Annotated in this window: 101 protein-coding genes, 1 tRNA gene and 1 pseudogene (1 of these 103 only partly in view); 53 read left to right on the top strand and 50 right to left on the bottom strand. The window is 71.9% G+C overall.

Going from position 1 to position 112,202, the window contains the following annotated elements:
• The 3 genes from ACZ45T_RS19260 to ACZ45T_RS19250 all read right to left on the bottom strand — a co-directional run.
• Positions 1–805, bottom strand: partial view of an ADP-ribosylglycohydrolase family protein gene (locus tag ACZ45T_RS19260; RefSeq protein ID WP_468442731.1) — the 5' portion only. 341 nt of this gene lie to the left of the window's left edge; 805 of the gene's 1,146 nt are visible here — the first part of the coding sequence; it begins with the start codon at positions 803–805; its stop codon lies off the left edge, out of view.
• Positions 802–2,085 (bottom strand): ADP-ribosylglycohydrolase family protein, encoded by a 1,284-nt coding sequence (locus tag ACZ45T_RS19255; protein WP_468442729.1) that lies wholly within the window; start codon positions 2,083–2,085, stop codon positions 802–804. The genes ACZ45T_RS19260 and ACZ45T_RS19255 overlap by 4 nt, the downstream gene beginning before the upstream one ends.
• 572 nt (positions 2,086–2,657) lie before the next feature.
• Positions 2,658–3,644 (bottom strand): ADP-ribosylglycohydrolase family protein, encoded by a 987-nt coding sequence (locus ACZ45T_RS19250; RefSeq protein ID WP_468442727.1) that lies wholly within the window; start codon positions 3,642–3,644, stop codon positions 2,658–2,660.
• 247 nt (positions 3,645–3,891) lie between these two features.
• On the opposite strand from ACZ45T_RS19250, the gene ACZ45T_RS19245 reads away from it, so the two are divergent.
• From ACZ45T_RS19245 to ACZ45T_RS19225, 5 genes are all read left to right on the top strand, one after another.
• Positions 3,892–4,623: a VIT1/CCC1 transporter family protein gene (locus tag ACZ45T_RS19245; protein WP_468442725.1), complete on the top strand. Its 732-nt coding sequence runs from the start codon at positions 3,892–3,894 to the stop codon at positions 4,621–4,623.
• Between the two features lie 373 nt (positions 4,624–4,996).
• Complete coding sequence (gene gltB, locus ACZ45T_RS19240) at positions 4,997–9,538, top strand: glutamate synthase large subunit (protein ID WP_468442761.1); 4,542 nt, start codon at positions 4,997–4,999, stop codon at positions 9,536–9,538.
• Complete coding sequence (locus tag ACZ45T_RS19235; RefSeq protein WP_468442723.1) at positions 9,531–10,991, top strand: glutamate synthase subunit beta; 1,461 nt, start codon at positions 9,531–9,533, stop codon at positions 10,989–10,991. Before gltB ends, ACZ45T_RS19235 begins: the two co-directional genes overlap by 8 nt.
• Before the next feature lie 211 nt (positions 10,992–11,202).
• The gene (locus ACZ45T_RS19230) at positions 11,203–12,039 is read left to right on the top strand and encodes a helix-turn-helix domain-containing protein (protein ID WP_468442721.1); all 837 of its coding nucleotides are present in this window, start codon (positions 11,203–11,205) and stop codon (positions 12,037–12,039) included.
• The gene (locus tag ACZ45T_RS19225; protein WP_468442719.1) at positions 12,024–12,218 is read left to right on the top strand and encodes a DUF397 domain-containing protein; all 195 of its coding nucleotides are present in this window, start codon (positions 12,024–12,026) and stop codon (positions 12,216–12,218) included. Before ACZ45T_RS19230 ends, ACZ45T_RS19225 begins: the two co-directional genes overlap by 16 nt.
• Here the strand turns inward: ACZ45T_RS19225 and ACZ45T_RS19220 are convergent.
• Positions 12,196–12,753: a GntR family transcriptional regulator gene (locus ACZ45T_RS19220; protein WP_468442717.1), complete on the bottom strand. Its 558-nt coding sequence runs from the start codon at positions 12,751–12,753 to the stop codon at positions 12,196–12,198. The genes ACZ45T_RS19225 and ACZ45T_RS19220 overlap by 23 nt on opposite strands.
• 139 nt (positions 12,754–12,892) lie before the next feature.
• Complete coding sequence (locus tag ACZ45T_RS19215; RefSeq protein WP_468442715.1) at positions 12,893–13,345, bottom strand: hypothetical protein; 453 nt, start codon at positions 13,343–13,345, stop codon at positions 12,893–12,895.
• Positions 13,346–13,659: 314 nt separating this feature from the next.
• On the opposite strand from ACZ45T_RS19215, the gene ACZ45T_RS19210 reads away from it, so the two are divergent.
• Positions 13,660–13,929, top strand: a complete 270-nt coding sequence (locus ACZ45T_RS19210) for a hypothetical protein (protein WP_468442713.1) — start codon at positions 13,660–13,662, stop codon at positions 13,927–13,929.
• Between the two features lie 18 nt (positions 13,930–13,947).
• On the opposite strand, the gene ACZ45T_RS19205 is transcribed toward ACZ45T_RS19210, so the two are convergent.
• On the bottom strand, positions 13,948–14,934 hold the full coding sequence (locus tag ACZ45T_RS19205; protein WP_468442711.1) for an ArsR/SmtB family transcription factor: 987 nt from the start codon (positions 14,932–14,934) through the stop codon (positions 13,948–13,950).
• A gap of 56 nt (positions 14,935–14,990) precedes the next feature.
• On the opposite strand from ACZ45T_RS19205, the gene ACZ45T_RS19200 reads away from it, so the two are divergent.
• Positions 14,991–16,256: an MFS transporter gene (locus ACZ45T_RS19200; RefSeq protein WP_468442709.1), complete on the top strand. Its 1,266-nt coding sequence runs from the start codon at positions 14,991–14,993 to the stop codon at positions 16,254–16,256.
• 98 nt (positions 16,257–16,354) lie between these two features.
• Positions 16,355–17,653: a DUF1906 domain-containing protein gene (locus ACZ45T_RS19195; RefSeq protein ID WP_468442707.1), complete on the top strand. Its 1,299-nt coding sequence runs from the start codon at positions 16,355–16,357 to the stop codon at positions 17,651–17,653.
• On the opposite strand, the gene ACZ45T_RS19190 is transcribed toward ACZ45T_RS19195, so the two are convergent.
• Genes ACZ45T_RS19190 through ACZ45T_RS19180 form a run of 3 tightly spaced genes read right to left on the bottom strand, consistent with a single transcriptional unit; the run spans position 17,646 to position 19,633 of the window.
• Positions 17,646–18,224: a pyridoxamine 5'-phosphate oxidase family protein gene (locus ACZ45T_RS19190; protein WP_468442705.1), complete on the bottom strand. Its 579-nt coding sequence runs from the start codon at positions 18,222–18,224 to the stop codon at positions 17,646–17,648. The two genes, ACZ45T_RS19195 and ACZ45T_RS19190, sit on opposite strands and share 8 nt — an antisense overlap.
• A 36-nt stretch (positions 18,225–18,260) precedes the next feature.
• Positions 18,261–18,989, bottom strand: coding sequence for a vWA domain-containing protein (locus ACZ45T_RS19185; RefSeq protein WP_468442703.1), 729 nt, complete (start codon positions 18,987–18,989; stop codon positions 18,261–18,263).
• 14 nt (positions 18,990–19,003) lie between these two features.
• Positions 19,004–19,633: a PadR family transcriptional regulator gene (locus ACZ45T_RS19180; protein ID WP_468442701.1), complete on the bottom strand. Its 630-nt coding sequence runs from the start codon at positions 19,631–19,633 to the stop codon at positions 19,004–19,006.
• Positions 19,634–19,688: 55 nt separating this feature from the next.
• Here ACZ45T_RS19180 and ACZ45T_RS19175 point away from each other — a divergent pair, with 55 nt between their 5' ends.
• From ACZ45T_RS19175 to ACZ45T_RS19165, 3 genes are all read left to right on the top strand, one after another.
• Complete coding sequence (locus tag ACZ45T_RS19175) at positions 19,689–20,417, top strand: glucose 1-dehydrogenase (protein WP_468442699.1); 729 nt, start codon at positions 19,689–19,691, stop codon at positions 20,415–20,417.
• A 61-nt stretch (positions 20,418–20,478) separates the two neighbouring features.
• Entirely contained in the window at positions 20,479–21,030 is a 552-nt protein-coding gene (locus ACZ45T_RS19170; RefSeq protein ID WP_468442697.1) for a hypothetical protein, read from the top strand.
• A gap of 60 nt (positions 21,031–21,090) precedes the next feature.
• Positions 21,091–21,822: a class I SAM-dependent methyltransferase gene (locus ACZ45T_RS19165; RefSeq protein WP_468442695.1), complete on the top strand. Its 732-nt coding sequence runs from the start codon at positions 21,091–21,093 to the stop codon at positions 21,820–21,822.
• Between the two features lie 36 nt (positions 21,823–21,858).
• On the opposite strand, the gene ACZ45T_RS19160 is transcribed toward ACZ45T_RS19165, so the two are convergent.
• Both ACZ45T_RS19160 and ACZ45T_RS19155 read right to left on the bottom strand, forming a co-directional pair.
• Positions 21,859–22,848: an acyl-CoA dehydrogenase family protein gene (locus ACZ45T_RS19160; protein ID WP_468442693.1), complete on the bottom strand. Its 990-nt coding sequence runs from the start codon at positions 22,846–22,848 to the stop codon at positions 21,859–21,861.
• Positions 22,848–23,993, bottom strand: a complete 1,146-nt coding sequence (locus tag ACZ45T_RS19155; protein WP_468442759.1) for an acyl-CoA dehydrogenase family protein — start codon at positions 23,991–23,993, stop codon at positions 22,848–22,850. The genes ACZ45T_RS19160 and ACZ45T_RS19155 overlap by 1 nt, the downstream gene beginning before the upstream one ends.
• A gap of 62 nt (positions 23,994–24,055) precedes the next feature.
• Between ACZ45T_RS19155 and ACZ45T_RS19150 the strand changes: the two genes are divergently transcribed.
• The 6 genes from ACZ45T_RS19150 to ACZ45T_RS19125 all read left to right on the top strand — a co-directional run bounded on the left by ACZ45T_RS19150 (position 24,056) and on the right by ACZ45T_RS19125 (position 30,174).
• Positions 24,056–24,862 (top strand): SDR family oxidoreductase, encoded by an 807-nt coding sequence (locus ACZ45T_RS19150; protein ID WP_468442691.1) that lies wholly within the window; start codon positions 24,056–24,058, stop codon positions 24,860–24,862.
• 15 nt (positions 24,863–24,877) lie between these two features.
• Entirely contained in the window at positions 24,878–25,504 is a 627-nt protein-coding gene (locus ACZ45T_RS19145; RefSeq protein ID WP_468442689.1) for a TetR/AcrR family transcriptional regulator, read from the top strand.
• 25 nt (positions 25,505–25,529) lie between these two features.
• Entirely contained in the window at positions 25,530–26,687 is a 1,158-nt protein-coding gene (locus tag ACZ45T_RS19140) for an acetyl-CoA C-acetyltransferase (RefSeq protein WP_468442687.1), read from the top strand.
• A gap of 38 nt (positions 26,688–26,725) precedes the next feature.
• Entirely contained in the window at positions 26,726–27,724 is a 999-nt protein-coding gene (locus ACZ45T_RS19135) for an AraC-like ligand-binding domain-containing protein (protein WP_468442685.1), read from the top strand.
• 459 nt (positions 27,725–28,183) lie between these two features.
• A complete protein-coding gene (locus tag ACZ45T_RS19130) occupies positions 28,184–28,390 on the top strand; it encodes a cold-shock protein (RefSeq protein ID WP_030707191.1) in 207 nt (68 codons plus the stop codon).
• A 101-nt stretch (positions 28,391–28,491) separates the two neighbouring features.
• Complete coding sequence (locus ACZ45T_RS19125; RefSeq protein WP_468442683.1) at positions 28,492–30,174, top strand: DEAD/DEAH box helicase; 1,683 nt, start codon at positions 28,492–28,494, stop codon at positions 30,172–30,174.
• Positions 30,175–30,295: 121 nt separating this feature from the next.
• Here ACZ45T_RS19125 and ACZ45T_RS19120 read toward each other — a convergent pair whose 3' ends face one another.
• Genes ACZ45T_RS19120 through ACZ45T_RS19100 form a run of 5 tightly spaced genes read right to left on the bottom strand, consistent with a single transcriptional unit; the run spans position 30,296 to position 34,698 of the window.
• The gene (locus ACZ45T_RS19120) at positions 30,296–31,234 is read right to left on the bottom strand and encodes a tyrosine-protein phosphatase (RefSeq protein ID WP_468442681.1); all 939 of its coding nucleotides are present in this window, start codon (positions 31,232–31,234) and stop codon (positions 30,296–30,298) included.
• Between the two features lie 30 nt (positions 31,235–31,264).
• Entirely contained in the window at positions 31,265–32,347 is a 1,083-nt protein-coding gene (locus tag ACZ45T_RS19115; RefSeq protein WP_468442679.1) for an NAD(P)H-dependent flavin oxidoreductase, read from the bottom strand.
• Positions 32,348–32,351: 4 nt separating this feature from the next.
• Complete coding sequence (locus ACZ45T_RS19110; RefSeq protein ID WP_468442757.1) at positions 32,352–33,095, bottom strand: CoA-transferase subunit beta; 744 nt, start codon at positions 33,093–33,095, stop codon at positions 32,352–32,354.
• On the bottom strand, positions 33,095–33,946 hold the full coding sequence (locus ACZ45T_RS19105) for a CoA transferase subunit A (RefSeq protein ID WP_468442677.1): 852 nt from the start codon (positions 33,944–33,946) through the stop codon (positions 33,095–33,097). The genes ACZ45T_RS19110 and ACZ45T_RS19105 overlap by 1 nt, the downstream gene beginning before the upstream one ends.
• Positions 33,943–34,698: an enoyl-CoA hydratase family protein gene (locus tag ACZ45T_RS19100; RefSeq protein WP_468442675.1), complete on the bottom strand. Its 756-nt coding sequence runs from the start codon at positions 34,696–34,698 to the stop codon at positions 33,943–33,945. The genes ACZ45T_RS19105 and ACZ45T_RS19100 overlap by 4 nt, the downstream gene beginning before the upstream one ends.
• Positions 34,699–34,754: 56 nt before the next feature.
• On the opposite strand from ACZ45T_RS19100, the gene ACZ45T_RS19095 reads away from it, so the two are divergent.
• The 3 genes from ACZ45T_RS19095 to ACZ45T_RS19085 all read left to right on the top strand — a co-directional run bounded on the left by ACZ45T_RS19095 (position 34,755) and on the right by ACZ45T_RS19085 (position 36,966).
• On the top strand, positions 34,755–35,519 hold the full coding sequence (locus ACZ45T_RS19095) for an SDR family oxidoreductase (RefSeq protein WP_468442673.1): 765 nt from the start codon (positions 34,755–34,757) through the stop codon (positions 35,517–35,519).
• Between the two features lies 1 nt (position 35,520).
• Positions 35,521–36,432 carry an SDR family oxidoreductase gene (locus tag ACZ45T_RS19090; protein WP_468442671.1) on the top strand — a complete coding sequence of 304 codons (912 nt, stop codon included), beginning with the start codon at positions 35,521–35,523 and terminating at the stop codon, positions 36,430–36,432.
• A gap of 87 nt (positions 36,433–36,519) precedes the next feature.
• Positions 36,520–36,966 carry a VOC family protein gene (locus ACZ45T_RS19085; protein ID WP_468442669.1) on the top strand — a complete coding sequence of 149 codons (447 nt, stop codon included), beginning with the start codon at positions 36,520–36,522 and terminating at the stop codon, positions 36,964–36,966.
• A 183-nt stretch (positions 36,967–37,149) separates the two neighbouring features.
• Here the strand turns inward: ACZ45T_RS19085 and ACZ45T_RS19080 are convergent, their stop codons facing one another.
• Together ACZ45T_RS19080 and ACZ45T_RS19075 are read right to left on the bottom strand one after the other, a co-directional pair.
• Positions 37,150–37,821, bottom strand: a complete 672-nt coding sequence (locus tag ACZ45T_RS19080) for an HAD family acid phosphatase (RefSeq protein WP_468442667.1) — start codon at positions 37,819–37,821, stop codon at positions 37,150–37,152.
• A 124-nt stretch (positions 37,822–37,945) separates the two neighbouring features.
• On the bottom strand, positions 37,946–38,860 hold the full coding sequence (locus tag ACZ45T_RS19075) for a hypothetical protein (protein WP_468442665.1): 915 nt from the start codon (positions 38,858–38,860) through the stop codon (positions 37,946–37,948).
• Between the two features lie 107 nt (positions 38,861–38,967).
• Between ACZ45T_RS19075 and ACZ45T_RS19070 the strand changes: the two genes are divergently transcribed.
• From ACZ45T_RS19070 to ACZ45T_RS19050, 5 genes are all read left to right on the top strand, one after another.
• The gene (locus tag ACZ45T_RS19070) at positions 38,968–39,786 is read left to right on the top strand and encodes a serine protease (protein WP_468442664.1); all 819 of its coding nucleotides are present in this window, start codon (positions 38,968–38,970) and stop codon (positions 39,784–39,786) included.
• Positions 39,787–40,262: 476 nt separating this feature from the next.
• Positions 40,263–40,619: a chorismate mutase gene (locus tag ACZ45T_RS19065; RefSeq protein ID WP_468442663.1), complete on the top strand. Its 357-nt coding sequence runs from the start codon at positions 40,263–40,265 to the stop codon at positions 40,617–40,619.
• Positions 40,620–40,651: 32 nt separating this feature from the next.
• Positions 40,652–43,204 carry an aminopeptidase N gene (gene pepN / locus ACZ45T_RS19060; protein ID WP_468442662.1) on the top strand — a complete coding sequence of 851 codons (2,553 nt, stop codon included), beginning with the start codon at positions 40,652–40,654 and terminating at the stop codon, positions 43,202–43,204.
• Between the two features lie 244 nt (positions 43,205–43,448).
• Positions 43,449–44,870, top strand: a complete 1,422-nt coding sequence (locus ACZ45T_RS19055; protein ID WP_468442660.1) for a pyridoxal phosphate-dependent decarboxylase family protein — start codon at positions 43,449–43,451, stop codon at positions 44,868–44,870.
• Positions 44,867–46,276: a lysine N(6)-hydroxylase/L-ornithine N(5)-oxygenase family protein gene (locus ACZ45T_RS19050; RefSeq protein ID WP_468442658.1), complete on the top strand. Its 1,410-nt coding sequence runs from the start codon at positions 44,867–44,869 to the stop codon at positions 46,274–46,276. The genes ACZ45T_RS19055 and ACZ45T_RS19050 overlap by 4 nt, the downstream gene beginning before the upstream one ends.
• Before the next feature lie 5 nt (positions 46,277–46,281).
• Here the strand turns inward: ACZ45T_RS19050 and ACZ45T_RS19045 are convergent, their stop codons facing one another.
• The gene (locus ACZ45T_RS19045; protein ID WP_468442755.1) at positions 46,282–48,081 is read right to left on the bottom strand and encodes a bifunctional metallophosphatase/5'-nucleotidase; all 1,800 of its coding nucleotides are present in this window, start codon (positions 48,079–48,081) and stop codon (positions 46,282–46,284) included.
• A gap of 142 nt (positions 48,082–48,223) precedes the next feature.
• On the opposite strand from ACZ45T_RS19045, the gene ACZ45T_RS19040 reads away from it, so the two are divergent.
• Complete coding sequence (locus ACZ45T_RS19040) at positions 48,224–48,928, top strand: SIMPL domain-containing protein (protein ID WP_468442656.1); 705 nt, start codon at positions 48,224–48,226, stop codon at positions 48,926–48,928.
• 147 nt (positions 48,929–49,075) lie between these two features.
• Positions 49,076–50,503, top strand: a complete 1,428-nt coding sequence (pyk, locus tag ACZ45T_RS19035) for a pyruvate kinase (protein WP_468442654.1) — start codon at positions 49,076–49,078, stop codon at positions 50,501–50,503.
• 68 nt (positions 50,504–50,571) lie between these two features.
• On the opposite strand, the gene ACZ45T_RS19030 is transcribed toward pyk, so the two are convergent.
• On the bottom strand, positions 50,572–50,823 hold the full coding sequence (locus ACZ45T_RS19030; RefSeq protein ID WP_468442652.1) for an EF-hand domain-containing protein: 252 nt from the start codon (positions 50,821–50,823) through the stop codon (positions 50,572–50,574).
• 212 nt (positions 50,824–51,035) lie between these two features.
• On the opposite strand from ACZ45T_RS19030, the gene ACZ45T_RS19025 reads away from it, so the two are divergent.
• Complete coding sequence (locus tag ACZ45T_RS19025; protein WP_468442650.1) at positions 51,036–51,341, top strand: hypothetical protein; 306 nt, start codon at positions 51,036–51,038, stop codon at positions 51,339–51,341.
• Here the strand turns inward: ACZ45T_RS19025 and ACZ45T_RS19020 are convergent.
• The 3 genes from ACZ45T_RS19020 to ACZ45T_RS19010 all read right to left on the bottom strand — a co-directional run bounded on the left by ACZ45T_RS19020 (position 51,338) and on the right by ACZ45T_RS19010 (position 52,845).
• Entirely contained in the window at positions 51,338–51,868 is a 531-nt protein-coding gene (locus ACZ45T_RS19020; protein WP_468442648.1) for a GNAT family N-acetyltransferase, read from the bottom strand. The genes ACZ45T_RS19025 and ACZ45T_RS19020 overlap by 4 nt on opposite strands.
• Before the next feature lie 19 nt (positions 51,869–51,887).
• On the bottom strand, positions 51,888–52,676 hold the full coding sequence (locus ACZ45T_RS19015; protein ID WP_468442646.1) for a helix-turn-helix domain-containing protein: 789 nt from the start codon (positions 52,674–52,676) through the stop codon (positions 51,888–51,890).
• Positions 52,677–52,762: 86 nt separating this feature from the next.
• Positions 52,763–52,845: transfer RNA gene (locus ACZ45T_RS19010), tRNA-Leu, on the bottom strand.
• A gap of 92 nt (positions 52,846–52,937) precedes the next feature.
• On the opposite strand from ACZ45T_RS19010, the gene ACZ45T_RS19005 reads away from it, so the two are divergent.
• Positions 52,938–53,591, top strand: a complete 654-nt coding sequence (locus ACZ45T_RS19005) for an ANTAR domain-containing response regulator (RefSeq protein ID WP_468442644.1) — start codon at positions 52,938–52,940, stop codon at positions 53,589–53,591.
• Between the two features lie 78 nt (positions 53,592–53,669).
• On the opposite strand, the gene ACZ45T_RS19000 is transcribed toward ACZ45T_RS19005, so the two are convergent.
• From ACZ45T_RS19000 to ACZ45T_RS18965, 8 genes are all read right to left on the bottom strand, one after another.
• A complete protein-coding gene (locus ACZ45T_RS19000) occupies positions 53,670–54,386 on the bottom strand; it encodes an ABC transporter ATP-binding protein (protein WP_468442642.1) in 717 nt (238 codons plus the stop codon).
• Complete coding sequence (locus ACZ45T_RS18995) at positions 54,383–55,273, bottom strand: ABC transporter ATP-binding protein (RefSeq protein WP_468442640.1); 891 nt, start codon at positions 55,271–55,273, stop codon at positions 54,383–54,385. Before ACZ45T_RS18995 ends, ACZ45T_RS19000 begins: the two co-directional genes overlap by 4 nt.
• Positions 55,274–55,278: 5 nt before the next feature.
• Entirely contained in the window at positions 55,279–57,000 is a 1,722-nt protein-coding gene (locus ACZ45T_RS18990) for a branched-chain amino acid ABC transporter permease (protein WP_468442753.1), read from the bottom strand.
• A gap of 5 nt (positions 57,001–57,005) precedes the next feature.
• Complete coding sequence (locus ACZ45T_RS18985; RefSeq protein WP_468442638.1) at positions 57,006–57,938, bottom strand: branched-chain amino acid ABC transporter permease; 933 nt, start codon at positions 57,936–57,938, stop codon at positions 57,006–57,008.
• A gap of 107 nt (positions 57,939–58,045) precedes the next feature.
• Positions 58,046–59,278 (bottom strand): branched-chain amino acid ABC transporter substrate-binding protein, encoded by a 1,233-nt coding sequence (locus tag ACZ45T_RS18980; RefSeq protein WP_468442636.1) that lies wholly within the window; start codon positions 59,276–59,278, stop codon positions 58,046–58,048.
• A gap of 535 nt (positions 59,279–59,813) precedes the next feature.
• A complete protein-coding gene (locus ACZ45T_RS18975; protein WP_468442634.1) occupies positions 59,814–60,215 on the bottom strand; it encodes a hypothetical protein in 402 nt (133 codons plus the stop codon).
• A 176-nt stretch (positions 60,216–60,391) separates the two neighbouring features.
• Entirely contained in the window at positions 60,392–60,874 is a 483-nt protein-coding gene (locus ACZ45T_RS18970; RefSeq protein ID WP_468442632.1) for a PaaI family thioesterase, read from the bottom strand.
• 64 nt (positions 60,875–60,938) lie between these two features.
• On the bottom strand, positions 60,939–63,224 hold the full coding sequence (locus ACZ45T_RS18965) for an FdhF/YdeP family oxidoreductase (RefSeq protein WP_468442630.1): 2,286 nt from the start codon (positions 63,222–63,224) through the stop codon (positions 60,939–60,941).
• A 130-nt stretch (positions 63,225–63,354) separates the two neighbouring features.
• Between ACZ45T_RS18965 and polA the strand changes: the two genes are divergently transcribed.
• Positions 63,355–66,075 (top strand): DNA polymerase I, encoded by a 2,721-nt coding sequence (polA, locus tag ACZ45T_RS18960; RefSeq protein ID WP_468442628.1) that lies wholly within the window; start codon positions 63,355–63,357, stop codon positions 66,073–66,075.
• Between the two features lie 33 nt (positions 66,076–66,108).
• On the opposite strand, the gene ACZ45T_RS18955 is transcribed toward polA, so the two are convergent.
• Positions 66,109–66,963, bottom strand: coding sequence for a DUF4184 family protein (locus tag ACZ45T_RS18955; protein WP_468442626.1), 855 nt, complete (start codon positions 66,961–66,963; stop codon positions 66,109–66,111).
• Positions 66,964–67,147: 184 nt separating this feature from the next.
• On the opposite strand from ACZ45T_RS18955, the gene ACZ45T_RS18950 reads away from it, so the two are divergent.
• The 3 genes from ACZ45T_RS18950 (at position 67,148) to pgfA (ending at position 69,605) form a co-directional block, all read left to right on the top strand.
• The gene (locus ACZ45T_RS18950; RefSeq protein WP_468442624.1) at positions 67,148–68,389 is read left to right on the top strand and encodes a lytic transglycosylase domain-containing protein; all 1,242 of its coding nucleotides are present in this window, start codon (positions 67,148–67,150) and stop codon (positions 68,387–68,389) included.
• Positions 68,390–68,466: 77 nt separating this feature from the next.
• Positions 68,467–68,607: an SPW_0924 family protein gene (locus ACZ45T_RS18945; protein ID WP_468442622.1), complete on the top strand. Its 141-nt coding sequence runs from the start codon at positions 68,467–68,469 to the stop codon at positions 68,605–68,607.
• 14 nt (positions 68,608–68,621) lie between these two features.
• A complete protein-coding gene (pgfA, locus tag ACZ45T_RS18940) occupies positions 68,622–69,605 on the top strand; it encodes a cell envelope lipid trafficking protein PgfA (RefSeq protein WP_468442620.1) in 984 nt (327 codons plus the stop codon).
• On the opposite strand, the gene ACZ45T_RS18935 is transcribed toward pgfA, so the two are convergent.
• Together ACZ45T_RS18935 and ACZ45T_RS18930 are read right to left on the bottom strand one after the other, a co-directional pair.
• Positions 69,595–72,366: an ATP-dependent RNA helicase gene (locus ACZ45T_RS18935; protein ID WP_468442618.1), complete on the bottom strand. Its 2,772-nt coding sequence runs from the start codon at positions 72,364–72,366 to the stop codon at positions 69,595–69,597. The two genes, pgfA and ACZ45T_RS18935, sit on opposite strands and share 11 nt — an antisense overlap.
• A 4-nt stretch (positions 72,367–72,370) precedes the next feature.
• On the bottom strand, positions 72,371–73,219 hold the full coding sequence (locus ACZ45T_RS18930) for a class I SAM-dependent methyltransferase (RefSeq protein ID WP_468442616.1): 849 nt from the start codon (positions 73,217–73,219) through the stop codon (positions 72,371–72,373).
• A gap of 353 nt (positions 73,220–73,572) precedes the next feature.
• Here ACZ45T_RS18930 and rpsA point away from each other — a divergent pair, with 353 nt between their 5' ends.
• The 4 genes from rpsA to ACZ45T_RS18910 all read left to right on the top strand — a co-directional run bounded on the left by rpsA (position 73,573) and on the right by ACZ45T_RS18910 (position 77,374).
• Positions 73,573–75,081, top strand: a complete 1,509-nt coding sequence (rpsA, locus tag ACZ45T_RS18925) for a 30S ribosomal protein S1 (RefSeq protein WP_362050269.1) — start codon at positions 73,573–73,575, stop codon at positions 75,079–75,081.
• 197 nt (positions 75,082–75,278) lie between these two features.
• Positions 75,279–76,217 (top strand): PAC2 family protein, encoded by a 939-nt coding sequence (locus tag ACZ45T_RS18920; protein ID WP_468442614.1) that lies wholly within the window; start codon positions 75,279–75,281, stop codon positions 76,215–76,217.
• 74 nt (positions 76,218–76,291) lie between these two features.
• Entirely contained in the window at positions 76,292–76,900 is a 609-nt protein-coding gene (gene coaE / locus ACZ45T_RS18915) for a dephospho-CoA kinase (protein WP_468442612.1), read from the top strand.
• Positions 76,901–76,966: 66 nt separating this feature from the next.
• Positions 76,967–77,374, top strand: a complete 408-nt coding sequence (locus ACZ45T_RS18910; RefSeq protein WP_468442610.1) for a tetratricopeptide repeat protein — start codon at positions 76,967–76,969, stop codon at positions 77,372–77,374.
• 43 nt (positions 77,375–77,417) lie between these two features.
• Here ACZ45T_RS18910 and ACZ45T_RS18905 read toward each other — a convergent pair whose 3' ends face one another.
• Both ACZ45T_RS18905 and ACZ45T_RS18900 read right to left on the bottom strand, forming a co-directional pair.
• Positions 77,418–77,678: a DUF6343 family protein gene (locus ACZ45T_RS18905; RefSeq protein ID WP_468442608.1), complete on the bottom strand. Its 261-nt coding sequence runs from the start codon at positions 77,676–77,678 to the stop codon at positions 77,418–77,420.
• Positions 77,679–77,723: 45 nt separating this feature from the next.
• Positions 77,724–78,350, bottom strand: a complete 627-nt coding sequence (locus ACZ45T_RS18900; RefSeq protein ID WP_468442607.1) for a hypothetical protein — start codon at positions 78,348–78,350, stop codon at positions 77,724–77,726.
• Between the two features lie 135 nt (positions 78,351–78,485).
• Between ACZ45T_RS18900 and ACZ45T_RS18895 the strand changes: the two genes are divergently transcribed.
• From ACZ45T_RS18895 to ACZ45T_RS18885, 3 genes are all read left to right on the top strand, one after another.
• Positions 78,486–79,664, top strand: a complete 1,179-nt coding sequence (locus ACZ45T_RS18895) for a helix-turn-helix domain-containing protein (protein WP_468442605.1) — start codon at positions 78,486–78,488, stop codon at positions 79,662–79,664.
• Between the two features lie 138 nt (positions 79,665–79,802).
• Complete coding sequence (locus tag ACZ45T_RS18890) at positions 79,803–82,637, top strand: DEAD/DEAH box helicase (RefSeq protein WP_468442603.1); 2,835 nt, start codon at positions 79,803–79,805, stop codon at positions 82,635–82,637.
• Positions 82,634–83,839, top strand: a complete 1,206-nt coding sequence (locus ACZ45T_RS18885; RefSeq protein WP_468442601.1) for an SWIM zinc finger family protein — start codon at positions 82,634–82,636, stop codon at positions 83,837–83,839. The genes ACZ45T_RS18890 and ACZ45T_RS18885 overlap by 4 nt, the downstream gene beginning before the upstream one ends.
• Here the strand turns inward: ACZ45T_RS18885 and ACZ45T_RS18880 are convergent.
• Positions 83,820–84,368 (bottom strand): hypothetical protein, encoded by a 549-nt coding sequence (locus tag ACZ45T_RS18880; RefSeq protein ID WP_468442599.1) that lies wholly within the window; start codon positions 84,366–84,368, stop codon positions 83,820–83,822. The genes ACZ45T_RS18885 and ACZ45T_RS18880 overlap by 20 nt on opposite strands.
• Before the next feature lie 195 nt (positions 84,369–84,563).
• Here ACZ45T_RS18880 and ACZ45T_RS18875 point away from each other — a divergent pair, with 195 nt between their 5' ends.
• Entirely contained in the window at positions 84,564–85,190 is a 627-nt protein-coding gene (locus ACZ45T_RS18875; RefSeq protein WP_468442597.1) for a chaplin, read from the top strand.
• Here ACZ45T_RS18875 and ACZ45T_RS18870 read toward each other — a convergent pair.
• Entirely contained in the window at positions 85,183–85,839 is a 657-nt protein-coding gene (locus ACZ45T_RS18870; RefSeq protein ID WP_468442595.1) for a DUF2293 domain-containing protein, read from the bottom strand. The genes ACZ45T_RS18875 and ACZ45T_RS18870 overlap by 8 nt on opposite strands.
• Before the next feature lie 139 nt (positions 85,840–85,978).
• Between ACZ45T_RS18870 and ACZ45T_RS18865 the strand changes: the two genes are divergently transcribed.
• Positions 85,979–86,350: a cupin domain-containing protein gene (locus tag ACZ45T_RS18865; RefSeq protein ID WP_468442593.1), complete on the top strand. Its 372-nt coding sequence runs from the start codon at positions 85,979–85,981 to the stop codon at positions 86,348–86,350.
• A 19-nt stretch (positions 86,351–86,369) separates the two neighbouring features.
• On the opposite strand, the gene ACZ45T_RS18860 is transcribed toward ACZ45T_RS18865, so the two are convergent.
• Positions 86,370–87,815 carry a WGR domain-containing protein gene (locus tag ACZ45T_RS18860; RefSeq protein ID WP_468442591.1) on the bottom strand — a complete coding sequence of 482 codons (1,446 nt, stop codon included), beginning with the start codon at positions 87,813–87,815 and terminating at the stop codon, positions 86,370–86,372.
• Between the two features lie 92 nt (positions 87,816–87,907).
• Between ACZ45T_RS18860 and ACZ45T_RS18855 the strand changes: the two are divergent.
• Positions 87,908–88,584, top strand: a pseudogene (locus ACZ45T_RS18855) (nucleoside/nucleotide kinase family protein).
• 183 nt (positions 88,585–88,767) lie between these two features.
• Here the strand turns inward: ACZ45T_RS18855 and ACZ45T_RS18850 are convergent.
• Both ACZ45T_RS18850 and ACZ45T_RS18845 read right to left on the bottom strand, forming a co-directional pair.
• On the bottom strand, positions 88,768–89,673 hold the full coding sequence (locus tag ACZ45T_RS18850) for a carbohydrate kinase family protein (RefSeq protein ID WP_468442589.1): 906 nt from the start codon (positions 89,671–89,673) through the stop codon (positions 88,768–88,770).
• Positions 89,670–90,614: a pseudouridine-5'-phosphate glycosidase gene (locus ACZ45T_RS18845; RefSeq protein WP_468442587.1), complete on the bottom strand. Its 945-nt coding sequence runs from the start codon at positions 90,612–90,614 to the stop codon at positions 89,670–89,672. The genes ACZ45T_RS18850 and ACZ45T_RS18845 overlap by 4 nt, the downstream gene beginning before the upstream one ends.
• Positions 90,615–90,801: 187 nt before the next feature.
• Between ACZ45T_RS18845 and ACZ45T_RS18840 the strand changes: the two genes are divergently transcribed.
• Positions 90,802–91,170 carry a cupin domain-containing protein gene (locus ACZ45T_RS18840; protein ID WP_468442585.1) on the top strand — a complete coding sequence of 123 codons (369 nt, stop codon included), beginning with the start codon at positions 90,802–90,804 and terminating at the stop codon, positions 91,168–91,170.
• Here ACZ45T_RS18840 and ACZ45T_RS18835 read toward each other — a convergent pair.
• From ACZ45T_RS18835 to ACZ45T_RS18825, 3 genes are all read right to left on the bottom strand, one after another.
• Positions 91,160–92,464, bottom strand: coding sequence for an MFS transporter (locus ACZ45T_RS18835; protein WP_468442583.1), 1,305 nt, complete (start codon positions 92,462–92,464; stop codon positions 91,160–91,162). The two genes, ACZ45T_RS18840 and ACZ45T_RS18835, sit on opposite strands and share 11 nt — an antisense overlap.
• A 142-nt stretch (positions 92,465–92,606) precedes the next feature.
• Positions 92,607–93,170, bottom strand: a complete 564-nt coding sequence (locus ACZ45T_RS18830; RefSeq protein WP_468442581.1) for a methylated-DNA--[protein]-cysteine S-methyltransferase — start codon at positions 93,168–93,170, stop codon at positions 92,607–92,609.
• Positions 93,171–93,281: 111 nt separating this feature from the next.
• On the bottom strand, positions 93,282–94,184 hold the full coding sequence (locus ACZ45T_RS18825; protein WP_468442579.1) for a glycerophosphodiester phosphodiesterase: 903 nt from the start codon (positions 94,182–94,184) through the stop codon (positions 93,282–93,284).
• 234 nt (positions 94,185–94,418) lie between these two features.
• Between ACZ45T_RS18825 and uvrB the strand changes: the two genes are divergently transcribed.
• From uvrB to ACZ45T_RS18805, 4 genes are all read left to right on the top strand, one after another.
• Positions 94,419–96,572, top strand: coding sequence for an excinuclease ABC subunit UvrB (gene uvrB, locus ACZ45T_RS18820; protein WP_468442577.1), 2,154 nt, complete (start codon positions 94,419–94,421; stop codon positions 96,570–96,572).
• An 87-nt stretch (positions 96,573–96,659) separates the two neighbouring features.
• Positions 96,660–97,238, top strand: coding sequence for a TerD family protein (locus ACZ45T_RS18815; RefSeq protein WP_281208937.1), 579 nt, complete (start codon positions 96,660–96,662; stop codon positions 97,236–97,238).
• 43 nt (positions 97,239–97,281) lie between these two features.
• Positions 97,282–99,198: a TerD family protein gene (locus ACZ45T_RS18810; RefSeq protein ID WP_468442576.1), complete on the top strand. Its 1,917-nt coding sequence runs from the start codon at positions 97,282–97,284 to the stop codon at positions 99,196–99,198.
• A gap of 239 nt (positions 99,199–99,437) precedes the next feature.
• Positions 99,438–100,421 (top strand): TerC family protein, encoded by a 984-nt coding sequence (locus tag ACZ45T_RS18805; protein WP_468442574.1) that lies wholly within the window; start codon positions 99,438–99,440, stop codon positions 100,419–100,421.
• Positions 100,422–100,444: 23 nt separating this feature from the next.
• On the opposite strand, the gene ACZ45T_RS18800 is transcribed toward ACZ45T_RS18805, so the two are convergent.
• The 3 genes from ACZ45T_RS18800 to ACZ45T_RS18790 form a co-directional block, all read right to left on the bottom strand.
• On the bottom strand, positions 100,445–101,761 hold the full coding sequence (locus tag ACZ45T_RS18800; protein WP_468442751.1) for an MFS transporter: 1,317 nt from the start codon (positions 101,759–101,761) through the stop codon (positions 100,445–100,447).
• A gap of 165 nt (positions 101,762–101,926) precedes the next feature.
• Positions 101,927–102,583, bottom strand: coding sequence for an MBL fold metallo-hydrolase (locus tag ACZ45T_RS18795; protein WP_468442572.1), 657 nt, complete (start codon positions 102,581–102,583; stop codon positions 101,927–101,929).
• 9 nt (positions 102,584–102,592) lie between these two features.
• A complete protein-coding gene (locus ACZ45T_RS18790) occupies positions 102,593–103,282 on the bottom strand; it encodes a maleylpyruvate isomerase family mycothiol-dependent enzyme (RefSeq protein ID WP_468442570.1) in 690 nt (229 codons plus the stop codon).
• Between the two features lie 185 nt (positions 103,283–103,467).
• Here ACZ45T_RS18790 and uvrA point away from each other — a divergent pair, with 185 nt between their 5' ends.
• Positions 103,468–106,461: an excinuclease ABC subunit UvrA gene (uvrA, locus tag ACZ45T_RS18785; RefSeq protein WP_468442568.1), complete on the top strand. Its 2,994-nt coding sequence runs from the start codon at positions 103,468–103,470 to the stop codon at positions 106,459–106,461.
• 172 nt (positions 106,462–106,633) lie between these two features.
• On the opposite strand, the gene ACZ45T_RS18780 is transcribed toward uvrA, so the two are convergent.
• Positions 106,634–107,284 carry an NAD(P)-dependent oxidoreductase gene (locus ACZ45T_RS18780; RefSeq protein ID WP_468442566.1) on the bottom strand — a complete coding sequence of 217 codons (651 nt, stop codon included), beginning with the start codon at positions 107,282–107,284 and terminating at the stop codon, positions 106,634–106,636.
• Between the two features lie 79 nt (positions 107,285–107,363).
• On the opposite strand from ACZ45T_RS18780, the gene ACZ45T_RS18775 reads away from it, so the two are divergent.
• On the top strand, positions 107,364–107,996 hold the full coding sequence (locus ACZ45T_RS18775; RefSeq protein ID WP_468442564.1) for a TetR/AcrR family transcriptional regulator: 633 nt from the start codon (positions 107,364–107,366) through the stop codon (positions 107,994–107,996).
• 6 nt (positions 107,997–108,002) lie between these two features.
• Here the strand turns inward: ACZ45T_RS18775 and ACZ45T_RS18770 are convergent, their stop codons facing one another.
• Positions 108,003–108,878 (bottom strand): carbohydrate kinase family protein, encoded by an 876-nt coding sequence (locus ACZ45T_RS18770; RefSeq protein WP_468442562.1) that lies wholly within the window; start codon positions 108,876–108,878, stop codon positions 108,003–108,005.
• Positions 108,879–108,958: 80 nt separating this feature from the next.
• Between ACZ45T_RS18770 and ACZ45T_RS18765 the strand changes: the two genes are divergently transcribed.
• Positions 108,959–109,390, top strand: a complete 432-nt coding sequence (locus ACZ45T_RS18765) for a Rieske (2Fe-2S) protein (protein ID WP_468442560.1) — start codon at positions 108,959–108,961, stop codon at positions 109,388–109,390.
• 98 nt (positions 109,391–109,488) lie between these two features.
• On the opposite strand, the gene ACZ45T_RS18760 is transcribed toward ACZ45T_RS18765, so the two are convergent.
• On the bottom strand, positions 109,489–110,430 hold the full coding sequence (locus ACZ45T_RS18760; protein ID WP_468442558.1) for a hypothetical protein: 942 nt from the start codon (positions 110,428–110,430) through the stop codon (positions 109,489–109,491).
• A gap of 228 nt (positions 110,431–110,658) precedes the next feature.
• On the opposite strand from ACZ45T_RS18760, the gene ACZ45T_RS18755 reads away from it, so the two are divergent.
• Together ACZ45T_RS18755 and ACZ45T_RS18750 are read left to right on the top strand one after the other, a co-directional pair.
• On the top strand, positions 110,659–111,249 hold the full coding sequence (locus ACZ45T_RS18755; RefSeq protein WP_468442556.1) for a papain-like cysteine protease family protein: 591 nt from the start codon (positions 110,659–110,661) through the stop codon (positions 111,247–111,249).
• A gap of 5 nt (positions 111,250–111,254) precedes the next feature.
• Positions 111,255–112,049, top strand: coding sequence for a hypothetical protein (locus ACZ45T_RS18750; RefSeq protein WP_468442749.1), 795 nt, complete (start codon positions 111,255–111,257; stop codon positions 112,047–112,049).
• Positions 112,050–112,202 lie beyond the last annotated feature (153 nt).

Below are 112,202 nucleotides of genomic sequence, written 5' to 3'. Positions count from 1 at the left end.
CGTCGAGCGAGGGGTTGCGGTAGTCCGGGCCGACCGAGTCGTACGGGGCCACCGCCGCCCGGAGGGGGACCAGGGCCGACTCGAAGTCCCGGTGGCGGGAGGCGGCTTCCGTCACCGCGGCGATGGCCGAGCGGGTGCCGTCCTTCGCCAGGGACAGGGCCGTGTCCACGACCGAGGCGGCCGTCGCCCCCGGCAGGCACGCCGCCGCCACCGCCGCCGCGAACACGCCCGCCGCCTCCCGCCCGTACGAGGACTGGTGCGCGCCGGCGATGTCCAACGCCTCCGCGTAAGCCCCCGCCGGGTTGCCCGCGTTGGCGATGCCCACCGGCGCCATGTACATCGCCGCGCCGCAGTTGACGATGTTGCCGCTGCCCGCCTCGCGGGGGTCGGCGTGCGCGTAGTGGAGGCGGGTGACGATCCACTTCTCCGCCAGGAAGATCCGCTGCAACGGCAGGGCCTCCGCCTCCAGTTCGGGGATCCAGCGGGGGACGGACATGAGGTCGGGGACCAGGTGCTCGGCGATCGCATAGGCGTCGAGATGGTCCCGTACGGCCTCGTAGACGCGTACCAGCGCGTGCGTCATCAAGGTGTCGTCCGTGACGTGCCCGTCGCCCTTGTGGTACGGGGCGATGGGGCGGGCCGTGCGCCAGTTCTCGTACCACGGGCCGACGATGCCGTGGACGCGGCCGCCGTGCCGTTCCACGATCTGGTCCGGGGTCCAGCCCTCCACAGGGCCGCCGAGCGCGTCGCCGACGGCGGCCCCGACGAGGGCGCCGGTGGCCCGGTCCTCCAACGTGAGCGTCATGTCCGAATCATCCCCTGGGATTTGGGTGAAGTGAGCTCCGTACGCGCGAGGAGCGCGGCGAGTTCCACGAGGTCGGTGCCGGCGAGGCGGGGGAGGGCGCAGCCGGAGAGGGTGCGGCAGGCCTCGCGCCAGGCGGCGGGGATCGAGTCGCCGCCGCCGAGCGCGCCGGTGAGCGCGCCGGCGAGGGCGGGGGCGGAGTCCGCGACGCGGGACAGGCAGGCGGCGGCCGGGACGGCCTCGGTCATCCTGCCGCGGGCGGCGGTCGCGAGGGCGAGGGCCACGGGGACGGTCTCGGCGGCGGCGATCCCGTAGCTGTAGACGTGGTCCACGATCTCGTGTTCGAGGGTGGGGACGATGGCGAAGGCGCCGCCGTCGGTGTGCGTACGGGCGAGCTTGACGGCGTGGCGGGCGTTGCGCCCGATCTCGGTGGCCTCGGGGAGCTGGGCGAGGGCGGCGTCCACGCAGGCGTCGACGTCCGCGGTGGCGAGGGCGGTCGCGATGGCGGCGGCCATGGCGCGGGCGCCGTGGACGCCGTCGCCGTCCTGGGTGTAGCGGGCGTCGAACTCGGCGAGGTCGGCCGCCGCGCGGGCGTCGCCGGGGTGGACGACGGCGAGGACGCAGGCGCGGATGCAGGCGGCGTCGTCGAAGTAGTGCGGGTTGTCGTGGCCGGTGGCGGGCGGGCGCAGGCCGGTGGCGAGATTGCCGAGGCCGGCGCGGACGGAGATCCGGGCGCGGAGGGGGAGTACGGCGGACTCGACCTCGGGGGCCCGCTCGGCGGCGGCCGCCACTTCGCTTGCGAGGGCGTTCCACGCGAGGTCGATGGCGGCGCGCATGCGCCTGGACCGGCTGAGGTCGGAGAGCAGGACGCCGGCGGCGGTGAGGACGGACTCGGCGACGAAGGCCGCCCACTCGGCGTCGTCGGAGGGGCCGAGGCGCAGCGGTTCGGGGGGCTGGTTGAGGGCGATGGGGACGGGGAGGGTGGTGGTGGCGTTCTGCTCGGCGAAGGTGTCGAGCTCGCGGGTGAGGCGGCGGGTCCACTCGGGCATCCGGCTGGCGCGGTGGCGGGCGGCGGGCCACCCGGCCGCGTCGCCTGCGGCGAGCCCGAGGAGGAGGCCCTCGATGCGGCGTTCCCCCGCGGGGGGCTCGGCGGGGTGTTCCGTGACCCGGGCCGTGGTCGTACAGGCCTGCGCGCGTGCGGTGTCGGCTGCGCCGGCGGGGGTGCCGGGGCTCCGGACCACGGCCCGGAGCCCGGTCGTGGCGGGGCCGGAGATCTCCCCCACCCCACCCCCACCCGGGCCCCCGCCCCCCGCTTGCACGATGCGCCCGGCCAACGCGGCCCGCTCCGCGGGGGCGGCGGGGAGGGCGGGCAGCGTTGCGTGCGGGCGATGCCCGGGCGGCGGCGCCGGCGGCGGTGCAGTGGCCCGGTCGGCGGGCGCGGCGTGCCAGTGTTCCGGCGGGGCCGTGGGGGGCTGTGCCGCGGGCCCCCGTTCCGCTGGGGTGGCCGGCATTGTGGGGGGCTGCGGCTGGGGCTCCGAGTGGGGTGCGGGTGGCCGGTGGGCGGCTGACGTGGCCGTCAGGGCTGGGCGTGGCCGGTGCTCCGGCGCGGCCGCGGCGGGCTGGTCCCCCGGACCTCGTTCCGCTGGCGCGGCCGAGCCCCCCAAGCCCCCCGAGCCCCCCGAGCCCGCCAGACCGGCCGGGTCCGCCAGGCCAGCCAGGTCTGCCGAGCCCGCCACTGCCGCCGAGCCTGCCGGGTCCGCCAAGCCCGTCGGGGCCGCCCGGCCCGCCACTGCCGCCGGGGGTGTCGTGGGTGTCCGGAGTTGTGGCGGGGTTGTGGGTGGGGGGTTCGCGGGGGTCATCGGGGGGCCTCGTATTCCGGGGTGAGGAGGTCCGCGATGTCCAGGACGTGGTAGCCCCGCATCGAGGGGAGACAGCTGCCGCGGACCGGGCCGATGGCCGAGGACCAGGCGGCGGGGATCGCCGCCGCGCCGGACAGTGCGCCGGCCAGGGCGCCCGCCACCGCCGCCGTGGTGTCCGCGTCGCGGCCCATGTTGACCGCGGTCAGGACCGACGAGGGGAAGTCGCCCCGGCACGCCGCGAACGCGCCGAAGGCCAGGCCGACGGCTTCGGGCGCCAGGTCGGTCCAGGGATAGCCGCCGATGACCACCGCCGAGCGCACCGCCCGTTCGCCGCGCGGGGCGGCGGTGACCGCCCTGCGCAGGGAGCGGGCCGTCCAGGAGTCGGAGGGGATGACGGAGAGGGCCGCCGAGACGACCGAGGCGGGGGAGCCGCCCGCCATCGCGGCGGCGACACCGGCGGCCACCGCCTGGCCGCCGTAGATGCCCTCGCCGTCATGGCTGACCGTGCCGTCGATGGCGACCAGCCGGGCCGCCTCCGCGGGCCGGCCCGCCGCGAAGACGCCGAACGGCGCCGCCCGCATGGCGAGACCGTCCGACCACGCGTGCCGGTGCTGGGCCGAAATGGGGGCCGCCAGCCCGCGGCGGAGGTTCTCCAGCGTGCCGCGCTCCGAGAAGCCCGCGCCGCGGAACGGACCCTCGTCGAGGTCCGCGATCCAGTGGTGCCAGGCCCGCTCCACGTGGGCGACCGTCAGCGCCGAGCCGTGGCGGGCCAGCAGCAGCCCCGAGAAGATCGCGTACTCGGTGTCGTCCGTGCCCGCCGGGTCCTCCGACACGAAGCCTTCGATGCGGCCCCATTTCGCCCGGATCTCCGACGGCTTCATGTTCTCGGCGGGGGCGCCCAGCGCGTCGCCCACCGCGAGCCCGAGAAGAGCGCCCCTGGCCCGTTCGAGGAGGACCTGCGGATTGCATGCAATCAGCTCCATGGCGCGCCTCTCCACTTGATGGGACTCATGATGAGCCCTTGGGGGATTTGTGCCATGGCATGTGGTTTGTCGCTCGTCGCGAAACGCCCCGCGAACCTCCCCGTCACCCGGTCGCCGATCCGCAAAACCGCAGGTAAGTACGGCCTTCCTTGCTGGCGGGCGGCAGAAATCGTGCGTAGTTTCGAGGTGTTCAGGGGGAGCGACGCGCCTCACGGGCTCCGTTGGCACAAATGGGGAGATAAGACGCATGTCCATCATCGATGTCGAAGCGCCGCTGCACACCGCCCACCGTGACAACCACACCCACCGCGACGTCAACGGCGGATGGCTGCGCCCGGCCGTCTTCGGCGCCATGGACGGGCTCGTCTCCAACCTCGCCCTCATGACCGGCGTGGCCGGCGGAGCCGTCGCCCCGCAGACCGTCGTCATCACCGGACTGGCGGGCCTCGCGGCCGGCGCGTTCTCGATGGCGGCCGGCGAGTACACCTCGGTCGCCTCGCAGCGCGAGCTGGTCCTCGCGGAACTGGACGTGGAGCGTCAGCAGTTGCGTAAGCACCCCGTCGACGAGATGGAGGAGCTGGCCGAGCTCTACGTCTCCCGCGGCGTCGAGCCGGCGCTCGCCCGCGAGGTCGCCGTGCAGCTGTCCCGCGACCCTGAGCAGGCCCTGGAGATACACGCCCGCGAGGAGCTCGGGATCGACCCCGACGACCTGCCCTCGCCGCTCGTCGCCGCGGTCTCGTCCTTCGGCTCCTTCGCGCTGGGCGCGCTGCTCCCCGTACTGCCGTACCTGCTCGGTGCCACGGCCCTGTGGCCCGCCGTGCTGCTCGCGCTGGCCGGGCTCTTCGCCTGCGGCGCGGTGGTCTCCCGGGTCACCGCCCGGTCCTGGTGGTACAGCGGTCTGCGCCAGCTCGTCCTGGGTGGCGCGGCCGCCGGTGTGACGTACATCCTGGGAACCTGGATCGGCGGAGCCATAGGCTGACCGGGCTCGGAGTGAGACACTATGCAGTACGCAACATAAGTAGTTCGTTACTCGGCGGTTTCGATCCCGTGTCCGCCGGGCATCACACCAGGGCTCCGGGCAATGATGCCCGCCCTGCATCGGGACCTTCGCCTCGCAGTGTGTCCGTAAAGCGCCGCGAAAGTCCCCTCTTTCTGCCTCGCGCAGTGTCCGCATGCTGGAATGACATATCCGCTTCTCGGGATAGTCGTCATCATGTAATCTGCACGAAATTTCGCAGAGGGCCAACGTCGTCCCTCGGCTATGCACATATGCCACGACGACGACGGGAGAGCCGATGCGTTCCGCATCCACGCACTCCGCGACCGGCCTCAGCAACACAGCCTGGTCGCCCATGGACGGTCGCCCCGCCCAGCAGGGCATGTACGACCCGCGCAACGAGAAGGACGCCTGTGGCGTCGGATTCGTGGCGAACCTCACCGGCGAGGCCACCCACACCCTCGTTGAGCAGGCCCTGACCGTATTGCGGAACCTCGAGCACCGCGGCGCGACCGGCTCGGAGCCGGACTCGGGCGACGGCGCCGGAATCCTCTCCCAAGTGCCGGACGCGTTCCTGCGCGAGGTCGCCGGTTTTGACCTCCCCGAGGCCGGCGCGTACGCCGTCGGCATCGCCTTCCTCCCCGCCGACGGCACCGCACAGGCCGTCGCCGTGGACCAGATCGAGGCCATCGCCGCCGAGGAGAACCTGACGGTTCTCGGCTGGCGCGAGGTTCCGGTTACGCCGGACCTGCTCGGCAACGGCGCCCGCGCCACCATGCCGGCCTTCTCCCAGCTCTTCGTGAGCAACGGGACGAGCGGCATCGAGCTGGACCGCAAGGCGTTCGTGCTGCGCAAGCGCGCCGAGCGCGAGGCCGGCGTGTACTTCCCGTCGCTCTCCGCCCGCACCATCGTCTACAAGGGCATGCTGACCACCGGCCAGCTGGAGCCCTTCTTCCCGGACCTCTCCGACCGCCGCTTCGCGTCGGCGCTCGCCCTGGTCCACTCCCGGTTCTCGACGAACACCTTCCCGTCCTGGCCGCTCGCCCACCCGTACCGCTTCGTCGCGCACAACGGCGAGATCAACACGGTCAAGGGCAACCGGAACTGGATGAAGGCCCGCGAGTCCCAGCTGGCGTCGGACTCCTTCGGAGACGGCGTGCTGGACCGGATCTTCCCGATCTGCACCCCGGACGCCTCCGACTCCGCCTCCTTCGACGAGGTCCTGGAGCTGCTCCACCTCGGCGGCCGGTCGCTGCCGCACAGCGTGCTGATGATGATCCCGGAGGCGTGGGAGAACCACACCTCCATGGACCCGGCCCGCCGCGCGTTCTACCAGTACCACTCCACGCTGATGGAGCCCTGGGACGGCCCCGCCTGCGTCACCTTCACCGACGGCACCCAGGTCGGCGCGGTCCTCGACCGCAACGGTCTGCGCCCCGGCCGCTACTGGGTCACCGACGACGGCCTCGTCGTCCTGGGCTCCGAGGTCGGCGTCCTCGACATCGACCCGGCCAAGGTCGTCCGCAAGGGCCGCCTGCAGCCCGGCAAGATGTTCCTCGTCGACACCGCCCAGAAGCGGATCGTCGAGGACGACGAGATCAAGAACGAGCTCGCCTCCGCCGCTCCGTACGCGGAGTGGCTGGAGACCGGCGAGATCGAGCTGACGGACCTGCCCGAGCGCGAGCACATCGTGCACACCCACGCCTCGGTCACCCGCCGCCAGCAGACCTTCGGCTACACCGAGGAAGAGCTGCGCGTCATCCTCGCGCCGATGGCCCGTACCGGCGGCGAGCCGCTCGGCTCCATGGGTACGGACTCCCCGATCGCGGCCCTGTCCGAGCGCCCCCGGCTGCTCTTCGACTACTTCACCCAGCTCTTCGCGCAGGTCACCAACCCGCCGCTGGACGCCATCCGCGAGGAGCTCGTCACCTCGCTGCTGTCCTCGATCGGCCCGCAGTCCAACCTGCTGGAGCCGACCGCCGCGTCCTGCCGCAGCGTCACCCTGCCGTTCCCGGTGATCGACAACGACGAGCTGGCCAAGCTCATCCACATCAACGCCGACGGCGACATGCCGGGTATGAAGGCCGCCACGCTCTCCGGCCTCTACCGGGTCTCCGGTGGCGGCGAGGCGCTGGCCGCGCGGATCGAGGAGATCCGCGCCGAGGCCGACGCGGCCATCGCCAACGGCGCCCGCCTGATCGTCCTCTCGGACCGCCACTCGGACGCCGAGCACGCGCCGATCCCGTCGCTGCTGCTCACCTCCGCCGTGCACCACCACCTCATCGCCACCAAGCAGCGCACCCAGGTGGGCCTGCTGGTCGAGGCCGGTGACGTCCGCGAGGTCCACCACGTCGCGCTGCTCATCGGCTACGGCGCCGCCGCGGTCAACCCGTACCTCGCCATGGAGTCCGTCGAGGACCTGCTGCGCGCCGGTACCTTCCTGTCCGGCCTGGAGCCGGAGCAGGCCATCAAGAACCTGATCTACGCGCTCGGCAAGGGCGTCCTGAAGGTCATGTCCAAGATGGGCATCTCCACCGTCGCCTCCTACCGCGGCGCCCAGGTCTTCGAGGCCGTGGGTCTCAACGACGAGTTCGTCGAGACCTACTTCAACGGCACCGCCACCAAGATCGGCGGCGCCGGCCTGGACGTCATCGCCAAGGAGGTGGCCGCGCGCCACGCCAAGGCGTACCCGGTCTCCGGCATCGCGGCCACGCACCGCGCGCTGGAGATCGGCGGCGAGTACCAGTGGCGCCGCGAGGGCGAGCCGCACCTCTTCGACCCGGAGACGGTCTTCCGCCTCCAGCACGCGACGCGGGGCCGCCGCTACGACATCTTCAAGCAGTACACGGACCGGGTGAACGAGCAGTCCGAGCGCCTCATGACGCTCCGCGGGCTGTTCGGCTTCAAGAGCGACCGTCCGTCGATCTCCATCGACGAGGTCGAGCCGGTCGCCGACATCGTCAAGCGCTTCTCCACCGGCGCCATGTCGTACGGCTCCATTTCCAAGGAGGCGCACGAGACCCTCGCCATCGCCATGAACCAGCTGGGCGCCAAGTCCAACACCGGTGAGGGCGGCGAGGACCCGGACCGCCTGTACGACCCGGCGCGGCGTTCGTCGATCAAGCAGGTCGCCTCCGGCCGCTTCGGCGTCACCTCGGAGTACCTGGTCAACGCGGACGACATCCAGATCAAGATGGCGCAGGGCGCCAAGCCCGGCGAGGGCGGCCAGCTGCCCGGCCACAAGGTCTACCCATGGGTCGCCAAGACCCGGCACTCCACCCCGGGCGTCGGCCTGATCTCCCCGCCGCCGCACCACGACATCTACTCCATCGAGGACCTGGCTCAGCTGATCCACGACCTCAAGAACGCCAACCCGGCCGCCCGCATCCACGTGAAGCTGGTCTCCGAGGTCGGCGTGGGCACGGTCGCCGCGGGTGTCTCCAAGGCCCACGCGGACGTCGTCCTCATCTCCGGCCACGACGGCGGTACGGGCGCCTCCCCGCTCACCTCGCTGAAGCACGCGGGCGGTCCCTGGGAGCTCGGCCTCGCCGAGACCCAGCAGACCCTGCTGCTCAACGGGCTGCGCGACCGGATCGTCGTCCAGACGGACGGCCAGCTCAAGACCGGCCGCGACGTGATCATCGCCGCGCTGCTCGGCGCCGAGGAGTTCGGTTTCGCGACCGCGCCGCTCGTCGTCTCCGGCTGCGTCATGATGCGCGTCTGCCACCTGGACACCTGCCCGGTCGGCATCGCCACGCAGAACCCGGTCCTGCGCGACCGGTTCTCCGGCAAGCCCGAGTTCGTCGTCAACTTCTTCGAGTTCATCGCGGAGGAGGTGCGCGAGCTCCTCGCCGAGCTGGGCTTCCGTACGATTGAGGAGGCCGTCGGCCACGCCGAGCTGCTCGACACGACGCAGGCCGTCACGCACTGGAAGGCGCAGGGTCTCGACCTGGAGCCGCTCTTCTACGTGCCGGAGCTGCCCGAGGGCGCGGTCCGCCACGCCCTGATCGAGCAGGACCACGGTCTGGAGAAGGCCCTCGACAACGAGCTCATCGAGCTCGCCGCCGACGCGCTGGACGCGGACTCCGCGGAGGCGGCCCTGCCGGTCCGCGCCCAGGTCGCGATCCGCAACATCAACCGGACCGTCGGCACCATGCTCGGCCACCAGGTCACCAAGAAGTTCGGTGGCGCGGGCCTGCCCGACAACACCATCGACCTGACCTTCACCGGCAGCGCCGGCCAGTCCTTCGGCGCCTTCGTGCCGCGCGGCATCACCCTGCGGCTGGAGGGCGACGCCAACGACTACGTCGGCAAGGGCCTCTCCGGTGGCCGGATCGTGGTCCGCCCGGACCGCGCCGCCGACCACCTCGCCGAGTACTCCACCATCGCCGGCAACACCATCGGCTACGGAGCCACCGGCGGCGAGATGTTCCTGCGCGGCCGCACCGGCGAGCGCTTCTGCGTCCGCAACTCCGGCGCCCTGGTCGTCTCGGAGGGCGTGGGCGACCACGGCTGCGAGTACATGACCGGCGGTACGGCGGTCGTCCTGGGCGAGACGGGCCGCAACTTCGCGGCCGGCATGTCGGGCGGCGTCGCGTACGTCATCGACCTCGACCCGAACAACGTCAACGTCGGTAACGTCGGTGCCGTCGAGACCGTGCTGTCCGACTCCGACAAGCAGTGGCTGCACGATGTGGTGCGCCGCCACGAGGAGGAGACCGGCTCGACCGTGGCCGCGAAGCTCCTGGCTGACTGGTCCGTCGCGGTGGACCGCTTCAGCAAGATCATCCCGACCACGTACAAGGCAGTGCTCGCCGCCAAGGACGCCGCTGAGCTCGCCGGACTCTCGGAATCCGAGACCACGGAGAAGATGATGGAGGCGGCGACCAATGGCTGACCCGAAGGGCTTCCTCACCACCCCGCGCGAGACCGCCTGTTCCCGTCCCGTGGCTGACCGCCTCAAGGACTGGAACGAGGTCTACGTCCCGGGCTCGCTGCTCCCGATCATCAGCAAGCAGGCCGGCCGATGCATGGACTGCGGCATCCCGTTCTGCCACAACGGGTGCCCGCTCGGGAACCTGATCCCCGAGTGGAACGACTTCTCCTACCGCGAGGACTGGACCGCGGCTTCGGAGCGTCTGCACGCGACGAACAACTTCCCGGAGTTCACGGGCCGTCTGTGCCCGGCGCCGTGCGAGTCGGCGTGTGTCCTCGGCATCAACCAGCCGGCCGTCACGATCAAGAACGTCGAAGTCTCGATCATCGACAAGGCCTGGGACAACGGCGACGTCACCCCGCAGGCCCCGGAGCGCCTGTCGGGCAAGACGGCAGCCGTCATCGGCTCCGGCCCCGCCGGTCTGGCAGCGGCCCAGCAGCTGACCCGGGCGGGACACACCGTGGTGGTGTACGAGCGCGCCGACCGCATCGGCGGCCTGCTGCGCTACGGCATCCCCGAGTTCAAGATGGAGAAGGTGCACATCAACCGCCGCATCGAGCAGATGCGCGCGGAGGGCACCAAGTTCCGCACCGGCATCGAGGTCGGCCGCGACATCACCGCCACCGACCTGCGCAAGCGGTTCGACGCGGTCGTCATCGCGGCGGGCGCGACCGTCTCCCGCGACCTCCCGGTCCCGGGCCGCGACCTGGGCGGCATCCACTTCGCGATGGAGTACCTGCCGCTCGCGAACAAGGTCCAGGAGGGCGACTTCATGGCGCCCCCCATCACGGCCGAGGGCAAGCACGTGGTCGTCATCGGCGGCGGCGACACCGGCGCGGACTGCGTGGGCACCGCCCACCGCCAGGGCGCGGCCTCGGTCACGCAGCTGGAGATCATGCCGAAGCCGGGCGAGGAGCGGAACGCCAACCAGCCGTGGCCGACCTTCCCGATGCTCTACAAGGTCACCTCCGCGCACGAGGAGGGCGGCGAGCGGGTCTACTCCGTCTCCACCACCCACTTCGAGGGCGACGAGGACGGCAACGTCAAGGCCCTGCACCTGGTCGAGGTCGAGTTCGTCGACGGCAAGCTCGTCCAGAAGCCCGGCACCGAGCGCGTCCTCCCGGCGCAGCTGGTCACCCTGGCGATGGGCTTCACGGGCACGGACCAGGAGAACGGCCTGGTCCAGCAGTTCGGCCTCGTGCTGGACGCCCGCGGCAACATCGAGCGGGACGCCTCCTACGCGACCAACGTCGACGGCGTCTTCGTCGCCGGCGACGCGGGCCGCGGCCAGTCGCTCATCGTCTGGGCCATCGCGGAAGGCCGCTCGGCCGCCCGCGGCGTGGACCGCTTCCTGACCGGCAGCAGCACCCTCCCGTACCCCGTCAAGCCGACGGACCGCTCGCTGACCGTGTAACCAGGCAGTACCCCTCCCTCCGGGGAGACCCCTCATACGGTCCGCACAACGGAGTGCGGCACTCCGACACTGCGCCCGCCACGTCCCCGACCAGGGGTGGCGGGCGCAGTGGCGTTCTGTAGTCGTATCGATGCGTTCCGCTGAACTGGTGGCGTGGCGAGGACTACGCTTTTCGTGGAGCGAGGGCACTGCGGAAGCGGGGAGTTGGCTGATGGCCAAGCCGGAGGACGAGGGTGGCGCGGAGACGCCGTATGAGTTCGCCCGTGAGGAACTGCGGGGGAAGCGCGAGGCGGCGGGGTTGACCCAGGAGGGGTTGGGTGAGCGGATCTTCACCACGGGGTCGTACGTCGGGATGATGGAGAACGGTCAGCGCCGACTGCGCCCTGAGATCGCAAAACTCATCGACAGGGAGCTGAACACGGGGGACTACTTCTTCCGCCTGGCCAGGGCGTTCAAGTCCAAGCACGTCGAATACTTCGCCGCCGCAGCCGAGTTGGAGGGTCTGGCGACGGCCATCTATGAGTATGCCCCCACTCTGGTTCCCGGGTTGCTCCAGACGGCGGACTACGCCCGCGCGGTGATCCGGGCCGCCAGCCCTACCGCGCTTGCCGAGCGCGTTGAAGCCCTGGTCGCGGCACGCATTGAACGCGCACGGCTCCTCGGCGATCCGGAGACCCCTGAGATGTGGGTCGTCCTGCACGAGGCGGTGCTGCGGACTGCGGTCGGGGGGCCTGCGGTGATGGCCGCTCAGCTGCGGCACATCTCGTCGTACGTTCGTGCCCATCGGATCACCGTGCAGGTGGTGCCGTTCTCGGCCGGCGCCCATGGCGTCCTGGATGCGTCTGTGAGGATCATGCAGTTCGCTGACGCGCCCGATGTGGCTTACACCGAGGGGCCCCACGCAGGGCAGTTGCTCGACTATCCGGCTCTGGTTCAGCGCCACTGGAAGTCATACGATCTTGCCAGGGCCGCTGCGTTGTCACCGGAGGCGTCCCTGACCTTGATGGATTCGGTGGCGGAGGAGCACGCGACATGCGCGCAGACATAAACGGCCTGTCCTGGCGGACGTCCTCGTACACCAACGGGGAAGGCGGCAACTGCGTCGAGGTGTCCGACGACCTCCCCGGTATCGTCCCCGTCCGCGACAGCAAGCTCGCGGGCGCAGGCCCAGTGTTGCTGTTTCCGGTTACCGCTTGGGCGTCGTTCATTCGGGACGTGAAGCGCTGAGCCTGATCTCGTACCGCAACTGCTGACGCCCTCCCGGCATGACCATCAGGTCCGCCTGGATCGGGCGGTCCGCCGCGTCGTAGGTGGTGCGGGCGAGCTGGAGGACCGGTTCGCCCGCCCCGAGATGGAGCTGCCTTCGTTCGCCGCTGTCCGGCATGCGCGCGGTCACGCTCTCGACGACTCGCACGCCGACGTGGCCGAGGGCGGTCAGCAGTGTCACGGCGCCGCCGCGGATCTTCGCTGTGCCGGCCAGTGGAGTGCCCGCAGCGATGCCGAGGGGGTAGTAGGTGTCCGTCAACTCGGTGGGCTCGTCGTCGAGTTCGATCAGCCTGCGGCGGACCACGACGGCCGCACCGGCTGCCAGGCCGAGCATCCAGGCGACCTCGGGTGGGGCGGTGACCTGTCCCGCGTGCAGGATGCGCTGCCCGCCCCTGCGGCCCGCAGACTTGGCCTCGTCGGTCCACGCGTCTGTGTCCCCGGCGGCGCGTGGAGTCAGGTAGGGCATCGACGTACTGGTCCAGCCGCTGCTGCTCACGATGTCTCCTGCGCATCCGATTCGCCCTGCATGCTCCACGTTAAGCGACGGCGCCCCTCGTACTTCGGCGCGTGCGGCGATGCCCCAGCGCCCACCAAGTCCCGGACCAGGGAGGCGGGCGCTGTGGCGTGGGCGGGTGCTACTCGGGCTGGACGACCGTGGCGCCCCAGCGTATGGACGGGGTCGAGGTCGTCACCTGGGCTCCGAAGCCGCCCCGGAGGTCGGTGCCCAGGGGGACGGTGACGCGGGTCGGGCTGGTACCGGGGCAGTCGACCGTGAAGGGGGCCGGGTCGCGGTCCGGGTGGTTGTCGAGGTGGAAGGTCACCTCGATGCTGCCGCCGCCCGCGCAGCCGAAGGTGATGAGGGTGTCCAGCGAGGGGGAGAGGCCGCCCGAGACGAAGCCGCTGGAGCCGGTCTGCTCGGGGATCCAGATCAGCCCGTCGGGCCCCGGGTAGCCGACGATCTCGTCCGCCGGTGCGGCCTGGGCCGTGCCTGCCGCGAGGGTCAGCGTCAGTGCCGCGGCCAGCGCCGTGATCGTGGCGGCTTTGCCGCGCCGTCCGTGTGTCTGCTTCCCGTAGGCGTGGTTCTTCATGTGATCCCCCATGGTGTTTTCGGTTGTATCCGACATCGATCACGTTAACCAACGGCACTGACAACGGACTTCGCGCGCTTCGTCGCCCGGTACGCGGACGGGGTACGGGTCGCCGAGGTACGCGCCAGCGACTTCCTCGGGGCGACCGCGGTCGGCCTCTTCCCCCTGATGGCGGTGCCCGCCGTACTGGCCGGTGCGCAGGCCGTGCTCCCGGTCGCCCTGGAGGAGCCGCACAGCTGGTCCTACGTGGACGACGTCGCCCGCACCCTGATCGCCGTCGGGGGACACGGCGACGCCTGGGGCGGGCCTGGCACGTGCCGTCCACCTCGGAGCTGTCCCCGAGGGAGCTGATGAACGCGCTGGCCGAGATAGCCGGGGCGCCGGCCCCGCGGCTGCGGACCATGACGCGGGAGGAGCTCGACGCGGCGGTCGCGGCCGACGCGCTGATGGCCGAGCTCCCGGAGGTCGCGTACCAGTACACCGGCGAGCTGCTCCTCGACGCCTCCGACACCGAGCGCGTGCTCGGCGTACGGGCCACGGAACAGGATCTCGTCCTGCGGGAGTTGGCATCGGTCTCTCGGTGAACCTTTCCGGTCACAGCACTAGGGACGTTCGGCGGCCAGCTCGTCGCCGAGCGGGCTGCGCCGGTAGAGGACCTGCCGGCCCTGGCGGGCCCGGGAGACCAGGCCGGCCGCGTACAGCACGCGCAGGTGCTGGGACACGGCGCTGGGCGTGACCCGCAGGCGGCGGGCGAGCTCGACCGTGGCCAGCGGCTCCGCCAGCAGGCCGAGCAGCCGCGCCCTCGGGGCGCCGAGGAGCGGGATGAGGGCGTCGGAGCGGGCGGGGGCGGGGTCGGGCGCCCAGAGCGTCGCCACCCCGCGGCTCGGGTACATCAGCGAGGGCGGTTCCTCCGGGCTGACCGGGGGCGCGGGCTTGTGGGCGAAGACGCAGGGGACGAGGAGGAGCCCCCGGCCGGACGCCCTGACCCGGTGCGTGGCGAGCATCTTGTCGATGTGCAGGACACCGTCGTGCCAGCGCAGGATGGGGTGCATGTCGGCGAAGAGCAGCCGGGCGCCGCCCATGGCCAGCCGTCGCGCGCGGTAGGTCATGTCGGCCTCCGCCACGAGCCTGAGCTGCGGCCACATCGGCTCGACGGCGATCTCCCAATACCGGTGCAGGAGCGCGCAGATGGTGTCGCGCAGGTCGGCGACGGCCGCGTCGTCGCCCGCGGTGGCGGCGTCCAGGGGCGCGGGCAGCCGGTCCGGCGCGTGCGTGGCCAGCAGGTCGCGGCGGACCAGTGCGGGCGGGGTCCGGCGGACGGTGGCGAGTTCGTCCGCGAAGGACGGGGCGAAGCTCGTGGGCCGGGGGGTCAGGAAGTCGGGGAGCGTGAGCCGCACCGCCACCAGGGACATCAGCAGGCCGGTGTCCAGCCCGCCGAGCGCCCCGAGGACGGCCCTGCGCCACGGAAGGTGGACGGCCGACAGGCCCGGATCGTGCAACACCCGCAGGCTCAGCACGGTCTCGCTCAAGGGCGACAGCGCGAAACGGGTGTCGGCGAGGTCTTCGACGCCGAGCTCGAAGCTGATCATTAAGGCCTACGCTACATCGATTGGCAGCGCACCGCCCGTGTCGTGGACTTCCCTCCATGACCTCCCCCACCCCCGCTCTTCTTTCCCGCACGGCCCCTTGGGGCGGTGGGCTGAGCCGCCGGCTGGTGCTGATCCTCGCCGTGACCTCCGGTGTGGCCGTGGGGAACCTCTACTTCCCGCAGGCCATCGCCCCGCTGATCGCCGCGGGCCTGGACGTCCCGGCCGACGGGGCCTCCCTGGTGGTGACCGCCACCCAGCTGGGATACACGGCAGGGATGGTCCTGCTGGTGCCGCTCGGCGACCGGCTCCGGCACCGCCCGCTCCTGGTCGTACTGCTCGCCCTGACCGGCCTGGCCCTGCTCGGCGCGGGCTGCGCCCCGGCGATGCCGCCGCTGGTGGCCGCGAGCGTCCTGATCGGGCTGAGTACGGTGGCCGCGCAGATCATCGGGCCGCTGGCGGCGGGCCTGGTGGCACCCGACCACCGGGGCGCGGTGATCGGCACCCTGCTGAGCGGATCGACCGGGGGCATGCTGCTGGCCCGTACGTTCGGCGGGACGCTCGGCGAGTGGCTGGGCTGGCGGGCTCCCTACCTGGTGGCCTCCGTCGTGGCTCTGGTCCTGGCGGCCGTCATCGCGCACGCCGTGCCGGACACGTCCCCGGCCGCGCCCGCGCCCCCGCCCGCCTCCGCCTCCGCCGCCCTACGGTCGTACGCCGCGCTCCTGATCGAACCGCTGCGCCTGCTGCGCGCCGAGCCGGAACTGCGCCGCTCCTGCTTGTACCAGGCCGCGGTCTTCGGGGGGTTCTCGGCCGCCTGGACCAGCCTGGCCCTGCTGCTGACCGGCCCGGCCTACCGCCTGGGGGCCGAGGCCGTCGGCCTGCTCGCCCTGGTCGGCGGGGTCACCATGCTGTGCACCCCGGTCGCCGGGCGCCTCGTGGACCGCCACGGGCCGGGCCCGGTGAACCTCGTCTCCCTGCTCGGCGTCCTCGTCGCGGCCGCGGTCCTCGCCGCGGGCGCCCTGGGTGGCGCGGCCGGTCTGGCCGCGCTGACCGCGGGGACCCTGCTGCTGGACGTCGCCATGCAGTGCGGCATGGTCGCCAACCAGTCGCGGGTGTACGCCCTGCGCCCGGACGCCCGCAGCCGGCTCAACACCGCCTACATGACCTGCGCCTACCTGGGCGGCACCGCCGGCTCCTGGCTCGGCGTCCGCGCCCACGCCGCGTTCGGCTGGCCGGCGGTCTGCGCACTGATCGCACTCCTCGCCGCGGCGGCTCTGGCCCGCCACCTGTCCCCGGGCGGCAGCCGGAGCGGCCGCCCGTCCTGACGGGCCCGCGCCCCGCCTCACTCGTGCGGGTGATGCACGCATCTGCGGGGCCCCTCAGCGCAGTTGAGGGGCCCCGCGGTCTGGTAACCATCTCCCTCATGGCCCCCACCCGAACGCTGCTGAGCGGACTCCTCGGCGCTGCCCTGCTGTTCCCCGTGCTGCCCGCGGCGGCGGACGCGCGGACCGTCGACGCGCGAACCATTGACTACGCCGGGCTGCGCCTCACCGTCCCCGACGGCTGGCGCGTCGTCGACCTCGACCGCGATCCCGCCGCTTGCCTCCGCCTGGACCTGCCCACCCTCTACCTCGGGCACGCCGGCACCCAGACCGAATGCACCGGCCGGGCCGTCGCCGACCGCGCCGACACCCTGCACCTGGAACCCCTCGACGGGGCCCCGCCGCGCGCCGACATCCCGACGATCGAAGTGGAGGGCGGCGCCGTACCGTCCGTGGACGAGGCCCCCGCCGACAGCAACGAACTGCGGTACGAGCTGCGCCGCGCCGGAATCATGGCCACCATCTCCTACGGAGCCAGGCCCGACGCCGTACGAGAGCTCCTGGCGGCGGCGGCCCGCGCGGTGTCGGCCGGGCCCCCCGGCTGGGACGGGGCCGTCGCCGAGCCCGCGCTGGCAGCGCCTGCGCCCCGTAGCGCCCAGGAGCCCTTCACCGGCGAGGGGTTCGACGCCTGCACCGCCCCGACCCAGAAGGCCATGGACACCTGGCGGGCCGATTCCCCCTTCGGCGCGATCGGCATCTACATCGGCGGCCGGGCCCGGGCCTGCGCCCAGCCGCAGCTCACGGCCGGCTGGGTCGAGCGGCAGGCCGCGGCGGGCTGGCACCTGATGCCGATCTGGGTGGGCCGGCAGCCCTGGAGCAACTCCGGCAGCGGCCTGTCCACCGACCCCTCCGAGGCCGACGGGCAGGGCCGGTCCGCCGCCGACGGCGCGGTGGACGCGGCCCGGTCGCTGGGCCTGGCCGAGGGCACGGTGCTCTACAACGACCTGGAGAACTACACCGACCGCGCCACCTGGGACGCTCCGGTCGTCGCCTACCTGACCGCTTGGACCCAGCGGCTGCACGAGCTGGGCTACCGCTCCGCCGCCTACGTCTCGGCGAGCTCCGGGGCCAAGGCGCTGAGCGCCCACTACCACCAGGCCCCCGAAGCGATGCCGGACGTGCTGTGGGTCGCCCGCTGGAACCTCTCGGCCTCCGTCGGCGACGCCGAGATGGGCCTGCCCGAGGGCACCGCCCAGTGGGCCGGCCCGCGCCGGGCCCACCAGTTCCGCGGCGACCACGACGCCACCTACGGCGGGGTCACCATCAACATCGACCGCAACTGGGTGGAGGTGGACCCCGCCGCCCTCGGCCCGGTCGGCGGGATCCTCCCGCTCAGCTAGCGGGCGCCGCCGGAGAGCCCGGAGAGCCCGGAGAGCCCGGAGCTTCCGGCGCGCTCGGCGTGCTCGGCTCCGGGTCCTCGCGCGGCGGCTCGTCGTCGTTGCCCCGGCGGATCGTGCGCAGCCCGCGCGCCGGGGTCCACGACCGCACCACCAGGTCGTCGCCCTCCACGCCGATGTGGACGACCTCCGTCAGGTCGGCGTGGAAGAGGTGGAAGGGGTGCGGGGTCTCCGTCTCCTCCGCGTACCGGTGCAGCTCCGGCGGGTCCACGAGCTCCACCGCGCGCCCGGAGATCCGTACGTCCCCGTCCGGCATCTCCTCGCCCGCGCCCGGATTCGTGTGCAGGGCGAAGCGCGGGTCGCGCTGGAGGTCCTTGGCCTTCATCGAGCCCGCCATCATGCCGAGCCACAGCTCCCCACCGCGGAAGTCGACGTTCAGCCCGGCCACCCGCGGGGAGCCGTCCTTGCGGAGGGTGGCCAGGACATGGTGCGGATACTGCGCGAAGCGGGCCCGGACGGCCGCCGCGAACTCCGGTTCCGCTTTCTCGAACGCTGCCCAGTTGTTCATCGTCATACGTCCATCAAAGCGCGGGGCACTGACGACCGCCGCTCAGGCGCGCACGATGCCCGCGCCGCGCGCCGCCTCCAGCCATGCCGGGAACTCACCGACCAGGCGGTCGTACAGCTCCGCGTCCGGGACGGTGCGCGGATCCAGACCCGCGTGGAAGTAGCCCGCGTTGTCCACTTCCCGCTTCGCGGGAACGGGCAGTTCGTCCAGCCGGCGCAGGAAGTCGAACTGGGTGCTGCGCGTGTTGCCGAAGCCGACGAACTGCCAGAAGAGCGGCAGCCGGGCCGCCTTGCACAGGTACCTCTCGGCCGCGAGCTTGTTGATCGGCCCGCCGTCCGTCTGGAAGACGACGAGGGCCGGCAGCGTCGACCCCGAGTCCTGGTAGTGGTCGATCACCGCGTCCATCGCCGCGTGATAGGCCGTCTTGCCCATGTGGCCGAGCCGGGAGGCGATCTCGGCGACCCGGCCCTCGTGCCCGGCGAGGGAGATCTCCTCCACCGCGTCGACCTCGGTGGAGAAGAACACCACCGGCACGCGGGCGTCGTCGGTCAGGTGCGCGGACAGCCCCAGCACCCGGTCCGCGAGGGCCTGCACGCTGCCGTCCGCGTAGTACGGGCGCATCGAACCGGAGTGGTCCAGGACCAGGTATACGGCGGCGCGCCCGCCCTCCATGCCGTGCTTGCGCAGGGAGACCCCGGCGCTCTTGTAGAGGCTCACGAGCGCCGGAGCCGTTTCCTCGACCTTGCGGAGGTTTATCGCACTGCCCGTCATGGGGCGAGGGTACGTCAGCCCGTCCCGGCGGCCAGCGCGTCGATGTCGTCCAGCATGGCGGCGGCGAGGTCGCGCTCCGAGGCGTAGTACCGCTCGGCCCACTTGAGGGTCAGCGTCGGGTACGCCCACGCCGGCTCGTCCTTCGCGTCCTGTGCGTCGGCCATCGCCAGCCCGCGCATCTGCTCCGCGAACTCCTGGTGCCGGACGAGGACTTCGCGCAGCTGCTCCGGCTCCAGCAGGTGGCCCAGCCACAGCCGCAGCATCGGCCCGTGCTTGAGGACGGAGGGGTCGACCGGGGCCTCGCGGGCCCATTCCCGTACGGCCGCCATTCCTTCGCCGGTGATCCGGTACACCCGCTTGTCGCGGGTCCCGGTGTCCTGGGCGACCATCCGCGAGGAGGCGTAGCCCGCCTTCTCCAGGCGCTTGAGCTCGCTGTAGATCTGACTGAAGGACGGGCTCCAGTAGAAGAACCGAAGCGACCGGTCCGACCACTTCTTCAGGTCGTAGCCGGAGAGCTCCTCGCCGAAGGAGAGCAGCCCGAGCACCGCCCAGCCGGTCGCGGGGAGCGCGCGCCTGTTCGTCTCGTCTGCCACGCGGCGCAGTCTACGACCGGGCTTCGCGGAGCCCTTCCCGCTCCCCTCCATGCCTGCTAGAAGTATTCCTATTCGAAATAGTCGCGAGGGGTTGGAGGACTACGCGGTGATCTCCCTCGATGGAAAGGTGGTCGTCGTCACCGGCGCCGGGCGCGGCCAGGGCGCGGCCGGGGCCCGGCTGTTCGCGGAGGCGGGGGCGCGGGTCGTCGTCACCGACGTACGGGAGGACGAGGGCCGGGCCGTGGCCGCCGCACTGGGCAACCAGGGCCTGTACGTACGGCACGACGTGGCCGACGAGGCGAGCTGGGCGGGGGTGGTGCGCGAGGCGGTCTCGGCCTTCGGAACCGTTTCGGCGCTGGTCAACAACGCGGCCCTGTGGCGCACGGCCCACGTGGAGGAGCAGCGGCTCGAAGACTTCGAGACGTTGTTGCGGGTCAACCTCCTCGGGCCCTTCCTCGGCATCCAGGCGGTGGCCCCGGTGCTGCGCGCGGGCGGGGGCGGCTCGATCGTGAACATCTCCTCCACCGCCGGACTGGTCGGGATACCGGGCCATGCGGCCTACGGATCCACGAAGTTCGGGCTGCGCGGACTGACCCGCTCGGCGGCGCTGGACCTCGCCGGGGACCGGATCCGGGTCAACTCGGTGCACCCGGGGGCCATCGGCACCCCGATGGTGGCCGAGGCGGTCGCGGGCCGGGACTGGTCGCACGTACCGCTGGGGCGGATGGGCCGGCCGCAGGAGGTCGGGGAGCTCGTCCTCTTCCTCTGCTCGGACGCCTCCTCGTACGTGACGGGCGCGGAGTTCGCGGTCGACGGCGGCATGACCGCGGGCTGACCGCGTGATGACCACGGGATGAGCGGTCCCCTGTCGCCGGCCTGGGCGGCATGATGTGTCCATGGCTGAACTGATGCGGAGGCTGGTCGGGGCGCTCCTGCGCAACTCCCTTCTCCTGGCAGTGGAGTTCGGTGCGATCTGGCTGCTACGGGGCCCCGAGTGGGCCTGGGTCCCGGTCCTGCTGGCCGTCTTCGTCGTCGGCGCGGCCGTACCGCACGGCACCGGCGCGGAGTTCGTGGCCCGCACCGCGATCGCGCTGTTCGCGGTGGGGATCGTGGTGCTCGCCGGGATCACCTGGGACCGGCACACCCTCCACGACCGCGGCCGTGAGGAAGAGGCGGTCGTGACCTCCCGCACGATGGTGCAGGACGGCTCCGGCTACACCCCGTCCCTGAGGCTGCGGACGGTGGCGGGCCGCGACCTGCCCGGACCGGTGGCCCTGAACCTGGCGGTCGGCGCCCGCCTGACGGTGACGGTCGACCCCGGAGGCCGGGCCTGGTCCCTGGGCACCCGCCCGCCCGCCCCGGTCGGGGAGGCCACGGCCACGGGCACGCTCCTCCTGCTCCAGACCACCACCCTGGGCTGGCTCTGCCTGCGCCGCCCCCGGCCCTGAGACGGGCCTTTGCCGCCGGGGGCGTTGGCGTCGCGCGAAGTGATCGAAAACAATGGGCACATGACAACACGCGCCCGCTCCTTCGATGCCGCCGCCGCGCTGTACGCCGCGGCGCGGCCCGGCTATCCGCCCGCCCTGTTCGATGCCGTCGAGGAGTTGGCCGGGCGGCCGCTCGCCGGGGCGCGCGTGGCCGACGTAGGGGCGGGGACCGGGATCGCCACCACGGCGCTGCACGCGCGCGGGGCCGACGTGCTCGCCGTGGAGCCCGGCGACGGGATGGCCGCCGAGTTCCGCCGGGCGAACCCGGCGATCCCGCTCGTGCGCGGGGACGGGGACCGGCTGCCTCTGGCGACCGGCGCGTTCGACCTCCTCACCTACGCGCAGGCCTGGCACTGGACCGACCCGGAGCGCTCCGTCCCCGAGGCCCGGCGGGTGCTGCGCCCCGGCGGCGCGCTCGCCATCTGGTGGAACGACACGGATTCCACCACCCCCTGGATCGCCGAGCAGGAGGAGCGGCTCCGTGTCTTCTTCGGGGCTGCCCAAGGGGTGAACGGCTACCGCACCCTGCCGAAGGGGCTCGACGGGTTCACCACGCGCACCCTGCGCTGGTCCCGGCGCATCACGCTGGACGACCACCTCGCCAACCTCGCCAGCCACTCCGCCTTCCTGGTCCTCGGCGAGGCCGGCACCCGTGAGTTCATGGAGGCCGAGCGCGAGCGGCTCAGCCCGCTCTTCCCGGACGGCACGGTCGAGGAGCAGTACGTCGTGAGCCTCAGCGTCGCCCTGGTGTGACGCGGGGGCGTGTGGTGGTCGTTCGGCCCCCGTGACCTACTGCCGCACCCGCGCCTGAAGGACCTCCGCCCGGCAGGCCGACGGGGTTCCCCAGGCGTCCCGCAGCGGGCGGGCCTTGCGCAGCCACAGCGACAGGTCCAGCTCCTCCGTGTAGCCGACCGCGCCGTGCAGCTGGAGCGCCGTCATGGCCGCGGTGTACGCCGCCTCGCCGGCCCGCAGCTTGGCCGCCGCCACGTCGGCCGGGCTCAGCGACAGGGCCGCCGCCCACACCAGCGGGCGGGCGAATTCGAGGGCCAGGAGGGTGTCCGCCAGCCGGTGCTTCACCGCCTGGAAGGCCCCGATCGGCGTGCCGAACTGCGTGCGCTGCTTCACGTACGCCACCGTGCGGGCCAGCAGCGCCTCGCCGACGCCCAGGCACTGGGCCGCCGTCAGCAGCCGGGCCCAGCGCCCGGCCACCGCCGCCGCCCGGGCCACCGCCGGCCCCGCGGCCAGCAGCTCGGCCCCGGCCGCGGCGGGGACCGACAGCCGCCGCGCCGGGTCCATCGAGGCGAGGAGCGGACCGGCGGCGCCCGCCAGCCGCAGCTCGCCCGCCGGCGACACCGTGAAGCAGTACGTCGCCGCGTCCGCGTCCAGGGCGTACGGGCCGGCGCCCGGCAGGGTCAGCGTGGCCGAGGTCGCGCCGGCGACCAGCCCCGGCAGGAACCGCTTCGCCAGGGCCTCGTCCCCCAGCTCGGAGAGGAGTACGGACACGGCGGCGCTCTCCACCAGCGGCCCCGGAACCCCCGCCCGGCCCAGCTCCACGAAGCCGAGGGACAGCTCCAGCGGGAGCAGGCCGACACCCTCGTACGGCTCCGGCGCGGCCAGCGCGAACAGGCCCGTCTCCGCGAGCCGCGACCGCAGCTCCCGCCCCGGACCCTGCTCGCCGCCCGCCCAGGCCCGTACGGCCGCCGGGACGTCCGCCGAGGCCAGCAGGGAGCGCAGCGTACGGGCGAAGTCCGACTGCTCGTCGGTCGGCAGGAAGCGCATCAGCGGCGGCCCTTCGGGAGGCCGAGCAGCCGCTCGGCGATGATGTCGCGCTGGATCTCGTTCGTCCCCGCGTAGATCGGCCCGGCCAGGGAGAAGAGCCACGGCTCGGCCCACTCGCCGTCCGCGAGCTCCGCGTCGGCGCCCAGCAGGTCCAGCGCCGTCTCGTGCAGGGCGATGTCGTACTCCGACCAGAACACCTTGTTCAGGCTGGACTCGGCGCCGATCTTCTCCCCCGCCGCGAACCGTGAGGCGTTGGCCCAGGTGAACAGCTCGTAGGCGCGCGCCCCCACCACGGCGTCCGCCACCCGGTCGCGCAGCGCGGTGTCGCCGGGGTCGCCGGCCGCGTGCCACAAGGACACCAGCCGGTCCGCCCCGCTGAGGAACCGGCCGGGGGAGCGCAGCGTCAGCCCCCGCTCGTTGCCGGTCGTCGACATCGCGATCCGCCAGCCCTGTCCCGGCTCCCCGATCACGTCCTCGTCCGGTACGAAGACCTGGTCCAGGAAGAGCTCCGCGAAGGCGGGCTTGCCGTCGAGGCGGCCGATGGGCCGCACCGTCACCCCCGGCGCCCGCAGGTCGAACATCAGGTACGTCAGCCCCTGGTGCGGTTTCGGGGCGTCCGGGTCCGTGCGGAAGATGCCGAAGGCGCGGTCGGCGAAGGCCGCCCGGGAGGACCAGGTCTTCTGCCCGGACAGCAGCCAGCCGCCCTCGGTGCGCACCGCGCGCGACTTCAGCGAGGCCAGGTCGGAGCCCGACTCCGGCTCCGACCAGGCCTGCGCCCAGATCACCTCGCCGCTCGCCATCGACGGCAGCACCCGCGCCCGCTGCCGGGCGGTGGCGTGGTCGAAGAGGGTCGGGGCGAGGAGGTTGATGCCGTTCTGCGAGACCCGGCCGGGCGCGCCCGCCGCCCAGCACTCCTCCTCGAAGACCAGCCACCGCACGATGTCCACGCCCCGGCCGCCGTACTCCTCGGGCCAGGACACCACCGACCAGCGGTCCGCGTGCAGCCGCGCCTCCCACTCCCGGTGTGCGGCGAAACCCTCCGCCGTCTCCAGGGAGGGCAGGGGGGAGGCGGGCACGTGGGCGGCCAGCCAGGCGCGCGCCTCGGCCCGGAAGGCCTCGACCTCGGCCGTGTGGGCCAGATTCATCGTGGTGTCGTCGGGCATCGGACTCCTTCCCTAACAAGTGTTTGGTAGGTTAACGTACGGCCATGAGCAGCGTCGAGGAGTTCCGCACAGGTCCCGCCTACGTCCCCGGGCACGGCCTGCTGAAGGACCGCACCGCCGTCATCACCGCGGCCGCCGGAGCCGGGATCGGCGGGGCCACCGCCCGCCGCTTCCTGGAGGAGGGCGCCCGCGTCCTCGTCAGCGACGCCCACGCGCGACGGCTGAAGGAGACCGAGGACGCGCTCGCCGCCGAGTTCGGCGCGGACCGCGTCGCCTCCCTGCCCTGCGACGTCACCGACGAGGACCAGGTCCAGGCGCTCTTCGCGCTCGCCGAGCAGACCCACGGCGGCCTGGACATCGTCGTCAACAACGCCGGCCTCGGCGGCACCGCCGCCCTCGTCGACATGACCGACGAACAGTGGTCACGCGTCCTCGACGTCACCCTGAACGGCACCTTCCGCTGCACCCGCGCCGCGCTGCGCTCCTTCCGGGCTGCAGGCACCGGGGGCGGGGTCGTCGTCAACAACGCCTCCGTCGTCGGCTGGCGCGCCCAGACCGGGCAGGCCCACTACGCCGCAGCCAAGGCCGGGGTGATGGCGCTGACCCGCTGCGCGGCCCTGGAGGCCGCCGAGTTCGGCGTACGGATCAACGCGGTCGCGCCGAGCCTGGCCATGCACCCGCACCTGGTGAAGGTCACCAGCGAAGCGCTGCTCGCCGAACTCACCGCCCGCGAGGCCTTCGGCCGGTACGCCGAACCCTGGGAGGTCGCCAACGTCATCGTCTTCCTGGCCAGCGGCTACTCCTCGTACATGACGGGTGAGACCGTCTCGGTCAGCAGCCAGCACCCGTAGACCGAGAATGGGCCCGTGCCAACGAACAAGCCGACAGCCAAGAAGAAGCCACAGGTGACGGCCTCGCCCGAGCGGCGTCGTGAACTCCTCGACACCGCCGCCGAGGTCTTCGCCGCGCAGGGCTACAACGCCACCACCGTCCGGAAGATCGCCGACGCCGCCGGGATGCTCGCCGGCAGCCTCTACTACCACTTCGATTCCAAGGAATCGATGCTCGACGAGATCCTCTCCGCCTTCCTGAACGAACTGTGGGAGGGCTACGACACCGTCCTCGCGGCCGGTCTCGGCCCCAGGGAGACCATCGAGGCCCTCGTCACCGAGTCCTTCCGCGAGATCGACCGGCACCGCGCCGCCGTCGCCATCTACCAGAAGGAATCCCGCACCCTCTCCGCGCAGCCCCGCTTCCACTACCTGTCCGACTCGCAAGTGAAGTTCGAAAAGGCCTGGCTGGGGACGCTGGAGCGCGGCGTCGCGGCCAAGGTCTTCCGCGCCGACCTCGACATCCGCCTCACCTACCGCTTCGTGCGCGACACGGTGTGGGTGGCGGCGTCCTGGTACCGGCCGGGCGGACAGCACAGTCCCGAGGAGATCGCGCGCCAGTACCTGTCGATGGTGCTGGACGGGATCGCCCTGCGTACCTGACCGATCAGCTCACAGAGGAGTCCCGATGCCCGAGGCCTACATAGTCGACGCGGTACGCACCCCCGTGGGGCGGCGGAAGGGCGGCCTGTCGGCCGTCCACCCCGCCGACCTGGGGGCGCACGTCCTGAAGGCACTGGTCGAACGGTCCGGGGTGGACCCGGCCGCCGTCGAGGACGTGGTGTTCGGCTGCCTCGACACGGTCGGGCCGCAGGCGGGGGACATCGCACGGACGGCGTGGCTGGCGGCGGGCCTGCCGGAGGAGGTGCCGGGGGTCACGGTCGACCGCCAGTGCGGGTCCTCGCAGCAGGCGGTGCACTTCGCGGCGCAGGGCGTCCTGTCCGGCACCCAGGACCTGCTGGTCGCGGGCGGCACCCAGAACATGTCGATGATCCCGATCGCCTTCGCCTCGCGGCAGGCGGCCGAGCCGCTGGGCCTCACGCAGGGCCCGTACGCGGGCTCCGAGGGCTGGCGGGCCCGGTACGGGGACGCCCCGGTCAACCAGTTCCACGGCGCGCAGCTCATCGCGGAGAAGTGGGGGATCTCGCGACGCGACATGGAGGAGTTCGCGCTCCGCTCCCACCAGCGGGCGCTGCGGGCGATCGACGAGGGGCGTTTCGAGCGCGAGACGGTGGCGTACGGGCACGTGACGGTCGACGAGGGCCCGCGCCGGGACACCTCCCTGGAGAAGATGGCGGGCCTCAAGCCGGTCGTCGAGGGCGGCACCATCACGGCGGCGGTCTCCTCCCAGGTCTCGGACGGCGCGGCGGCCATGCTGATCGCCTCGGAGCGGGCGGTCCGCGAACACGGCCTGCGTCCGCGCGCCCGCATCCACCACCTCTCGGTCCGCGGCGAGGACCCGATCCGCATGCTGTCCGCGCCGATCCCGGCGACGGCCTACGCGCTGAAGAAGACCGGCATGTCCCTGGCCGACATCGACCTGGTCGAGATCAACGAGGCCTTCGCGCCGGTGGTGCTGGCCTGGCTGAAGGAGACCGGAGCCGACCCGGAGAAGGTCAACGTCAACGGCGGCGCGATCGCACTGGGGCATCCCCTGGGGGCGACGGGCGTGAAGCTGATGACCACCCTGCTCCACGAACTGGAACGCACGGGCGGCCGCTTCGGCCTCCAGACCATGTGCGAGGGCGGCGGCCAGGCCAACGTGACGATCATCGAGCGGCTGTAGCGCCCCTGCCCGAGCCGAGTCGGCCAAGGAGGAAGAACGTGCTTCCCGAGATGCTGTTCGAGAGCAGCGATGTGCCTGCGGCCGACCGATTCGACTGCTGGTCCCAGCTCGTCAGCCGGACCCACGCCCCTCTGGAGCTGCGCAGCGATTTCCGGAAGGACTTCACGGCCTCCCAGCGCCTCCTGGAGCTGGGGGCGGTGTCCGTGTGGCCCACCACATTCCAGCCCGTTTCCTACCATCGAACGCCGAAGCTCATCCGCCAGTCCGATCCCGACACGGTGCACCTCTCCCTGCCGTCCCTCGGATCCCTCAGAGTCACTCACGGCGATGCGAAGGTCCTCTTCAGCCCTCCCGACCTGTGCGTCATCGACACCTCTCGGCCCTTCGTCGTCCAGGCCGGTCCCGACGACGGTTCCAGCCCACACGTGGGGGTCGGGCTCGAGATGCCCAAGGCCCTGCTGCACATCCCCCGCGACCGGATCAGGGAACTGACGACGCGCCCGTTACCGGCCCGGGGCGGATTCGGATTCCTGCTGGCCCAGCTCCTCGCCCAGCTGGAATCCGGGACCGACCATTACCAGGCGTCCGACAGCAGGAGGCTGGGCACCGTCCTGACCGACCTGGTGTCCGCACTGTTCGCCCAGCACCTCGACGCCGACAACGTCCTGCCCCCGGAAACGCGCCGAAACGCCCTGGTTCTACGCATCCGCGCCTTCATCGGCCAACACTTGCACGACCCGCAGCTCACGCCACCGGTCATCGCCGCGGCCCACCACATCTCCCTCCGCTACCTTCACCTCGTCTTCCGGGGGGAAGGTACGACCGTGTCCGCCCTCATCCGTGACCAGCGGCTCGAACGGGCCCGTCGTGAACTGGCCGACCCGGCGCTTCGCGCCGCCCCCGTCTACGAGATCGCCGGGCGATGCGGGTTCCCGGGGGCCGGTGAGTTCAGCCGTGCCTTCCGTCGCGCGTACGTCTCACCCAAGGAATACCGAAATCGGGCCCCATCCGCGGTCGGGCTCCCTCCCGGGCCGTGACCTGCGGGAGGCCTGTCCCATTTCAACCGCTCGCGCGCGCCCGTGCGCCCGTGCGCCCGCGGGCGCGCGACCCCGCGTGCCCGTTGCGGCCGGCCCGGGGGCTGGTTCCTCAGCCGTCCGGATGATTCTTTTTGCCTCGGGCGGGGAGGTCCGTCCGGAGGTGGTGAACACCGTCCCGAAAGGGGAGCGGAGTGTCCTCGGCTCAAGCGGGACGGGGCTTTCGGGCCCGTCGGCCGCCGCCGCCGAGGCGGGCGGCAGGCCGCGGGCCGGCAGCGCGAAGGACGCAGGTCACACCCTTGCGGGCACCCCTACCGGCGGAGGTGTGCTAGCTTAGAGCTCGTTGCAGTTGTGGTACCCATGAACTTTATGTGCGCCTGACGGGAATGTTCCTCAGGCGCTTTTATTGTTTTGCCGGAATCTCCGGATGGGGCCCTTTGCCGCCTATTCAGGAGATTCAAAATGGCACTTGGCACCGTGAAGTGGTTCAACTCGGAAAAGGGCTTCGGCTTCATCGAGCAGGACGGTGGCGGCCCGGACGTCTTCGCCCACTACTCGAACATCGCCACCCAGGGCTTCCGTGAGCTCCAGGAGGGCCAGCGCGTGTCCTTCGACGTCACCCAGGGCCAGAAGGGCCCCCAGGCGGAGAACATCCTCCCCGCCAACTAAGTATTTCAGCTTGCCGGGGTCCGCACCGTGAGGTGCGGGCCCCGGCTTGTCTGCTGTTTCGACCTTTGTTTTACCTGCCGGTTTCAGGAGGGCTTTCTCGCATGACCAGCTCCAGCTCCGCACGACCCAGCCGCCGCCCCACCCGGGGTCGAGGTGCGGCACAGGGGCGTCCGAAGTCTGGCGCGGGACGGCAGAGGTCCGCCCCCGTTGCCCGGCCCCAGGAATTCACCATGCCCGAGCCGATCGCCCCGGCGCTGCCGCCGGTCGCCGCGTTCGAGGACATGGGCATGCCCGAGGCGCTGCTGAAGACCCTCGCCGCCCAGGGCGTCACCGAGCCGTTCCCGATCCAGGCCGCGACGCTGCCGAACTCGCTCGCCGGCCGTGACCTGCTCGGCCGCGGCCGCACGGGCTCCGGCAAGACGCTGGCCTTCGGCCTGGCGCTGCTGGCCCGTACCGCAGGCCGCCGCGCGCAGCCGAAGGCGCCGCTCGCGCTGGTCCTCGTACCGACCCGTGAGCTCGCGCAGCAGGTGACCGACGCCCTGGCCCCGTACGCCACGTCCGTCAACCTGCGCATCGCGACCGTCGTCGGCGGCATGTCGATCAACCGGCAGTCCGGCGCCCTGCGCCGCGGCGCCGAGGTGCTCGTCGCCACCCCCGGCCGTCTGAAGGACCTCATCGACCGCGGTGACGCGGACCTCTCGCAGGTCTCGATCACCGTCCTCGACGAGGCCGACCAGATGACCGACATGGGCTTCATGCCGCAGGTCACGGCGCTGCTCAAGCAGGTCGAGTCCGACGGCCAGCGGATGCTGTTCTCGGCGACGCTGGACAAGAACATCGACAAGCTCGTCAAGATGTTCCTGACCGACCCGGTCGGCCACTCCGTCGACCCGTCGGCCGGCGCGGTCACGACGATGGAGCACCACGTCCTGTACGTCATGGACGAGACCGACAAGAAGGCCGTGGCGACGCGTATAGCCGCTCGCGACGGCCGGGTGATCATGTTCGTGGACACCAAGCGTGCCGTGGACCGCATGGTCAAGAAGCTTCTCGCCGACGGCGTACGCGCCTCCGGCCTGCACGGCGGCCGCTCCCAGCCGCAGCGCAACCGCACCCTCGACTGGTTCAAGACGGGCGAGGTCACCGCGCTGGTCGCGACCAACGTCGCGGCGCGCGGCATCCACATCGACGACCTCGACCTCGTCGTGAACGTGGACCCGCCCACCGACCACAAGGACTACCTGCACCGCGGCGGCCGTACCGCCCGCGCCGGCGAGTCCGGCAGCGTGGTCACCCTGGTGCTGCCCGACCAGAAGCGGGACATGACCCGTCTGATGTCGGACGCCGGGATCTCCCCGCGCACCGCGCAGATCAAGTCCTCCGACGAGGAGCTGTCCCGGCTGACCGGCGCCAAGGAGCCCTCGGGCATCCCGGTGGTGCTGGACGTGCCGCAGCCGACCGCGCCGAAGCAGCGCAGCGGCTCCGGTTCGGGCTCCGGCTCGCGCCGCCGCTCGGGCGGGGGCGCGCCGCGTACCGGCTCTGCCACGGGTGGCGCACCGGCGGCCGGCGGCCGTGGCCGTCGCTCCGGTGGTGCCGGCTCCGGTCAGGCCCCGGCGGCCTCCGGTTCGGGCCAGGCCCGTCGTGGCCAGGGCGGCGCGGGCGGGGCCTCCGGCTCCGGCGAGCGCGGCCGGCGCACCGGGGGCGGCGCCTCCGGTGGTGCGGCCGCGGCTTCGTCGCGCAGCCGGGTCGGCTCCGCGGGCCAGGGCCGCCGCCGGGCGGTCTGACCCGTACCGAAGACGCAGGACGACGCCGGGCAGTGCATCGCGCACTGTCCGGCGTCGTCGTGTCTCCAGGCGGTCCAGGCCATCCAGGCGATCCTGGCGGTGCAGGCGGGTCCTGGCGCCCCTAGCGGACCATCCTGTTCTGGAGCTTCGCCAGCGTCCGCAGGTCCAGGCCGAGGCCTTCGGTCAGGTAGCCGTAGAAGCTGCCGTAGTCGGCCTCCAGCCGGGCCGTCGCGGAGTCCAGGTAGTCCTGGCGGACCTCTTGGAGGGGGATCAGCAGGTCCGGGTTCTGCATCCGCCCGGACTGCTTGAGGCCCGCCCGCACCCGGGCGTCGTAGGCGGCGCGGAAGGTGTTCGACGCCAGGTAGTCGCGCTCGGCGGCGTCCTCGGGGACGGCGAGGGCGCGCAGCAGGACGTAGCTCATCCAGCCGGTCCGGTCCTTGCCGGACGTGCAGTGGTACAGGAGCGGGCCCTGGGTGCCGTTCGCGATCTCCCGCAGGGTCGTCGCGAACTGCGCCCGGTTCTCGGGGCTGCTCACGAAGGTGCGGTAGATGTCGCGCATGTAGGCCTCGGCGCGGCCGCTGCCGAGCATCTGCTCCTGCGTGACGGGGTCGCCGCTGGCGATCGCGCCGACGAGGGTCCCGTACAGGCCGAGGTCGCTGACCGGGCGGGAGGTGGGGGCGAGTCCGGCGGGCAGCTTGTCGGCGCCGTCGTACTGGACCTCCATGGGGATGCGGAAATCGATGACCTTCGTGAGGCCGAGACCGGAGACGGTGGTGACGTCCGCGTCGGTCAGCTTGCTCAGTGCGTCGGAGCGGTAGACCAGCCCCTGGCGGACCTGGCCACCCGTCCAGGTGCGGTAGCCGCCGATGTCCCGGACGTTGACGGCGCCCTGGAGGGTGATCTGGCGAATCGTTTCGGCTTGCTGCTGGTGCCAGTGCGGCCGGGCACTGACCCCGGCGCCGGGTGCCGTTGCCGCCGCGTACGCGGAGGCGGGCAGGGTCCCGATGACGAGGGCGGCGGCGGCCGCCGCGGTCACCAGGCGGATGCGGGCACGGCTCATGTGGGCAACTCCTGTGACGGAGAAGGGGGATCACCCTGGTGGTGGCAGGGTGCGGAGCGAGTGCAGTGCTTGGAGTGCTTCCAGCACCTGTTGTGCCTCGGCCATGACGCGGGAGACGAGCTCCGCACAGGACGGGAGATCGTCGATCACCCCCGCGACCTGGCCCGATGCCATGACGCCGAGGTCCGTACGGCCCTCGACCATGGACGCCTTGAGGAGCATCGGGGTGTTCGCGGCGAGCAGGACCTGGCTCCAGGACAGGTCCTTGCCGTGTTTCATCGCGAGGCCGTCGCGGACCATCCGCCGCCAGCTCAGACCGGACAGCTCCTTGAAGCCGGCCGCGTGCCGGACCGCCCGGGCCAGCGCCCGGATGCGGCCCGCCCGCTCCAGGGAGTCGACCAGCTCGGTGCGGAGCATGCGGTGCGGCAGTCCGTCGACGGCCGTGGTGACGGTGACGTCCTTGACCGTGGCCTTCAGGTACTCGGCCTTCACGGCGTCCGGGACGGTGGAGTCCGAGGTCAGCAGGAAACGGGTGCCCATGGCGATGCCCGCGGCCCCGTAGGACAGGGCCGCGACCAGGCCGCGGCCGTCACTGAAGCCGCCCGCCGCGACCACGGGGATGCCCACGGCGTCCACGACCTGGGGCAGCAGCACGGTCGTCGCCACGTCCCCGGTGTGCCCGCCGCCCTCGCCGCCCTGCACGATCACCGCGTCGGCGCCCCAGGCGGCCACCTTCTCGGCGTGCCGCCGGGCCCCGATCGAGGGGATGACCACCACGCCCGCGTCCTTCAGCCGCCCGATCAGCTCCTTGGAGGGCGCGAGGGCGAAGGAGGCGACCCGGACCCCCTCGTCGATGATCAGCTCGGCGCGCTCGGCCGCGTCCCCGGCGTCCGCGCGCAGGTTGACCCCGAAGGGGGTCCCGGGCGCGGTGCGAGCCTTGACCTCGCGCACCGCCGACCGCAGCTGGTCCACGGTCATCGTCGCCGAGGCCAGGATCCCGAGGGCCCCCGCGTTCGCCGCGCCCGACACCAGGCGGGGGCCGGCGACCCAGCCCATGCCCGTCTGCACGATCGGGTGCCGGACGCCGACCAGCTCGGTGAATGCCGTCTCCATCGGATCAGACCCGCACTTCCCGGTCGCGCAGCCCCCGGGGATCGATGACCTCGCGGATGAGCCGCAGCTCCTCGGCGCTCGGCTCCCGGGTGTACGGGACCTGCTCGGCGACGGCCAGGTCGAAGCCGGTGGCCGCCCGGACCTGCTCGACGCTGACCCCCGGATGGACCGAGGCCAGGCGCATCGTGTGGCCGGGGCCGGTGAAGTCGAAGACGCCGAGGTCGCTGACCACCCGGGGGAGGCGGTGGTAGCGGGTCACCCCGGCGGCCTCGGCGCGGTCGTGACCGACGCCGCTGACCATGTCGACGCGCTCGACGAACACCCGGGTGGAGTGCTTGGGGATCCAGTAACTCACCGGGTTGTTCAGGGTGTTGACGGGTGCGCCGCGCACCCCGAGGAGCTGGCGCGTCGGCCGCTCCCAGTCGCCGATGCAGGAGATGTTCTGGTTGCCGAAGCGGTCGATCTGGCTGGCGCCCATCATCACGTGCCGCTTGCCGCCGGTGACCATGGTCAGGTGCCGCCGGTACGGGAGCCAGCCCTCGGCCGTGCCGTCGAGTCCGACGAGCAGGGCCTCGCCGTCGGTCAGGAGCAGGTCGGGGGAGAAGGTCCGCTTCGCGAGGCGGGCGCCGAAGGACGGGATCAGGCCCATCGGGCTGGCGAGCACCTCGCCGTTGTCCCGCCAGGCCTCGGCGCAGGCGATCACGCAGTATTCGGATCGGGTGGGCGGCAGGAGGGGGGAACGGCTGATCACTTCTGCTCCTCGTGCCAGGTCCGGACGGCGGACTGGTAGTCGTGCTCGCCCGCCCCGGAGAGGAAGCGCTCGGCGAACTCGGGCCAGGGTGTGGTCGCGTAGAGCTTCTGGAAGGCCTCGTCGCGGTCGTAGTCGGGGACGCAGGAGGTGAAGTGCGCGCCGTTCGGGGTCTCCACGACCCCGGTGACGGAGTGGCGGCTGACGAGGAGCGACTGCGGGGGGCCCGCCTTGCCGAGCTCGGCGGTCTCGACGAGCTGCTCGCAGGAGACGTAGGCGGCGTCGGCGGCCTCGCAGAAGAGGTCGTCGAAGTAGGGGTCCGGGCCCAGGTACTGGGCGTTGCCCAGGCGGTCGGCCCGGTTCAGGTGGACCAGGGCGGCGTCCATGCGCAGGGCGGGGACGGCGACGAGCTCCTCGCCGTCGGCGTAGGGGGAGGTGACGGTGCGCAGCTCCGGGTTGACCCGCATCACGTCGGAGCCGAGGCCGGCGCGGACGGGGAGGAAGGGCAGCCGGTTCGCGGCGGCGTGCAGGCCCCACATGAACATGGCCTCGTCGAGCTCGGTGAGGGTGAAGGCGGCGCGCTCGCGGGCGGCCCGGAAGTGGGGCTCCAGCGGGATGGAGTCGAGGGTGGCGAAGGGGGCGACGAGCCTCTTGATCCGGCCCGCGGCGGCCAGCAGGCCGACGTCGGGGCCCCCGTACGAGATCACGGTGAGGTCGGTGACGTCGGAACGCAGCAGTGCGCGCACCAGGGCCATGGGCTTGCGCCGGGAACCCCAGCCGCCGATGCCGATGGTCATTTCGCTGCGCAGCTGCCCGACGACCTCTTCGGGGCTCATGGTCTTGTCGGTCATGCGGTGTGTCCCTGTCCCTTCCCGAAGGTGTCGCGGACCCGGTCGGCCACCCCGCTGAGGTTGGCCTCGAAGGTGAAGCCCTGCTCGAAGCGGTAGCTGCGGCGCACGTCCACGGGATCGATGCCGTTGATGGCCGCCTTGGCCAGCCGGATGAGATGGCCGTCCTTCTTCGCGATCTCGGCGGCCAGCTCCAGGGCGGCGGCGCGCAGTTCGCCCGGCGGGACCACCTTCCAGACCGAGCCGTGCGCGTGCAGTTCGGCGGCGGTCGCGGTGCGCGAGGTGTAGTACAGCGTGCGCATCAGGTGCTGGGGGACGAGCCGGGCCAGGTGGGTGGCGGCGCCGAGAGCACCCCGGTCCAGCTCGGGCAGGCCGAAGGTGGCGTCGTCGGAGGCGACGATCGCGTCGGCGTTGCCGACGAGGCCGATGCCGCCGCCCAGGCAGAAGCCGTTCACGGCCGCGACCACCGGCACCTCGCACTCGTAGACGGCGGCGAAGGCCTCGTAGCAGCCCCGGTTGGCGCCGATGAGGGAGGCGTGGCCGGCGTCGCGCTGCATCTCCTTGATGTCGACGCCGGCGTTGAAGCCGCGGCCCTCGGCGGCGAGGATCACGCACCGGACCTCGGGGTCGCGGCCGGCGGCGCGCAGGGCGTCGGCGAGGTCGTACCAGCCCTGCACGGGCAGCGCGTTGACGGGCGGGAAGTCGACTGTGACGAGTGCGATGCCCTTGTCCGGGCTGGAGGTGGAGACACCCATGAGCGGATCAGCTACCTTTCCACCAAACATTTGTTAGGTGAGGAAGGTAGCAGCCTATGGAGCTCGACGGGAGGGTCGTCGTCGTCACCGGGGGAACCCGCGGCGTCGGCGCCGGAATCGCCCGGTCGTTCCTCGCGGTCGGCGCCGAAGTCGTCGTCTGCGCCCGGCGGCCACCGCAGGAACCGGTGTCCGCGGGCGGCCGAGAGGCGTCCTTCACCGCGGTCGACCTGCGCGATCCGGCGGCCGTACAGGACTTCTTCGGCTCGCTCGCGGAGCGGTACGGGCGGCTCGACTGCCTGGTCAACAACGCGGGCGGGACCCCGTACCGGCTGCTCGGCGAGGGCGAGGCACAGCGCCACGCACGGGTCGTCGAGCTCAACCTGGTGGCGCCGATGACGGCCTCGCTGGCCGCTTACCCGTGGCTGCGGCAGGCCCGCGGCTCGGTGGTGATGATCGGCAGCGTCAGCGGCACCCGGCCCTCGCCGGGCACGGCGGCGTACGGGGCGGCGAAGGCGGGCCTGGAGAACCTGGCCCGGTCCATGGCCGTGGAATGGGCGCCCGAGGTACGGGTGAACTCCCTCGTCCTGGGCATGGTGCGGACCGAGCTGGCCCACCTGCACTACGGGGACGCGGCCGGGATCGCGGCCGTGGGCGCGACCGTCCCGCTGGGGCGGCTCGCGGAACCCTCCGACGTGGGCGAGGCCGCGGTGTTCCTGGCCTCCGCCGGGGCGGCGTACGTGAGCGGGGCGAGCCTGCTGGTGCACGGGGGCGGGGAGCGCCCGGCGTTCTTGGATGCGGCAACTGTCAACAAGGAGAGCTGACATGGCGGGACTGTGCGAGGGCCGGGTCGTGATCGTGACGGGTGCGGGGCGGGGGCTGGGGCGGGCCCACGCGCTGGCCTTCGCGGCCGAGGGGGCGAAGGTCGTCGTGAACGACCTGGGGGTCGGGCTGGACGGGCTGCCGGGTCCGGACGGTCCGGCGAGCCCGGTCGTCTCCGAGATCCGCGCGCTGGGCGGGGAGGCGGTGGCGCACGGCGGGGACATCGCGACGTCCGAGGGCGCGGCCTCCCTGGTGGCGACGGCCGTCGACACCTTCGGCCGCCTGGACACCCTGGTCAACAACGCGGGGTTCCTGCGGGACCGGATGCTGGTCAACCTGGACGAGGACGACTGGGACGCGGTCGTGCGGGTGCACCTGAAGGGGCACTTCCTGCCGCTGCGGTCGGCGGCCGCGTGGTGGCGGGCGGAGGCGAAGGCCGGCCGGCAGGCGGCGGCCCGGGTGGTCAACACCTCCTCGGGGGCCGGGCTGCTGGGCTCCGTCGGGCAGGGTAACTACAGCGCGGCCAAGGCGGGGATCCTCGGCATGACCCTGGTCGCCGCGGCGGAGATGGGCCGGTACGGGGTCCAGGTCAACGCGATCGCCCCCGCGGCGCGGACCCGGATGACGGAGCAGACCTTCGCGCAGACCATGGCAGCCCCGGCGGAGGGCGACTTCGACGCGATGGCCCCGGAGAACGTGTCCCCGCTGGTGGTGTGGCTCGGTTCCGATGCCTCGGCCGGTGTCACGGGCCGGGTCTTCGAGGCGGAGGGCGGCCGGATCACGGTGATGGAGGGCTGGCGGCCGGGCCCCACGGCGGACCGGGGAGCGCGCTGGACTCCGTCGGAGGCGGGGGAGGCCACGCTGAAACTGCTCGCCGCGGCCGAGGTCCCGCAGCCGGTGTACGGCGCGCGGTGACCCCGGCGGCGGGCCTGGGCCCCGGCTCGGCGGACAGGGCCTAGGGTTCCTGGTCCGGGACAAGAGCCGAAGGGGCACGATCCAACGATGGCCGTCACACCGACCCCGCAGAAGATCACCACGTTCCTGATGTTCGAGGGGCGAGCCGACGAGGCGATGCTCTTCTACACCTCGCTGTTCGACGACGCGGAGATCCTGTCCGTGAGCCGCTACGGCCCCGACGAGACCGGGCCCGGCGCCGGGCAGGAGGGAACCGTGCGCCACGCGACCTTCTCCCTGGCGGGGCAGCGGTTCATGTGCATCGACAGCCCGGCCAAGCACGAGTTCGGTTTCACGCCCGCGATGTCGCTGTACGTCCAGTGCGAGGACGAGGCCGAGATCGACCGCCTCTACGGCGCGCTCGCCGAGCAGGGGCAGGAGCTCATGCCCCTGGGCTCGTACGGATTCAGCGCCCGGTTCGGCTGGGTGAACGACCGCTTCGGCGTCTCCTGGCAGCTGAACGTCGCGGCCCCGCCGAGCGAAGGCGGGCAGTGACCGCGCTCGACCGCTGATCCGGGGCCGGGGGCCGGGGGCCGGGGCTGGCCGGGGCCGGGCACGGAAACGGGCCCGGCCCCCTGGCGAGGGGTCGGGCCCGGGTCTTCACCGGTGCGGTGGGATATGACTACCCGCTACATGCACGTGCTGAACCGCAGCAGGCCCATCATGTTGTCCGTCGGGTCAGGACAGCTTGCCGTCGTAGTCCGGCAGCTTGACCGTGCGCTCGGCGTGACCGCCGACGAGGTCGGTCGGGCTGTTGCCGATGTTGGCGATGATCGTGTAGCCGCGCGCCTCGATCTCCGCGCGCTTGCCCGTCTTGTAGGCGCTGACCTCGTCGAACAGGTCGGGCAGGTCACGGACGTAGAGGCCCGAGACCGGGTAGCCGACGGCCTTGAGGTTGCGCTCGGTGAGGGAGTGGATGATCCCGGGGCGGGCGGTGACGAAGAAGATGGCGACCCCGCGCTCGTTCGCGTACCGGGTCAGCTCGCGCACCTTGGAGATCGCGGGGGTCGGGAACGTCCAGAACCAGTGGAAGTCCGTCTCCAGCGAGGTGTTGTCGATGTCGAGGACGATCGCGGGCTTCTCGCCGGCGGGCGAGGCGGCGATGCGCTGCTCGATGGCGGGGCGGGCGGCGTCGATGACGGCGGCGACGTCCCGCTGCCAGGTGGCGTAGTCGATGCCGAGAATCGCGGCGTTGCCGCCGGGCGCGGACGCGGTCGCGGACACGGATGCCGACGCGGTGGCGGGGGCCGCCTGCGCGGCGGTGGCCGGAACCAGCGTCAGGACGGCGGCCGCTGCGGCCACGCCTGCGGCGGCGGTACGGGTCATACGGGTGCGGCGGGTGCTGCGCATGGGGGGCGCTCCTCGGTCACGAATTGGCATGTGCGTGACCAGAGTTGGCGAGATCCCGACGCATGTCTACCGACCGGTAGGAAATCTTTCATGGCCGGGCGGTGAATGATCTTGGGATGGGGGCTTATGTGTCGCAATCGAGCACGGTCCGGCACAGCCCGCACCGCGCCCGGAGCCGCCCGCGCACCGGCACCCGCAGCCGCTGCTCGCACACCGGGCACGGAAAGCTCACGCGCAGCCCGCTCCCGTCGCGGTCGAAGCGGTACGCCGCCCCCCGCGGCCGCGCCTGCGCCGGCCCCTGCGGCGAAGTGGCGCCGGCGCGCCGGTCCTTGGCGTAGCGGAGCCGGGCCACCCGGCCCGCCGCGGAGAGCGGGGGCCGGCGCAGGTCCCGCTCGGCCAGCGCGCGCCCGCGCACGTAGGCCTCGTAGGCCTGCGGGCTGGTGAACCAGGTGGAGGGGTCCTCGCCGAGCAGTGCGGCGCGCTTGGCGAGGACGTAGCCGAACTCCTCCGGGGTGAGGTAGCCGAACTTCTGGTGGGTGAGCGCGTCCTCGCGGTAGGCGTCGAGGAGCAGCCAGCCCACCCCGAGGTACGCGGCGGCGGTGTCGGTGAGGATCTCGTTGCGCGCGGTGTCGGGGAAGCCCAGCTCCAGCCGGTGCAGCAGCACGTGGGTGATCTCGTGGGACAGGGCCGCCGCCAGGTCGCGGCGGTGGGTGCGGAAGCGGTCGTTGACCTCGATGAAGTACTCGGGGCCCGCGGCCAGTTCCACGGTGGCCGCCTGCTCCATCGGCCGGAAGGCGACCACCATGCGCGCGTCGGGCAGCCGGAGCGCATGCACCATCGCGGAGGCCACCCGCTGCGCCCCCAGGTGCAGGTCGTCGGCGGCGTCGAAGGCCGCGTCGGCGGGGGAGAAGCTCGCGCCGTAGGCGCGGATCCCGTCGGCCGACAGCCGCCGGAAGAGCGCGGTGATCGAGCTCCGCACCGTCGTCAGATGTGGAAATCCGTGCTCGATCGGGCCGCCCGGCCCGCCGTTCTCCGTCATCGGATCCCCCTCGCCGCAAACCCTGTCGTGTCGAACACGAGTTGGCCGAAAGTGCGTTCTTGATGCCCGCCATACGGCTGCTGTGTCATGGACGTGTCATTCACCCGATGACACGCACGGCCCAACCCCCCACGAAAGGCAGTGTGTTGACTGTGAGTACCTTCACGCGATTCTTGAAGCGCACTCTCGCCGTCGGCGCGGTCGCCCTCGCAGCCGTCAGCCTCCAGCCCGGCAGCGCCACCGCCGGCACCGCCCCCGTCGTCGGCGGCACCCGCGCCGCCCAAGGCGAGTTCCCCTTCATGGTGCGCCTCTCCATGGGCTGCGGAGGCGCCCTCTACACCCAGCAGATCGTCCTCACCGCCGCCCACTGCGTCAGCGGCTCCGGCAACAACACCTCCATCACCGCCACCGCCGGAGTCGTCGACCTCAACAGCTCCAGCGCCATCAAGGTCAAGTCCACCAAGGTCCTCCAGGCCCCCGGCTACAACGGCACGGGCAAGGACTGGGCCCTGATCAAGCTCGCCCAGCCCATCAACCTGCCCACCCTCAAGATCGCCGAGACCAAGGCCTACGACAACGGCACCTTCACCGTCGCCGGCTGGGGCGCCACCCGCGAGGGCGGCAGCCAGCAGCGCTACCTGCGCAAGGCCACCGTCCCCTTCGTCTCCGACGCCAGCTGCCAGGCCTCGTACGGCAGCTCCCTCGTCCCGGCCGAGGAGATCTGCGCCGGCTTCGACGAGGGCGGCGTCGACACCTGCCAGGGCGACTCCGGCGGCCCGATGTTCCGCCGCGACAACGCCGGCGCCTGGATCCAGGTCGGCATAGTCAGCTGGGGCGAAGGCTGCGCCCGCCCCGACTACCCGGGCGTCTACACCGAGGTCTCCACCTTCGCCGCCGCGATCAAGAGCGCAGCGGCCGGAATGTAGCCCACGCTCGCCCTTCCGGCCGGGCGCGAACCGGCCGGAAGGGCGAGGCGCCATACCCCAAATGTACGCAAGCTCTGCCGAAAGGCAGCAAAGCTGCGGTTGCGGTTGCGGTTGCGGTTGCGGGCGCACGCGGGCACCGGTCCCACGGGAAGCGGCCGGCGACGGCAGCGGGCGAGTGGTCATCGTCACCACCTCCGGCCTAGGGGGTGTCCGGGCGAGTACGTCCACGCGGCACTCCACGGCGCAGCGCCCGGCTTCCTCCTGAAGGACGCAAGCCCGGCCGCGCCGGTTGAAGCGGTCCGCGCACATTCCAGCCCCGCCGGCGTTCGAGGCGCGGGGTCCGGGGCGGAGCCCCGGGAGGCCCCGGCGCAGCCGCCGAGCCACCGCGCCCCCGCTGGAGCGCTCGTAGGGGGGTCCCCGTCTCACTGGCCGACTGCCCGAGGACGCACCCGCCGCCGCCACGTATTCTCGGGACCATGAGCATCAGCAACATCAACAACGGCAACGGTGACGGCGAGCGCAAGGACGCAACCGGCATCGACGCGAGCGTCGCCGCCGAACTCGCCCGCCTGCGCGACAGCATCGACAACATCGACGCGGCCGTGGTCCACATGCTCGCCGAACGCTTCAAGTGCACCCAGCAGGTCGGCCACCTCAAGGCCCGCCACCAGCTGCCCCCCGCGGACCCCAGCCGCGAGGCCAGCCAGATCGCCCGGCTGCGCCAGCTCGCCGAAAACGCCAAACTCGACCCGGCCTTCGCCGAGAAGCTCCTCAACTTCATCATCGCCGAGGTCATCCGCCACCACGAGACGATCGCCGCCGGCGAGGAATAAGAGCACCGGGTCCGGCCGCCCACTGGGGCAGCATGGGCCCCATGTCCGCACTGACGCGCACCGAAGCGCAGCTCCGAGCCCGGCTCCTCGACGTCCACCACTACGCCGTCACCCTCGACCTCACCGGCGGGGAAGACACCTTCGACTCCACCACCGTCATCCGGTTCACCGCCCGCACCGCCGGAGACACCTTCGTAGAGCTGAAGCCGGACCAGCTGCGCTCCGCCACCCTCGACGGCAACCCCCTCGACCCGGCGGCCCTCGACGACAACCGTCTCCCGCTCACCGGCCTCACCCAAGGCCCCCACGAACTGCGCCTCGACACCCGCATGCGGTACTCCCGCACCGGCGAGGGCCTGCACCGCTTCACCGACCCCGCGGACGGGCACACGTACGTCTACAGCCAGCTGTTCCTGGACGATGTCCAGCGGGTCTTCCCGGCCTTCGACCAGCCCGACCTCAAGGCCGTCTTCGAGTTCACCGTCACCGCCCCCGACCACTGGACCGTCCTCGCCAACGGCATCACCACCCGCACCGGCGACCGCGACGGCGACGGCGCCGGCATCTGGCAGTCCGCCCCCACCCCCGTCATCTCCACCTACCTCGCCGCCGTCGCCGCGGGCCCCTGGCACAGCGTGCGCATCGAACACGCCGGACTGCCCTTCGGCATCCACTGCCGCCAGTCCCTCGCACCCCACATGGACGCCGACGCCGAGGAAATCCTCTCCGTCACCAGGGACTGCTTCGACCGCTACCAGGAGAAGTTCACCGAGCCCTACCCCTTCGACTCCTACGACCAGGCCTTCGTACCCGAGTTCAACGCCGGCGCCATGGAGAACCCCGGCCTCGTCACCTTCCGCGACGAGTTCATCTTCCGCTCCGCCGTCACCGACACCGAACGCCAGTCACGCGCCATGGTCATCGCCCACGAGATGGCCCACATGTGGTTCGGCGACCTCGTCACCCTCGCCTGGTTCGACGACATCTGGCTCAACGAATCCTTCGCCGAATACATGGGCTACCAGACCCTCACCGAAGCCACCCGCTTCACCGACACCTGGACCGACTTCGGCGTCACCCGCAAGCCCTGGGGCTACGACGCCGACCAGCGCCCCTCCACCCACCCCGTCGCCCCCGCCCCCCAAGACGTCCCCGACACCGCCTCCGCCCTCCTCAACTTCGACGGCATCTCCTACGCCAAGGGTGCCTCCGCCCTGCGCCAGCTCGTCGCCTGGCTCGGCGAGAAGGACTTCCTGGCCGGCATCAACACCCACTTCGCCCGCCACAAGTTCGCCAACGCCTCCCTCGCCGACTTCGTCGAATCCCTCGCCGCCCACACCGAACGCGACGTCCGCGCCTGGGCCGACAGCTGGCTGCGCACCACCGGCATCGACACCCTCACCCCGCGGGTCGAGGAGGGCGCCGCCGGCTGGACCCTCACCGTCGACCGCCACGGCAGCCGCCCGCACCACATCACCGTCGGCGTCTACGACCGCGACCCCGCCGGCGGCGGCACCCTGGAACCGCGCGAACACCTCGACCTCGACATCCCCTCCGACGAGATCATCTCGGTGAGCGGCGCACGCCCAGCCCTGCTCCTCCTCAACGACGGAGACCTCACCTACGCCAAGGTCCGGCTCGACCAGGCCTCCGTCGAAACGGTCCTGCACGGCCTCTCCGGCATCCCCGACGCCCTCACTCGCGCCGTCGTCTGGAACTCCCTGCGCGACATGGTCCGCGACGGCGAACTCGCCCCGCAGGAGTACCTGCTGACCGCCGCCGCACACCTGCCCGAGGAACACGACCTGGCCATCGTCCAGGGCGTCCTCGCCTTCGCCCGGCACCACATCGCCGTACGCTACCTCGCCCCCGAGGAGCGGACCGCGGCGCTCACCACCCTCACCACCATCGCCCACGACCTGCTCCGCCAGACCGAGGACGGCTCCGAGCCCGGCCGGCGGCTGACCGCCGTACGCGCCCTCATCGACAGCGCCACCCAGCCCGACACCATCGCCTCCTGGCTCGCCGACGACACCGTCCCCGGCGGACCCGGGATCGACCCCGAGCTGCGCTGGCGCATCCTCGCCCGCCTGGCCGTCCTCGGCGCCGTCGGGGAGGGCGAGATCGCCGCCGCGCTGGCCGCCGACCCCAGCGCCACCGGCGAGGAAGGCGCGGCCCGCTGCCGCGCCGCACTCCCCACCATCGAGGCCAAGGCCGCGGCCTGGGACCGGCTCTTCCACGACGACACCCTGTCCAACTACCTCTTCAGCGCCACCGCGCAGGGCTTCTGGCAGCCCGAACAGGCCGACCTCGTACGGGATTACGTGCCCCGCTACTACCCGGAGGCCGTCGCCCTCGGCGCCCGCCGGGGCCCCGCCATCGGGGAGGCGGCCGGCAAGTGGGCCTTCCCCGCCTACGCCGTCGACGAGACCAACCTCCAGGCCGGCCACGCCTGCCTCGCCGACCCGGACATCCTCCCGCTCCTGCGCCGCAAGCTCGTCGACCAACTCGACGACCTGGCCCGCGCCCTCCGAGTCCTGACCACCCCCGGCCCCGCCGGCCCTCTCAGCCCCTCCGGCGTTTGAGGAGCGGGGTTCGGGGCGGAGCCCCGGATCTCTGAGCCCCGGGCGATCGAGGCGCGGGTCCGGGCAGAGCCCGGCGGGGCGGCGGGCCCCGCCCGGCCCCGCCGGGCTCCACCCCCGCCGGGCCCCCGCAGGGCACCCGCACCGGTAAACCCCGGACAAACCCCGGCGGTTACCCCATTCGGGTCGGATCGTTGTACTGGCAGGGTGCCCCGCCCCGCACCCCTCCCAGCCCCGGAGGACCCCGATGACCGCGCCGCCCGGCAATGGCAACGGCACAGGCAAAGGCAACGGCACAGGCACCCCACCCCTCGCCGGGGGCCCAGACGGGCCGGCCGCCCTGCGGCCCCTCCTCGACACCGTCCTCGAAGCCCTGCACACCGGAGCCCGGGAACGCGGCGGGCCACTGCCGGCCGGCGGCCCCGACGCCGTCGCCGCCCGCGTCCGCGCCGCACTGGGCGACGTACTGCCCGCACACGGAACCGGCGACCACGAAGCGCTGCGGACCCTCGTGCACACCCTCGCCGCCGGCGCCGCGGACCCCGCCGACCCCCTGTGCGCGGCCCACCTGCACTGCCCGCCGCTCGCCGTCGCGGCCGCCGCCGACCTCGCCGCCAGCGCCCTCAACCCCTCCCTCGACTCCTGGGACCAGGCCCCCGCCGCCTCCGCCGTCGAAGCCCTCCTCACCCGCGCCCTCGCCGCCGAGTTCTACGCCACCCCCCACGCCGACGCCCTCGTCACCACCGGCGGCACCGAAGCCAACCAACTCGCGCTCCTCCTCGCCCGCGAACGCCACGGACCAGCGCTCACCGTCCTGCACGGAGCCAACGCCCACCACTCCGTCCCCCGCGCCGCCTGGCTCCTCGGCCTGCCCCCCGCCGTCGCCGTCCCCACCCCCGCCGGCACCCTCGACCCCGCCCGCCTCGCCGAAGCGCTCGCGGCCGCCCCCGGCCCCACCCTCGTCACCGCCACCGCCGGCACCACCGACGCCGGACTGATCGACCCCCTCCACCGCATCGCCGACCTCTGCGACCGCTACGGCGCCGACCTCCACATCGACGCCGCGTACGGCGGCCTCCTCGCCCTCAGCCCCCGCCACCGCGACAAACTCGCCGGACTCGGCCGCGCCCACTCGATCACCATCGACCTGCACAAACTCGGCTGGCAGCCCGTCGCCGCAGGACTCCTCGCCGTCCCCGACACCGCCCTGCTCGCCCCCCTCGCCCACCAGGCCGGCTACCTCAACGCCACCGACGACACCGAAGCCGGCCTGCCCGACCTCCTCGGCCGCTCCCTGCGCACCACCCGCCGCCCCGACGTCCTCAAGATCGCCGCAACCCTGCGCTCACTGGGCCGCGACGGCCTCATTCACCTCATCGACCACACCTGCCACCTCGCACAGCACCTCGCCCGGCTCCTCGACGCCCACCCCGGCTTCGAACTCCACGCGGCGCCCACCATCAGCACCGTCCTCTTCCGGCCCACCCACGCCGACGACGACGCGCTCGCCACCCTGCGCCGCACCCTCCTGCACGAAGGCCGCGCCGTCCTCGGCCGCACCCACGCCGACGGCCGCCTGTGGTTCAAAGCCACTCTGCTCAACCCGCACACCACGGCGGGGGACCTGGACACCCTGATCGCCCTCCTGGAAGGCAGCACCCAGCGATGACCGCCCAGCTCGACGCCCCCCACGACCTCGTCGGAATCGGCATCGGCCCCTTCAACCTGTCCCTCGCGGCCCTTGCCCACGGCCTGCCGCAACAAGGAGCAGGGGAACTCGCCACCGCCTTCTACGACCAGCGCCGCGACTTCCGCTGGCACCCCGGACTCCTCATCGACGGAGCCACCCTCCAAGTCCCCTTCCTCGCCGACCTGGTCACCCTCGCCGACCCGGCCAGCCCCTGGAGCTTCCTCAGCTACCTCAAGCACAAGGAACGGCTCTTCCCCTTCTACTTCGCCGAGCAGTTCCACATCCACCGCGCCGAATACGACGCCTACTGCCGCTGGGTCGCCGGCCGCGTCCCCGGACTCCACTTCGGCCACCAAGTCGACGCCGTCCGCTGGAACCCCGAACGCGACCTCTTCGAAGTCGACTTCACCCAACTCGACTCCGCCGGCGAAGCCGAAGCCCTCGGCCGCACCTACACCCGCCACCTCGCCCTCGGCATCGGCACCGCCCCCTACATCCCCGCACCCCTGCGCCCCCTCGCCGAAGCCCCCACCGTCCCCGTCATCCACTCCGCCGACTACCTCGACAACCGCCCGCGCATCCTCGGCGCCGAACACGTCACCGTCATCGGATCAGGCCAGTCCGGAGCGGAAGTCTTCCTCGACCTGCTCCGCGCCCGCCCCGCCGGCCGCGAACGCCTCACCTGGCTCGCCCGGACCCCCTCCTTCGCCCCCATGGAGTACTCCAAGCTCGGCCTCGAACACTTCACCCCCGACTACACCCGCTACTTCCACTCCCTCCCCGAACCCGTACGCGACCGACTCGTCCCCGCCCAATGGCAACTCCACAAGGGCATCGACGCCGACACCATCGCCGCCATCCACGAGGAGCTCTACCGCCGCACCCTCCACGGCGGCTGGCCCGACGCCGTCCTCACCCCCGGAGTCAGCGTCCGTACCGCCGGCCGCGTCGCCACCACCAAGGTCGAACTCCACCTCGAACACGTCGAACAAGGCACCCGCTCCCGCCTCACCACCGACGCCGTCGTCCTCGCCACCGGCTACCAGGAACGCCCCCTCGGCCGCCTCCTCGCAGGCCTCGACCCCTACCTGCGCAAGGACTCCTCCGGCCGCCCCCGCATCGACGACCGCCACCGGATGATCCTCGACCCCACCGTCACCGGCAGCATCTTCGTCCAGAACGGCGAACGCCACACCCACGGCGTCGGAGCCCCCGACCTCGGCCTCGCCGCCTGGCGCAGCGCCGCCATCCTGAACACCCTCACGGGCAAGGACCCCTACCCCCAGCCCGCACGCACCGCCTTCACCACCTTCGGCCTCGACCAGCGGGAGCACACCCGCCCCCAACCCGCAGGCGAACTGCTCCCGCTGGTCGAACACCCCTAGCGCTGCTAGAAGACCGGTATCGAGGCCCGGGTCAGCCGCCAGTCCACGGACGCGAACTGCGCCGGGTCCACCGTCCCCTTCGCCTTCACCCACTGGATGATCGTGTTCCGGATCTCGTCCGAGTTCGCCCACAGCTGCTTGGCCTGCGGCACGTGCGGGAAGTTCCCGCCGCCCGAGGCCCGGTAGTTGTTCACCGCCAGCACGAACTGCCCCGCCGGATCCACCGGCTCCCCCCGGAACGACAACCCCGTGATCCGCGAACCCACCGGCTGCGCGATGTCGATGTCGTACGCCAACCCGTACACCGCGTCGTAGTTGTAGTCCGGGACGCCCTCGGCGTTCGTCAGCTTCGCCGGATCCACCACCTCACCCGGCGCCGTCCGCACGAAGTACCGCGCCGAATACTCCAGATAATCCTTCAGCTGCGCACCCGTCAGCAGCCGCGCCTCCATCGTGTTCTCGAACGGGTACAGCCCCGCCGCATCCCTGATCGTCACCTGCCCCGCCGGAATCGCCGCCGTCCGCGAGAAACACGACGCCTGCGACAGCACCGGCAGCGCCGCCCACTCCGTACCCGCCAGCGCGGCCTTCACCGTCTCCGCCTGCACATGGTTGATCAGATCGATGATCGCCACGTCCTTGACCGGACCCTCGGCCGAGGACATCGCCTGCGTCGACGTACCGATCACCTGATTGACGTACGCCACGACCTTGCGGTGCTCCTCCTCCAGCAGCCCGACGACCTTCGGGTCCTCCGCCACCGTGTTCGAGTTCAGCACCTTCGCCGCGACCTTCGCCACCGACCAACGGCCCTTGGCCCACGTCAGCTCGAAGTCGAACAGCGTCAGCCGCTGACCCCACTTGAGCGGCTCCGACAACACGACGTCCTTGCCCGTCGCCTTGTTCTTCACCCGGTACTCGGCAATCTCCGTGTGCGCGTGCCCCACCAGGATCGCGTCGATCCCCGGCACCTGCTCCGCCACCAGAGCCGCCGCATTCTCGATGTACGGCAACTGATCCCCGTACGAGGACGTCCCGCTCGAACCCGAATGCGCCGACACGATCACCACATCCGCGCCCATCGACCGCAGCTTCGGCACGTACTTCGCCGCCTGCTCCTCCAGACCCGGGAACGTCATCTTCCCCTGCACGTTCGCCTTGTCCCACAGCGCGATCCCCGGGTTCGTCAGCCCCAGCACCGCCACCTTCACATCACGCCCGTGCGGAGTCCTCAGCCGGTGCATGCTGTACGGCGCGAACGCCGGCCGCAACGTCTTCGCATCCAGCGCGTTCGCCCCCAGCAACGGGAAGTCGCACTGCTCCTCGAACTTCCGCAGCACCGGAATGCCGTAATTGAACTCGTGGTTCCCCAGCGCCGCCGCGTCATACCCGATCGCGTTCATCGCCTGCGCCATCGGGTGCACCGGACCCCGCCGCGCGGTGATCGGATCCACCTTCGCGTAGTAGTACGACAACTGCGTGCCCTGAATGGTGTCACCGGCATCGATCAGCAGCGTGTTGCAACGCCCCTTCTCCGCCCGCACCTGCTCCACCAGAGTGGAGATCTTCGCCAGACCGACGTCGTTGTGCGCCTTGTCGTCGAACTCCTTGTCCGTGAAGTAGTCCCAGTTGAAGACGTTCCCGTGCAAGTCGGTCGTGCCCATCACCGTGAACGAGTACGTCCGCGGCCCCGGCCCCTTCGCGGCCTGCTGGGCCGCAGCCGGGGTGCTCGTGGCCCCCGCCAACGCCACAGCCGCACCAGTCGCAGCCGTGGTCCCCAGGAACGTCCTACGGTCGAATGCCATGCCATCTCCCCTTGTGAGGCGCGTATGCAGAAGTACAGACAACGCGCGTAGATTCTGACCCACGGGTAACAAGAGGCAACACCCCGACCAGGTTTCGATCCGATGACCACCCCCGTACGGGCGACAGTGCGACAGTGAAGCCATGACCCAGGACGCATCGCACCAGCCCTACGGAACCCCCGAAGTACCCCGCGTCGCAGTCCGCGGCGAAGCCCGCATCGAAGTCGACCCCGAAATCGCCCGCATCGGCATCACCGTCAGCGCCCGCGGCACCGACCGGCGCACCGCACTCGAAGACCTCACCCGACGCAACAACGCCGTCCTCGACCTCATCAAGAGCTACGGCGACCCCGTCGAAAAACTCGAAACCGGCGCCTTCTCCATCACCCCCGAACTCACCCGCCACGGCCGCGCCGAACGCATCCGCGCCTACCACGGCCGCGTCCACATCACCGCCGAACTCAGCGACTTCACCACCCTCGGCGAACTCACCACCCGCCTCGCCGACCTCGAACTCACCCAGGTCGACGGCCCCTGGTGGGCCCTGCGCCCCACCTCACCCGCCCACGGCCAGGCCCGCCGCCAAGCCGTACTCGAAGCCGTCCAGCGCGCCCGCGAATACGCCGAAGCACTCGGCGCCCGCCTCGCCGCCCTCGTCGAACTCGCCGACCTCGGCGCAGAGAACGCCACCCCCTTCCCCGCCGCACCCGGCGCCGGAATGCGCACCATGGCCTTCAGCGGAGCCGCCGAGGACGCCGGCCCCCCGCCGCTCGACCTCGAACCCCAGCGCCAGACCGTCTACGCCCAGGTGAACGCCCGCTTCACCATGACCCCGCCCCAGCTCTGAAAAACCCACGAGAACAGTGCCCCGGGGGTGCTCATCGGAGCACCCCCATGCACATTCAACAGTTGTCAACAACCTTTTGCTCAAAGGTTGTTGAGTGGACACCCGGAAGCGATTACCTACTCCTAAGTAGGGGAATACGCTCGCCTCATGCGCCGAGCGAAAATCGTATGTACCCTGGGCCCCGCAACCGACTCATACGACCAGATCAAAGCCCTGGTCGAAGCGGGAATGGACATCGCCCGCTTCAACCTCAGCCACGGCACCTACGCCGAACACGAGGAGCGCTACCAGCGCGTACGCAAGGCCTCCGACGAGACCGGCCGCAGCGTCGGCATCCTCGCCGACCTTCAAGGCCCGAAGATCCGCCTCGGCCGCTTCCACGAAGGACCCGTACTCCTTGAACGCGGCGACGACTTCACCATCACCGTCGAAGACCACCAAGGCGACCGCCACACCTGCGGCACCACCTACAAAGGACTCGCCACAGACGTCACCACCGGCGAACGCATCCTCGTCGACGACGGCCGCGTCACCCTCGAAGTCACCGCAGTCGACGGCCCCCGCGTCCACACCCGCGTCGTCGAAGGCGGCATGGTCTCCGACCACAAAGGCCTCAACCTCCCCGGCGTAGCCGTCTCCGTCCCCGCCCTCTCCGAAAAGGACATCGAAGACCTCCGCTGGGCCCTGCGCATCGGCGCCGACATCATCGCCCTCTCCTTCGTCCGCAGCGGCCGCGACATCGAAGACGTCCACCGCATCATGGACGAAGAAGACCGACGCCTCCCCGTCATCGCCAAGATCGAGAAACCCCAAGCCGTCGACAACATCGACGACATCGTCGCCGCCTTCGACGGCATCATGGTCGCCCGCGGCGACCTCGGCGTCGAAATGCCCCTGGAACAAGTCCCGATCGTCCAGAAGCGAGCCGTCAAACTCGCCAAGCGCAACGCCAAACCCGTCATCGTCGCCACCCAAATGCTCGACTCGATGATCGAAAACTCCCGGCCCACCCGCGCCGAAGCCTCCGACGTCGCCAACGCCGTCATCGACGGCACCGACGCCGTCATGCTCTCCGGCGAAACCAGCGTCGGCAAATACCCCGTCGAAACCGTCCGCACCATGTCCCGCATCGTCGAAGCCGCCGAAGAAGACATCCTCGCCAAGGGCCTGCCACCCCTCACCGACCGCAACAAACCCCGCACCCAAGGCGGAGCCGTCGCCCGCGCAGCCGCCGAAATGGGCGACTTCCTCGACGCCAAATTCCTCGTCGCCTTCACCCAGAGCGGAGACACCGTCCGCCGGCTCTCCCGCTACCGCTCACCCATCCCCCTCCTCGCCTTCACCCCCGACCCCGCCACCCGCTCCCAGCTCAACCTCACCTGGGGCGTCGAAACCTTCCTCGGCCCCCACGTCGACTCCACCGACGCCATGGTCGCCCAAGTCGAAGAAGAACTCCTGCGCATCGGCCGCTGCGTACCCGGCGACATCGTCGTCATCACCGCCGGCTCACCCCCCGGCGTCAGCGGATCCACCAACCTCGTCCGCATCCACCACATCGGCGACGCCGTCCGCTGACCGCCCGCCCCGCACACGACGCACCGCGTCGGGCAGCCCCGCCCGACGCGGTCACCCACACCGACGGACTACCAGCCGAACCGGCGGTCGACCACGGCCTCGAACTCCTCAAAGCTCAACACGGCATCCCCATTCGCATCAGCCGCATCGAACAACGCCGACGAAGCATCCGCGTCCCCCACAGCCCAAAACGGCAGATCCCCACGCGCAGCCAACGTCGGCCCCTTCGACCGCAGCGCCGAAATCACCTCCACACGGGTCAGCTCCCCGTCATGGTTCAGATCCAGCGCGTCGAACAACTTCCGGGCCTTCTCACTCATCACACAATCCCCTCATTCGTCTGACCTTGACCTCAACCTAACTCCAGGTCATACGGTCGCCACATGACGATCAAGGAATACCCCCAGGAACAGCTCGCCGCCCAGCCCATCGGCTACTGGACCCGCGAAGCCGCCAACCTCGTCATAGGCGGCCTCCGCACCGCCCTCGCCGAGGAAAACTCACCCAGCCCCACTGGTGGACCCTCAACCACGTGGCCGCAGCCCCGGGGACATGGACCCGCGCCGCCCTCACCGCGAAGCTCGCCCCCTACGACGACCAGAACACCGACTTCGAAGCCCTCTACGCCGACCTGGCAGCCCGCAGCTGGATCACAGAGACCGACGACCGCCTCACCCTCACCGAAGCCGGCGAAGCGGGCCGCCAGCGAGCCCACACCCGCAACGCGGTGGTCCACACCCGCATGCGGCAGGGCATCGACGACACGGCCTACGCGGCCACGATCGACGTCCTGCGCCGCCTCGTCGCCAACCTCGGCGGCTCCGGCGACCTCCCCTAACCGACCCGCCGGGCCAGCACCTGCCCCGGCCAGGCCTCGGACAGAAAACGCTCGGCCCGGGTGAATCCGTTGCGCTCGTAGAACGCGACCAGAGCGCCCCCGCCACCCGCCCAGCAGTCCACCCGCAGCAGCCCCACGCCGGCCCGCCGGGCCTCCTCGGCAGCATGGGCCAGCAGCGCCGCCCCGATGCCCAGACCCGCGTACCGCCGGTCGGACACCAGCAGCCGGACGTACCGCTCGGGTTCCCCGGCCGACGCGATCGGCATCTGCGGGCTGGGCCCGGAATCCAGCACCAAAGCCCCGACGGGCGTCCCGTCCAACTCCGCGATGTAGGGGGCGTTCTCGGTCGTGTACCGCTCGACCCGCGCCGGCCCGCCAGGCCGCTCCGAGTACGGCGTCGTGCCCCACTGCTCGGTGTTGCCGCGCTCGTTCATCCAGGCCACCGCGGCATCGAGCATGCCCAGAATGGCCGCCGCGTCGGCCGGGCCGCCCGGCCTGATCCGTATGTCATGAGTGCTGTCGTTCACGGTGGCAGCTTAGGCACGCCTAGTGCTTGGGCCCGATGTGGGCGTCCATCAGCGCGACGGACTCCTTGCGCGCGATGGACACGTTGTACGGGTCGTGGCCGCGAGCCGTGATGGTCCACTGGACGCCGACGGCGGTGAGCGTGTCCGTGCAGAGCCTGCGGATGTCGTCTGACTTGTTGGTGAAGAAGTACCGCGGGTACTCGTACCGCTTGCGCTCGCCGCCGACCATCCGAGTGGTCCAGTTGGTGATCCGGCATCCGTCGGAGTGGATCAGCCCCCGGACGAAGTCCCAGGGGTGCGCGTCGACGATCTCCTGCTGCCAGCCTTCGAGGACGATGGGCCGCTCGTGTTTCCTGCCCGACCCGTGCTGCGGAAACAGGCACTCAAGATGCTTCGAGTAGACCTTGACGTTGTGGCAGCCCACTTTGCGGACCCGGCACACCCGGTTGAGCGGGAAAACTCGGCCCATCGCCCGTTCGGCGGAATCCATCAGGCCAGGCCAGTTGTCATCGCAGGTGATCATGAGATTGGGGACACGGTGAGCCGAGTAGTGACTTATGTGGCCGTCGCCCAGATAGAGCCCGAACAGATATGCGTACGCCTCGGTGTCCAGAGCACTGCCGTCACATCGCGGGCAGTCCGGATTATGGGCTCCGGGACATTCGCCGCGCTTTGCTCTGTCCATGTGCTTCCAGTAGCCGACTGTGCCCAGCGGCACCTTCAGGCGCCGAGCGACCTCCGCGTTCCGTGTGCCGCCGCGCAGTAGGGAGAGGGCCGCCTGTCGTGTTTCGAGGCTGTGGAACTCCATGACGCCACTGTCTGTGACGATGCCTCGCTTTGTGTAGCAAAAAGCGGACATTCACGCGAAGGTGAACGTCCGCTTTTCGAACGCTGTGCCGGGTGCGGGACTCGAACCCGCAAGCCCTCACGGGCAGATGTGTTTGAGACATCCGTGTATGCCATTCCACCAACCCGGCAGGGTTGCACGTCGGAGTGTACCGGGTGACCATGCGGCGGCGCTGCTAGGTAGGCTCATCCAAGCAGCAGCGCCCCGCAAAGAGGAGCCCCCGTGACCGCCGAGCACGAGTCGACGCCCACGCCCGACGCCGACCAGTCGCACGTTCCGCCGCTGACGACCCGCGTCGTCATCGCCGAGGACGAGGCGCTCATCCGCCTGGACCTGAAAGAGATGCTCGAAGAGGAGGGCTACGCCGTCGTCGGCGAGGCCGGGGACGGGCAGACGGCCGTCGAGCTCGCGCGCGAGCACCGTCCGGACCTGGTCATCCTCGATGTGAAGATGCCCGTGCTGGACGGGATCTCCGCGGCCGAGAAGATCGCGGAGGAGTCCATCGCCCCCGTGCTCATGCTCACCGCGTTCTCGCAGCGCGACCTCGTCGAGCGGGCTCGGGACGCCGGGGCCATGGCGTACCTGGTGAAGCCGTTCAGCAAGAGCGACGTGGTGCCGGCCATCGAGATGGCGGTCTCCCGCTTCGCGGAGCTGCGCGCGCTGGAGCTGGAGGTCGCGGACCTTTCGCAGCGGCTGGAGACCCGCAAGCTGGTGGACCGGGCGAAGAGCATCCTGCAGACCCAGTACGGGCTCTCGGAGCCGGCCGCGTTCCGGTGGATCCAGAAGTCGTCGATGGACCGTCGGATGTCCATGCAGCAGGTCGCCGAGGTGGTCATCGAGGACGCCGAGGCGAAGAAGAAGGACTCCGAGAAGTAGGTCCCCGTACGGGACTGCGTGCATGCGTGAGGCCCGCCTCCCCCCGAGGGGAGGCGGGCCTCACGCGTACCGGGAAGGTCAGTCCTCGCCGAGGTAGGCCTTGCGGACGTCCTCGTTGTGGAGGAGGTCCTGGCCGGTGCCGGAGAGCACGATCTTGCCGATTTCCATGACGTGCGCCTGGTCGGCCAGCGAGAGCGCGGCCTGGGCGTTCTGCTCGACGAGCAGGATGGTCATGCCCGTGGACTTGAGCTCGGCGATCGTGGACATGATCTTCTGCATCATGAGCGGGGAGAGGCCCATGGAGGGCTCGTCCAGCATGAGCAGCTTGGGCTGGCACATGAGTGCGCGGCCCATGGCGAGCATCTGCTGTTCGCCGCCCGAGAGGGTGCCGGCGGCCTGCTTGCGACGTTCGCCCAGGATGGGGAAGAGGTCGTAGGCGCGCTGGATGTCCTTCTCGATGCCTTCCTTGTCGGTGCGCAGGAACGCGCCGAGCTGGAGGTTTTCGGCGATCGTCAGCCGGGGGAAGATGTGGCGTCCCTCGGGGGAGTGGGCCAGCTTCATGGCGACGATTTTGTGGGCGGGGACGTTGGCCAGTGGCTGGCCGTCGAAGGTGATGTTGCCGCCCTTGGGCTTGAGGAGCCCGGAGAGGGTGCGCAGGGTGGTCGTCTTGCCGGCGCCGTTGGTGCCGACGAGGCAGACGATTTCGCCTTCGTTGACTTCGAAGGAGATTCCCTTGACGGCTTCGATCTTGCCGTAGGCGACTTTGAGGTCTTCGACCTTGAGGAGCGCGGTCACTTGGCCTCTCCTTCCGTGCTGGTGGTGCTGGTGGTGCTGTCCGCGTCCGCGTGGGCTTCGGCGGCTTCGACTTCGGCGACTTCTTCTTCGCCGGGTGCGCCTTCGAAGGGGGTGCCGAGGTAGGCGGCGATGACGCGTTCGTCGCCTTGGACTTCCGCTGCGGTGCCTTCGACGAGCTTTTCGCCCTGGACGAGGCAGGCGACGCGGTCGCAGAGGTTGAAGATGAAGCGCATGTCGTGCTCGATGACGAGGACGGCGATGCCCATGTCGCGGATGGCGAAGATGAGTTCTTCGGCGGCGCGGGTTTCCTGCGGGTTCATGCCGGCGGTGGGCTCGTCCAGGAGGATGAGGCCGGGGTCGCTGGCGAGGGCGCGGGCGATTTCGAGCTTGCGCTGTTCGCCGTAGGGGAGGTTCTTCGCGAGGTGGCCGGCCTTGTGCTGGAGGCCGATGAACTCGAGGAGTTCCATGGCTCGGGCTTCGCTGGCGGCTTCGGCCTTTTTGAAGCCGGGGCCGCGCAGGAGTGCGGACCAGAGGCCTTCCTTGGTGCGGGTGTGGCGTCCGACGAGGACGTTTTCCAGCACGGTCATGTTGTGGAAGAGCCGGATGTTCTGGAAGGTGCGGGCGACGCCTGCTGCGGTGACCTTGTGGGGTGTGGGCGGCAGGACGGTGCCCTTGTAGCTGACGGTGCCCTCGGTGGGGACGTACAGCCCGGTGAGGCAGTTGAAGAAGGTGGTCTTGCCGGCGCCGTTGGGGCCGATGAGGCCGACGATTTCGCCGGCGTTGACCTTGAGGTCGACGCCCTTGACGGCGGTGAGGCCGCCGAAGCGCATGGTGACGCCGCTGGCTTCGAGGACGGTGGTCGTGGTGGTGGTGTCTGTGGTCGTCATGGTGGTTACGCCCCCGCCTTGGCGGTGGCCAGGTCCGTGGGGGCCTGGTCAGCGGTTTCGTCGTGGTACTCGAGCTGCGCGCGCTTGTTGGCGATGAGGCCTTCGGGGCGGAAGCGCATGAGCAGGATGAGGGCGATGCCGAAGGCGAGGAGCTGGTAGTCCTGGAGGAAGGCCAGCTTCGCCGGGATCAGGAAGAGGAGTGCGGCGCCGAGGATGGGGCCGCGGATGGTGCCCATGCCGCCGAGGATGACGGCGGCGAGGAGGAACGCGGAGTTCGGCGGGACGGGTCCGGCGAAGACGTAGTTCTCGGGGACGACCGTGGTGTTGACGTGTGCTTGGACGGTGCCGGCGAGGCCGGCGAGGGTGGCGCCGAGGGCGAAGGCGATGAGCTTGACCTTGAAGCCGTTGATGCCCATGGCTTCGGCGGCGGTCTCGTCTTCGCGGATGGCGACCCAGGCGCGGCCGATGCGGCTGTTGCCGGCGCGGGCGAAGACCAGGACGACCAGGGCCATGACGAGCAGCATCAGGAAGTAGTAGTTGGCGTAGGCGCCGAGGGTGATGCCGAGGACGTCGTGGGATTCCCCGAAGTTCCACCCGAAGATTTCGAGGTGGGGGATGTTGGGGATGCCGTTGGGGCCGTTGGTGATGTCGGGGCCGGAGGTGCCGTCGAGGTTGCCCATGGCGATGCGGAAGATTTCTCCGAAGCCGAGGGTGACGATGGCGAGGTAGTCGCCGCGCAGGCGCAGGGTGGGTGCGCCGATGACCACGCCGAAGATGAGCGAGGCGAGGGCGCCGACGATCATCGCTGCCCAGAAGGGGAGGCGGATGTCGAAGGCGGAGGCGGTGCTTCCGGAGACCAGGGCGGCCGTGTAGGCGCCGACGCCGAGGAAGGCGACGTAGCCGAGGTCGAGGAGGCCGGCGAGGCCGACGACGACGTTGAGGCCGAGGGCGACGGTCGCGAAGATCAGGATGTTGACCGCGATGAGCGTGTAGGTGTCGCCGCTCTGCTGGATGAAGGGGAAGGCGATCGCGGCGGCCGCGGTCCCGATGAGGGTGACCTGGCGGTTGTTCGCGGTGATGGTGCTGAATCGGTCCAGGAGGCCGGACTTGAGCAGGGCGAAGGCCGCGAAGCCGATGATCAGCAGGTAGGTGACGAAGAGCTGCGGTTCCTTGTCATCGGTGTCGATGCCGAAGGTGACGACGTAGAGGCCGAGGGCGAAGACGCCGGTGATGATGAGGATCTCGGCCCAGGAGGGCAGCTTCTTTGCGGGGGCTGCCTTGTGGGTGTCGTCGGGCAGCTTGTGCGCGGCGAGGACGGGGATGACCGAGCCGATGAGGGCTACGTAGGCGCCGGGTTCCAGGTTGATGACGCCGCCGAGGACCCAGGTGATGGAGATGACGGTGTACCAGGTGCCGGCGAGGGTGCCGAGCGCGAGGATCCACAGGGGCTTGCGGGCGCCGGTGGGGGTGAGCCAGCGGAAGCCCTTGAGGCCGAGTGCGGAGAGCGCGAAGGCGGTGGTGAGGAGGGCGGCGATGAGGCTGAGGAGCTGGATGGGGGCCGGGCTGCCGTAGTAGGTCAGGTCGCCGGGGTATTCCGCGGTCCAGGTCCACGCGAGGAACGTGCTGATGATGGTCAGCAGGCTGCCGCCGATGACCGTGTAGAGGAGCGTGGTGGGCGCGGGGCCCTGCTTCGCGGTGTCGGTCTGCGGGGTGGTGTTGTTGTTCATGGTTCTCACGCCCGATCCGCGACGCGCTCACCGAGCAGGCCTTGTGGCCGCACGAGGAGGACGACGATGAGGAGTACGAACGCCCAGACGTTGGACCAGGCTCCACCGCCGAGCTGCTGCATGCCGGGGATCTCTTCGATGTAGGCGATCGAGAGTGCTTCGGCGAGTCCGAGGACGACGCCGCCGACCATGGCTCCGTAGATGTTGCCGATGCCGCCGAGGACGGCTGCGGTGAAGGCCTTGAGGCCGAGGATGAAGCCCATCTCGAAGTTGATCTGGCCCTTGTCGACGCCGTAGGCGACGGCTGCGACGGCTGCGAACGCGGCACCGATGGCGAAGGCCATGACGATGATGCGGTCGGTGTTGATGCCCATCAGCTTCGCGGTGTCGGGGTCCTGTGCGGTGGCCTGCATGGCGCGGCCGCTGCGGCTCTTGGAGACGAAGACGCCGAGGGCGAGCATGCACAGGGGGGCGAGGATGAGGACGAAGGCGTCGGCGCGCTGGATCGCGAGGCTGTCGGTGATCTTGAAGGCGGCGCCCTTGAATTCAGGGAAGCTGACGGCCTTCTTGGCGTCCGGGTAGAACTGCCAGACGAGCTGCTGGAGCGCGATCGAGAGGCCGATTGCGGTGATGAGGGGGGCGAGCCTTGGGGCGCTGCGCAGTGGGCGGTAGGCGAAGCGTTCGGCTGCGGTGGCTACGGCGACGGAGGCGAGTGCGCCTCCGATGATCATGATGGGGATCGCGATCAGCAGGGAGGTGCCGGTCGGGAGGGCGGTGTAGGCGGTGAGCGCGCCGAAGCCGCCGATCATGAAGATCTCGCCGTGGGCGAAGTTGATGAGCTGGACGATGCCGTAGACCATGGTGTACCCGATGGCGATGAGGCCATAGAGAGCACCGAGGGCCAGGCCGTTGGCCAGCTGTTGCGGCAGTTCGTGCACCGCAGGGCCTCCGATGAGCGTGTCGGATAAGACTCCGCGCGAGGGCGCTGTTTGCGCCCTCGCGCGGCGTGGTTCAGGTGTTACGGGTGTTGCTGGGTGTTACGGGCTTACTGGTTGAAGGTGTCGCTCTTGACGTCGACCCACTTGCCGCCCTCGACCTTGTAGACCGTGAGCTGCTTGTTGGTGGTGTCGCCGTACTGGTCGAAGGCGACCTTGCCGGTCACGCCTTCGAAGGAGACCTTGCCGAGAGCCTCGACGACCTTGGCGCGGGCGTCGGTGGGGAGCTTGCCGTCGTTGGCGGCGGCGACGGCCTTGACGGCCTGGACGATGGCCCAGCCGGCGTCGTAGGAGTAGCCACCGTAGGCGGCGTAGGGGTCCTTGTAGCCGCCGGCCTTGTAGTCCTCGATGAACGTCTTGGCGGTGGGGAGCTTCTCGACCGGGTAGCCGATGGAGGTGGCGAGGTCGCCCTCGTTGGCCTCACCGGAGGCGCTGATGAAGGCGGGGTCCTGGATGCCGTCGCCGCCCATGAGGGGGACGTTGGCGCCGGTCTTCTTGATCTGGTCGGCGAGCAGGCCGCCCTCGGGGTACTGGCCGCCGAAGTAGACGGAGTCGGCGCCGGAGGACTTGACCTTGTCGGCGGTGGAGGAGAAGTCGGTCTCCTTCACGGTGACGTGGTCGGTGCCGGCGACCTCGCCGCCGAGCTTCTTGAACTCGTCGGCGAAGATCGCGGCGAGGCCGGCGCCGTAGGTCTGCTTGTCGTCGACGATGAAGACCTTCTTCTTGCCGGCGTCCTTGAAGAGGTACTGGGCGGCGAACTTGCCCTGGACCACGTCGGTGGCGGCGGTGCGGAAGTAGGTGTCGAAGGGGCGCTTGAACTCGCCCTTGCCCCAGTTGTCGCCCTGGCTGAGGGCGGGGTTGGTGTTGGCGGGCGAGACCTGGGCCAGCTTGGCGGAGGCGAAGACGCCCTGCATCTGCTGGGCGACGCCGGAGTTCAGCGGGCCGACGACGCCGAGGACGTCCTTGTTGCCGACGAGCTTGGTGGCGTTGGCCTGACCGGAGGCGGGGACCGCCTGGTCGTCGAGTGCCTCGACCTTGAACTCGATGCCCGGGACCTCGTTGTTCTTGTTGGCCGTCTTGGCCGCGAGGTCGACGGAGTTCTTGATGCCCTGGCCGAGCGCGGAGAGGGAACCGGTGAGCGGGGCGTCCACGCCGATGACGACGACGGTCTTCTTGCCGCCGCCGTTGTCCTTGGATTCTCCGTCGCGCGAGCCGCAAGCGGTGAGGGTCAGTGCTCCCGTGGTGATCACGGTGGTGAGGACGAGCAAAGAACGGTGTCGCACGATTCTTCCTTTCCCTGGCGCGGCCCCCTCTGTCGAGGTGCCGTGAGGTCGCCGGGCCGCACTGGGAGGTCCACGGCATTCGCGCTCTGCGGCGCGGTGACTGGCCGTGACTCTAGGCCCGAGGTGGCGAACACGGGGAGCAGGGATCGGAGGATGTGACGCTCTTGTTATGCCAAGGCCAAGAATGCGTGCTGTGAGTACGGACAGATCGGGCTTTTAGCGACGGTCAAGATTGTCCGCATCGTGAGAAATACCTGTTCCCCTAAGGCGCTTGAGGCCTCCATGCACCTGTCTTAGATCAAATTGAGCCGAATGTGGCAGCGCGTGTCCGAAAGAATCCTCCGGGTGGCCATTCTCCAGGGAAAAGGCGGATTCCGTACGTCATGTGCACTACGCAGAGTGACGAACGTGGGGGGTGTGCGGCCATCTGGTGGATCTTGCCCGGATGGCCCACAGGCCTCCGACCTGCGGTTCGGCCGTACGGGTGCACCTGCCCGGAAGACGGACAGTGCGCGCGGGAATCCGGTGACCCGGGTCACGTCGGGGGCCGCCAGTTCTCCGAGCTCCAGGTCGCGCCGTTCTGCTCGGCGCAGCGTCGGGCGACGAACCGGTCGATCAGCTCAAGTGCCTTGTCCCGCCCGCCAGTTCGCTCCTCGGCGCGTCCCGCGGCGACGGCGTCCTCGTGGATCTTGTACTGCTCGTTGGACAGGCCCTTCTGCTCCCAGTCGAGGCCCGACCATGTGGTGCCCAGGAGGGTCTCCTTCGCCCAGTAGGAGACGAGGCTCGTGCAGATCTGCGCGGGCGAGGAGGCGCTGGCGGAAGGGCTGCCGGAGTCCGCCGCGGTGGGTGGCGCGGAGGCTGAGCATCCGGTCAGGGCGAGCGCCGCGAGGAGGGTGTGGGCGGCGGCGTACCTGGCCATGCGCGGCGGGGTCCCCATGAGGGGAAGGTAGGCGGTCACCATCGGTGACACAACCGCTCGCGCAGGGAAGTGCGCGGACTGGCGGATTCCGGGCGGGTGCCGCGTACGGTCCGGTCCGGGAACGGGCGCGGGCCCGGATCCGCCGCCGTGGGCGGCGGGATCCGGGCCCGTCCGAGGGCGCTCGGCCTGCGGGGTCAGGCCCCGGCGGGGGCCTCTGCGGCCGGGGCGACGTCGCGCAGCAGGCAGGTCAGGCGGGCGGTGCAGACCCGGCGGTCCTCCTCGTCGCTGATCACGATCTCGTACGTGGCGGTGGAGCGGCCGCGGTGCACGGGGGTGGCGACGCCGGTGACCGTGCCGGAGCGGGCGCCCCGGTGGTGGGTGCAGTTCAGGTCCACGCCGACGGCGATCTTGGTGATTCCGCCGTGCATCATCGCGCCGACGGAGCCGAGGGTCTCGGCCAGGACGGCGGAGGCGCCGCCGTGCAGGAGTCCGTAGGGCTGGGTGTTGCCCTTGACCGGCATGGTGGCCACGACGCGCTCGGCGGAGGCCTCCAGGACGCGGATCTCCATCCGTTCGCCGAGGGCGCCCGCGGAGAACAGCGCGGGCAGGTCGATGCCCATGGCCGTGTACTCGTCGAGTACCTCCTGCGGGAACTTCACAGCGTGCTCCTGACCCATGGGCCGGCTCCGTTCGTCAACGATCGTTAACCTTCTTGTCCTGGAGTCGTTCTATCAGGCCGGTTCAGGCCGGCTCGAAGCGGATGACCACGGACTTGCTCGCGGGGGTGTTGCTGGTGTCCGCGGTGGAGTCGAGCGGGACCAGCACATTGGTCTCGGGGTAGTAGGCGGCGGCGCAGCCGCGGGCGGTCGGGTAGTGCACGACCCGGAAGCCGGGCGCGCGCCGCTCCACGCCGTCCTTCCACTCGCTCACCAGGTCCGTGTACGAGCCGTCGGCCAGGCCCAGCTCCGCCGCGTCCGCGGGGTTGACCATGACGACGCGGCGGCCGCCGGTGATGCCGCGGTAGCGGTCGTCGAGGCCGTAGATCGTGGTGTTGTACTGGTCGTGGCTGCGCAGGGTCTGCAGGAGCAGCCGGCCCTCGGGGACCTTGGGGTACTCCACGGGCGCCGCGGTGAAATTGGCCTTGCCGGTCGTGGTGGGGAAGCGGCGCTCGTCGCGCGGGGCGTGCGGCAGCTGGAAGCCGCCGGGGCGGGCGACGCGGGCGTTGAAGTCCTCGAAGCCGGGGATCACGCGGGAGATCCGGTCGCGGATCGTCGCGTAGTCCCGCTCGAACTCCTCCCACGGGGTCTTCGAGGCCGTGCCGAGGACGGCGCGTGCCAGGCGGGCCACGATGGCCGGCTCGGAGAGCAGCTGCGGCGAGGCGGGGGCGAGGTTGCCGCGGGAGGCGTGGACCATGCCCATGGAGTCCTCGACGGTCACGAACTGCTTGCCGCTCGCCTGGACGTCCTTGTCGGTGCGGCCGAGGGTGGGCAGGATCAGGGCGCGCCGGCCGGTGACCGCGTGGGAGCGGTTGAGCTTGGTGGACACGTGCACGGTCAGGGAGGCGCGGCGGATCGCGGCCTCGGTGACCTCGGTGTCGGGGGTGGCGCCGACGAAGTTGCCGCCCATGGCGAAGAGGACCTTGGCCTTGCCGTCGCGCAGGGCCTGGATGGAGCGGACCACGTCGAAGCCGTGCCCGCGCGGCGAGGTGATGCCGAATTCCGCGTCGAGGGCGTCGAGGAAGGCGGGCGCGGGCCGTTCGAAGATCCCCATGGTGCGGTCGCCCTGCACGTTGGAGTGGCCGCGGACCGGGCAGACGCCGGCGCCGGGGCGGCCGATGTTGCCGCGCAGCAGCAGGAGGTTGACGACCTCGCGGATGGTGGCGACGGCGTGCTTGTGCTGGGTGAGGCCCATGGCCCAGCAGACGATGGTCCGCTCGGAGGCCAGGATCATGGCGAGGGCACGCTCGATCTCGGGCCGGTTCAGCCCGGTCGCGGTGAGGGTCTCCTCCCAGTCGGCTTCCTTGGCGGCCGCCGCGAACTCCTCGTAGCCGTGGGTGTGCTCGCGGATGAAGGCCTCGTCGGTGGCGCCGCCCGCCTCGATGACCAGCTTGTTCAGGAGGCGGAAGAGGGCCTGGTCGCCGCCGATGCGGATCTGCAGGAACAGGTCGTTGAGGGCGGTGCCCTTGAGCATGCCGAGGGGGGTCTGCGGGTTCTTGAACCGCTCCATCCCGGCCTCGGGCAGCGGATTCACGGAAATGATCTTCGCGCCGGCGGACTTGGCCTGTTCCAGGGCGGACAGCATGCGCGGGTGGTTGGTGCCCGGGTTCTGCCCGGCGACGATGATCAGGTCGGCCTGGTGGAGGTCTTCGAGGGAGACGCTGCCCTTGCCGATGCCGATGGTCTCGTTCAGCGCGGAGCCCGAGGACTCGTGGCACATGTTGGAGCAGTCGGGCAGGTTGTTCGTGCCGAACTCGCGGGCGAAGAGCTGGAAGAGGAACGCGGCCTCGTTGCTGGTGCGGCCCGAGGTGTAGAAGAGGGCCTCGTCGGGGGAGTCGAGGGCGGTCAGCTCCTCCGCGATGATCCCGAAGGCCCGCTCCCAGCTCACCGCCTCGTACCGGTCGGCGCCATCGGCCGCGGCGCCCCTTTCCAGAAGCATGGGGTGCGTGATGCGGCCCTGCTGGCCCAGCCAGTACCCGGAGCGCGTGGCCAGGTCGGCGAGCGGGTGCGCGGCGAAGAACTCCGGGGTGACCCGGCGCAGCGTGGCCTCCTCCGCGACGGCCTTGGCGCCGTTCTCGCAGAATTCGGCGGTGTGCCGCTTGTCGCCCTCGGGCCAGGCGCAGCCCGGACAGTCGAAGCCGTCCTTCTGGTTGACCTTGAGCAGGGTGCGGGCGGTGCGGGCCAGCCCCATCTGCTGCTGGGCGATCTTCAGGGTGTGCCCGATCGCGGGCAGCCCGGCGGCCGCGTGTTTGGGGGGCGCGACCTGCGGCGCGTCCTGTACCGGATCACCTGCGGGCGGCTTGGTGGCCATGACGCTCCCCTTTGAACAGTCCTGTCGTATACACCGATCCTGTCACGCCCCGCCGACATCGCCGACGCCGGATTTGCCCCTCCGTGCAGGCCGTCCGGAATTGTCGGTGGGGGCGCCTAGGATCGGGGGCGTGGCAGAGACAGCATCGAAGAAGACCGACCAGACGACCGCAGCGGACCGCCCCCGCCTGATGCTCATGGACGGGCACTCCCTGGCGTACCGGGCGTTCTTCGCGCTGCCGGCGGAGAACTTCACGACGGCGACCGGCCAGCCGACCAACGCCATCTACGGCTTCGCGTCGATGCTGGCGAACACGCTGCGCGACGAGGCGCCCACGCACTTCGCGGTGGCGTTCGACGTCTCCCGCAAGACGTGGCGCTCGACGGAGTTCCCCGAGTACAAGGCGAACCGCTCCAAGACCCCCGACGAGTTCAAGGGGCAGGTCGAGCTGATCGGCGAGCTCCTCGACGCGATGAACGTGCCGCGGTTCGCGGTCGACGGCTTCGAGGCCGACGACGTGATCGCGACGCTGGCGACGCAGGCAGAGGCCCTCGGCTTCGACGTGCTGATCGTCACGGGCGACCGTGACTCCTTCCAGCTCGTGTCCGAGCACACCACCGTGCTCTACCCGACCAAGGGCGTCTCCGAGCTCACCCGGTTCACGCCGGAGAAGGTCGAGGAGAAGTACGGGCTCACCCCGCAGCAGTATCCGGACTTCGCGGCGCTGCGCGGCGACCCGTCCGACAACCTGCCGGGCATCCCGGGCGTCGGCGAGAAGACCGCAGCCAAGTGGATCACCCAGTTCGGGTCGTTCGCGCAGCTCGTGGAGCGCGCCGAGGAGGTCAAGGGCAAGGCCGGGCAGAACTTCCGGGACCACCTGGAGGCCGTCAAGCTCAACCGCGTCCTGACCGAGATGGTCAAGGACGTGGAGCTGCCCCGGACCCCGGCCGACCTGGTCCGCGCCCCCTACGACCGGACCGCCATGCTCGGCGTGCTGGACGTCCTGGAGATCCGCAACGCGTCGCTGCGCGAGCGGCTGCTCGCCGTGGACCCGGGCGCCGCCGAGGAGGAGGCCCCGGCTCCGGTGGCCGCCGTGGAGCTGGACGCGTCCGTGCTGGGCGCGGGCGAGCTGGCGCCGTGGCTGGAGAGCCACGCGGGCGGCCCGCTGGGCATCGCGACCGTGGACAGCTGGGCGCTGGGCCAGGGCAATGTCAGCGAGATCGCGCTCGCCGCTGCCGGGGGCGCCGCCGCCTGGTTCACGCCCGCCGAGCTGGACGAGGCGGACGAGCAGGCCTTCGCGGCCTGGGCCGCCGACCCGGCCAAGCCCAAGGTGGTGCACAACGCCAAGGGCCTGATGCGGGTCTTCCCCGAGCACGGCTGGGCCCTCGCGGGCGTCGCCATGGACACCGCGCTCGCCGCCTACCTGGTCAAGCCGGGCCGCCGGTCCTTCGACCTGGACGCCCTGTCCATGGAGTACCTGCACCGCGAGCTGGCCCCCGCCGCCGCCGACGGCCAGCTGGCCTTCGGCGCCGACGACACGGCCGAGGCCGAGGCCCTGATGGGGCAGGCCCGCGCCGTCCTGGACCTCGGCGACGCCTTCACCGACAAGCTCGCCGAGGTGGGCGCCGCCGAGCTGCTGCACGACATGGAGCTGCCGACCTCCGAGCTCCTCGCCCGGATGGAGCGGTCCGGCATCGCCGCCGACCGGGACCACCTGGAGGCCATGGAGCAGCAGTTCGCCGGCGCGGTGCAGCAGGCGGTGAAGGAGGCGCACGCGGCGGTCGGCCACGAGTTCAACCTCGGCTCGCCCAAGCAGCTCCAGGAGGTCTTCTTCGGCGAGCTGGACCTGCCGAAGACGAAGAAGACCAAGACCGGCTACACCACGGACGCGGACGCGCTGGCCTGGCTGGCCACGCAGACCGACCACGAACTGCCCGTGATCATGCTCCGCCACCGGGAGCAGGCCAAGCTGCGCGTGACCGTGGAGGGCCTGGTCAAGACCATCGCCGCCGACGGCCGGGTGCACACCAGCTTCAGCCAGACCGTCGCCGCGACCGGCCGCCTGTCCTCCACCGACCCCAACCTGCAGAACGTGCCGGTGCGCACCGACGAGGGCCGCGCCATCCGTCGCGGCTTCGTCGTCGGCGAGGGCTTCGAATCCCTCATGACGGCCGACTACAGCCAGATCGAGCTGCGCGTCATGGCCCACCTCTCCGAGGACGAGGGCCTGATCGAGGCGTTCGCGACCGGCGAGGACCTGCACACCACCGTCGCCTCCCAGGTGTTCGGCGTGGAGCGGTCCGAGGTCGACGCCGAGATGCGCCGCAAGATCAAGGCCATGTCGTACGGTCTCGCGTACGGGCTCTCCGCCTTCGGCCTGGCCCAGCAGCTGAACATCGAGCCCGCCGAGGCGCGCGGCCTGATGGAGACCTTCTTCGAGCGGTTCGGCGGGGTCCGCGAGTACCTGCAGCGCGTCGTGGACGAGGCCCGGGCCACCGGATACACGGCCACGGTCTTCGGCCGCCGCCGGTACCTGCCCGACCTCAACAGCGACAACCGTCAGCGCCGCGAGGCCGCCGAGCGGATGGCGCTCAACGCGCCGATCCAGGGCACCGCCGCCGACATCGTCAAGGTCGCGATGCTGCGCGTGGACAAGGCGATCGTGACGGCCGGGCTGAAGTCGCGGATGCTGCTCCAGGTCCACGACGAAATCGTGCTGGAGATCGCCCCGGGCGAGCGCAAGCAGGTCGAGGAGCTGGTGCGCCGCGAGATGGGCGCCGCCGTCGAGCTCCGGGCCGCGCTGGACGTGTCCGTGGGCGTCGGCCCGGACTGGGAGTCCGCCGCGCACTGAGCCCCGTACGGCCAGGGCCGCGCCCGTCCCCGCTCAGGCGGTGGGGACGGGCGTCCGCGTTTCCTCGTCCGAGCGGGCGCGGTCGCCGCGGTGCCGGAGCCGTACGAGGACCCCGTACAGCAGCAGGGCCACGGCCAGGCCGCCGCCCGCGCCGAAGCAGACCGTCGGGATGATGTCGAGCGGCGTACGGATCCGGTCGAAGAAGGTGAAGAAGCGGATCACGCGCATCGTGACCCCGGCCGCCACGCACACCACGACCAGGGCGAGCGCGCCCCGGACCTCCGCGCGGCCGAGCACCGGCACGGACGCCGGGGCCGGGGAGGCCGGCAGCCGCCGCAGCGCGGTCCCGGTGAACCAGAGCAGGGCGCAGGCCGCGACCGCCGAAGTGCCGTACTGCAGATACGAGTAGAGGGGCAGGTCGAAGGCGAGCGGCTCGACGAGCTCCGGCAGCGCGTTCGTCCCCCAGCGGTCTATGTGCGTGAAGCTGTCCCACACCACGTGCGTCAGGGAGCCGACGACCGCCGATACGTAGAACCAGCCGATGAGCGCGGGCAGTCGGCGGCGCACACGCCACTCCTCGCCCCGTACGAAGGCGTGGACCCTGCCCCGCCAGCCGCGCGGCAGCAGCGCGATCAGCGGCTCGCGCAGCAGCAGCCAGCACCCCACGAGGACGGCGGTGAGCACGGCGTCCACGGTGAACACCCCCGGCAGCGAGTGCGTGAAGCTCCCGTAGGCCATGACGCCCTCGACGACCGCGTCCGTGAAGTAGAAGGTGTCCGGCGCGAACGAGCCGAGGACCAGGGCCGAGGCGACGAGGGGGCCCCGTGCACGCCCCGTCCGGCGGATGGCCGGAAGTACCGCCGCCGCATGGCTGAGAGTGAACGGCATGAGACCCCTCCTGGACGTTCCCGTGGATGTTCCTTACTTCGGGCCAATGCGCCCGAAGGGTCCCGACAGTATGCGTGACCTGCGCACGGACGTGGGGATGTGGTGAATTCCGGCCCGTGACACGTGCCCTGTGCAGGGAGCTGACGTAGGGTCACGCGGACGTCGAGGGGGAGGGGTCCGGCTCATGTCGGCTCGAATAATCGGACGCAGGCTGCGCAGGGGCGCGACGGCCGCCCTGATCTCCGCACTGGTGGTCGCCGCGGTGACCGCTTCCCAGGGACCGGCCGGTGCGCGTACCGACCGGGCGACTGCGGCGGAGGGCGACCCGCAGCCCCTCCCGGCGGACGAGGCCGGCGGCGACTCCGCCTACTTCACCGAACTCCCGCCGCTGGCCAGCCCGGAGCCGCCGGCCGTGGTACTGCCGGACGAGGCGGCGGCGACACGGCCCGAGCAGGCCGCGACGCCGGAAGTCGGGCAGGCGGCGTCCGGGACAGGAGTGGCGCACGGCGCGCAGGGGATACCGGCGAGCGTGCTCGCGGCGTACCTGCGCGCGGAGAAGACCGTGGGACAGAGCGACCCCGGGTGCGGGCTGCGCTGGCAACTCCTCGCGGCGATCGGCAAGGTGGAGTCCGGGCAGGCGCGCGGCGGCCAGGTGGACACGGCCGGGACCACGCTGCGGCCGATCCTGGGGCCGGTGCTCGACGGCAACGGCTTCGCGAACATCCCGGACACCGACGGCGGGGCCTACGACGGGGACGCCAGGTACGACCGGGCGGTCGGGCCGATGCAGTTCATCCCCTCCACGTGGGCGGCGTGGGGCCAGGACGCGGACGGCGACGGGCGGCGCAACCCCAACAACGTGCACGACGCGGCCCTCGCGGCCGGACGCTACCTGTGCGCGGGCACCCGGGACCTGCGGGTGGACGCGGACCTGGACCGGGCGGTGCTCTCGTACAACCGGTCCACGGAGTACCTGCGGACGGTGCGGTCCTGGTTCACGTACTACCTCAAGGGGACGCACGAGGTCCCGGACGCCGGGGGCACGGGGGCGGGAGCCCCGACGCAGCCGGCCCCGAAGCCCACGCCGACTCCGACCCCCACGCCGACCCCGACCCCGACCCCCACTCCGGCTCCGAAGCCCACGCCGACGCCCACACCCACGCCGACGCCCACCCCGACTCCGGACCCGAAGCCGACTCCCACGCCGACGCCTACGCCGACGCCGACCCCGTCACCCACACCGACTCCCACTCCCACGCCGAGCCCCACGCCGTCTCCCGTCCCGACGCCCACCCCGAGCCCGACCCCGTCGCCCACGCCGACCGCCAAGCCCAAGCCCACCGCGTCCCCGACGGCCACCCCGGTGCCGAAGGCCACGCCGTCGCCGTCCTCGTCCCCGGCCTCCACGCCGGGGGAAACCCCGTAGTCAAACGGTTCTCATCTCACCCTCGCATTGCTACGGTGCCTCCGCCCTGACGCCCTATCAGATTCCGGAGGCCCGGCATGCGCGCATCCATCGCCGCCGCCAGCGGTCTCGCCCTCGCGGTGCTCCTCGTCCTCGCCGTCACGGCGTTCGGGGCGCCCGAAGGCAAGACCTCACCCAAGCCCCTGCTCACCACCGCGCCCCCCGCGCCCGGAAAGTAGAGGAGGGCCCGGCCGTGCGACGCAGAGCGAGCCTTGTCCTGCTGGCCCTAGCCGTGTTCTGCGCAGCCCTCGCACCACTGCTGCGCTGGTACGCGTACCCCCGCCTCGCCAAGATCCCGGCGAACCAGTACCAGGAGATGGTCCTGGAGGCGAAGGACGCGACCCTGCTCGACTACACCGGCGGCATGCAGCCGAAGAAGGTCGACAAGGTCACGATCGTCCAGACCCTCAAGGGCAACGTCGAGGCGTCCAAGGAGATCGAGTCGAGCGCGGGCAAGGACGTCGTCGTCTGGGACACGCTCTCGTACATCATCGGCCCGGACGGGAAGATGGTCTCCCAGATCCCCGAGCGCTACATCTTCGACGCGCACACCCAGGACCCGGTGCACGCCACCGGGGAGATGGTCGACGGAGACGCCGTCAAGCGCGAGGGCATCGAGTTCAAGTGGCCGTTCTTCACCGAGCCGCGCGACTACCTGTACTTCGACGCGCAGACCCGCACCTCCTCGCCGATCCACTACGTCGGACCGCGCAAGTTCAAAGGCATGGACGTCTACTACTTCGAGCAGACCGTCCCCTGGACCAAGGTCCCCATGCCGAAGAAGATGCCGATCGAGGGCATCGACCCGGCGACGATCGAGGCGGCCACCGGCACCACCCTCTGGTACACGGTCAAGGCCAAGTTCTGGGTGGACCCGGTCACCGGCGCTCCGGTCAACGCCGAGCAGGACATCCAGCAGGAGATGCGCGGCGGCATCGCGGCGGGCGGCCCCGACGGCAAGCTCACCGCCTTCGCCGGGCACGTGACCATGCGCGAGGACTACTCCGACTACACGGTCGACCTGGTCAAGTCGAACCGTACGAAGGTCCTCGCGCTGCACACCTACGCGCCGATCGGCCTGGCGGCCGGCGGGCTCGCGCTGCTGGGACTCGCTCTGTGGCTGGAGGCCCGCAGCCGCCGGGCGCGGGAGGAGCGGGAGGAAGGGGTCAGCGCCTGAGCCGGGCGTTGGTGTGGCGGGTCGGCTCGGCGGTGGCCGGGTCCTCCGGCCAGGGGTGCTTCGGGTAGCGGCCGCGCAGCTCCGCGCGGACGGCGCGGTAGCCGCCCTGCCAGAAGGAGGCGAGGTCGGCGGTCACGGCGGCGGGCCGTCCGGCCGGGGACAGCAGGTGTACCAGCACCGGCACGCCCGCCACCCGCGGGGTCTCGGCCAGCCCGAACAGCTCCTGGAGCTTCACGGCCAGCACCGGCTGCCCGTGCTCCGCGGCGTAGTCCACCCGGATCCGGGATCCGCTGGGCACCTCCAGGCGTTCCGGAGCCAGCTCGTCGAGGCGGGCGGCCTCACCGGTGGCCCACGGCAGCAGCCGGTTCAGGGCCTGCCCGGCATCGATCCGCCCGAGGTCCGCGCGGCGCCGGGCCCGGGACAGTTCGGGCTCCAGCCAGTCGTCGGCGCGGTCCAGCAGGGCGCCGTCATCCGCCACGTCGGGCCAGGCGCCGCCGAGCGTCCGGTGCAGGAAGCCCAGCCGGGCCCGCAGCGCCCGCGCGTCCGGGGACCAGCGCAGCAGGCCGAGCCCCTCGGCGCGCAGCCCGTCGAGCAGGGCGGCCCGCACGAGCGCCGGGTCGGGGGTGCGCAGGGGTCGCACGGCCAGGTCGATCGCCCCGAGCCGCTGCGCTGCGCGGGCGACCACGTCTTCGTCCTCCCAGTGCACCTCGGCGGTGTCCGTGAGGAGGTGCGCGGCGGCGGCCCGGGCGGTGTCCTCGTCGATGACGGCGGCCAGCCGGACGCGCGCGGACGCGGAGTGCGGGGGCCGGTCGGCGACGGCGACGGCCAGCCAGGGCGCGTGGCGCAGCCCGGAGCCGTCGCCGAGCTCGGCCCCGGTTCCGGAGGCCATGAGGAAGGCCCCCTCGCCCTTGGCCTTGGCGACCCGCTCGGGGAAGGCGAGGGCGGCGATCAGCCCGGCCGCGGCATCGTCGGGTGCAGCGCCGCTGCCGGGGCTCCGCCCCAGACCCCGCGCCTCAAACGCCGGCGAGGCTGGATTGCGCGGCGAGGCTGAAAGGCCGGGGCTCCGCCCCGGACCCCGCTCCTCAAACGCCGGAGGGGCTGGATATTCAGCCTCGCCGGCGTTTGAGGCGCGGGGGTTCGGGGGCGGAGCCCCCGTCGGGTCCGGGGCGGAGCCCCGGGAGCGGGGTCCGGGGTCGCGGACCCCGGTTTCGGGAAGGGGCGGGGTGGGGGCGAGCCCCGCAGGGTCCTGGGCGGCGGCACGCTCCAGCCGGCGGACCTCCGCGCGCCAGCGGGCCGCGTAGCCGTCGCCGCCCCGCCGGGCCGCCCGCCAGGCCGCGGCCAGGTCGTCCCCGTACTCCCGCGGCGGCTCCTCGCTGAGCAGGGCCACCACCTCCGCCGCGCGCCGTGCGCCCAGCGCGTCGGCCCCGTCCAGCAGGGCACGGGCCAGCCGCGGGTGCAGCCCGAGCCGGGCCATCCGCAGGCCGCGCGGGGTCGGCCGCCCCGCCGGGTCCACGGCGCCGACCGCGACCAGCACCTCCCGCGCCGCGGCCATGGCTCCGGCCGGCGGCGGGTCCGGCAGCGCCAGCCCGGCCGCCTCCGGGTCGCCCCAGCAGGCGGCCTGCAGGGCGAACTGGGCCAGGTCGGCCATGCGGATCTCCGGCGAGGGGAACGCGGGCAGGCGGCCGTCCTCCGCTTCGGCCCAGCAGCGGTACACCGCGCCCGGCGCCTCACGCCCGGCCCGGCCCGCCCGCTGGCGTCCGGCCGCGCGGGACGCCCGTACGGTCGCCAGCGCGCCCAGCCCCCGGGCGTGGTCCACCCGGGGCTCGCGGGCCAGCCCGGAGTCCACCACCACGCGCACCCCCGGCACGGTCAGGCTGGACTCCGCCACGGCCGTCGCGAGGATCACCCGGCGATGTTCCGAGGGCGTCAGCGCCGCGTCCTGCACGGCCGCCGGAGCCCGGCCGTGGACCTGGAGCACCTCCGCGTCCACCGCGCCCAGCTGCCCGGCGACCCGGGCGATCTCGCCGACGCCGGGCAGGAAGCACAGGACGTCGCCCTCGCGCTCGGCGAGGGCCCGCCGCACCACCGAGGCCACGTGCGTCAGCTGCGCCGGGTCCACCCGCATCCCGTGCGGGGGCCGCACCGGCCGGGCCGGGGGAGCCCAGACGGTCTCCACCGGATACGAGACCCCCGCGGCCCGCACCACCGGCGCGTCGCCGGCACCGCCGTGACCGAGCACCCGGGCCCAGCCCGCGGCATCGGTCGTCGCCGAAGCCGCCACGAGCCGGAGCTCCGGGCGCAGGGTTTCCCGTACGTCGAGGAGGAAGGCGGCGACCGTATCGGCGTCCAGGTGGCGCTCGTGGCACTCGTCCAGGACCACCACGTCCACGCCGGCCAGCTCCTGGTCGCGCTGGAGCCGCTGGAGCAGCACCCCGGTGGTGACGACCTCCACCACCGTGCCGGGGCCCGCCACCCGCTCCCCGCGCACCGTGAAGCCCACCGAGCCGCCGACCGGCTCGCCCAGCAGCCAGGCCATCCGCCGCGCGGCGGCCCGGGCGGCGATCCGCCGGGGCTCGGCGACCACGACCCGGCGGCGCGGGCCGCCCCCCACCAGCCCCGCCAGCACCAGGGGCACCAGCGTGGTCTTGCCGGTGCCGGGCGGGGCGCAGAGCACGGCCGTGCCGTGGCCGTCCAGCGCGGAGACGAGGGCGGGGACGGCCTCCCGTACGGGGAGCGCGTCGAGGGCGGCCTGGCGTATCAAGGGATCAGTCCCTCTCGCACACGAAGATCGCCGTACCGGGGATCAGGTTGCCGCGCAGGGGGGACCAGCCGCCCCACTCCTGGCTGTTCCATTCGGGCCACTCCGGCTCGACCAGGTCGACCAGGCGGAATCCGCCCGCCACCACGTCCCGGACCCGGTCGCCGAGGGTGCGGTGGTGCTCCACGTACACGGCGCGGCCCTGCTCGTCCTGTTCCACGTACGGGGTCCGGTCGAAGTAGGAGGCGGCGACGGAGAGCCCCTCGGGGCCGGGCTCGTCCGGGAAGGCCCAGCGGATGGGGTGGGTCACCGAGAAGACCCAGCGGCCGCCGGGGCGCAGCACGCGGTGCACCTCGCGCATGACGTTGACCGGGTCGGCGACGAAGGGGACGGCCCCGTAGGCGGAGCAGGCGAGGTCGAAGGAGCCGTCGCGGAAGGGCAGCCTCCCGGCGTCGGCCTCGACCAGCGGGACGTCATCGCCGATGCGCAGGGCGTGCTGGAGCTGGCGGTGGGAGAGGTCCAGGGCCACCGGGCGGGCACCCTGGGCGGCGAGCCAGCGCGAGCACTGGGCGGCGCCGGCGCCGATCTCCAGGACGTCCTTGTTCTTGAGGGAGGCGGCGGGGCCGAGGAGGGCCGCGTCCGCCTCGTCCAGTCCCTCGGGTCCCCAGACGAAGCGGTCGTCGCCGAGGAAGGCGCCGTGCTCGCTCTGGTACTCGTCGGCGTTGCGGTCCCACCAGCCGCGGCTGGCCCGGCTGCTCTCCGCTTCCCCCGCGTCACGCCGGGTGGCCTCGGCATCCTCCACGGAGCCCGGATCGGCTTCGTACGCCGCTTCGGGTGCGTAGTCCTCTTGGTTCATGGGGCCCGTCGTCGTAGTCTGCGAATGTCTTCGGAATGTGGCAGGAGGCGTCAGGAAGGCCGTCCCGCCCACGAATTGTGCCGGATATGCGGCGATCCGCCGGGGGTGTGCGCCTTCGCGCATTGACCCTGTCCGGCTGCCCCCGTATGCTACAAGTTGCGCTGCGAGCCTGTGCTCCTCAGACCTAGCAGGCTGCGCTTGCATCTGTTGATGTCCCCTCGGTTTTCGAGGCCCCGTCGCTCTGCGCGGAAGGGGGTCTCCTTGGCTGTCCGGCTTCTTCGGCAGATGCCGATAAGGGCTCCCGGCGTAGCAGTACCTACGACTTTCTGTCCGTAACCGGAGCCCTTTCCCACATGACGAGCAGCACCGAGACCACCGCCACCACCCCGCAGGTTGCGGTCAACGACATCGGCGACGCGGACGCGTTCCTCGCGGCGATCGACGAGACGATCAAGTACTTCAACGATGGCGACATCGTCGACGGCGTCATCGTCAAGGTTGACCGGGACGAGGTTCTCCTCGACATCGGTTACAAGACCGAAGGTGTCATCCCGAGCCGCGAGCTCTCGATCAAGCACGACGTCGACCCGAACGAGGTCGTCAAGGTCGGCGACGAGATCGAGGCCCTGGTTCTCCAGAAGGAGGACAAGGAAGGCCGCCTGATCCTCTCGAAGAAGCGCGCTCAGTACGAGCGTGCCTGGGGCACCATCGAGAAGATCAAGGAAGAAGACGGCATCGTCACCGGTACCGTCATCGAGGTCGTCAAGGGTGGTCTCATCCTCGACATCGGCCTCCGCGGCTTCCTGCCGGCCTCTCTCGTCGAGATGCGTCGCGTCCGCGACCTCCAGCCCTACGTGGGCAAGGAGCTCGAGGCGAAGATCATCGAGCTGGACAAGAACCGCAACAACGTGGTCCTGTCCCGCCGCGCCTGGCTCGAGCAGACCCAGTCCGAGGTTCGCCAGACGTTCCTCACCACCCTGCAGAAGGGTCAGGTCCGCTCCGGCGTCGTCTCCTCGATCGTCAACTTCGGTGCCTTCGTGGACCTGGGTGGCGTCGACGGTCTCGTCCACGTCTCCGAGCTGTCCTGGAAGCACATCGACCACCCGTCCGAGGTTGTCGAGGTCGGCCAGGAAGTCACCGTCGAGGTCCTCGACGTCGACATGGACCGCGAGCGTGTCTCCCTGTCGCTGAAGGCGACGCAGGAAGACCCGTGGCAGCAGTTCGCCCGGACGCACCAGATCGGTCAGGTCGTCCCGGGTAAGGTCACCAAGCTGGTTCCGTTCGGTGCGTTCGTCCGCGTGGACGAGGGCATCGAGGGTCTGGTCCACATCTCCGAGCTGGCCGAGCGCCACGTGGAGATCCCGGAGCAGGTCGTCCAGGTCAACGACGAGATCTTCGTCAAGGTCATCGACATCGACCTTGAGCGTCGCCGGATCTCGCTGTCGCTGAAGCAGGCCAACGAGTCCTTCGGTGCCGACCCGGCGTCGGTCGAGTTCGACCCGACCCTGTACGGCATGGCCGCGTCTTACGACGACCAGGGCAACTACATCTACCCCGAGGGCTTCGACCCCGAGACCAACGACTGGCTCGAGGGCTTCGACAAGCAGCGCGAGGCCTGGGAGACCCAGTACGCCGAGGCGCAGCAGCGCTTCGAGCAGCACCAGGCTCAGGTCATCAAGAGCCGCGAGGCCGACGAGGCCGCTGCTGCCGAGGGCGCTGCCGCCCCGGCCGCGGGTGCCGGTGCCGGTGCGGGCATCTCGGGTGGTTCGTACTCCTCGGAGTCCGACGAGACCTCTGGCGCCCTGGCGTCGGACGAGGCCCTCGCCGCGCTCCGCGAGAAGCTGGCCGGCGGCCAGAGCTGATCGCAGCGCGCGCATCACACTCCGGTGTGAGCCGAGCTGGTTGAGTTGACGGTAAGGCCCGTCCCCTTCGGGGGGCGGGCCTTACCGCGTTCCTGGTGGCGTTCCTGATCGCGTTCCTGTGAATGCGGCCAACTGGGGAATGGTGGGGCGTCCTTGGACGTTCTTGGCAGAGAACGCGGCGAGGAGGAGTGGTGACGGTGCTTGATCCACAGGGTTTGTACGAATGGGATGCCAAGGGTCTGGCGGTGGCCGACCTGGCGGTCGCCCAGGACTCGGCCGGGCTGGTCATGCTGTACCACTTCGAGGGGTACATCGACGCGGGTGAGGCCGGCGAGCAGATCGTCGAGCGGCTCCTGGACACCCTGCCCCACCAGGTGGTCGCCCGCTTCGACGCGGACCGGCTGGTGGACTACCGGGCGCGCCGCCCGCTGCTGACCTTCCAGCGCGACCACTGGACGGAGTTCGAGGAGCCCCGGCTGGAGGTCCGGCTCGTCCAGGACGCCACCGGAGCGCCCTTCCTGCTGCTGTCCGGCCCCGAGCCGGACGTGGAGTGGGAGCGCTTCTGCGTCGCCGTCCGGCAGATCGTCGAGCGCCTCGGGGTCCGGCTCTCGGTGAACTTCCACGGCATCCCGATGGGCGTCCCGCACACCCGTCCCGTGGGCATCACCCCGCACGGCAACCGGACCGACCTCATGCCGGGGCACCGCAGCCCCTTCGACGAGGCGCAGGTGCCGGGCAGCGCGGAGTCCCTGGTGGAGTTCCGCCTGGGCCAGGCCGGGCACGACGTGCTGGGCGTCGCCGCGCACGTACCGCACTACGTCGCGCGCTCCCCGTACCCGGATGCCGCGCTGACGGTGCTGGAGGCGATCACGGCGGCGACCGGGCTGGTGCTGCCGGCCGTGGCGCACGCGCTGCGCACCGAGGCGCACCGGACCCAGACGGAGATCGACCGGCAGATCCGGGAGGGCGACGAGGAGCTGGTCAGCCTGGTGCAGGGGCTGGAGCACCAGTACGACGCGGCCGCCGGAGCGGAGACCCGGGGGAACATGATCGCGGAGCCGGCGGAGCTGCCGTCGGCGGACGAGATCGGCCGCGAGTTCGAGCGGTTCCTGGCGGAGCGCGAGGGCGAGGGCTGAGGCGAGGGCCGGGGCGCGGGCAGACCCTTCCGGGGGGCTACGGGGCCGTCAGGGGCGGGGTCTAGGCTGCGGGCATGCTGAAAGTAGGCCTGACGGGCGGAATCGGCGCCGGCAAGAGCGAGGTCTCGCGAATGCTGGCGGGGTACGGGGCGATCGTCGTCGACGCCGATCGGATCGCGCGAGAGGTCGTGGAGCCCGGCACGCCGGGCCTCGCGGCCGTCGTGGCGGCCTTCGGGGAGTCGGTGCTGACCGCCGAGGGGACGCTGGACCGGCCGAAGCTGGGGTCCATCGTGTTCGCGGACCCGGCGAAGCTCCAGACGCTCAACGCGATCGTGCACCCGCTGGTCGGGGCCCGCTCGGCCGAGCTGGAGGCCGCCGCGGGGACCGACGCGATCGTGGTGCACGACGTACCGCTGCTCACGGAGAACGGCCTGGCACCGCTCTACGACCTGGTGGTCGTGGTGGACGCGGCGCCGCGGACGCAGCTGACACGGCTGACCGCGCTGCGCGGGATGTCCGACGAGGAGGCGCGGGCCCGGATGGCCACGCAGGCCACGCGGGAGCAGCGGCTCGCGGTGGCGACCCTGGTGATCGACAACGACGGGCCGCTGGAGGCGCTGGAGCCGCAGGTGCGCAAGGTGTGGGAGGAGCTCACGGAGCGGGCGGCGGGCGGCGCTGCCTGACGTGTGCATGGAATAGCGGGTGGGGCGGACGCGTTGAACGCGCCCGTAGAGGGAAGGATCCCGACCGTGTCCGAGACCACGCGCCCCACGCCGCCGTCCAGCCCGGAAACCCACGTCATCGACTACCGGGCGGCCGAGCAGCTGCTCGCCGCACGCGACCCCCGCGGCGCGGTCAAGCTGCTCGACTCGGTCATAGCCGCCCACCCGGAGAACACGGCGGCGCGGCTGCTGCGTGCCCGGGCCTTCTTCGCGGCGGCCCAACTGCGCCCGGCGGAGCTGGAGTTCGAGCTGGTGCTGGAGCGGGAGCCGGACAACGCCTTCGCGCACTTCGCGCTGGCCCGTACGCATGAGCGCGCGGGCCGGCCCGAGCAGGCGCGCAAGCACTTCCGGCTGGCCGCGGCCCTCGACCCGCAGCCGGACTACCTGGCGGCGGCCCGCTTCGACGACCAGGCGGGATCGGGATCCGGGTCCTGATTGTGGCCCCGGCCCCGGCCCCGGCCCCGGAAGTGGTCCGGCCTCACCGGCTGCGGGGCGGTTCGTACGGAGGGACGTCCGGGCCGGGCTGGTAGTGCGGCCCCTGGTGGATGTGGCGCAGGACCATGCCCAGGTCCACGGCCACGATCACCGCCAGCACGCCACAGGCGGCCGCCCATCCGGGACGGTCCGCCAGCGAGAACGCGGCCGTCCCGGCGACGGCCCAGATCAGCCCCCAGATTCCCAGCCAGAAGCGCAGCCGCAGCGGGCTGCGCGCGGTCACCGGTTCGTTTCCGGAACGCATGGGCATCGCCTCTCAGCTCCATGGTCCCACCGGGGGCGCGGTGCGTCAGGGGTTGAGCTTGTTCACGGCCGTCGTGGTCGTCCGCTTGAAGGCGTCGACGGGAGCGTGGGACAGGTTGCCCATCTCGCCCCACGCCACGACCGTCACGGTGGAGCCGTCGCGTCCGATCCCGAAGAGGTGGACGCCGGGCTCGGACTCGGGGAGCGAGGTGTGGACCCCGTAGACGTGCGCGCCCTCCTCGACGGGGAGCGTCCCGTAGTCCTCCCAGGAGGCGGTACCGCCCGGCGCCGTCCGCAGCCAGTCGGCGGCGCAGGCCGCGACCTTGCGCTCCAGGGTGCGGGCGAGCCTGGTGGCCGCGGAGGGCGAGGAGGACCGTACGGACACCTGTACCGCGCCGGTGTCGTACTCGGTGCCGAAGCGGCGGTGCCAGCTGCCCGCCGTCGGCAGCACGCCGTCCAGGCAGAACGGCGCGAACTCGGGCAGCCCCTTGGTGACCTCGTCCGCGTACCAGGGGGAGGTGGGGTGCGGGGGCAGGTCGGCGCCGTCGAGGAAACCGGGCGCGGTGGGGGCGGCGGTGGCCGCCGTGGGGGTGAGCAGGAGGGCGGCGGCCGCGGCGAAGGCGGCGACGGTGCGTGCGGTGGTTGTGCGTGCGGTGGCGCTGCGTCGGAACATGGTCGGTTCTCCCCGTGGGTGCTGCGGTGTGTGTGACGAGCCTCTTCCCCGGGTGGGGGCCGGGGCGACGGATTGCGGCGAAGTCGGGACACCGGAACGGCTGTACGCGCTTCCACCTGGGGGAACACCCCTTGCATGGAACGGGGTCACGGGACGGACGAGGCGCGGATGTTCGCGCGGCTGATGCGGGAGCTGAAGGAGCGGGCCGGGCTGAGCTACGGGGTGCTGGCGCGCCGCCTGCACACGAGCACGTCGACGCTGCACCGCTACTGCAGCGGGGATGCGCTGCCGGTCGAGTTCGCGGTGGTGGACCGCTTCGCGCGGGCCTGCGGGGCCTCGCCGGGGGAGGCGGTGGATCTGCACCGGGCGTGGCTGCTGGCGGACGCGCGGCGGAGGGCGGGGGCGGAGCCGGCTCCGGAGCCCGCGCCGGCGCCGGCGCCGGTGGTGGTCCCTGTTCCGGCTCCGGTCGGGGCTCCGGAGCCGGTGGCCCGCAGGCCCTGGTTCCGGCGGCGAGCCGTCGCGGTGGTCGCCGCGGGGGTGGCGGCGGCCGCGGTGGCGGTTTCGGCCCTGGTGGCGGCCCGACCGGAGTCGCGTACGCCGCCGGGTGCGGCGGTGTCGCCATCGCCGTCGGCGCCCCCGTCGGCCGGGGCCTCGGCCTCGCCGTCGGTCTCGGCGCAGGCGTCGGCGCAGGCGCCGGCTCCGGTTGCGCCCCTCAGGGCGGCGGTACGGTCGCACGTGTGGGCCGCGGGCTGTGATCACGCCTACCTGGCTGAGCGCGGGCCCGCGTCGGTGCCCCCGCCGCCCGTGGAGGCGGACGCGCCCGCCTGGGCGTCGGCGCAGGGCGCCGTGCACGCCGGGACACAGATCGTGGAGGTCACCCTGCACGGCACGGGCGCGGGCGCCGTGGTCCTGGAGGATCTGGAGGTACGCGTGACCGCGCGCCGTACCCCGCCGGCCTGGAACGTCTACCAGATGTCGCAGGGCTGCGGCGGGGGACTCACCCCGGCTGCCCTCGCCGTCAATCTGGACGCGCCGCGCCCGCTGGCCCGCCCCGTCGCCGGCAACGACGCCGGGAGCACGCTGCCCGCCCCCGCGTTCCCCCTGCGCGTTTCGGCGGCCGAGCCCGTCGTCCTGCGGGTGGAGGCGGCCACCACGGGCTGCGACTGCGACTGGACCCTCGACCTGCGGTGGACCGGGCCGTCCGGCTCCGGCACCCTGCGCATCGATGACGACGGCCGACCGCTGCGCACCAGCGCCACGACGGGCCGACCCGTCTACGGCTACGCGATGGAACTGGGTCGCTGGGGCCGCTGATCCGCAGGTCAGGGGCGTTGTCAGTGGCCGCGCCTAGACTCGTCGGCAGAAGAGATCCGCAGAAGAGATCGGCGAGATCCGACGAGATCCGACGAGACCCGCGGAGAACACGGGCACCGACGGGGGGAGGGGGACACCGTGACACAGCAGCCGCAGGCACCGGCACCGGCACTGCTGCGCCATGCCGCCGTCTTCCTGCCCGCCGCCGTCCCCCGCGAGGGGCGGATCGCCTTCTGGGCGCCCGACGGGGACACCCTGCCCGAGGCGGGTACCCCGGGGCCGCTCACGGTCGTGCGCCCGCACGGCGACGGGGTCCGCAGCCGGACCGTGCCCGCCGTGACCTTCTCCGTCGCCTCCGCCCTGCCCCTGCTCGCGCAGGCCCCCCGCAGCCCCGCCGCGCACCCCGCGACCCGCGCCTGGGGCACCGCCGCCACCCAGGCGCTCACCCTGGCCGCCCGCGGCCGGCTGCTTCCGGGGCTCACCCCCGAGGGCGTCGACGCGTGGCGCGCCGGACCGCTCGACGCCGCCGACGTCGACCATCTGCGGGCGATCGCCGCCGCGCTGCCGTCCGAGGGGTACGCGACCCCCCTCGCCGGCCGCCGGCCGCTCCAGCTGCCCGAACCGGAGGCGCTGGTCCGCGCGTTCCTCGACGCCGTCGCCGACAGCCTGCCCCGCACCCCGGCCGCGGCCGTGGCCGCCGGGCGGCCGTTCGCCGCGCGGGAGGCGCAGCGGGTGCCGGGGATACGGGACTGGGCCGCGCAGGTCGCGGCCGGAGCCGATACCGGCGTCGGGATCTCGCTCCGGCTCGACCTGTCCTCCTTCCGCCTCTTCGACGAGGCCGAGGGGGACGACACGAAGCGCGCCGGAGCCGCCGTCGTCCAGGTGCACAGCCTTGCCGATCCGACCCTGGTCACCGATGCCGGGCAGTTGTGGGCGGGCCGGGCCGCGGCCGGGTTCGGTCCCCGCGCCCGGATCGACGCAGTGCTCGCGCTGCGCCGGGCCGCGCGGGTCTGGCCGCCCCTGCTGCGCCTGCTGGACCAGCCCGTGCCCGATGCCCTCGCGCTGTCCGATCCCGAGCTGGAGGACCTGCTGGGGGTGGCCGCGAGCCGACTGGCGGCCGCCGGGGTCCTGGTCCACTGGCCGCGCGAGCTGGCCCGTACGTTGTCGGCGACCGCTGTCGTACGGTCCACCGCGCCCGGTTCCGCGACCGACGGGACCGCCTTCTTCGACGCCGAGCACCTCTTCGCCTTCTCCTGGGAGCTGGCGCTGGGCGGCGACCGGCTCACCCCGGGGGAGATGGACGCGCTGGCGCAGGCCCACCGGCCCGTCGTGCGGCTGCGGGACCAGTGGGTGCGGGTCGACCCGGAGCTGGTGCGCAAGGCGCGCAAGCGGGAGCTCGGCCTGCTCGACCCGGTGGACGCGCTGGCCACCGTACTGTCGGGGACGGCCGAGGTCGACGGCGAGCCGGTCGAGGCGGTGCCCGTGGGGGCGCTGGCGGCCCTGCGGGAGCGGCTGACGGGGGAGTTGGCCCCGCTGGCGCAGCCCGCCGCCCTCAAGGCCACCCTGCGCGACTACCAGGCGCGCGGCCTGGCCTGGCTGGACCTGATGACCTCGCTCGGTCTCGGCGGCTGCCTGGCCGACGACATGGGCCTGGGCAAGACCGTCACCCTCATCGCGCTTCATCTGCACCGGGACCGCCGCGAGCCGACGCTCGTGGTGTGTCCGGCCTCGCTGCTGGGCAACTGGCAGCGGGAGATCGAGAAGTTCGCGCCCGGTACGCCGGTGCGCCGCTTCCACGGCGGCGGCCGCAGCATCGAGGACCTGACCTCCTGCGAGGGCGGTTTCGTCCTCACCACCTACGGGACGATGCGGGCCAGCGCCGCCCTGCTCGCCGAACAGAGCTGGGGCATGGTCGTCGCCGATGAGGCGCAGCACGTCAAGAACCCGCACTCGGCGACCGCGAGGGCGCTGCGCACGGTTCCGGCGCCGGCCCGGGTGGCGCTGACCGGTACCCCGGTGGAGAACAACCTGTCCGAGCTGTGGGCGCTGCTCGACTGGACCACGCCGGGGCTGCTGGGTCCGCTCACCGCGTTCCGGGCCCGTCACGCCCGTCCGGTGGAGCACCAGCAGGAGGAGGACGGCGGCAACGAGGCGGCGGTCGCCCGGCTGTCCGCGCTCGTACGGCCGTTCCTGCTGCGCCGCAAGAAGTCCGACCCCGGCATCGCGCCCGAGCTGCCGCCGAAGACGGAGACCGACCATCCCGTCTCCCTCACCCGGGAACAGGCCTCGCTCTACCAGGCCGCGGTGGACGAGGCGATGGCCGTGATCGAGTCCAGCGAGGGCATGGAGCGGCGCGGCATGATCATGAAGTTGCTGGCCTCGCTCAAGCAGATCTGCAACCACCCGGCGCAGTATTTGAAGGAGGAACAGCCCCGGATCCCGCACCGCTCGGGGAAGCTGGCCCTGCTCGACGAGTTGCTGGACACGATCCTGGCCGAGGGCGGATCGGTGCTGGTCTTCACCCAGTACGTGACGATGGCCCGCCTCATCGAACGGCACCTGTCGGCCAGGGGGGTCTCCCACCAGCTGCTGCACGGCGGGACCCCGGTGCCGCGGCGCGAGGAGCTCGTGGACCGGTTCCAGGCGGGCGAGGTGCCCGTCTTCCTGCTGTCGCTGAAGGCGGCGGGCACCGGGCTGAACCTCACCCGGGCCGGCCATGTCATCCACTTCGACCGCTGGTGGAACCCCGCGGTCGAGGAGCAGGCCACCGACCGCGCATACAGGATCGGCCAGACCCAGCCCGTCCAGGTCCACCGGATCATCGCCGAGGGCACCGTGGAGGACCGGATCGCCGAGATGCTGGAGGCCAAGCGGGCCCTGGCCGATGCCGTGCTCGGCTCCGGCGAGTCGGCGCTCACCGAACTGACCGACCGCGAGCTGGCCGACCTCGTCTCGCTGCGGAGGCCCGCATGATCACCGCGCGGGACGACCGCCGCCGCACCTTCGAGACCGTGCCCGCCGGGGCCGCGGCGGTGAGCTGGTGGGGCCGGGCCTGGGTGTCGGCGCTGGAGGAGGTCTCCCGCGACGCGGCCCGGCTGGCCCGGGGCCGTGCGTATGCCGAGGAAGGGCACGTCGACGCGGTGACCGTCACCCCGGGCCGGATCGTGGCGTACGTGCGGGGCAGCAGGCCCCGCCCCTACCGCACCGAGCTGACCCTGCCCGCGTTCGCGGACGCGGAGTGGAACGAACTCCTGGAGGAGGTCGCGGCCGATCCCGCGGCCCTCGCCACCCTGCTGGAGCGGGAGGTTCCGCAGTCGCTCGCGGAGACCGTCCTGCCCGGTGCGGGCGAGCTCGTCCCGCACTGCTCCTGCCCGGACTTCGGGCGTCCGCCGTGCAAGCACGCGGCGGCCCTCTGCTACCGGGCGGCGCGCCTCCTCGACGAGGACCCCTTCGTCCTGCTGCTCCTGCGCGGCCGGGGTGAGCGGGAGCTCCTCGACGAGCTCACCCGCCGCAACGCCGCCCACGCCGCGCGCGAACAGCCCGACACGGCGCCGGACTTCCCCGGCGTCCCGGCCCGGGCGGCGCTCGCCCGCACCGGCGTGCCGCCGCTGCCCGCGCCGCTCGCCGCGCCCGCTGCCGCGGGGCTGCCGCCCGCCTACCCGTCCGACCCGGCGGCCCCGGACCCGCTGGCCCTCGACCAGCTGGCCTCGGACGCGGCCGCTCGCGCCCTCGCCCTCCTCACCACCGGCGAGGACCCGATCGCCGGCCTCAGCCTGTGGCAGGACGCCGTCCGGCTGGCCTCCGCGCACCCCACGGCAGGCCTCACGGGCGCGGCCCGCACCCTCTACCGGGACCTGGCCCGCGCCACCGGCCGCAGCACCACCGACCTCGCCCGGGCCGCGGCGGCCTGGCGTCAGGGCGGCCGCGCCGCCCTCGCCGCCCTGGAGGAGCCCTGGGACCCTCCGGCCGGCCCCTTCGACCGGGCCCGCCCGGCGCTCCTGGCCGCTTCCCAGGCTTCCTTCCGTCCCGACCGCAACCGCCTCACGGCCCACACCCGCCAGCTCCGCCTCGGCCGCGACACCCTCTGGTACGCCTACGAGTCCCGCCCGGACGATGACGACTGGTGGCCCACGGGCCGCCCCTCGCCGGACCCGGTCACCGCTCTGCTGCGCTGAGCCCGGCCGCCCAGCGGTTCAGGGTGGTGAAATCGCGGTCGCGCAGGCCGTGGCGGGGGTGGACGTGCAGGAGGAGGGCCGGGGCCGGGTGGTGGGCCGCGACCCAGGCGCGGTCGCGCGGGGTGATCATGTCGTCGACCCAGGCGAAGGGGCGACCGGCCGCCCAGTCGACGAGGTGGCGGGTCTTCCAGGAGAGGTCGGCGGGGTCCTGGACGAAGAGTTCCGGCCATTCGACGACAGGAAGATCACCGGGTAGTCCGATGTGCGGGGAGATCATCGTGTTGGCCTGGTGGGTCCAGGCGGTGGCCCAGGTGAGTTCGAACGGCAGGGCGAGCAGCCGGGCGCCGTGGGAGGGGTGGAGCCGGACCCGCGCGCCGCGCCGGGTGCTGCGGGAGTCGGGGTCGCGGTACGAGAGCCAGACGTCCGGGTGCATCCGGTGGCTCGTGTATCCGCGCAGACCGGCGAAGAGGGACCGGAACGGGTTGAGGGGGCCGTCCACGTCGAGAAGGAGGAGCGGGCGATCAGTCATGAAGTAGGCAGTACCCGGTACACGATGGAGTGAAATGCCTACCGGCTCTATAACCCGAATGGGTTTACGGCGTTGTTCCCCGTGCGGGACAACACCCGTGAACTCCTCCGGAAGGCAGGGAAACTGATGCGTCACAGTCGTCGGAGTGGCTTGGTCGCGGCCGTGGTTGCGGGAGGCGGGCTGGCGGTCGTGGGCGTGAGCGGATTCGCCTACGCCGATGCGGACGCGGGCGGTCGGGCCGAAGGATCGCCGGGGCTGTTGTCCGGGAATCTGGTGCAGCTGCCCGTGCACGTCCCGGTGAACGTGTGCGGGAACACCGTGAGCGTGGTCGGCGTCCTCAACTCCGCCGCCGGGAACCGCTGTGCCAACGAGGCACCGGGGGGTGGCGGCGGGCATCCCGGGCCGACGCCCTCGCATCCGTCGACACCCGGGGCCCGAAACGGCGCGGGGGCCCTGGCCGAGGGGCGCGGAAAGGATTCACCCGGGGTGCTCTCCGGCAACGGGCTCCAGCTTCCGGTCGACCTCCCGCTGAACATCAGCGGCAACTCCGTGAACGTGGTCGGCGTCGGCAACACCTCGCACGACAACACGTCCGTCAACGGCGAGGTGCCCACCGACGGCAAGCCCGCCCAGCCGCCCGTCACCGAGCGCCCGGCGACCCCGCCCGCGCCCGCGCCCGCGCCGCCGCGCCACACCGAGGCACTCGCCCAACCCGAGGCGCTCGCCCACACCGGCGCCGACGGCCTCGGCTACCTGCTGCCCGGCGGGGGAGCGCTCCTGCTCGGCGGGGTCGTCCTCTACCGCCGCTTCCGCGTCAACTAGACACTGTCCGCCACCCGTCCAGGATGGCGTCGATCCGGGCGGCCAGCCGGGCGCGGGCCGCGAACCGCGGTACTCCCGCCATCAGCAGGGCGTCGTACTCGGTGTCGGTGTGCCGCACGGCCGCTCGCACCGCGACCGAGACCGCCAGTTCGTCGAGGGCCCGGCCGGCCGCGGTGCGGCCCACCCGGCCACTGCCGCGCACCGAGGCGTGGGTGGCGATCGCCACGGCCCGATCGGCCGGGCACCCCGGGAACAGCCGCACTATCTCGGCGGCGAAGGCGGCCGTGAAGCGGGTGTCCTCGGCGGCGCGCCGCAGCCGGTCGCGCTCCCGGCGGCGCGCCCGCGCCTCGGAGTCCGCGAGACAGGCACGCTCCGCGCGGGCCAGGGCGGCATCCTCGACGAGGAGTCCCAGGCGCTCGTAGCGGCGGCGGCGCTTGTTGAAGCGGACGACGACGGCCGAAAGCGAACTGCCCTCACGGGAGCGGCGGGTGAGTGCGGCGTCCCCGCGCGGGAGGTAGACCAGATGCCCGAGATCCGCGCAGTCCAGGCAGCGCGGTACGCCGGACTCGCGCACGAGGTGCCGGAGCGGGCCCTGCCGGCACTCCGCGCAGTGGATCTGCTTCAGAGACTCGAACACCACCAGGCTCATACAGGTGTGATACCGCCGTAGGAGCCTCATATCACCTGGTAGGGAGCGTAGGTTGATGTTTCATCAACCCTTCCTGGATGGCGGGGCGTCCTCCTACCGTGGGGGCCTCGGACCGTGGCCGGTCCACGGAGGAGGGCACATGGGTGGGCGGCAGGCGACGACGGCACGGCCCGGCAGGGCGCGCGTCGCCACGGTCCCGCTGGGCCGGGAGATCGTCATCCCGCCGGGCGGCTGCACCGGCTGGCACTTCCACCGGGTCCGGCTGGAAGCCGTCGTCCTGGCGGGGACCCTGACCCGGGTCCTGCACGACCGCACGACCGTGGTGCATCCGACCGGGGCCACCTTCGTGGAACCCGCGGGCATCGGGCACATCCACCTGGGCCACAACCTCGGCAGCGAGCCGGTGGTGCTCTACGTGACCCCCGCGCTCCCCGAGGGGACCCCGTTCTCCATACCCACCCCGCCCCCGCCCGGGGCCACACCCGCGGTCTGCCGGGAGCACACCGCGTGACGGCCCCCGTCTCCCGGTCTCACACCAGCCGGCGTATCTCCCCGCGGACCCGGTAGAAGCCCCCGGAGGCCGCGTGCAGCCCGTCGACCACATACCGGGCGCCCGCTTCCCGTATCCCGCGCGGGAACTGCACGTTCCACGAGGGGTCGAAGTCGCCCGACACCACATGCACCCGCATGCGGCCGCCCTGCTGGACGCACTCCACCACCACACCGCCCGCCGGCGCCGCGGCCATCGAGATGGTCGCCACCGCCGAGGCCGACGCGGCCGGGGTGAACACCGGCAGCGCCGCAGCCGACTTCACGTCCATCGGCGCAGGCACCGAGCCCTGCTGGGCCGCCGCGATCGCCTGCTCGCTCGCATCCACGCAGACCAGCGAACCGTCCGTGGTGACCAGATACAGCCGCCTGTCCAGATACTGCATGGACAGCGCGGCCCCGCTCCCCGTGCCCAGCTTCCACAGCCGCCGCCCCTCGGCGTCGAAGCAGTACACCGAGGAGGCGAGGTCGCCCGCGAAGACGTGCCTGCCGTCCGGAGACGTCGCGCACGAGTACACCGCCGCGTCGCACCGGTAGGTGGCCTCCACGGCGCCGGTCGCCTTCGACAGCCGCTGTACGGTGTTGCGCCCGGTGCCGGCATACACCGCGTCCTCCTCCTGCCAGCCGAACAGCACCGAGCCGTCGGTGGCCGTGTGCCACAACTGCCGTCCCCCGTCCGGGGCGTACGCGGTGACCCCCTGGCTGTGCCCGTGGTAGATCCCGTCCGCGTCCGCCCGGACCATCCAGGCGTTGGAGCCGGCCGACCGCCGCGACCACTGGAACTCGTCCTCGTGGTCGATGACCGTCAGCCCGCCGCTGCGGTCCGACACGTTCAGCACGCCCTCGCGGATGTCGAGCCAGAAGATGTCCACATCGGCTGCGATGTCGTAGGCCCCGAAGGGAACCTTCGACGACAGGTCGTACACCGTGCCGTCGTCACAGCCCGCGTATATCCAGAACTCGTCCGCCACCAGGCACTTCACCCCGTCCGGCAGCGAATACCGGGCCAGCACCTCACCGCCGTGGCTCAGCGTGTAGACATCGCCGGCCTGGTTGCCGACCCAGCAGCGGTCCTCGTCCACATGGATCCCGAAAGCCGCCGAGCCCGTACGGAAACGCCACAGCACCGGGGCCACCGCACGCGCCGTCGACGGCGCCGAGGTCACCTGGCGGCGGGTCACCGACCGGGCGGCGCGCTGCCCCCGCACGGCCGGGGCGTACCCCTTGCGGACCTTCTCCCCGATCTTCTTCGCGGCGGCGGCCCGGGCCTTCTCGGCGGTCGGGAACGAGGAGCTCTGCAGCTGGCCGTCAGCGCCGATGCGCCCGTACCGCACGGAGACGGCCGTGCCGTCCACCGTCACCTCGTAGAACTTGTGCGCCCCGCCGCCGTCCTGAGACAGCTCCAGATACGTGGTCTCCCGAGCCATGACAAACCCCTCCCCCGAAGTCCGGACGCCGGCGCCCTTCCGCCGGTGATCCCTCGTGAAAAACGCTAAGGCCCACCACTGACAATGGGCCGGTGCAGTGGGAAGCGATCACATGGCAGCGGATGGCCGAGCGGCTCGCCGGTCACCTCGACGACCCCGACAATGCTCCTGAGCAGGGGAGTTGGCAGCGGGTGGGCATTGACGGCGCGCCCGCCGCCGAGACCGGTGTGCTCGCCGGAGAGCTCGCCGACGCGCTGCGGGCGCGGGGACGCCCGGTGCTGGTGGTGCCGGCCGAGGGGTTCCTTCGGGCGGCCTCCCTGCGCTTCGAGTTCGGCCGTCAGGACGTGGACTCGTACCTCAGCGGCTGGTACGACACGGCGGCGCTCTGGCGGGAGGTGTTCGGCCCGACGGACCCCGGCGGGAGGTGTTCGGCCCGACGGACCCCGGCGGCACCGGGCGGGTGCTGCCGGACCTCTGGGACCCGGTGGCAGACCGGGCGACCCGAAGCCCGTACGTGGAACTCCCGCCCGGCGGTGTGGTGGTCGTGCACGGCCCGCTGCTGCTGGGGCACTGGTTCCCCTTCGACCTCAGCGTCCACATCCGGCTCTCCCCGGGCGCGCTCGCCCGCCGCACCGAGGAGTCCGCGCGGTGGACCGTGCCGGCCTTCGCGCGGTACGAGGCCGACACGGATCCGGCGGCGGCCGCCGATGTGGTGGTGCGGGCCGATGATCCGCGTCACCCCGCGTGGAGCGGGCTCCGGGAGCGGTAGCCCTGCGGGCTTGCGTCGGGGGGCGGGGGCGGGTGCCGGTGCCGGTGGCGCTGCGCGGAGCCGCCGGGCTCTGCCCGGACCCGCGCCTCAAACGCCGGCGGGGCTGGATTGTGCGGCGGGGCCGAAAGATCGGGGCGGGGCTCAAGGAAGCGCCGACAGGGGTGAAGGAAACGTCGGCGGGGCTCAGGGATACGGGCGGCCGCCCAGGTGGGTTACGGCCTGTGCGGCGGCGCGGCAGCCTGTGCGGGCCGCCTCCGCCGGGGTTGCGCCCTCCAGGCGGGCCGCGAGGAAGGCGCCGGTGAAGGCGTCCCCGGCGCCCGTGGAGTCCACCGCTTCGGCCGGTTCCGCGTCGACCTCGGCGGTGATCCGGCCCCGCTCGGCGACCAGTGCCCCGGCCGCGCCCCGGGTCACCACCACCAGCGGCACCCGACGGCTCAGCTCGGCCGCCGCCCGGGCCACCCCCGTGGGCTCCGGCAGCCCGGCCAGCAGCCGGGCCTCGTCCTCGTTGGGCAGCAGTACCGCGGCCCCCGCCACCGCGTCGAGGAAGCGCTGCGGCCCCAGCGTGACCAGGAATCCGGCCGAGGCGGGGTCCACGCTCACCGGCACCCCCCGCGTCCGGGCGGCCCGCAGCGCGACCATGGCCAGCTCCCGGCTGCTGTCGGCGAAGAACAGATAACCCGACAGGTGGAGGTGGGCCGCCCCGTCCAGCAGGGACGGCGTCCAGTCGGCCGGGCACAGCCGCAGCGAGGCCCCGCTGTCCGTCAGGAAGGTCCGCTCCGCGTCCTTGGCGACCAGCGCGACCACCGTCCCCGTCGGCTCCTCCGGGTCGATCACCAGCCGGGGCCGGACCCCCGCGTCCACCAGCGCCCGTTCGTGCCAGCGCGCCGATTCGGCGCCCACCCGCGCCAGGAGGCGTACCTCCGCGGCCCCCGTACGGGCCGCCCAGCACGCCGCGTTGGCCCCGGCGCCACCGGGCAGGGTCCGGATGCGGGCGGCCGTGTCGGTGGCCGGCGCGAGCGGCTCCTGATGTATCGCGATCACGTCCGTCACCACGTCCCCGACGACGAGCAAGGCCCCCGGCGCGGTCATGCCCGCGCCGCCCAGGCCCCCGCGATCCGGGCCCCGAGCCGTACGTTGCCCCGTACCGCCGCCAGGTTCGCCTCCAGCGAGGCCCCGCCCGTGGCCCGTACCAGGAACCCCAGCAGGAAGGGAGTCACCGCCTGCCCCGTGATCCCCTGCTCGCGGCACGCGGCGAGCGCCTCGGCCAGCACGCGGTCGTGCAGTTGCGGATCCAGCTGCTCCGCCTCCGCCACCGGATTGGCCACCAGCAGCGCCGACTCCGGGCCGCCCAGGGCGTCCTGCGCGGCCATCACCGCCGCGACCTCCTCCGGCCGGTGCACGGTCCAGTCCACCGGCTCACCGGAATCGGCCAGGTAGAACCCGGGGAAACGGTCCGTTCCGTACCCGAGCACCCCCACCCCCAGCGTCTCCAGCCGTTGCAGCGTGGCCGGCACGTCGAGGATCGACTTCACCCCCGCGCACACCACCGTGACCCGCGTCCGCGCCAGCAGTGAGAGGTCCGCCGATTCGTCCTGCGTCTGCGCCCACTCCCGGTGTACGCCGCCCAGCCCGCCCGTGGCGAAGACCCGCAGGCCCGCCCGCGCGGCCAGGAAGGCCGTCGCGGACACCGTCGTGGCGCCGGTCGCCCCCGAGGCCAGCGCGGGCGCCAGATCCCGGTGGCCGAGCTTGCGCACGCCCTCGCCGCCCGCGATCCGCTCCAGCTGCGCCTTGTCCAGGCCCGCGTGCGCCACCCCGTCCACGACCGCGATCGTCGCCGGAACCGCCCCCTCCGCCCGGACCAGCTCCTCCAGTTCGAGTCCCACCGCCAGATTGCGGGGGCGGGGCAGGCCGTGGGCGAGGATCGTCGACTCCAGGGCCACCACGGGCCTGCGCCGGCCGAGTGCCTCGCGTACCTCTTCCGACAGGACCGGTCCGCCCGACAGGGATGCAGATGCTCTGTGCTGTGACATGTCCCCATCCATGGCACGAGATTCGCCCCCCCAAACGCCCACCCGCCACACCCGTCACAACCTGTCCGAGTAGCGCCCCCCGGGGACACGCCCGGAGGGCGCTGGACAGGGTGACTCGTCCGCCGGGCGGTTCCTGGACGCTCTGGTCACCGTGCCGCGCGGGCGGGCCGCACTAGGCTGGCGCGCCATGAGCACCAGTGATCACTCCGCAGCCCCCGCCTCCTTCTCCGTGTCCGTCGCGGACGTCGAACTGGAGGCCGAGGACCTCGACCCCGAGCAGATCGTCTCCGGCGACCCGGTGGTGACCGGCAAGGTGCTCTGGGAGTCGCCGGACGGCAAGCAGGTGCGCGGGATCTGGCAGATCACCCCGGGCGTGGTCACCGACATCGAGGCCAACGAGCTGTTCGTGGTGGTCAGCGGCCGCGCCACCGTCGAGGTCGAGGGCGGCGGGACCCTGGAGGTGGGCCCGGGCTCCGCCTGCGTGCTGCGGGAGGGCGACAAGACGACCTGGACCGTGCACGAGACGCTCCGCAAGGCCTACCACATCAGCTACTGACGCTGCCCTTTCCGGGCGCGGGGTGGCGGCGCGCGGTGAACAGCGCGAGCGCCGCCATCGGCAGCAGCAGCCCGGCGCCGATGGCGTTCAGCCAGCCGTAGCTCGCCTGGGACATGATCAGGCCGGCGGCCGCGCCGCCCACGCCCGCCGCCGTGTTCATCGTGAGGTCGCTCAGGCCCTGCACGGCAGCCCGCGCGGGCTGCGGTACCGAGTCGGTCAGCAGGGCCGAGCCGGACACCATCCCGGCGGACCAGCCGAGGCCGAGCAGGAACAGGCCGAGCGCGCTCTGGCCGTGGCTGGGTCCCGCCGTCCCGGCGAGCAGCGCGGCGACCGAGAGGAGACCGGCGGCCAGGCCGATCACGGTCAGCCGTCCGAGACGGTCCGCGAGCCACCCCATCAGGGGCGAGAAGGCGAACATGCCCGCGATGTGGCCGCTGATCACCAGCCCGATGAGCTCCAGGCCGGCGCCGTGGTGGCCCAGGTCCATCGGGGTCATCACCATGATCGAAACCATGGTGGTGTGTGACACGGCGACGGTGACGAGGGCGAGCCGGGCCCGGGGCGAGGCCTTGACGGCGGCGAATCCGGCGCGCAGCGAACGGCCCTCGCGGGTCTGGTCCTCGGGCGCGGCGAGCGCCCGGGCCGTCAGCAGCGGATCCGGGCGCAGGAGTACGCCCATCAGTGTGCCGGTGAGCACGAAGACGACGGCGGCCCACACGAAGGGGCCCGCCGTCTCGGGTATGGAGGTCCCGGCGAAGCTGTGGCTGGCGGGGGCGGACAGGTTGGGGCCGGCCACCGCGCCGATGGTGGACGCCCACACGACGACGGAGATCGCCCGGGCCCGGCGGTCCGGGGCCGCGAGGTCCGCGGCGGCGAACCGGGCCTGGAGGTTCGCGGAGGAGGCGGCGCCGAAGGCGGCCATGCCGAGCAGCAGCAGCGGGAAGTTCTTGACCGTGGCGGCGAGGACGACGAGGCCCGCGCCGACGGCGCCGATCCCGTAGCCCAGGACCAGCCCGGGGCGGCGGCCGCGCGCGGTCATCAGGGCGGCGAGCGGCAGCGAGACCAGGGCGGTGCCGATCACCGCGGCGGTGGAGGCGAAGCCGGACAGGGCCTCGGTGCCGCTGACCTGGGTGGCGAGTACGGGGGCCAGGGCGATGCTGATGGGCACGCCGAGGCCGCCGAGGATCTGGCCGGCGATGAGGACCCGGGTGGTCCGCCGCTGGAGCCGGGCCCGTTCCGCTTCCGTGGGGGCGAGCGGCGGAGCCGGCCGCTTCGTACCGGGTGAGGTGGTCACGCCGGACACCCCCGTCGAGGCTGCGGGGCGCGGGACGAGGTCACGCCGGGTGCGGCGGCAGAAGTAGTCACCGCGGCAGTGTGACACCCCTTACCGCCCGGCGGAACCGGGGAGGACGGGCGCCGCTGCGGCCGGCGGCCGATCAGAACAACGGCTGCGGGAGCACGCCCTCCAGCGCGAGCAGCAGTCGCTTGGTCTCCACCCCGCCGCCGAAACCCCCGATGCCCCCGTCGTTCTCCACGACCCGGTGGCAGGCCACCACCAGCGGCAGCGGATTCGAGCCCATGGCGTTGCCCACGGCCTGCGCGGCGCCCGGCTGTCCGGCGCGGACGGCCAGCTCCCCGTACCCCACGACCGATCCGTAGGGCACGGAACGGTCCAGCTCCTGGAGCACCTGCCGGTTGAAACCGGAGCTGAGGCGCCAGTCCAGCGGCAGGTCGAAGCGCCGCAGCGCCCCCGCGAAGTACGCGGAGAGCTGCCGTATCGGCTCGGCCAGCAGCACTTCCTCGCCCTGCGCGGGCCGCCGGGCGCCGGCGCCGAGCCGGGAGACGAGCGCGCCGATCATCGCGTCGACCCGGTCCGGCCCGGCATGGAACTCGACCCGGACCAGACCCTCCGGGGTCGCGGCCAGGAGCAGGGGCCCGATGTCGCTGGCGACGACGGTCCATTCGAGGTGCGGCCCGCGGGGCCGCTCGGTGCTGTCCACGCGTCCACGGTACGGCGGACCACTGACAGCGCTGACAGCGCCGGCAGCACTGACAGCACCGGCAGTGCTGACGACACCGACAGCACTGCCGCACCGGCCCCGGCCCCCGGCTCAGAACCAGCCGACCGCCTCCCGGACCACGTCCGGGGCATTGGTGATGATCCCGTCCACGCCCATGTCCTGGACCTTCCGCGCGGTCGCCGCGTCGTCCACGATCCAGGTGTCCACCTCCATGGCCTTGCCGTGGGCGCCGAGCAGGCCGTGCACCGCCGCGACCCAGTCGGCCGAGATCGTGGTGTGCCAGGGATTGATCCGGTCGGTGAACTCCGCGTACCGCGGCAGGTCCGCCACGGGCGGGGTGCCCAGGAAGGCCGTCACCAGGTCCGGGCGCAGCCGGTGCACGATGCGTACGCAGTCGGCGCTGAAGCTCTGCACGACCAGCCGCTGCGTGACGTGCCGCTCGTCGAGCCAGCCGGCCTCGTCGAGCAGATTCAGGGTCTGCTCCTCGATCCCGGGGTAGAGCTCCGGCTTCTTGATCTCCAGGAGCAGCCGCTGCTGATTGCGCTGCACCCGGTCCATGTACTGCCTCAGGGTGGGCACCCGGGCGCCCGCGTACTCCTCGTCGAACCAGCTGCCCGCGTCCAGCCGGGCGATCTCGGCCGCCGTGAAGTCCTTGACCTTCCAGGGGGAGCGGCCCGGGAAGACCTGCTCGACGTCCGTGGTCCGGGCCAGGGTGTCGTCGTGGATCACCACGAGCACGCCGTCCTTGGTCCGCTGCACGTCGTTCTCGACCCAGGCGAAGCCCAGCCGCATCGCCAGGTCGATCGCGGCGAGGGTGTTCTCCGGGGCGTACGCCGAAGCCCCCCGGTGGGCGTACACGACGGGGCCCCCCAGCCCCGCGCGGTCGGTGGGGGATCCGGGACCGGTGGCGGCGTACGAGGCCGTCCCGCCCAGCAGGGTGAGTGTGAAGCCCAGGAATGCGGCGGCGGCCGCGGCGGCGGGTCGGACGTACATGTGCGTTCTCCTCGGGTCGTGAGCCCTGTTCCTGCGTCAGGCGGACGCGGAGCGGCAGACGTTGTGGCGATGCACTTCACCGCGATCATGGGGTTGAAGATCACCCGACCGCCACCGAACTACGACAAACGGACCAGAACGAATGACTACCGGCTGGGCGTGGCGGGGCCGTCGGAGCGCGCCGCGGACCCGTGCGGATGCGTGAGTGTCAGTGGGGGGTCGTACGGTTGACTCATGCGGCCCGTATCGAAGATCGAACGCACGGTGGCGCCTTTCGAGGTCGTCAGTTCCTACCAGCCCAGCGGCGACCAGCCGACGGCCATCGCCGAGCTGGAGAAGCGCATCCGTGCAGGTGAGAAGGACGTCGTGCTCTTGGGTGCGACCGGCACCGGCAAGTCGGCGACCACCGCCTGGATGATCGAGAAGCTCCAGCGCCCCACGTTGGTGATGGCGCCGAACAAGACGCTCGCCGCCCAGCTGGCGAACGAGTTCCGCGAGCTCCTGCCGAACAACGCCGTCGAATACTTCGTCTCGTACTACGACTACTACCAGCCCGAGGCGTACGTACCGCAGTCGGACACCTACATCGAGAAGGACTCCTCGATCAACGAGGAGGTGGAGCGGCTGCGCCACTCCGCGACCAACTCGCTGCTGACCCGGCGGGACGTGATCGTCGTCGCCTCCGTGTCCTGCATCTACGGCCTCGGCACCCCGCAGGAGTACGTGGACCGGATGGTCTCCCTCAAGGTCGGCGAGGAGATCGACCGGGACCAGCTGCTGCGCCGCTTCGTCGACATCCAGTACACGCGCAACGACGTGGCCTTCACCCGCGGCACCTTCCGGGTGCGCGGCGACACCATCGAGATCTTCCCGGTCTACGAGGAACTGGCCGTCCGCATCGAGATGTTCGGCGACGAGATCGAGGCCCTCTCCACCCTGCACCCGCTGACCGGCGAGGTCATCAGCGAGGACCGCGAGCTGTACGTCTTCCCCGCCAGCCACTACGTCGCCGGCCCCGAGCGCATGGAGAAGGCGATCGCCGGCATCGAGGCCGAGCTGACCGAGCGCCTCGCCGAGCTGGAGAAGCAGGGCAAGATGCTGGAGGCGCAGCGGCTGCGCATGCGCACCACGTACGACCTGGAGATGATGCGGCAGATCGGGTCCTGCTCCGGCATCGAGAACTACTCGCTGCACATGGACGACCGCGAGCGCGGCTCCGCGCCCAACACCCTCATCGACTACTTCCCCGAGGACTTCCTCCTCGTCATCGACGAGTCGCACGTCACCGTGCCGCAGATCGGCGCCATGTACGAGGGCGACGCCTCGCGCAAGCGGACCCTGGTCGACCACGGATTCCGGCTGCCGTCCGCGCTCGACAACCGGCCGCTGAAGTGGGAGGAGTTCCAGAAGCGCATCGGCCAGACCGTCTACCTGTCGGCGACCCCCGGCAAGTACGAGCTCTCGCGCGGCGACGGCTTCGTCGAGCAGATCATCCGCCCCACCGGCCTCATCGACCCCGAGGTCGTGGTCAAGCCCACCGAGGGCCAGATCGACGACCTGGTGCACGAGATCCGAGAGCGGGTGGAGAAGGACGAGCGGGTCCTGGTCACCACCCTCACCAAGAAGATGGCCGAGGACCTCACCGACTACTTCCTGGAGCTCGGCATCCAGGTCCGCTACCTGCACAGCGACGTGGACACCCTGCGCCGCATCGAGCTGCTGCGCGAGCTGCGCTCCGGTGAGTACGACGTCCTCGTCGGCATCAACCTGCTGCGCGAGGGCCTCGACCTGCCCGAGGTGTCGCTGGTGGCGATCCTCGATGCCGACAAGCAGGGCTTCCTGCGCTCCGGGACCTCCCTCATCCAGACCATCGGCCGCGCGGCGCGCAACGTGTCGGGCCAGGTCCACATGTACGCGGACAGCATCACCCCGGCGATGGCGCAGGCGATCGACGAGACCAATCGCCGCCGTGAGAAGCAGGTCGCCTACAACACGGCCAACGGGATCGACCCGCAGCCGCTGCGCAAGAAGATCAACGACATCGTCGCCACCATCGCCCGCGAGGAGCTCGACACCGAGGAGCTCCTCGGCACCGGCTACCGGCAGACGAAGGACGGCAAGGCCCTCAAGGCGCCGGTGCCCGCGCTCGGCGGCAAGGCCGGCCAGGCGAAGGCGGGCAAGGCGGCGAAGGGTGCCAAGGGCGCCAAGGCGGCCGAGGTGCTCACCGACCGGCCCGCGGCCGAACTGGCCGCGCTCATCGAGCAGATGACCGAGCGCATGCGCGGGGCGGCCGCGGAGCTGCAGTTCGAGGTCGCGGCCCGGATCCGGGACGAGGTGGGCGAGCTGAAGAAGGAGTTGCGGCAGATGAAGGAAGCGGGCCTCGCCTGAGTCCGGGCCTGTCAGTAGGGTTGGGTCATGGCCGCAGGTGTACCCTGCGCGCTGATCATCGGGGTGGGCAATGGAGAGGGGACACGCGTGACGGTCAACATGACCAAGGGGCAGGCCATCAGTCTGCAGAAGGCGGACGGGGGCACGCTGACCGCGGTCCGCATGGGCCTCGGCTGGCAGGCCGCCAAGCGTCGCGGACTGTTCGGTTCGCGGACGCGGGAGATCGACCTCGACGCGTCGGCGGTGCTCTTCGCCGACAAGCAGCCGGTGGACGTCGTCTTCTTCCGGCACCTGCAGAGCGACGACGGCTCGGTGCGCCACACGGGTGACAACCTCGTCGGCGGCGTCGGCCAGGGCGGGGACGACGAGGCGATCCTCGTCGACCTCCAGCGCGTGCCGGTGCACATCGACCAGATCGTCTTCACGGTGAACTCCTTCACCGGCCAGACGTTCCAGGAGGTGCAGAACGCGTTCTGCCGCATCGTCGACGAGACCAACGGCCAGGAGCTGGCCCGCTACACCCTCGACGGCGGCGGTCAGTACACCGCGCAGATCATGGCGAAGGTGTCCCGCGCGGGCACCGGCTGGCAGATGACGGCCCTCGGAAACCCGGCCAACGGCCGCACGTTCCAGGACCTGATGCCGGCGATCCTGCCGCACCTGTAGCAGTACCGGACAAGAGAAGAACGCACGGGGGAGGGGCTGCACGATGACGGCCGAACTGGTCCGGGGGCAGAACCACCCCGTGTCCCGGAGCCGGGTGGAGATCAGGGTCTCGGCGGGCACACCCGTGCTCGCCCTGGCCTCGCTCGCCGACGAACAGGGCCGGTTCTCCGGCGACGGGATACTGGCCCACCCGGGCGCCGGCTCCCTCCCCGGAGTCCAGGCTCCGGGGGAGCTCGCCGAACGGCACACCCTCGCCGTGGACCTCGACGCCGTCGCGGCGGACGTCCACCGGCTCGGCGTGCTGCTCGTCCTGCCGCCCGGCGGCCCGGTGCGCTTCGGCGCGGTCCCGGCCTCCTACGTGGCCGTGGCCGACCCGGAGGGCGCCGAGATCGCCGGGTACACCCTGACCGGGCTGGACGCCGAGACCGCCGTGATCGCCCTGGAGCTGTACCGGCGCCAGGGCGCCTGGAAGGTCCGGGCCGTGGGCCAGGGCTACGCCGACGGCCTCGGCGCGCTGCTGACCGACGGCGGACTGCCCGCACCGGAGGCCGCCGCACTGGCCGCCGCCGCGCTGCGCACGACCTCGCGGGCCGGTGACCCGGTCCCCGTCTCCGGGGTCCCGTACGCGGGCACCCCCGGCCCCTCGCCCGCGCCCGGCCCCGTGCCCGGAGGCGAAGGCCCGGCTTCCGGCGGCGACGGCGCCGCCCCCACGTCCACCACCGGCCCCGCCACCCTCAGCTACGTGCACCCGCGGCGCCGCCGCACCAGCGCCGAGCCGCCCGAGCCCGCGCCGCGGGCCGCCCCGGCCCCGCAGCCCGGCCAGCACCCGGCCCCCGTCGCCGGCGACGCCAGCGGCTGGTCCATGGAGGAGCGGCTCTACAACCAGGTGTGGGGCATGTTCGAGGACCTGGCCCGCTCGGTCGCCGCCTACCGCAGCGCCGTCGACTTCGCCGACTCCCGCATGGACCGCGAGCTCGACGAGGTGCTGTCCGACCCGCGCCACCGGCTCGGCGGCTCCGGCAACGCCGCCCGCGACACCGCCCGGGCCCGCCGCGACGAGCTCGTCGCCCAGGCCCAGGCCGTGCTCGACCGGGACCTCCTCCAGCTGACCGCCGAGTGCGAGGTGGTCGAGCCCGCGCTGCCGGCCTCGTACGCACGCTGGGACAACCCCGTCTGGCACGGCCACCGGATCCCCGAGGAGAGCCCGCTGGCCCTGCGCCTGGGGGACCTGCACCTGCCCGAGCGGCCCGATCTGCGCATCCCCATGCTGGTCCGGGTCCCGCTGGAGCGCGGACTGTGGATCGACAACGGCCGCACCGGTTCCGAGGCCGCGATGGCCATGGACACCGACCGGCTGCGCCGGGCCGCCATGGACATGGCCGTGGCGTACGCGGTGCGACTGCTCGCGGTCCATCCCGGCGACCGGTTCTCCGTGCACGTCATCGACCCGGCCGGGGCCGGGTCCGCCTCCCTGGCGCCGCTCGTGCGGGCCGGGGTGCTGGCCGGGCCGCCCGCCGCCGGAGCCGCGGGGGTCACCGAGACCCTGGCGCGGCTGACCCGGCGCGTGGACCTCGTACAGATGGCGGTGCGGGCCGGGGCTCCCGAGGACCTTCCGCCGGACGTGGACACGGCCGAGCAGTTGCTGATCGTGCACGACTTCCCGCACGGCTTCGACGACCGCGCCGTCACCCAGCTGCGCTACCTCGCCGACGAGGGCTCGGCGGTCGGCGTGCACCTGCTGATGGTCGCCGACCGTGACGAGGCCTCGGCCTACGGGCCGCTGCTCGACCCGCTGTGGCGCTCGCTGATGCGCCTCTCGCCCGTGCCGGACGGCTACCTCGCCGACCCCTGGGTGCACCACGCCTGGACCTTCGAGCCGAACCTGCCCCCGCAGGGCAGCAGGGTCCTCGAACAGGCACTGGACCGGGTGGCGGAGGCCCGTCGCACTACCCGGCCGTGACCATCTCTTGAGAATCTCTTTACCTTGACTGTCCCTGACGGGTAAGCTGTGGAGCGCGGAGGGGAGTATTCCTGCTTTCCTGCTACGGCGTGCCCGTCAATACGGACCACCTCGCTTACACGAGCGCGGTCGTGTCCCGGGGCGCCGGCCCACGGCCTCCAGGCCGCCCGGGTGGAAGAGACCTCCGGCAGCGATGACGCTGACGAAGTGCTGAGCCATCCGCCGGAGGCGTGTTCACCATGGAAGTTTCCTGGACCCTTTGGGTGCTGACCATTCTCGGTCTGTCCCTCCTCATCGGTGCCGATTTCTTCATCGGCCGCAAACCGCACGACGTTTCGATCAAGGAAGCGGGCACCTGGACGGTCGTCTGGATCGTCCTCGCCGGACTCTTCGGCCTCGGCCTGTGGTTCTTCGGCAACGGTCAGGCCTCCCAGGAGTTCTTCGCGGGCTTCATCACCGAGAAGTCCCTGAGCGTGGACAACCTCTTCGTCTTCGTCCTGATCATGGCGAAGTTCGCGGTGCCCTCCCAGCTCCAGCAGCGGGTGCTGCTCGTGGGCGTGCTGATCGCCCTGGTGTTGCGCGCGATCTTCATCGCGGCCGGCGCCGCGATCATCGCCAGCTTCTCGTGGGTCTTCTACATCTTCGGCGCGTTCCTGATCTACACGGCGTGGAAGCTGATCCAGGAGGCCCGCAAGGACGAGGAGGAAGAGGAGTTCGAGGAGAACCGCCTCCTCAAGTCCGTCGAGAAGAAGTTCGGCGTCGCCGACAAGTACCACGGCACCAAGCTCTTCATCCAGAACAACGGCAAGCGCGTGCTGACCCCGCTGATGGTCGTCATGCTCGCCATCGGCACCACCGACGTGCTGTTCGCACTGGACTCGATCCCCGCGATCTTCGGCCTCACCCAGGACCCGTACATCGTCTTCACGGCCAACGCCTTCGCCCTGATGGGGCTGCGCCAGCTGTACTTCCTCATCGGCGGACTGCTGAAGAAGCTGGTCCACCTCAGCTACGGCCTGTCGGTCATCCTCGGCTTCATCGGCGTCAAGCTGGTGCTGCACGCCCTGCACGAGAACGGGGTGCACGTCCCGGTGATCTCGATCCCGGTCTCCCTGGGCGTCATCTGCGGTGTCCTGGTCATCACCACGATCACCAGCCTGATGGCCTCCAAGAAGCAGGCGGCGGCCGAGGCCGCCGCCCGCCCCGAGAGCATCGACGCCTGAGGCGGAGCGATGGCTCTGCGGAGCTACGCGGGGGCGGCCGCATCGGCCGTCCCCGTTTCCGTACCCTTCGCCGCGCCCGCCCGCGCCCGTACGACCATCGGATTGGTCTCCGGCAGCAACGCGAAGCAGCCCAGGCTGAGCAGGGCGACCGCCGTCAGGTACACCGCGACGCCCCACGGCGGACCGGAGCCGTCCGCCAGCGCCGTCGCCACGATCGGGGTCAGCGCCCCGCCCAGTACGCCGCCCAGGTTGTAGCCGACGGCCGCGCCCGTGCAGCGGATCCGCGGCGCGTACAGCTCCGGCAGGTACGCGCCCACCACCGCGAACATCGTCACCATGCCCAGCAGCGCCCCGAGGAAGCCCAGCGTCATCAACAGCGGGTCGGCCGTACGCAACAGGGCCACCAGCGGGAACATCCACAGGGCGCAGGCCGTGCACCCGGCCAGGCACAGCGGCCGCCGCCCGTAGCGGTCGCCGAGCACCGCCACCAGCGGGGTGACCAGGCCCTTGATCGCGACCGCGATCATGATGCAGGCGAGCATCACCGTGCGGCTCACCCCGAGGTGCTCGGTGGCGTACGCGAGGGACCACGTGGTCACCGCGTAGAAGACGGCGTAGCCCACGGCGAGTGCCCCGCCGGTCAGCAGGAGCAGCCGCCAGTGCCCGCGGAGCACCTCGGCCAGCGGGGCCTCGGCCCGCCGCCCTGTTTCGGCCAGTGCCTTGAACTGCGGGGTCTCCTCCACCGAGCGGCGCAGCCACAGCCCGGCCAGCGCCAGCAACCCGGCCGCCCAGAACGGCACCCGCCACCCCCAGGACGTGAACTGGGCGTCGGTCAGCGAAGCGGACAGCGCCAGCATCAAGCCGTTGGCCAGCAGGAAGCCCACCGCCGGGCCGATCTGCGGGAAGCTCGACCACAGTCCGCGCCGCCGCTCGGGGGCGTGCTCGGCGGTCAGCAGCACCGCGCCGCCCCACTCGCCGCCGAGCCCGAGGCCTTGGAGGAAGCGCAGCAGGAGCAGCAGTACGGGCGCGGCCGCGCCGATCGAGCCGTACGTCGGCACGCAGCCGACGGCGACCGTGGCGAGGCCGGTGAGCAGCAGGGAGCCGAGCAGGACCGGGCGGCGGCCGTAGCGGTCGCCGATGTGGCCGAAGACCGCGGAACCCAGCGGGCGGGCGAGGAAGCCGACGCCGAAGGTGCCGAAGGCGGCGAGGGTCCCGGCGAGCGGGGAGAAGGAGGGGAAGAAGAGCGGGCCGAGCACGAGGGCGGCGGCCGTTCCGTACACGAAGAAGTCGTAGAAGTCGATGGCGGTACCGGCGAGCGAGGCGGAGGCCAGCCGCAGCATTCCGGGACGGCCGGCCACGGCCGCAGGGGCTTCGAGGGGGGAGCCGGGGGAGGGGTCTTGTTGCATGGAGCAGCAAATACCCCCTCCCCACGCCTCGGGACGTGCGTTCGGCCGCCAACGACCGGAAGGAGTGCATCGCGTACCGAAGTTGACGCGATGCGGGGTTTACCAGCCGCGCTCGCGCCATTCGGCGAGGTGCGGCCGCTCGGCGCCGAGCGTGGTGTCGTTGCCGTGACCCGGGTAGACCCAGGTCTCGTCCGACAGCTGCCCGAAGAGCTTGTGCTCGACGTCGTCGATCAGGCTCGCGAAGGCCTTCGGGTCGCCCCAGGTGTTGCCGACGCCGCCCGGGAAGAGGCAGTCGCCGGTGAACACGTGCGCGTGGCCGTGCGGGTCGTCGTAGATGAGGGCGATCGAACCGGGCGTGTGTCCGACGAGGTGGCGAGCGGTCAGCTCGACCCGCCCGACGCGCACGGTGTCCCCGTCCGCGACCAGGACGTCGGTCGCCACCGGGATGCCCTCGGCGTCGTGGACGCCCGCGTACGTCCGCGCGCCGGTCGCCTTGACGACCTCTGCGAGCGCGCCCCAGTGGTCGCCGTGCCGGTGGGTGGTGACGACGGACGCGATGCCGTCGTCCCCGATCAGGCTCAGCAGTGTGCCCGCCTCGGCGGCCGCGTCGATGAGCAGCTGCTCGTCGGTGGCCCGGCAGCGCAGCAGGTAGGCGTTGTTGTTCATCGAACCCACCGCGACCTTGGAAATCATCAGGTCCGCGAGCTCGTGCACGTCGGCCGGACCGCCGACCTTGACCTCTCCGGTGTACGTCATGCCTTGATCCTAGAGCGGCGGGAGCTCGGGGAGGGGGCCGCCCGTGGTACTCAGGGACGCGCCCTTGTCGCCGCGGCCCGCCAGCCAGGCCAGCAGCCCGGCGGCGGTGCCGGACACGGTCACGGCCGGATCCCCGGCGGAGCCGGTGCGCCAGGTGCGCCCGTCGGTCGCGACCAGGGCCGCCGGCGGCACCTCCGGACGTCCGGACCAGCGGTCGGCGAGGAAGACGATCTCGCGCTCGATGAACTCCTCGGGGAGGTCGGAGAGCTCGTAGCCGATGTTCAGGTCGACGTGGTGCAGGTCGACCTCGACCCAGCGGCGGAACGGCACGTTGGCGGCGAGGTCGGTGATGCCGTTGCGCAGTTCGACGGTGCGGGACCAGTCCTGGGCGGGCTCGGTGGTGGCGAGGAAGCGGGCCGCGGAATCACGGAGGTCCGCCAGGTGTTCTTCCAGGGGCCGACCGGCGTCGCGTTCGATGTCCGCGTCGCGCGCACCGGCGCTCTCGTACATCGGGCGCCCCTCGAAGACATTGACGAGGGCGTCCGCGTTGCGCGCGAGGTGGGCCAGGACGTGCCCGCGGGTCCAGCCGGGGAGGTGTGACTCCTCGGCGAGATCGGCGTTGTCCAGCTTCGCGACAGCGGTCAGGAGCCGGTCGGTCGCTTCACGTACAGATCGCAGGTCGTGCACATGATCAGTCATGGAAACGAGCCTAGTGGTTTCAGACCTGCGGCCACACGATCGGGTGAAGAGGTCTGCGGAGTGCCGTAAATCGAATGTGCGTGCTATACGCTCGAAGTTCAGACTCCAAATCCACCGCAGAGGCGCCCCCCATACCCTGGGACGGGGACCTGTGCCCCGCTCTCTCAAGAAAGGTGCGGACCGGCGTGACCGACCGTCTCATCGTTCGTGGCGCTCGCGAGCACAATCTGAAGAACGTCTCGCTCGACCTGCCCCGCGACTCGCTCATCGTCTTCACCGGACTCTCCGGGTCGGGCAAGTCCTCCCTGGCCTTCGACACGATCTTCGCCGAGGGCCAGCGCCGCTACGTCGAGTCGCTCTCGTCGTACGCCCGCCAGTTCCTCGGGCAGATGGACAAGCCCGACGTCGACTTCATCGAGGGCCTCTCCCCGGCCGTCTCGATCGACCAGAAGTCGACCTCGCGCAACCCGCGCTCGACCGTGGGCACCATCACCGAGGTCTACGACTACCTCCGCCTCCTCTTCGCGCGCATCGGCAAGCCGCACTGCCCCGAGTGCCGGCGCCCCATCTCGCGCCAGTCGCCGCAGGCGATCGTCGACAAGGTGCTGGCGCTTCCCGAGGGCAGCCGCTTCCAGGTGCTCTCGCCGCTGGTGCGCGAGCGCAAGGGCGAGTTCGTCGACCTCTTCTCCGACCTCCAGACCAAGGGCTACAGCCGGGCGCGGGTGGACGGGGAGACCATCCAGCTCTCCGAGCCGCCCACGCTGAAGAAGCAGGAGAAGCACACCATCGAGGTGGTCATCGACCGCCTCACCGTCAAGGACAGCGCCAAGCGCCGGCTCACCGACTCGGTGGAGACGGCTCTGGGGCTCTCCGGCGGCATGGTGATCCTGGACTTCGTCGATCTCGCCGAGGACGACCCCGAGCGTGAGCGGATGTATTCCGAGCACCTCTACTGCCCGTACGACGACCTGTCCTTCGAGGAGCTGGAACCGCGCTCCTTCTCCTTCAACTCGCCCTTCGGTGCCTGCCCCGAGTGCACGGGTATCGGCACGCGCATGGAGGTGGACCCGGAGCTGATCATTCCGGACGAGGAGAAGTCCCTGGACGAGGGCGCGGTCTCCCCGTGGTCCCTCGGCCACACCAAGGACTACTTCCAGCGGCTGATCGGCGCGCTCGCCGGAGAGCTGGGCTTCCGTACGGACATCCCGTGGGCCGGGCTGCCGCTGCGGGCGAAGAAGGCCCTGCTGTACGGGCACAAGACGCAGATCGAGGTCCGCTACCGCAACCGGTACGGGCGCGAGCGGGCGTACACGACGGCCTTCGAGGGCGCCGTGCCGTTCGTCAAGCGGCGGCACGCGGAGTCGGAGAGCGACGCCAGCCGCGAGCGCTTCGAGGGCTACATGCGCGAGGTGCCCTGCCCGACCTGTGAGGGCACCCGGCTCAAGCCGATCGTGCTCGCGGTGACGGTGATGGAGAAGTCCATCGCCGAGGTCGCCGCCATGTCGATCAGCGAGTGCGCGGACTTCCTGGGCCGGATGCGGCTCGACGCCCGCGACAAGAAGATCGCCGAGCGCGTCCTCAAGGAGGTCAACGAGCGGCTCCGCTTCCTCGTGGACGTCGGCCTCGACTACCTCTCGCTCAACCGGGCCGCCGGCACCCTGTCGGGCGGCGAGGCCCAGCGCATCCGGCTCGCCACCCAGATCGGCTCCGGTCTGGTCGGCGTGCTCTACGTGCTGGACGAGCCCTCCATCGGCCTGCACCAGCGGGACAACCACCGGCTCATCGAGACGCTGGTGCGGCTGCGGGACATGGGCAACACGCTCATCGTGGTCGAGCACGACGAGGACACCATCAAGGTGGCCGACTGGGTCGTGGACATCGGTCCGGGCGCGGGCGAGCACGGCGGCAAGGTGGTGCACAGCGGCTCGCTGAAGGAGCTGCTGAAGAACCCCGAGTCGATGACCGGGCAGTACCTCTCGGGCAAGCGGTCCATCGCGATCCCGGACGTACGCCGGCCCGTGAACGGGGAGCGCAAGCTCACCGTCCACGGCGCCAAGGAGAACAACCTGCGGGACATCGACGTGTCCTTCCCGCTGGGCGTGCTCACGGCGGTCACGGGCGTGTCGGGCTCCGGCAAGTCGACGCTGGTCAACGACATCCTCTACACGCACCTGGCGCGCGAGCTGAACGGCGCCCGCTCGGTGCCGGGACGCCACACGCGGGTGGACGGCGACGACCTCGTCGACAAGGTCGTGCACGTCGACCAGTCGCCGATCGGACGGACGCCGAGGTCGAACCCGGCGACGTACACCGGTGTCTTCGACCACGTGCGCAAGCTCTTCGCGGAGACGATGGAGGCGAAGGTGCGCGGCTACCTGCCGGGCCGCTTCTCCTTCAACGTGAAGGGCGGCCGGTGCGAGAACTGCTCCGGCGACGGCACGATCAAGATCGAGATGAACTTCCTGCCGGACGTCTACGTCCCGTGCGAGGTGTGCCACGGTGCCCGGTACAACCGGGAGACGCTGGAGGTCCACTACAAGGGCAAGTCCATCGCGGAAGTCCTGAACATGCCGATCGAGGAGGCGCTGGCCTTCTTCGAGGCGGTGCCGACGATCGCGCGTCACCTGAAGACGCTCAACGAGGTCGGGCTGGGCTACGTCCGCCTCGGGCAGTCCGCGCCGACCCTGTCGGGCGGCGAGGCGCAGCGCGTGAAGCTCGCCTCCGAGCTCCAGAAGCGGTCGACGGGCCGGACGGTGTACGTGCTGGACGAGCCGACGACGGGTCTGCACTTCGAGGACATCTCGAAGCTGATCAAGGTGCTGTCGGGGCTGGTGGACAAGGGGAACTCGGTGATCGTCATCGAGCACAACCTGGACGTCATCAAGACCGCGGACTGGGTCATCGACATGGGCCCGGAGGGCGGTTACGGCGGCGGCCTGGTGGTGGCCGAGGGCACGCCGGAGCAGGTCGCGTCGGTGGGGGCGAGCCACACGGGCAAGTTCCTGCGGGACATCCTGGGGGCGGACCGGGTCTCCGACGGCGCGTCTCCGGCGAGGGCCGCGGCGAAGAAGGCCCCGGCCAAGCGGGCTGCCGCGCCGGCGAAGAAGGCTGCCGCCGCCACGAAGAAGGCGGCCGCTGCCCCGGCGAAGAAGGCGACGGCGCGGGCCCGTAAGGCGTAGTCGCTGCGCTGAGCTGAGCTCGGCGGGAGGGGTTCGGCCGGTGGCCGGGCCCCTCCGTTCGGCTGCGGCGCCGTCGCCGGGGGCTCTGCCCCCGGACCCTCCCCCAGACTCCGTCCGGGGGGACCCCCAGCGCCTCAAACGCCGGCGAGGCTGGACTTGGCGGAGCCCCGGGTTAGGACGCGACGCCCACCGCGTGGCCGGCGGTGGTCGGGTCTGTGAGGGTCGTCAGGAGGGCGTCCGCGACGTCCGCGCGGGGGATGGTGCGGCCGCCGCGGACATTGGCGTCGAGTGCGCGGCGGTAGGTGCCGGTGCGGGGCTTGTTCTGGAGCATCGGCGGCCGGATGACCGTCCACTGGGTACCGCTCGCACCCATCGCGGCCTCCATCACCGCGAGGTCCGCGTAGAGGTCCCGCAGCAGCCTGCGCAGCAGCGGGTAGACCACCGCGCGGGTGAACACCCCCTCGCCGTCCGCCAGCGGGCCGACCGGTGCGGCGCTGACGGCGGAGAGCCGTCGCACCCCCGCGCGGTCCATGGCCGAGGTGATCGCGGTCAGGGCCGGGCCCGCGACGGGGGTCGCCTTGGCCTGCTTGTTGGACGCCGCGCCCAGCGCGGAGACCACCGCGTCCTGGCCGCTGACCACCGACAGCACCGCCTCCTGGTCGGTCACGTCGGTCACCGTGGCCACGCGGAGCCGTTCGTGGGCGGGAACGGGCAGCCGGGCCGGGTCGCGCACGACCGCCGTCACCTCGTGCCCCGCGTCGAGCGCCTGCCGGACGACCTCGCGGCCGACGCCGCCCGTGGCACCGAACACCGTGATCTTCATGGATACCCCCATGTCCGAAGAAGTGGAGCAAGGGGTGAGTGAGCATTCACTCACCCCGCGTCTCAGCTAGGGTGAGTGAATGCTCACCCCAAAGTCAAGCCGTCCCACCCCGGAGCGCCTCCTCGACGCCGCCGAGAAGCTGATGCGCACCAGCGGTTTGGTCAACGCCACCACCAAGGCCATCGCCCGCGAGGCGGGCTGCTCCGAGGCCGCGCTCTACAAGCACTTCGCGAACAAGGAAGAGCTCTTCGTGCGGGTGCTGATGGAGCGCACTCCCAACGCGGGCCCGCTCATGGCCGCCCTGCAGGCCGATCCGGGCGAGCAGGGAGCCGAGGAGGGAGCCGCCGGGCAGGGAGTCGAGGAGGGGCTCACCGCCATCGCCCTGCACGCCTCGCTCTTCTACGCCGACGCCATCCCCATGGCCGGCGCGCTCTTCGCCGAGCCCGCCCTGCTCTCCCGCCACCGCGAGGGCGTCCAGAAGATCGGCGCGGGGCCGCACGTGGTCCTGGACGCGCTGGCCGGGCGGCTGCGCCGCGAGCTCGACGCCGGACGGCTGCGCCCCGACGCCGACCCGCGGGCCGCCGCGGCGCTGCTGCTCGGCGCCTGCTTCCAGCGGGCCTTCTTCCTGCACTTCTCCGGACCCCAAGTGGTCCAGCCGGTCGAGGAGTTCGCCCCGGCCGTGGCCCGGACCGTCTGGGCCGCGCTGCGCTGAAGCGGGTCAGAGCTCTGTCGCGTACGGAGGCTCCGCGCCCGCCCGGGTGCAGGTCAGAGCGGCTGCGTGCGCGGCGAACGCCAGGACGTCCGGCCAGTCCACCGGTCCGCCGGGCGCCCCGGCGAGCCGGTGCAGCAGGGCGGCGTTGACGGTGTCGCCCGCTCCGATCGTGTCCGCCACCGCGATGCGGCGGGCCGCCGCCGAGTGCTCCGCGCCCTCCCGCGTCCAGACCGTCAGGCCCGCCGAGCCCCGGGTCAGCACCACCGCCGAGGGCCCGGCCGCCAGCCAGTCGGTGACCCGCCCGCCCAGCCAGTGCGCGTCCTCCTCCGACAGCTTGAGGACGGAGGCGTACGGCAGCAGCCGCGTCAGGAAGCGCGTCCGGTACGCCGCCGGGTCCGCGATCAGCGCCGGCCGGATGTTGGGGTCCAGCAGGGTCAGCAGCCCGCGCCGGGATTCTCGCCGCAGCAGGGCCTCGTACGCGCTCGCGCCCGGTTCCAGGACCAGCGAGCAGGTGCCGAGCGCGAGGGCCCGTACCGAATCCGGGAGGGCGGGCGGCAGGGTGAACAGCCGGTCCGCCGTGCCCTCGACGTAGAAGCCGTACGAGGCGGAGCCGTCCGGAGCCAGTGAGGGCACGGCGAGGGTGGTCGGCTCCGGTCCGCGCTGGACCAGCGACAGGTCCACCCCGGCCGCCCGCAGGCCGGCCAGGAGGCTCTCGCCGAAGCCGTCCGCCGAGACCCGGGAGCAGAAGGCCACCTCGGCGCCGAGCCGCCCGAGCGCGAGCGCGGTGTTGTACGGTCCCCCGCCCGGCCGGGGCAGCAGCGCGCCCGGCGGCTGCGCCACGGGGACCAGGTCGATGAGGGCTTCTCCGCCGACGACGATCACGCGGGGGAAGCTACCTCATGGGGCGAAGGTATCGTCGGGTGGGCCGGTGCCCCGCCGGTCCCACACCTCAGGAGAACCGCATGCCCGCGCCGCAGTCAGCCGCCCGCCGTACCGTCCTCAAGGGCGCCGCCGCGCTCGCCGGGGCCGCAGGCGCCGGAGTGACCCTGGCGGCCTGCTCCACCGCGACCAACAGCGGAGGCAACACCCCCGCCACCCCCACCGCGCCGGTGGAGCTGGGCGCCGCGGCCGACGTCCCGGTGGGCGGCGCGAAGCTGTACCGGGAGCGGAAGCTGGTCGTCAGCTGCCCGGCGGAGGGCCAGTACAAGGCGTTCAGCGCGCAGTGCACGCACGCGGGCTGCGTCCTGGACAAGATCGTCGAAGGCGAGGGCAGCTGCCCGTGCCACGGCAGCCGCTTCGACGTGGCCACCGGCAAGGTCGTGAAGGGCCCGGCCACCGACCCGCTGCCCGCCGTCCCGGTCCGGGCGGAGAACGGCAAGCTCATCGCGGGCTGACCGGGGACCGGCCGGGGGCTGACCGGGCAGGCCGGGCACAGGCCGGGCAGGCCGGGCACAGGCCGGGCCCGGCCGGGGGACCGCCCCGGGGCCGTCCTTCAGTCCCAGTCCCAGGAGACCCCGAGGATCCCGCGCCGCACCGACTGCTCCACCAGGTGCACCGCCCGGTGCCGGCCGCTCGGCGTCAGGTCCGCGAGGCCGGTGTGCGGGGCCTCGGGCCCGCTGCGCGCGAAGCGCCGGCACCGCACCGGCAGCGCCGCCTCGTCGAAGCGGACCTGGAGCATGTACTGGCCGCCCGCGTAGCTGAAGCCGCGTACGTACTCGCTGCTGCGGATGCCCGTACCGTCCTCGATGCCGTAGCCGAAGACGTAGGTGTCCCCGCGCCGCAGCCGGGCGTCGAAGAGCAGCTCCGCGACCACCACCCCGGCCTCAGGATGGCACCGGACCCGGCCCGTACGGCAGTTCTCGTACGCCGTCACGCGCATCCGGGACACGTCGCAGCCCGGGTCGCCGTGGTGCACGGCGAGGTAGCGGTCGACCCCGTCGCGGTGTGCCCGCACGATCTGCTGCGACTCGCGGGACCGCATCTCACCGTCCGGTCCGATGCGCACCCGCTCGTGGTGGCCCACCGAGTGCAGCCCGCCGTCCGGCGGCAGCTCCAAGGCTTCCAGCAGCCGTTCGACCGTCTCGCCCACGCTGAACAGGGCCCGGTACGAGCGGGCGGCCGGGCGGGCGGGCCCGGAGCCGGGTTCCGAGGTCAGCAGCAGCCGGAGGAGGGCGCCGTCCGGCAGCTCCAGGATCTGCTCCAGGGCGGTGACGGCGCGCAGCGACTCCGGGTGGCGCGGCCGGCGGGCTCCCTGCTGCCAGTAACTGAGGCTGGTGACGCCGACCTTGATGCCCCGTGCGGCGAGCCGGTGCTGTATCCGGTGCAGGGGCAGTCCGCGCGCGGCGAGGGCGGCGCGCAGGGCGAGGTGGAAGGGGCCGCCTTGCAGTAACTGGCTGAATTCAGCCGAGCCTGCCGTCTCGCGGGTCGGCCGCATGGTGACTCCTCTGTGAACGTTCACATGCCCCGCCGCCTGGGATCGCGTCGGTGCCTCCGGGGGACCAGGTGAAACGACAGCAACCGTTCACACCACAGCCCCACCATTCACACCGCAATGTCACCGCGTATTGAAGCGTGTTGACCTGATCGCGACAACACCCTGATGCTCCTCAACAGCGTCCGGACGCGCTCCTCCACCCCCCACTCCCCACATGGGAGGAACGCGATGCGCAACCGAAACCGGCGGCTTTCCCTGGCCGCCTTCATCACAGCCCTGCTGTTCGCCCTGCCGACCGGCACCGCAACCGCCGCGGATGCCGGAACGGATTCCGCCCTGGCCTACAAGCGCCTGGGCATCACCATGCAGGCACAGCAGAAGACCAACTGGTGCTGGGCCGCGAGCGGCAACACCATCGCCACCTGGTTCGGCCGCACCTACACGCAGAACCAGTTCTGCAACGCGGCCTTCAACCGCCAGCAGGGCTACGACTGCCCCAACAACCAGGCGACCCTCGGCAACGTCCAGACCGGGCTGCGCTGGGCCGGCATCAGCCCCGGCTCGTACGTCAACGGCTGGCTCCAGTACTCCACCGTCCAGACCGAGATCAACGCCAACCGGCCGATCGAGACCCGGATCCAGTGGTCGGGCGGCGGCGGCCACATGCACGTCATCTACGGCTACGACACCGCCAGCAGCTGGGTCTACTGGGGCGACCCCTGGCCCTCCAGCGACCGCTACAACTGGGCCTCCCACGCCTGGTACGTGAACAACAACACCTTCTCCTGGACCCACTCCCTCTACCGGATCGGGGCGTGACCGCCATGACCCTGCGCGCCACCGCCGCCGTCGCGGTCCTCGCCGCCACCGCCCTCCTCGGCCTCGCCCCGCAGGCGTCCGCGGCCCCCGTGCCGCAGCCCGAGGCCGCCACCGCCGAGCACAGGGCCGCCGCCGCGCAGGCGGCCGCCGCCCCCGACACCCTGGCCACGCTCTCCCGCTTCTTCGCCCGGGAGGGCAAGGTCTCGCTGACCGCCGCGCAGCCCCGCATCGAGGGCGAGGCGATACCGGTGAACCACCTCTCCCCGGACTTCGTCGCCGGCAAGGCGGGTGCGTCCGTCGCCCGCCTGGAGTTCCTCGCCAGCAAGGCGGTCTCCTCCGACGGGCAGCAGGCCGCGCTGTGGACGGCGCGGACGGAGGCCGGGTGGCAGGTGGTGAACATCGCCACCGGCGACGACGAGTTCCGCTACGCGCAGCTGGGCGCCGAGAAGCTGCCCGGCGGGACCGTGTTCCGCGAGCCGCAGATCGACGCGTGGTACGTGGCCGGGGGCGGTCGGGTGCTGCCGCTGGACGAGGACGCGGTACGCGCTGTAGGCGCGGGGGGTACGAGCCTCGGTGCTTACCGGGGCCGGGTCGCCAAGGCGTACGGGGACAAGCTCCCCGGCTCCGCCTATGCCGAGGGGGGCATGGCGGGCGGCTTCGTGGAGGCCTCCACGAAGGCCTCCGCGGAGGCTGAGGGGACCCCGGTCACGGCGGTCGCCGGCAGCGCCGGGGCGCTCGCGCTGGGCGGTGCCGGGGTCGTGGTAGCGCTGCGGCGCCGCCGGGCCTTCGCCGCGGCGTAGCCCCCGCACCCGCAGGGCTCGGCTCCCGCCAGAAGCCGGGCCCTGCGCTCCCCGCTCCGCTGCTGGGGCTTCGCCCCAGACCCCACGCCTCAAACGCCGGCGAGGCTGGATTTTCCAGCCCGTCCGGCGTTTGAGGACCGGGTCCGGGCAGCG

It is taken from the genome of Streptomyces sp. NPDC030995, assembly GCF_055571215.1.
The sequence above is the reverse complement of the archived record's forward strand: the minus strand, read 5'-3'. Positions and strand labels throughout refer to the sequence as shown.

Bases quoted from the DNA above. Each gene is read 5' to 3' on its own strand.
- ACZ45T_RS19250 (WP_468442727.1), bottom strand. From the start codon at position 3,644: ATGGAGCTGATTGCATGCAATCCGCAGGTCCTCCTCGAACGGGCCAGG.
- ACZ45T_RS19245 (WP_468442725.1), top strand. From the start codon at position 3,892: ATGTCCATCATCGATGTCGAAGCGCCGCTGCACACCGCCCACCGTGAC.
- gltB (WP_468442761.1), top strand. From the start codon at position 4,997: ATGGACGGTCGCCCCGCCCAGCAGGGCATGTACGACCCGCGCAACGAG.
- ACZ45T_RS19235 (WP_468442723.1), top strand. From the start codon at position 9,531: ATGGCTGACCCGAAGGGCTTCCTCACCACCCCGCGCGAGACCGCCTGT.
- ACZ45T_RS19230 (WP_468442721.1), top strand. From the start codon at position 11,203: ATGGCCAAGCCGGAGGACGAGGGTGGCGCGGAGACGCCGTATGAGTTC.
- ACZ45T_RS19225 (WP_468442719.1), top strand. From the start codon at position 12,024: ATGCGCGCAGACATAAACGGCCTGTCCTGGCGGACGTCCTCGTACACC.
- ACZ45T_RS19215 (WP_468442715.1), bottom strand. From the start codon at position 13,345: ATGAAGAACCACGCCTACGGGAAGCAGACACACGGACGGCGCGGCAAA.
- ACZ45T_RS19205 (WP_468442711.1), bottom strand. From the start codon at position 14,934: ATGATCAGCTTCGAGCTCGGCGTCGAAGACCTCGCCGACACCCGTTTC.
- ACZ45T_RS19200 (WP_468442709.1), top strand. From the start codon at position 14,991: ATGACCTCCCCCACCCCCGCTCTTCTTTCCCGCACGGCCCCTTGGGGC.
- ACZ45T_RS19195 (WP_468442707.1), top strand. From the start codon at position 16,355: ATGGCCCCCACCCGAACGCTGCTGAGCGGACTCCTCGGCGCTGCCCTG.
- ACZ45T_RS19190 (WP_468442705.1), bottom strand. From the start codon at position 18,224: ATGACGATGAACAACTGGGCAGCGTTCGAGAAAGCGGAACCGGAGTTC.
- ACZ45T_RS19185 (WP_468442703.1), bottom strand. From the start codon at position 18,989: ATGACGGGCAGTGCGATAAACCTCCGCAAGGTCGAGGAAACGGCTCCG.
- ACZ45T_RS19180 (WP_468442701.1), bottom strand. From the start codon at position 19,633: ATGGAGGGGAGCGGGAAGGGCTCCGCGAAGCCCGGTCGTAGACTGCGC.
- ACZ45T_RS19170 (WP_468442697.1), top strand. From the start codon at position 20,479: ATGGCTGAACTGATGCGGAGGCTGGTCGGGGCGCTCCTGCGCAACTCC.
- ACZ45T_RS19165 (WP_468442695.1), top strand. From the start codon at position 21,091: ATGACAACACGCGCCCGCTCCTTCGATGCCGCCGCCGCGCTGTACGCC.
- ACZ45T_RS19160 (WP_468442693.1), bottom strand. From the start codon at position 22,848: ATGCGCTTCCTGCCGACCGACGAGCAGTCGGACTTCGCCCGTACGCTG.
- ACZ45T_RS19155 (WP_468442759.1), bottom strand. From the start codon at position 23,993: ATGAATCTGGCCCACACGGCCGAGGTCGAGGCCTTCCGGGCCGAGGCG.
- ACZ45T_RS19150 (WP_468442691.1), top strand. From the start codon at position 24,056: ATGAGCAGCGTCGAGGAGTTCCGCACAGGTCCCGCCTACGTCCCCGGG.
- ACZ45T_RS19140 (WP_468442687.1), top strand. From the start codon at position 25,530: ATGCCCGAGGCCTACATAGTCGACGCGGTACGCACCCCCGTGGGGCGG.
- ACZ45T_RS19130 (WP_030707191.1), top strand. From the start codon at position 28,184: ATGGCACTTGGCACCGTGAAGTGGTTCAACTCGGAAAAGGGCTTCGGC.
- ACZ45T_RS19125 (WP_468442683.1), top strand. From the start codon at position 28,492: ATGACCAGCTCCAGCTCCGCACGACCCAGCCGCCGCCCCACCCGGGGT.
- ACZ45T_RS19120 (WP_468442681.1), bottom strand. From the start codon at position 31,234: ATGAGCCGTGCCCGCATCCGCCTGGTGACCGCGGCGGCCGCCGCCGCC.
- ACZ45T_RS19115 (WP_468442679.1), bottom strand. From the start codon at position 32,347: ATGGAGACGGCATTCACCGAGCTGGTCGGCGTCCGGCACCCGATCGTG.
- ACZ45T_RS19105 (WP_468442677.1), bottom strand. From the start codon at position 33,946: ATGACCGACAAGACCATGAGCCCCGAAGAGGTCGTCGGGCAGCTGCGC.
- ACZ45T_RS19100 (WP_468442675.1), bottom strand. From the start codon at position 34,698: ATGGGTGTCTCCACCTCCAGCCCGGACAAGGGCATCGCACTCGTCACA.
- ACZ45T_RS19095 (WP_468442673.1), top strand. From the start codon at position 34,755: ATGGAGCTCGACGGGAGGGTCGTCGTCGTCACCGGGGGAACCCGCGGC.
- ACZ45T_RS19090 (WP_468442671.1), top strand. From the start codon at position 35,521: ATGGCGGGACTGTGCGAGGGCCGGGTCGTGATCGTGACGGGTGCGGGG.
- ACZ45T_RS19085 (WP_468442669.1), top strand. From the start codon at position 36,520: ATGGCCGTCACACCGACCCCGCAGAAGATCACCACGTTCCTGATGTTC.
- ACZ45T_RS19080 (WP_468442667.1), bottom strand. From the start codon at position 37,821: ATGCGCAGCACCCGCCGCACCCGTATGACCCGTACCGCCGCCGCAGGC.
- ACZ45T_RS19075 (WP_468442665.1), bottom strand. From the start codon at position 38,860: ATGACGGAGAACGGCGGGCCGGGCGGCCCGATCGAGCACGGATTTCCA.
- ACZ45T_RS19070 (WP_468442664.1), top strand. From the start codon at position 38,968: ATGACACGCACGGCCCAACCCCCCACGAAAGGCAGTGTGTTGACTGTG.
- ACZ45T_RS19065 (WP_468442663.1), top strand. From the start codon at position 40,263: ATGAGCATCAGCAACATCAACAACGGCAACGGTGACGGCGAGCGCAAG.
- pepN (WP_468442662.1), top strand. From the start codon at position 40,652: ATGGGCCCCATGTCCGCACTGACGCGCACCGAAGCGCAGCTCCGAGCC.
- ACZ45T_RS19055 (WP_468442660.1), top strand. From the start codon at position 43,449: ATGACCGCGCCGCCCGGCAATGGCAACGGCACAGGCAAAGGCAACGGC.
- ACZ45T_RS19050 (WP_468442658.1), top strand. From the start codon at position 44,867: ATGACCGCCCAGCTCGACGCCCCCCACGACCTCGTCGGAATCGGCATC.
- ACZ45T_RS19045 (WP_468442755.1), bottom strand. From the start codon at position 48,081: ATGGCATTCGACCGTAGGACGTTCCTGGGGACCACGGCTGCGACTGGT.
- ACZ45T_RS19040 (WP_468442656.1), top strand. From the start codon at position 48,224: ATGACCCAGGACGCATCGCACCAGCCCTACGGAACCCCCGAAGTACCC.
- pyk (WP_468442654.1), top strand. From the start codon at position 49,076: ATGCGCCGAGCGAAAATCGTATGTACCCTGGGCCCCGCAACCGACTCA.
- ACZ45T_RS19030 (WP_468442652.1), bottom strand. From the start codon at position 50,823: ATGAGTGAGAAGGCCCGGAAGTTGTTCGACGCGCTGGATCTGAACCAT.
- ACZ45T_RS19015 (WP_468442646.1), bottom strand. From the start codon at position 52,676: ATGGAGTTCCACAGCCTCGAAACACGACAGGCGGCCCTCTCCCTACTG.
- ACZ45T_RS18995 (WP_468442640.1), bottom strand. From the start codon at position 55,273: ATGACGACCACAGACACCACCACCACGACCACCGTCCTCGAAGCCAGC.
- ACZ45T_RS18990 (WP_468442753.1), bottom strand. From the start codon at position 57,000: ATGAACAACAACACCACCCCGCAGACCGACACCGCGAAGCAGGGCCCC.
- ACZ45T_RS18975 (WP_468442634.1), bottom strand. From the start codon at position 60,215: ATGGGGACCCCGCCGCGCATGGCCAGGTACGCCGCCGCCCACACCCTC.
- ACZ45T_RS18970 (WP_468442632.1), bottom strand. From the start codon at position 60,874: ATGGGTCAGGAGCACGCTGTGAAGTTCCCGCAGGAGGTACTCGACGAG.
- ACZ45T_RS18965 (WP_468442630.1), bottom strand. From the start codon at position 63,224: ATGGCCACCAAGCCGCCCGCAGGTGATCCGGTACAGGACGCGCCGCAG.
- ACZ45T_RS18955 (WP_468442626.1), bottom strand. From the start codon at position 66,963: ATGCCGTTCACTCTCAGCCATGCGGCGGCGGTACTTCCGGCCATCCGC.
- ACZ45T_RS18950 (WP_468442624.1), top strand. From the start codon at position 67,148: ATGTCGGCTCGAATAATCGGACGCAGGCTGCGCAGGGGCGCGACGGCC.
- ACZ45T_RS18945 (WP_468442622.1), top strand. From the start codon at position 68,467: ATGCGCGCATCCATCGCCGCCGCCAGCGGTCTCGCCCTCGCGGTGCTC.
- ACZ45T_RS18930 (WP_468442616.1), bottom strand. From the start codon at position 73,219: ATGAACCAAGAGGACTACGCACCCGAAGCGGCGTACGAAGCCGATCCG.
- rpsA (WP_362050269.1), top strand. From the start codon at position 73,573: ATGACGAGCAGCACCGAGACCACCGCCACCACCCCGCAGGTTGCGGTC.
- coaE (WP_468442612.1), top strand. From the start codon at position 76,292: ATGCTGAAAGTAGGCCTGACGGGCGGAATCGGCGCCGGCAAGAGCGAG.
- ACZ45T_RS18905 (WP_468442608.1), bottom strand. From the start codon at position 77,678: ATGCGTTCCGGAAACGAACCGGTGACCGCGCGCAGCCCGCTGCGGCTG.
- ACZ45T_RS18900 (WP_468442607.1), bottom strand. From the start codon at position 78,350: ATGTTCCGACGCAGCGCCACCGCACGCACAACCACCGCACGCACCGTC.
- ACZ45T_RS18895 (WP_468442605.1), top strand. From the start codon at position 78,486: ATGGAACGGGGTCACGGGACGGACGAGGCGCGGATGTTCGCGCGGCTG.
- ACZ45T_RS18885 (WP_468442601.1), top strand. From the start codon at position 82,634: ATGATCACCGCGCGGGACGACCGCCGCCGCACCTTCGAGACCGTGCCC.
- ACZ45T_RS18880 (WP_468442599.1), bottom strand. From the start codon at position 84,368: ATGACTGATCGCCCGCTCCTCCTTCTCGACGTGGACGGCCCCCTCAAC.
- ACZ45T_RS18870 (WP_468442595.1), bottom strand. From the start codon at position 85,839: ATGAGCCTGGTGGTGTTCGAGTCTCTGAAGCAGATCCACTGCGCGGAG.
- ACZ45T_RS18865 (WP_468442593.1), top strand. From the start codon at position 85,979: ATGGGTGGGCGGCAGGCGACGACGGCACGGCCCGGCAGGGCGCGCGTC.
- ACZ45T_RS18860 (WP_468442591.1), bottom strand. From the start codon at position 87,815: ATGGCTCGGGAGACCACGTATCTGGAGCTGTCTCAGGACGGCGGCGGG.
- ACZ45T_RS18850 (WP_468442589.1), bottom strand. From the start codon at position 89,673: ATGACCGCGCCGGGGGCCTTGCTCGTCGTCGGGGACGTGGTGACGGAC.
- ACZ45T_RS18845 (WP_468442587.1), bottom strand. From the start codon at position 90,614: ATGTCACAGCACAGAGCATCTGCATCCCTGTCGGGCGGACCGGTCCTG.
- ACZ45T_RS18840 (WP_468442585.1), top strand. From the start codon at position 90,802: ATGAGCACCAGTGATCACTCCGCAGCCCCCGCCTCCTTCTCCGTGTCC.
- ACZ45T_RS18825 (WP_468442579.1), bottom strand. From the start codon at position 94,184: ATGTACGTCCGACCCGCCGCCGCGGCCGCCGCCGCATTCCTGGGCTTC.
- uvrB (WP_468442577.1), top strand. From the start codon at position 94,419: ATGCGGCCCGTATCGAAGATCGAACGCACGGTGGCGCCTTTCGAGGTC.
- ACZ45T_RS18810 (WP_468442576.1), top strand. From the start codon at position 97,282: ATGACGGCCGAACTGGTCCGGGGGCAGAACCACCCCGTGTCCCGGAGC.
- ACZ45T_RS18805 (WP_468442574.1), top strand. From the start codon at position 99,438: ATGGAAGTTTCCTGGACCCTTTGGGTGCTGACCATTCTCGGTCTGTCC.
- ACZ45T_RS18800 (WP_468442751.1), bottom strand. From the start codon at position 101,761: ATGCTGCGGCTGGCCTCCGCCTCGCTCGCCGGTACCGCCATCGACTTC.
- ACZ45T_RS18795 (WP_468442572.1), bottom strand. From the start codon at position 102,583: ATGACGTACACCGGAGAGGTCAAGGTCGGCGGTCCGGCCGACGTGCAC.
- ACZ45T_RS18790 (WP_468442570.1), bottom strand. From the start codon at position 103,282: ATGACTGATCATGTGCACGACCTGCGATCTGTACGTGAAGCGACCGAC.
- ACZ45T_RS18780 (WP_468442566.1), bottom strand. From the start codon at position 107,284: ATGAAGATCACGGTGTTCGGTGCCACGGGCGGCGTCGGCCGCGAGGTC.
- ACZ45T_RS18775 (WP_468442564.1), top strand. From the start codon at position 107,364: ATGCTCACCCCAAAGTCAAGCCGTCCCACCCCGGAGCGCCTCCTCGAC.
- ACZ45T_RS18765 (WP_468442560.1), top strand. From the start codon at position 108,959: ATGCCCGCGCCGCAGTCAGCCGCCCGCCGTACCGTCCTCAAGGGCGCC.
- ACZ45T_RS18760 (WP_468442558.1), bottom strand. From the start codon at position 110,430: ATGCGGCCGACCCGCGAGACGGCAGGCTCGGCTGAATTCAGCCAGTTA.
- ACZ45T_RS18755 (WP_468442556.1), top strand. From the start codon at position 110,659: ATGCGCAACCGAAACCGGCGGCTTTCCCTGGCCGCCTTCATCACAGCC.
- ACZ45T_RS18750 (WP_468442749.1), top strand. From the start codon at position 111,255: ATGACCCTGCGCGCCACCGCCGCCGTCGCGGTCCTCGCCGCCACCGCC.